Here is a 110,550-nt window from a genome sequence, read left to right as displayed (position 1 = left end):
AGACGGCGGCGACGGCCTTGTCGATGCCCTTCTTCAGGGCGGCCGGGCCGGCACCGGCGGCGACGTTGCGCAGACCCTCGTTGACCAGGGCCTGGGCCAGCACGGTGGCGGTGGTGGTGCCGTCGCCCGCGACGTCGTTGGTCTTGGTGGCGACCTCCTTGACGAGCTGCGCGCCAAGGTTCTCGTACGGGTCGTCCAGCTCGACCTCACGGGCGATGGTGACACCGTCGTTGGTGATGGTCGGGGCGCCGAACTTCTTGTCGATGACGACGTTGCGGCCCTTGGGGCCGATGGTCACCTTGACGGTGTCGGCCAGCTTGTTGACACCGCGCTCCAGCGAGCGGCGGGCGTCCTCGTCGAACTGCAGGATCTTCGCCATGTTCCCTATTCCCTCGGGGCTACGGCCGGCCGACCGGCCGCCGAACTACGTGAACCAACGACCACGCCCCGGGCCCCTGTCACTAGGGACACGGATCCGGGGCGGGGCGGAACGTCTTACTTCTCGATGACCGCGAGAACGTCGCGGGCCGAGAGGACGAGGTACTCCTCGCCCTTGTACTTCACCTCGGTGCCGCCGTACTTCGAGTACAGGACGATGTCGCCGACGGCGAGGTCGAGCGGCAGACGCTGACCGTCCTCGAAGCGGCCCGGGCCGACGGCCAGGACGACGCCCTCCTGGGGCTTCTCCTTGGCGGTGTCCGGGATAACCAGGCCGGAGGCCGTGGTGGTCTCGGCGTCGAGCGGCTGGACCACAATGCGGTCCTCGAGCGGCTTGATGGCAACCTTGCTGCTGGTGGTCACGTCCGAGCTCCCCTTCGGAGATTACGGGGTTTTCTAACGGGTAGGGCGAACCTGCGAGCCTGCCGTCGCGGGGGTCAGGCACACGTTTTCGCATTAGCACTCCCCCAGTGGGGAGTGCCAAGGACGACCATAGGCCGCCGTTAGCACTCAGTCAACCAGAGTGCCAACGACGCGCGCTGCGGACTCAGGTCGTGGGCCGGGTCGCGGATGAGTAGCCGTACTCATGTGCGACACCCGGCCGGGCGGCCAGACTCCTGCCATGACCTCGATCCCGCTGCGCGTCGGCCCGTCCCGGCTGAAGGACACAGCCCTCGCCCTGCTGTCGATGCCCCTGCTGGGGTTCGTGCTCCCGTTCGTCGTCTTCTACGTCGTCCTCGCCATGGGCAGCGGCCCGGGCCACGGGGACGACGGTGACGGCCTGATGTGGGCCTTCCTCGGCTACGGGATGATCGCCGCCCCGCTCGCCGCCCTGGTGGCGAGCGTCCTGGTGGCCGTCCGCAGCTGGCGCTCTGGCTACCGGTTCGTCCCGGTCACCGCCGCCCTCGCACCGTTCGTCCTCCCCTTCGCGCTCTCCACCGGCGTCCTCTGGTGAACGTGCCCCTGGTCCGCGATCCGCTCAACCCGCGCGTCCCCTGGCCGACGGACCTGTTGCTCGGCCTGATCACGGTCGTGGCCCTCGTCCCGGTCCTGGTGCTCTGCGCCTTCGTGAACCTCCTGATCTGCCTCTCCGTCCACGCCGGTTCGACGATCGGCATCCTGATCCTCGCCGCGGTCATGCTCCCGCTGCCCGGCTGGATCATCCGGACCAGCTGGCGGATCGGCTACCGGTTCGTCCCGGTCCTCACCGGGACGGCCATGACCGTCCTCGCCGTGCTGGCGTACCTGTACTGACCCGCGAGAATGACCTCGTGGACACCGAGAACCTCCAGCCCCTGCTGACCCCCGAGGGTCAGGCCCTGCTCGCCGAGCTGCGCGAGTTCGCCCCCGAGGAGGAGCTGGCGCTGGCCACCCGGCTGCGGCGGGAGCACCCGGCGGAGCTGGTGTCGGCGGCGTTCGGGCAGGCGCGGCTGCGGCAGCGGGCGCGGGCGAAGTTCGGGGCGGACGCCGACCTGATGTACTTCACGCCCAACGGGGTCGAGCAGTCCACCCGGCGCAGCGTGGCCGAGTGGCGGGCCCGCCGCTTCGCCGAGTTGGGCGTACGGCGCCTCGCCGACCTGTGCTGCGGCATCGGCGGGGACGTGCTGGCGCTGGCCCGGGCCGGGATCCGGGTGCTGGCGGTCGACAAGGACCCGGCGGCCTGTGCCGCCACCGCGGCCAACGCCGCCGCGCTGGGCCTGTCGGAGCTGGTGGAGGTGCGCTGCGCGGACGTCGCCGAGGTGGACGTCACCGGCTACGACGCGGTGTTCACCGACCCGGCCCGGCGCACCTCGCGCGGCCGGGTGTTCGACCCGGAGGCGTACGCCCCGCCGCTCTCCTGGGCGATCGAGGCCGGGCGGCGGACCCCGATCGGCGCGTTGAAGGTCGCCCCGGGCATCCCGCACGAGGCCGTCCCGGCGGACGCCGAGGCCGAGTGGGTCTCCGACCACGGGGACGTCAAGGAGGCGGTGCTCTGGTTCGGCACCGGGGCGAGCCGCCCGCACCGCGCCACCCTGCTGCCGCACGGCGACAGCCTGGTCGGCGGCGACCTGCCCGACCCGCCGGCCGGCCCGGTCGGGCGGTACCTGTACGAGCCGGACGGTGCGGTGATCCGGGCGCACCTGGTGGCCGAGGTGGCCGGGCAGGTCGACGGGCGGCTGATCGATCCGAAGATCGCCTACCTGACCTCGGACCGGCTGGTCGCCACCCCGTACGCGCACGCCTTCGAGCTGACCGACGTACTGCCCTTCCACATCAAGAAGTTGAAGGCACTGCTGCGCGAGCGCGGGGTCGGCACGGTGGTGATCAAGAAGCGCGGGATGGCGATCACCCCGGAGGAGCTGCGCCGCCAGCTCAAGCCCTCCGGGCCGAACTCCGTCACGGTGATCCTCAGCCGCACCGACAACGGGCCGCTGATGATGCTGGGACAGCCGGTGGGACAGCCCGCCGGACAGCCGGTCTGACCGCCGGCCTGACCGGCTACGAGGGCGGCGCCTGGATGTAGTCCTCCAGCCGGGCCACCGAGAAGCCCTGCTCCTGGATCCGGGCCAGCAGGTCCGCGAACATCTGGGTCATGGTGGCGCCCTTGAGCTCCTTGGGGCCGCGGAAGTGCGCCAGGATGATGTCGCCGGACTTCAGCTTCTTGTCCCCGGCCTGGTACTGCATGTCGTGGATCTGCATCGACTCGCGCCACAGCACGATCGCGCGCGGGCCGCACTGCTGCACCGAGTTGTTGAGCGTCGGGGTGTTGGCGCCGTCGCCGAAGGGCGGGCGGAACAGCAGCGGCGCGGTGCCGTACTGCTGGGTGAGCGTGGACTGGTCCTCGCAGATCTCGGACTTCTGCTTCTCGGCCGGGATCTTGCTCATCACCGGGTGGGTGACGGTGTGGTTCTGGATGTGGTTGCCCAGCGCCTGGAGCGGCTTGAAGTAGCCGTAGTCGTTCTTGACGATGTCCTTGGTCAGGAACATCGAGATCGGCACCTTGAGGTCGGTCAGCATCTCGACGAACTTCGGGTCCTTCTCGGCGCCGTCGTCGATGGTGATGAAGACGACCTTGTCGGTGGTCTTCACGTCGCTGAACACCGGTACGGTGCCGGTGCGTTCGAGCTTGATGGGCTTGTCGGCGGGCGGCGCGGGGGCCGGGGCCAGCGGCTTGAGGTTCCACTTCGCCCAGGCCGCGGCGTCGCCCTGGGCCGGGGCCGCGCCGGGCGTGGTGGCCGCGGCGGTGGGCGTGCCGCCGCCCCCGGACGGCTGGGGCGCCGCCGAGCCGGCCGTACTCGCGGCGGGGGCGGCGCTGCCGCCGCCCCCGTTGTCGCCGCACGCGGTGGTGAAGGCCAGCAGGGCCAGCACCCCCGCCGCGTACGTCCTGGTCCTGCTCAGCCCGTCCCTGTTCACCGCACCGCGCTCCCGGTCCCGTCCAGCGTTCTCTCCGCTATGCACGGTAGCGGCCGCGGCGGCGGTTCCCGTCCACGGTCTACTCGACGTGCTCGCTGGTGAAGGACCAGCGGTGCACCGGGCGGCCCAGCAGTCCGGCCGGCGGGTCGGCGACCGGCACCGGTTCTCCGCTCCACCAGCTGATCAGCAACACCCTCTCGCCGGGGGCGGAGAGCAGCTCCAGGCGTTCCAGCCCGGCCGCGCCGCGCAGCGCCGGCAGCGCGGACTCCCGCGCCCAGGCGGCGAGTTCGGCCCCGCGGCCGTCCGCCGCGCGGGCCTCCCACATCGCGGCGACGGTCACGCGGCGCCGCCGCCGAGGGCCTGGTAGGCCTGGCCGTGGACGTCGCCGTGCCCGGATCCCTCGGCCGGGACGTGGACGTCGGTCACCGGCAGCGAGGAGTCCGCGGACAGGTCGAAGGCGGAGGGGGTGCGGCCCCGCCACACCATCTCGGAGCCCAGCGCCGCCACCATGGCGCCGTTGTCGGTGCACAGGCCGGGCCGGGGCACCCGCAGCCGGATGCCGGCCCGGTCGCAGCGCTGCTGGGCCATCTCGCGCAGCCGGGAGTTGGCCGCGACGCCGCCGCCGATCATCAGGTGGTCGACGCCGTTGTCCTTGCACGCCTTGACGGCCTTGCGGGTGAGCACGTCGGTGACCGCCTCCTGGAAGGAGGCCGCGACGTCGGCGATCGGCACCTCCTCGCCGGCCCGGCGCTTGGCCTCCACCCAGCGGGCGACGGCGGTCTTCAGGCCGGAGAAGGAGAAGTCGTACGCGGGGTCGTTCTTCCCGGACAGGCCGCGCGGGAAGGCGATCGCCTTGGGGTCGCCCTCGCGGGCCGTCCGGTCGACGATCGGACCGCCGGGGAAGCCCAGGCCGAGCACCCGGGCGACCTTGTCGAAGGCCTCGCCGGCCGCGTCGTCGATGGTCGCGCCGAGCGGGCGGACGTCCGTGGTGATGTCCTCGCTGAGCAGCAGCGAGGAGTGCCCGCCGGAGACCAGCAGGGCCATCGTCGGCGAGGGCAGCCGGCCGTGCTCCAGCTGGTCGACGCAGATGTGCGAGGCGAGGTGGTTGACCCCGTACAGCGGCTTGTCCAGCGCCCAGGCGTAGGCCTTCGCCGCGCTGACGCCGACCAGCAGCGCGCCGGCCAGGCCGGGGCCGGCGGTGACGGCGATGCCGTCCAGGTCGCTGGCCTTGATCCCGGCGGTGTCCAGGGCGCGCTGGATGGTCGGGACCATCGCCTCCAGGTGGGCGCGGCTGGCGATCTCCGGGACGACGCCGCCGAAGCGGGCGTGGTCGTTGACGCTGGAGGCGACCGCGTCGGCCAGCAGCGTGGTGCCGCGCACGATGCCGACGCCGGTCTCGTCGCAGGAGGTCTCGATGCCGAGGACGAGCGGTTCGTCAGCCATGGGGGGTGTCCTTCGGTTCCTTCGGGTCAGTGCTCGGGTGGTCGAGGCGCATCACCAGCGCGTCGATGTTGGCGGGCTGGTAGTAGCCGCGCCGGATGCCCACCGGTTCGAAGCCGTGGCGCTCGTACAGCCGCTGGGCGCGCTGGTTGTCCACCCGGACCTCCAGCAGCAGGTCGGCGCAGCCGCGCCGGGCGGCCTCGTGGATCAGGTCGGTGAGCAGGGCGGTGCCGAGGCCGCCGCCCTGGTGCCGCTCGTCGACGGCGATGGTCTGGACGTCGCCCTCGCCGGCGACGGTCATCAGACCGGCGTAGCCGACGATCGTGCCGTCGGCCGCGGTGGCGACCGAGTAGTGGCGGGTGCCGCCGGGGCGGGCCTCGGCGAGCTCGGACCAGAACATCCCGTGGGACCAGGCGTCCTCGGGGAACAGCCTGAGCTCCAGGTCCATCACCGGCTCGATGTCCCACCAGCGCATCGGGCGCAGGGTGGTGCCGTGGTTCACGCCGGGAGCACCGCCTTGTAGCCGGCCGGGACCTGGGCGTCCGGGCGGCGCAGGTACAGCGGCACGTTCGGCAGCAGCTCGCGCCCGGCGGCCAGCTCGGCGGCGGCGAAGCCGGCCAGGGCGCCGGCCGAGACGTGCTCGGGGCCGTGGGCGCCGGGGAAGGCGTCGGGGTAGAGCAGCGCGCCGGCGCCCACCGCGCGGGCGGCGGGCGTCAGCTCGGCCGGGCGGTCCACGGCCGGGCCCTCGGTGCGGTTGCCCTCGGCGTCGTAGGAGGCCCAGTAGACCTCCTTGCGGCGCGCGTCGGTGGCGACCGTGAACGGCTCCCCGGCCAGGCCTTCGGCGCGGGCCTGGAAGGCGATCGCGTCCAGGGTGCAGACACCGTGCACCGGCAGGCCGAGCGCGTGGCCGAGCGCGGCCGCCGTCACCAGGCCGACCCGCAGACCGGTGTACGGGCCCGGGCCGACGCCGACCGCGATGCCGGTGAGCAGGCTCTTGTCCACTCCGGCGGCCCGCAGGACCTGGTCGATCGCGGGCAGCAGCAGTTCACCGTGGCGCCTGGCGTCGACCTGGTGGGTCTCGGCGAGGACCGCCGTGCCGTCGTGGACGGCAGCGGTGACGGCGGGGGTTGCGGTGTCGAACGCGAGCAGCAGCACGGGTCAAGGTTAGACCGAGGTTGACCCGACCGGCCGATCGAGCTGGTGTCCCCATCCGGAACACACGTGCTGGGCGCTGCCGACCCGCCCGGGGGACCTGGCACGATAAGGCGGTACGTACAGCGGACGGCGGCGGGAGCGGGCACGTGTCGAAGATGGGTCCTGGAGTGGTGGTCACGGGGTTGACCCTGGGGGCCCTGGCGGTGGTCAGCCTGCTGGCCTTCCAGGCCAACGGCGCCCAGGACCGGGCGGGCGGGGCCAAGCCGACCGTCGCCTCGACGTCCACCGGCCCGGCCGCCACCGCGACGCCGAGCGCCTCCGCCACCCCGACCGTCCCGCCGCTGCCGGCCTCCTCGGGCAGCGGCACGCGGGTGGTCTACTCGGCGAGCAACCACTTCGTCTGGCTGGTCGACCCGAAGAAGAACCCGCAGGTCGCGGCCGCCTTCCTGGTCACCCCGGGCTCGGTCGAGCCCACCCCGGGCAGCTACTCGGTGTACAGCCGCACCCCGGCCGCCACCGGGACGGACGGCAAGCAGATCGAGCACGTGGTGCGCTTCGCGCAGCAGAACGGCGTGGTGTTCGGATTCAGCGCGGCCCTGGACGGCACGACCCCGACCGCCGACCCGAAGGCCAAGACCGGCGGCATCCGCAGCGGCCGCCCCGAGGGGCAGCTGCTCTGGGACTTCGCGCCGAACGGCACCAAGGTGGTCGTGGTCCCCTGAGACCCGGCGCGATAGGGCCCGTCTTCAAACTCCCGTCGTCCGCCCGGAGGGCGGGCGGGGCGGCGTTGGGGTGCGTGCATCGCAAGGCGGAGGAGGGAGTCCATGCGGAGCATCGGCGACCGACGACAACGCGGCGAGGCGCGCTTGTGCCCTGGGGGTACCTCCCGGCCGAAGGCTGGGGGAGCGTCGCCCCGCAGGCGGGAGTTTGAAGACGGGCCCTAGGCGGCCCGGGGCGTTCCCGCCTCGGGCTCCTCGGCCTGCCGGGCCTTCGGTTCGGGCGGGGTGGACACCGCCTCGGCGGCCGCGCAGGCGGCCAGCAGGGCCCGCATCGGCGCGCCCGGAGCGCGGTGGGCGGACTCTCCGGCCCCGGCGGCGCGGACGGCGCGCTCCGGGGCGGGGGTGGTGCTCGACATGGCGCCTCCCTAGTTAGGCAGACCTAACCGCAGCACCCATCCCACCACGCCCGACGCCCCGCCCGCAACACCTTGCCGACGGCCTGTCGGCAAAACGGTGGAACCCGATCGACCGGGGCCCGGGAAGCCTGCGGGACGCGCCCCGTACGCGCCCTAGGCCAGCCCGGCCAGCGGCACACCCGCCCAGCGCTCCCCGATACCGGTGAGCAGCACCCGGCGCGGGTCGTGGTCCTCCCCCGCGGTGTCGCCGATCGCCCGCTCGATCCGGACCTCCAGCCGGTCCTCGGACAGCCGCTCGACCTTGCCCTCGCCCCACTCGACCACGACCACCGACTCCGGCAGCGAGACGTCCAGGTCGAGGTCCTCCATCTCGTCGAGGTCCCCGCCCAGCCGGTACGCGTCCACGTGCACCAGCGCCGGGCCGCCGACCAGCGAGGGGTGCACCCGGGCGATCACGAAGGTCGGCGAGGTCACCGCCCCGCGGACCTGCAGCCCCTCCCCCAGGCCCCGGGTCAGCGTGGTCTTCCCCGCCCCCAGCTCACCGGAGAGCAGCACCAAGTCCCCCGGCCGCAGCAGCGCGGCCAGCTCCCGGCCGAGCCGGCCCATCCGCTCCGGAGTGGGGACGGTCAGAGTGGCGTGCGAGCCCATGCGCGTGTCTTGCCCTTCGGTCCGTAGCGGCGGACCGACCACCGGCCGCCACCGCTACCGTGCCACATCGCCGCCGGTGCGCGCTGCGGGCTGCGTTTCGCCCGATCGTGATCGGCTTTGCCGCACGTGTGAGGCCCGGCACCCCACGGGGTGCCGGGCCTCCGCGCTACGCGAGGTCGAGGACGGAGCTCGGCGGCGCGGCCGCCCCGCAGAAGTCCGCGGCCCGCTTGAGCAGCACCGCCAGCTCGTGGTCGACCAGCTCCGGGCGCTCCAGCATCACCAGGTGCCCGGCGCCCTCGACCAGGACGAGCTCCGCGCCCGGCAGCCGCTCGGCCATCGCCTCGCTGTGCGACGCCGGGGTCAGCAGGTCCTTCGTCCCGGCCAGCACCAGCGCGGGCAGGCCCCGCAGGGCGGCCAGCGCCGCGTACTTCTCGTGCGCGCCGAACGCCGGGTAGAACTCGGCGACCACGTCGATCGGGGTGGCGTCCAGCAGCTGCTCCGCGAACCGCACCACGCCCGGGTCGACGTCCTTGCCGCCGAAGGAGAACCGCCGGTAGAACACGGCGGCCAGGTCCGAGCCGAGCCGCCGGCTCGCCTCCACCAGGTCCACCTGACGGCCGAGCAGCTTCACCACCCCGGGCGCGACCTTCCTGAACAGCTTGGCCCCGGCCTTCGGCAGACCGAGGCTCACCTCGTCCCAGTCCCCCGCCAGGGTGCCGACCAGCGCGACCCCGGCGACCCTCGACCGGAACAGCTCCGGGTGCTGGTCGGCCAGCGCCATCACCGTCATGCCGCCCATCGAGTGACCCACCAGCACCAGCGGCCCGGTCGGCGCGACGGCGTCGATCACCGCCTTGAGGTCGCCGCCCAGCTGGTCGATGCCGGCCGGTTCGCCCGCCAGGTACGAGCGGGAGCGCTCGGAGCGGCCGTGGCTGCGCTGGTCCCAGAAGACCAGCCGCATGCCCTGGCGCAGCGCCGCCCGCTGGAAGTGCCAGCTGTCCTGGTTGAGGCAGTAGCCGTGGCTGAACACCACGGTCAGCGGCGGCGGGAGGAGGCTGCTATTCGCCCACTCGCCTCCGGGACGCTCGGACCCGGCGCCGACGGTCGTCGCTCCGATGCCCTCGTTCCTCGGGCCTCCTCGCTCCTCCCTCTCGGCACCGGCGCGTCCCTTCGGCTCGGGGCGGAGGTCCGGCTCGTCCCAGCCGGTGCCGTCCAGCTCGACGTACAGCTCCGTGCCGTCCGGCGCGGCCACCGTCAGCGGGCGCCCGCGCAGCGAGCCGTACGGGGCGGCCGCCTCCAGCTCGGCCCGGGCCCGGCGGCGCATCGCCCGTCCGACCGTCAGCCGCTCGATCGCGACGCCCGCGGCCGCGCCGGCCGCCAGCACGCCGACCGAGATCCCGATCACGCCCGCCCGGCTCACCCCGGAGGCCGCGCCGGCCGCCTTGGCCACCGCCGCCACCGGGTTGCCGTCGGCCGGCGTGTCGGTCATGCCGTGCGGCCCCCGCCGTGGCTGCCGTCCAGGTAGCGGCGGGGCACCCGGGCGCCGACCCGGGTGATGATCTCGTACGAGATGGTGCCGCAGGCGCGGGCCCAGTCCTCGGCGGTGGGCTCACCGCGCTCGCCGGTGCCGAACAGCAGCACCTCCTCGCCGACCTCGGGGGTGTCGCCGCCCAGGTCCACCACGAACTGGTCCATCGCCACCCGGCCGGCCACCGTGCGCCACTTGCCGCCGATCTGCACCGGGCCGGTGCCGCTGGCGTGCCGGGGGACGCCGTCGCCGTAGCCGACCGGGACCAGGCCCAGCGTGGTCGGACCGGGCGTCACGTAGTGGTGGCCGTAGCTGACCCCGTGCCCGCCGGGGACGTGCTTGACCAGCGCCAGCCGGGCGGTCAGCGCCATCACCGGGCGCAGCCCGAAGTCGGCCGGCGAGCCCACCTGGGGCACCGGCGACAGCCCGTACGCGGCCAGGCCGGTGCGGACCAGGTCGAAGTGCGCCTCGGGCAGCAGCAGGGTGGCCGGGGAGTTCGCGAGGTGCCGGACCTCGGGGCGCAGCCCGGCGGCCTCGGCCTGCGCCAGCGCGGTGCGGTAGGAGTCCAACTGGGCCTGGATCGACGGGTGGCCGGGCTCGTCGGCGGCGGCGAAGTGCGACCAGACGCCGACGACCCGCAGCAGCCCCTCGACCTCGGCGCGGCGCACCTCGGCCACCAGCTGCGGCCAGTCGTGCGGCTGGCAGCCGTTGCGGCCGAGGCCGGTGTCGGCCTTCAGGTGGACGCGCGCCGGGATGCCGGTCTCCCGAACGGCCGTCAGCAGCTCCTCCAGCGCCCACCGGCCGCTGACCGAGATGTCCAGGTCCGCGCGCAGCGCCTCGCGCCACGGCCCGCCCGGCGTCCACAGCCAGCACAGGATGCGGGCCTGCTCGGGGCGGATGCCCGCGGCCCGCAGCGCCAGCGCCTCGTCCGGGGTGGCGCAGCCGAGCCAGCCGACCCCGTTCGCGACCGCCTCGCGGGCGCACTCGACCGCGCCGTGGCCATAGGCGTCCGCCTTGACCGCGAGCATCACCGCCGCGCTCCCGACGCGCTCCCGCAGGGCCGCGAGGTTGCCGCGCAGGGCGGCGAGATCGATGGTCGCCTCGGCCCGTACGCCGTCGGTGAGGGTGGCTGTGCCGGTCGTGTTCGCAGTTGTCATCAGGGTCAGTCTCCCAGACGTCCCGGAGTCCTCGCCGAACGGGCCGTCGGCACGGCGGTCGGCACCGTGACCCCCCGCACCCCGCCGACCTGCGGCGGACGGCTCGTCCGCGGTGTTCAGGACGCGGTGAACGGACGTTCCGGTTCCGTCCGGGGCCGCGGCGGCGGGCCCGTCGCCCAGCCCCGGCTACGGCTGCCGGACGGCCCGCCAGACCGCCGGCAGCGCCTCGGCCACCGCGCTCGCCGTCACCGGTGCGCCCGGCTCGCCCGCCGCCGCCCGGCCCGCCAGGCCGTGCAGGTAGGCGGCCACCGAGGCGGCGTCCAGCGGCGGCAGGCCCGCGGCCAGCAGCGAACCGGCCAGCCCGGCGAGCACGTCCCCGCTGCCCGCGGTGGCCAGCCAGGAGGTGCCGGTGGGGTTCACCCGGACGGCCCCGCCCGGGTCGGCGACCACCGTGGTGGAGCCCTTGAGCAGCACGGTGGCCCGGTAGGCGGCGGCCAGCCGGCGGGCGGTCGCCAGCCGGGTGCCGGCCAGCTGGTCGGCGGCGGGTGGCGCGGTGCCGTCGGCGCCGGCCAGCAGCCGGGCGGCCTCGCCGGTGTGCGGGGTCAGCAGGGTGGGCGCGGTGCGGCCGGCCAGCGCGTCCGGACCGAGCCGGCCCAGCTCGGTCAGCCCGTCCGCGTCCACCAGCACCGGGACGTCGCCGGCCAGCGCCTCGACCAGCGCCTGCCGCGCCCCCTCGCCGCCGCCCGGGCCGACCACCCAGGCCTGCACTCGCCCGGCCCCGGCCGGGCCGCCCTCGGTGACCAGCGTCTCCGGGAAGCGCCGCACCACCTCCTCGGCCGCCGTGCCGACGTACCGGACGGCGCCCGCGCCGCCGCGCAGCGCCCCGGCGACCGCCAGCAGCGCCGCCCCCGGGTACCGCACCGAACCGGCCGCCACCCCGACCACACCGCGCCGGTACTTGTCGCTCTCGGCGCCCGGCAGCGGCAGCAGCGCGGCCACGTCCGCGTGCTGCAGGGCCGTCACCGCCGGCTCCGGCGGCGCCAGCCCGATGTCCACCAGCTGCACCGCGCCCGCGTACGAGGCCCCCGGGTCGATCAGCAGCCCGGGCTTGTAGGTGCCGAAGCAGACCGTGACGTCCGCGCGCAGCGCCTCCCCGGGCACCTCGCCGCTGTCCGCCGCCACTCCGCTCGGCAGGTCCACGGCCACCACCACCCCGCGCCGCCCGGCCCGGGCGTACGGCACGGCCTCGGGGCGCAGCCCGCCCCGGCCGCCGATGCCGACGATCCCGTCCAGCACCAGGTCCGCGCGCGAGAAGTCGGCCAGGCCGACTTCCTGCTCCGCCGTCACCCGTCCGCCCGCCGCCCGCAGCGCGGCCAGCCCACCCGGGTGCGCCTTCCCCGGCGCCAGCAGCACCGCCGTCACCCGCGCCCCGCGCCGGGCCAGCGCCGCCCCGGCGTACAGCGCGTCGCCCCCGTTGTCCCCACTGCCCGCCAGCACCGTCACCCGGCCGCCGTACACCCGCCCCCGACGCCCGATCAGCAACCGCGCACAGGTCGCCGCCAACCCGGCCGCCGCCCGCTGCATCAGCGCCCCCTCCGGCAGCCGCGCCATCAACTCGGCCTCCGCGGCCCGGACGATGTCCACAGGGTGTGCATGACGCATGGGGAGAACTCCTTCAGCAGTCGGCTACCGCCGGGCCGGGGCACACGTTCGGGTGGCCGTCACGACAACCCTCCGTCAGCACCGGGCCGTACGCCCATGGTGCCGCTCGTGGACGCCCTCCGGGCACCCCTGGAGCCGCGGGCGCACAGCACAGTGCCCCTGCGGTAGGGCACAGCCACCGCAGGGGCACCTCGCCGTTGCTACTCGACTGCTACTCGACGGTGACCGACTTCGCCAGGTTGCGCGGCTGGTCGACCTCGTGGCCCTTGGCCGTGGCCAGCTCGCAGGCGAAGACCTGGAGCGGGACGGTGGAGACCAGCGGCTGGAGCAGGGTCGGGGTCGCCGGGATGCGGATCAGGTGGTCCGCGTACGGCACGACGGCCTCGTCGCCCTCCTCGGCGATCACGATCGTGCGGGCGCCGCGGGCCCGGATCTCCTGGATGTTGGAGACGATCTTGTCGTGCAGGATCGACCGCCCGCGCGGCGAGGGCACGACCACCACGACCGGCAGCCCCTCCTCGATCAGCGCGATCGGGCCGTGCTTGAGCTCGCCCGCCGCGAAGCCCTCGGCGTGCATGTAGGCGAGCTCCTTGAGCTTGAGCGCGCCCTCCAGGGCCACCGGGAAGCCGACGTGGCGGCCGAGGAACAGCACCGAGCGGGCGTCGGCCAGCGAGCGGGCCAGCTCGCGCACCGGCTCCATGGTCTCCAGCACCTGCTCGACCTGCTTCGGCGCGTCGCCGAGCTCGCGGATGATGGTGAAGATCTCGTCGCCCCACTTGGTGCCGCGCACCTGGCCCAGGTAGAGGGCGACCAGGTAGCAGGCGACCAGCTGGGTCAGGAACGCCTTGGTGGACGCGACCGCGACCTCCGGCCCGGCGTGGGTGTACAGCACCGCGTCCGACTCGCGCGGGATGGTCGAGCCGTTGGTGTTGCAGATCGCCAGCACCTTGGCGCCCTGCTCGCGGGCGTGCCGCAGCGCCATCAGGGTGTCCATGGTCTCGCCGGACTGCGAGATGGCGATGACCAGCGTGCCGGGGCCCATGATCGGGTCGCGGTAGCGGAACTCCGAGGCGACCTCGACCTCGCAGGGGATGCGGGTCCAGTGCTCGATCGCGTACTTGGCGATCATGCCGGCGTGGAAGGCCGTGCCGCAGGCGACGATGACGACCTTGTCGACCGAGCGCAGGTCGGCGTCGGAGATCCGCAGCTCGTCGAGGGTCAGCCGGCCGTCGGTGCCGATCCGGCCGAGGAGGGTGTCGGCGACGGCCTTCGGCTGCTCGGCGATCTCCTTGAGCATGAAGTAGTCGTAGCCGCCCTTCTCGGCGGCGGAGGCGTCCCAGTCGACGTGGTACTCGCGCACCTCGGCCGGGGTGCCGTCGAAGTTGGTGACGGTCACGCCCTCCCGGCGCAGCTCGACGACCTGGTCCTGGCCCAGCTCGATCGCCTCGCGGGTGTGCGCGATGAAGGCGGCGACGTCCGAGGCGAGGAAGTTCTCGCCCTCGCCGCGGCCCACCACGAGCGGGGAGTTGCGGCGGGCGCCGACCACCACGTCGGGCGAGTCGGCGTGCACGGCGACGAGGGTGAAGGCGCCGTCCAGCCGGCGGCAGACCGCCCGCATCGCCTCGGCGAGGTCGCCCTGGTAGACCTCGCCGAGCAGGTGGGCGACGACCTCGGTGTCGGTCTCGGACCGGAGGGTGTGGCCGCGCTCCGCGATCTCCGCACGCAGCTGGGCGAAGTTCTCGATGATGCCGTTGTGGACCACGGCCACCCGGCGGTCGTCGTCCAGGTGGGGGTGGGCGTTGGCGTCCGTCGGGCCGCCGTGGGTGGCCCAGCGGGTGTGGCCGATGCCGGTGGTGCCGCCGGGCAGGGGCGACTCGGCGAGCGACTTCTCCAGGTTGGCGAGCTTCCCGGCCTTCTTGTCCGTGACGAGACCCCACTGCCCCTGGGAGTCCTGGACCTGCACCGCGACACCGGCCGAGTCATAGCCCCGGTACTCCAGTCGCTGCAGGCCCGCGATTACTACGTCGAGGGCGGACTGCGCGCCCACGTATCCAACAATTCCGCACATGCGTGCCAGCATAAGGGCGGTTCTGTGGCCGTTTTCCCGGCTTTCCCGGCTCGCGCGAACGCTGCGTGACCGACACCACAACCACGGTGAACACCGCTACGGCCCACAATGGAGCATGTGCTGACCGAACTCTGTACGCGGGGAGCTGCCGCGCCCGGCCCGTCCCCGTCCCCCTACGTGGACCTCAGCCGGGCCGAGTGGAGCGCGCTGCGCGAGCGTACGCCGCTGCCGCTGACCGCCGAGGAGGTGGAGCAGCTGCGCGGCCTCGGCACAGCCCTCGACCTCGACGAGGTGCGCGACGTCTACCTGCCCCTGTCCCGGCTGCTGAACCTCTACATCCACGCCACGCACGAACTGCGCGGCGCGGTGGGCACGTTCCTGGACACCCCGGACACCGAGCGCACCCGCACGCCGTTCGTCATCGGCGTGGCCGGCTCGGTCGCCGTCGGCAAGTCGACCACCGCCCGCCTGCTCCAGGCCCTGCTGGCCCGCTGGCCCGAGCACCCGCGGGTCGAGCTGGTCACCACCGACGGCTTCCTGCTGCCCAACGCCGAGCTGCGCCGCCGCGGCCTGATGGCCCGCAAGGGCTTCCCGGAGTCGTACGACCGCCGGGCGCTGATGCGCTTCGTCGCGGACGTGAAGGCGGGCAAGGACCTGGTCACCGCACCGGTGTACTCGCACCTGGTGTACGACATCGTGCCCGACGAGCGGCTGACGGTGGAGCGCCCGGACATCCTGATCGTCGAGGGCCTGAACGTGCTCCAGCCGGCCCTGCCGGGCAACGACGGCCGGACCAGACTCGCGGTGGCGGACTACTTCGACTTCTCGATCTACGTCGACGCCCGCACCGACGACATCGAGCACTGGTACCTGGACCGCTTCCGCAAGCTGCGGCAGACGGCCTTCCAGGACCCGAACTCCTACTTCCGCCGGTTCACCGAGGTGCCGGAGGAGGAGGCGATGGAGTACGGCCGCCAGGTCTGGCGCACCATCAACAAGCCCAACCTGCTGGAGAACGTGCTGCCCACCCGCGGCCGGGCCACCCTGGTGCTGCAGAAGGGCGCCGACCACAAGGTCCGCCGGGCGCTGCTGCGCAAGCTCTGAACGGGCGTAGGACACGCCCGTAGGACGCCCCGGCAGGACAACGAACGGGCGAAGGGCCCCCGCACCGCGCGGGGGCCCTTCGTGGTTCCGGGGGCCGGGCTCAGCCCAGGTGGGTGCGGACCGCCTCGGCGAGGCGCTGCCCGACCGCCTCGGCCTGCACCGGGTCGGCGGCCTCGACCATGACCCGCACCAGCGGCTCGGTGCCGGAGGGGCGCAGCAGCACCCGGCCGGTGGAGCCCAGCTCGGCCTCGGCGGCGGCGACCGCGGCGCCCAGCTCGGGACTGGTCCCCACCCGGCTCTTGTCGACGCCCTTGACGTTGATCAGCACCTGCGGCAGGCGGGTCATCACGGCGGCCAGGTCGGCCAGCGGCTGCTTGGTGGCGGCCAGGCGGGCGCCCAGCATCAGGCCGGTCAGGGTGCCGTCGCCGGTGGTGGCGTGGTCGAGCAGGATGACGTGGCCGGACTGCTCGCCGCCCAGCGCGAAGCCGTGCTCCTTCATCGCCTCCAGCACGTAGCGGTCGCCGACGGCGGTCTCCACCAGGTCGATGCCCTCGCGCTCCATCGCCAGCTTGAAGCCGAGGTTGGACATCACGGTGGCGACCGCGGTGTTGCCGCGCAGGGTGCCGGCCTCCTTCATGGCAACGGCGAGGATGGCGATGATCTGGTCGCCGTCCACCTCGTCGCCCTCGGCGTCGGCGGCCAGGCAGCGGTCGGCGTCGCCGTCCAGGGCGATGCCGAGGTCGGCCCGGTACTCCTTCATCGCGGCGCGCAGCCGGTCGAGGTGGGTGGAGCCGACGCCGTCGTTGATGTTGAGCCCGGTGGGCTCGGCCCCCAGGGTGTGGACGACCTCGGCGCCGGCCCGGGCGAAGGCCTCGGGGGCGACGTAGGCGGCCGCGCCGTGGGCGCCGTCGATGACGACCCTGATGCCGTCCAGGCGGTTGGGCAGCACGCCGATCAGGTGGGCGACGTACTTGTCGAAGCCCTCGGTGTACTCGCGGACCCGACCGACGGCCGCGCCGGTCGGGCGGTTCCAGTCCTCGCCGCCGACCGTGTGCTTGCGGTAGTGGGCCTCGATCGCGTCCTCGATCCGGTCGTCCAGCTTGTGGCCGCCGCGGGCGAGGAACTTGATGCCGTTGTCCGGCATGGCGTTGTGGCTGGCGGACAGCATCACGCCGAAGTCGGCGCCGAGCGCGCCGGTGAGGTACGCCACGGCGGGGGTGGGGAGGACGCCGACCCGGAGCACGTCGACGCCGGAGCTCGCCAGGCCCGCGATGACCGCGGCCTCCAGGAACTCACCCGAGGCACGGGGGTCACGGCCGACGACCGCGACCGGCCGGTGCCCTTCGAAGGCGCCGGCCTCGCCGAGCACGTGGGAGGCCGCCACCGACAGACCGAGCGCCAGCTCCGCCGTCAGGCCCTCGTTGGCCACGCCGCGTACGCCGTCCGTACCGAAGACTCGTCCCACTGTCCCGTCCTCCATCACCATGCTCGGAACCCACCGATGATCCCGGCCGCCGCACGTTAGCCGGGGAACACGTCGCCCCGGAGTACACGAGGTACTCCGGGGCGACGGTTTGCGCAACCAGGGGGTGCACCGCCAGGGCGGGCCGCACCCCCGGGGACGCGATTAGCGCTTGCTGTACTGCGGCGCCTTGCGGGCCTTCTTGAGACCGGCCTTCTTGCGCTCGACGGCGCGGGCGTCACGCATCAGGAAGCCGGCCTTCTTGAGGGCGGCGCGGTTGTTGTCCACGTCGGCCTCGTTCAGGGCACGGGCGACGCCGAGGCGCAGCGCGTAGGCCTGGCCGGAGGTGCCGCCACCGCTGATGCGGGCGACGACGTCGTAACGGCCGTCCAGCTCGAGGAGCTTGAAGGGCTCGTTCACGGTCTGCTGGTGCACCTTGTTCGGGAAGTAACCCTCGAGGGTGCGACCGTTGATCTTCCACTGGCCGGTGCCGGGGACGATGCGCACGCGGGCGATCGCCTCCTTGCGACGGCCGAGGCCGGCGCCCGGGGTGGCCTCGCCGAAGCGGCCGGCCAGGGACTCGGAGGTGTAGCTCTCCTCGGAGGTGTACTCGCCCTCGACGGCCTCAACGGCCTCGTCGAAGTCGACCTCAAGGGTTTCAGTGGTCTCGGCCACGATGTTCCTCAGCTCTTTTCAGTGTTGGGGGGCTTGGTGGCCGAATTACTGCGCGACCTGGGTGATCTCGAACGGCACCGGCTGCTGGGCAGCGTGGGGGTGCTGGTCGCCCGAGTAGACCTTCAGCTTGGAGAGCATCTGGCGGCCCAGGCTGTTCTTGGGGATCATGCCCTTGATGGCCTTCTCGACGGCCTTCTCCGGGTTGTTCGCCAGCAGGTCGTCGTAGCGCACCGAGCGCAGACCGCCCGGGAAGCCCGAGTGGCGGTAGGCCAGCTTCTGGGTCTTCTTGTTACCGGACAGGTGCACCTTGTCGGCGTTGATGATGATGACGAAGTCACCAGTGTCAACGTGCGGCGCGTAGATCGCCTTGTGCTTGCCCCGGAGGAGGTTGGCGGCCTGGGAGGCCAGGCGGCCCAGCACGACGTCGGTCGCGTCGATGACGTGCCACTGACGCTGGACGTCGCCGGGCTTGGGGCTGTACGTACGCACGGTCGTAGCCTTCGCTTTTCAGTGAGTGAGTCCTGACAGGAGCACCCGGACGGAAGAGCAGCCTGATCACCCTTGGACGCAATTCAAGGGTGACCGCTGGTCGTCGACCTGATGTCTCCGGCGTACCGACCTCTCACGTGAGATAGAGCGAGCCAATACGCACATCAAGCGTCCAGGTTACCGGGCGGGCGGGAAGGGGTCAAAAAACGCCGACCGCCCACCCCGCCGTCACTCAGCGTTCGCGCTCCACCCGGGTGACGTCCCAGACCGGCTCGGACGATTCAAAGACCTTCCCGTCCGCGCCGAACACCAGGAAGCGGTCGAAGGTCTTGGCGAACCAGCGGTCGTGGGTGACGCACAGCACCGTGCCCTCGAAGGCCTCCAGCCCCGCCTGCAGCGCCTCGGCGCTCTCCAGGTCCAGGTTGTCGGTCGGCTCGTCGAGCAACAGGGCCGTCACGCCGGAGAGTTCGAGCTTGAGGATCATCAGCCGGGCCTGCTGTCCGCCGGACAGCGACTCGAACTTCTGCTCCTCCTGGCGGTCCAGCTCGTACCGGCGCAGCGCGCCCATCGCGGCGCCGCGGCTGAGCGCGTGCTCCTCCTCGATGATCGAGCGCACGGTGCGGCCGAACAGCTCCGGGTGGGCGTGGGTCTGCCGGAAGTGGCCGGGGACGACCCGGGCGCCGAGCTTCCAGGCCCCGGTGTGCTCGACCGTGGTGTCCCCCGCGAGCAGCCGCAGCAGGTGCGACTTGCCCGCGCCGTTGGCGCCGAGCACCCCGATCCGCTCGCCGTAGAAGACCTCCAGGTCGAAGGGCTGCATCAGGCCGGTGAGCTCCAGCCGCTCCATGGTGAAGGAACGCATGCCGGTGCGCCCGCCCTTGAGCCGCATGGTGATGCTCTGCTCGCGCGGCGGCTCCTCCGGGCGGCCGGCCTCCTCGAACTTCTTCAGCCGGGTCTGGGCGGCGGCGTAGCGGGTCGCGAGCGCGTGGCTGACGGAGGCGGCCTGGCGCAGGGTGACGACCAGCTTCTTGAGCTTGGCGTGCTCCTCGTCCCACCGCCGGCCCAGCTCCTCGAACCGCGCGAAGCGGTCCTTGCGGGCCTCGTGGAAGCTGTCGAAGCCGCCGCCGTGCACCCAGACGCTGCTGCCGGCGGCGCCGGACTCGACGCTGATGATCTTGTCGGCGGACTTGGAGAGCAGCTCCCGGTCGTGCGAGATGAACAGGACGGTCTTCGAGGTGGCCTTGAGGGCCTCCTCCAGCCAGCGCTTGGCCGGCACGTCCAGGTAGTTGTCCGGCTCGTCGAGCAGCAGCACCTCTTCGGGGCCGCGCAGCAGGGCCTCCAGCACCAGCCGCTTCTGCTCGCCGCCGGAGAGGGTGTTCAGGCCGCGCCACTGGGCCTTGTCGAAGGGCATCCCGAGGGCCGCCATGGTGCAGACGTCCCAGTCGGTCTCGTAGTCGTAGCCGCCGACGTCCGCCCAGTCGGAGAGCGCCTGGGCGTAGGCCATCTGCGTCTTCTCGTCGTCCTGGGCGATCATCGCCAACTCGGCGGCGTCCACCGCGCGGGCGGCCACCGCGATCCGCTCGGGGGCGACCGAGACCAGCAGGTCACGCACCGAGGCGTCGGCCGGCAGGGCCCCCGGGGTGGCGCTCTGGTCCTCGCGGCCGGTGGTGCCGACGAACTGGCGCATCACGCCGAGCCCGCCGCTGATCGTCACCGTGCCGCCGTGCGGCTGGATGTCCCCCGCGATCATGCGCAGCAGGGTGGTCTTGCCGGCCCCGTTGGCGCCGACCAGCGCGACCGCGGCGCCCTCGCCGACCCGGAAGGACGCGTCGTCGAACAGCACCCGCCCGTCCGGCAGGTAGTACTCCAGGTGCGAAATCTCGACGTGTCCCATGGGAGCGATTGTCCCAAGCGGACGCCCCGGGCCAAAACGGATTACGGAGCGGGGGGCTGTCCGGGCAGCGTGCGCATCCGCCGGGCCTGCCGGTTCCGCTCGGCGAGCTGGTCGTCCGCCGGGTAGCCGACCTCCTCGAGGGTCAGCCCGTAGGGCCGGATCACGTTGACCGCCGAGTTGCGGACCCCGCCGGCCAGCACCTCGCCGGGGAACTCCACCGGCCGGTGCCCGTCGCCGACCAGCAGCATCGCGCCGACCAGCGCCCGGACCATGTTGTGGCAGAACGCGTCGGCCCGGACGGTGGCGACCGCGAGGCTGCCCTCCTGGCTCGCGTAGGTGTCCACCGGGACGCGGTCCCAGTGCAGCTCCAGCAGGGTGCGGATGGTGGTGGCGCCCTCGCGCTTCTTGCAGTACGCGGCGAAGTCGTGCTCGCCGAGCAGCAGCTTCGCGGCCTGGTTCATCTTCTCGACGTCCAGCGGCCGGTCGTGCCACAGCACGTGCCCGCGCAGCAGCGGGTCGACCCCGCCGGGGTGGTCGGCGACCCGGTAGGCGTACCGGCGCCAGATCGCCGAGAAGCGGGCGTCGAACCCGGCCGGCGCCTCGCCGACCCGGTAGATCCGGACGTCCCCGGGCAGCCGCCCGGCCAGCCGGCGCAGCAGCTTCTCCCGGTGCGCCTCCCACAGCTCGGCCGGCAGGTCGACGTGGGCGACCTGGCCGCGGGCGTGGACGCCGGCGTCGGTGCGGCCGGCCACGGTCAGCGGGAACAGCTGCGGGCTGCGGGTGACGACCTGCAGCGCGGTCTCGATCTCCTCCTGGACCGTCCGCCGGCCGCCCTTCTGGCGGGCCCAGCCGGAGAACTCGGCGCCCTGGTAGGCGAGGTCGAGCCGGACCCGGACGTAACCGTCCGCCGGTCCGTCCTTCACCGGCGGCTGCTCGGCGCAATCGTTGACCACTTGCTCCTGCTCCTACGAATAAGGAACGGGCCCGCTCCCCCATCGCTGGGAGAGCGGGCCCGCATCACACCTGGAGGTGTCAGGCCTGCTCGGTGGCCTCGGCCTCGTCGGCCTTGGCCTCGACCGCGGCGTCGGCCTCCTTGACGGCACGCTTGGTGGCGGCCTCGGCCTCGCCGACGGCGGTCTGCGCGACGGTCAGCGCCTCGACCAGCTCGATCACGGCCATCGGGGCGTTGTCGCCACGACGGGGACCGATCTTGGTGATACGGGTGTAACCACCCGGGCGGTTCTCGTAGCGCGGCGCGATCTCGGTGAAGAGGGTGTGCAGCACCGAGATGTCGGTGATGGTCTTGCGCACCAGGCGACGGTTGTGGATGTCGCCCTTCTTCGCCTTGGTGATCAGCTTCTCCGCCAGCGGGCGCATCCGACGGGCCTTGGCCTCGGTCGTGGTGATGCGGCCGTACTGGAACAGCTCCCGGCACAGACCGGCGAGCAGCAGCGGCTCGTGGTGCGGGCCGCCGCCGAGGCGGGCACCCTTGGTGGGACGCGGCATGGTGACTCCTTGTATCTCCGACTACGGCCGTATCAGGTACCGCAGCGGGCGTACCGGCACTGTTGCCGGTACGACTTGCCATGACGACGGGGGCGGCTCCGTGGAACCGCCCCCGCGGCCAAATCTCTTAGTACTGCTCGGTCTCCGCGTAACCCGCGTCGTCCAGGTCGTCGGCGCCGAAGGCGTCGGCGGCGGCGGTCGGGTCGAACCCGGGCGGGCTGTCCTTGAGGGCCAGGCCCATGCCGGCCAGCTTCGCCTTGACCTCGTCGATCGACTTCGCGCCAAAGTTGCGGATGTCGAGCAGGTCGGCCTCGGAGCGGGCGACGAGCTCACCCACGGTGTGGATGCCCTCGCGCTTGAGGCAGTTGTACGACCGAACGGTGAGCTCGAGCTCCTCGATCGGCAGCGCCAGGTCGGCGGCCAGGGCGGCGTCCGTCGGGGACGGGCCCATGTCGATGCCCTCGGCGTCGATGTTCAGCTCGCGGGCGAGACCGAACAGCTCCACCAGGGTCTTGCCGGCCGAGGCCATGGCGTCGCGCGGACGCATGGCGGGCTTGGTCTCGACGTCGACGATCAGCTTGTCGAAGTCGGTCCGCTGCTCGACACGGGTGGCCTCGACCTTGTAGGTGACCTTCAGCACGGGGCTGTAGATCGAGTCGACCGGGATGCGGCCGATCTCCTGGCCGGAGGCCTTGTTCTGGACGGCGGAGACGTAGCCGCGACCGCGCTCGACGGTCAGCTCCATCTCCAGCTTGCCCTTGCCGTTCAGCGTGGCGAGGACCAGCTCGGGGTTGTGCACCTCGACACCCGCCGGCGGGGCGATGTCGGCGGCGGTCACGACGCCCGGGCCCTGCTTGCGCAGGTACATCACGACCGGCTCGTCGTGCTCCGAGGAGACGACCAGCTGCTTGATGTTGAGGATGAGGTCGGTCACGTCCTCCTTGACGCCCGGCACGGTGGTGAACTCGTGCAGGACGCCGTCGATGCGGATGCTGGTGACAGCGGCACCCGGGATCGACGACAGGAGCGTGCGGCGCAGGGAGTTGCCGAGGGTGTAGCCGAAGCCCGGCTCCAGCGGCTCGATCACGAACCGCGAGCGGAACTCGTCGACGACCTCTTCGGTCAGCGAGGGGCGCTGAGCGATAAGCATGGGGGATGTTCCTCCAGTTGTCTTCGGCACCCACTATTTGATGCCGACAGGACCAAGCGTACGGGGTCCCGCAAGAAACGAGACCCCGTACGTGGTTTAAAACAGAGACTGCGTGCCCGAAGGCGCTGCGTCAGACGCGGCGGCGCTTCGGCGGACGGCAGCCGTTGTGCGGGGTGGGGGTGACGTCCTGGATCGAGCCGACCTCCAGGCCGGTGGCCTGGAGCGAACGGATCGCGGTCTCGCGGCCGGAGCCCGGACCCTTGACGAAGACGTCAACCTTGCGCATGCCGTGCTCCTGCGCGCGACGGGCAGCGGCCTCGGCGGCCATCTGCGCGGCGAACGGGGTGGACTTGCGCGAGCCCTTGAAGCCGACGTGACCGGCGGAGGCCCAGGAGATCACGTTGCCCGCGGGGTCGGTGATCGAAACGATGGTGTTGTTGAACGTGCTCTTGATGTGCGCGTGGCCGTGAGCGACGTTCTTCTTTTCCTTGCGGCGGATCTTCTTCGCGCCGGCAGCCTGACGACCCTTGGGGGGCATAAGTCTGTTCTCCTACTGAGGTGGTCGGTCCGCTGACCCGCGGGCCGGAGGGATGTCCGGTTACGGGACGGACTACTTCTTGCCCGGCTTCTTCTTGCCGGCGATCGCGCGACGCGGGCCCTTGCGGGTACGCGCGTTGGTGTGGGTGCGCTGGCCACGGACCGGCAGGCCACGGCGGTGACGCAGACCCTCGTAGCAGCCGATCTCGACCTTGCGGCGGATGTCGGCGGCCACCTCACGGCGGAGGTCACCCTCGACCGTGTAGTTGGCGTCGATGTACTGGCTCAGCTTGACCAGGTCGTCCTCGGTGATGTCGCGAACGCGGACATCCGGGTTGACGCCGGTCTCGGCGAGGGTCTGCTGGGCGCGGGTACGGCCGATGCCGTACACGTACGTAAGGGCGATCTCGATCCGCTTCTCACGGGGGAGATCAACGCCGGCGAGGCGTGCCATTCAAGGCTCCTGTGGTTCTTCAGAGGTCTGACGGGCACCTACTCCGACACCTCACGGTGAGGGAGCCCCGGCCTCTGACCGGGGGCGGCAGTCCGTCCCGTACGGGACGGATCGGGTGACCCGCGTATGACGTTTTCGCGTCGCGCGAAGTACTACGAGAAATGCGGGAGGGAGATCAGCCCTGGCGCTGCTTGTGGCGCAGGTTGTCGCAGATCACCATGACCCGGCCGTGACGGCGGATCACCTTGCACTTGTCGCAGATCTTCTTGACGCTCGGCTTGACCTTCATGTTCAGGTTCTCCGGGTCTAGATCTGACGTTCTTACTTGTAGCGGTAGACGATCCGGCCGCGCGTGAGGTCGTAGGGGCTGAGCTCCACGACGACCCGGTCGTCCGGCAGGATGCGGATGTAGTGCATGCGCATCTTGCCACTGATGTGCGCGAGGACCTTGTGACCGTTCTGCAGCTCGACCTTGAACATCGCGTTCGGAAGAGACTCGATCACGGTGCCCTCGATCTCAATGGCGCCTTGCTTCTTAGCCATGAACTGCGAGATCCACCTTCCGGGACCGGCTACCGTATGCGGAACGCTCGTGCGAACCTGGGTTCACCCCGTCCCCGGAGGGAAGAGGGCGTGCTGAAGCACGCTACGAGTGAGCCGACGGTCCATCCTACGCCAGCGCGTCCCACGGGCCAAAACGGGGGTACCGGAAGGAGTCCACCGTCACACCGGGTGCGTCAGACCCCGCTGGACACGGTGACCGGGTCGACGTGGGCGGTGCAGGCCGAGCAGCGGCGGGCGGCCTCCGGGATCTCGGTCAGGCACTCGGGGCAGGGGCGCTTCGGGGTCTTCGGCTTCTTCGGCAGGTACCGCTCGGAGGCCTTGGTGATCGGCAGCACGACGCAGAAGTACAGCACCGCGGCGGTCATGAAGAAGGCGATCAGCACGTTCAGGAACTGGCCGTACGGGAACTTCACCCCGCCGATCTCGGCCTTGTACGAGCTGAAGTCGCCGGCCGCGCCGACCACCACACCCACCAGCGGGGTGAGGAAGGCGGACACGAAGCCGGTCACCACCGCGGTGAACGCGGCCCCGATGACGACACCGACCGCCATGTCGATCACGTTGCCGCGCATCATGAAGTCGCGGAATCCCTTGAGCACTGCGCTCTCCTGCTCGCTCGTAAAGCCACTGACGGCCACTGACTGCCACTGCCAGCCGTTAAAAATAGGACAAAAGCCCTGGAGGTCCAAACCTCCAGGGCTCTGATCCCTTGTCAGGAGCGGCAGTTGACCGCCTCGGCGACTACGCCAGCGGGTCCGGAGCCGCGGTGACGCCCAGCTTGGCGAGCTCGGCCTTGCCGCCGTCGAAGGCCGTCAGGACCAGCGGGCCCTCCTCGGTGACGGCCACCGAGTGCTCCCAGTGCGAGGCCCAGGTGCCGTCGTTGGTGACGACCGTCCACTCGTCGTCCAGCACCGCGGTGTGCGGGGTGCCCAGCGAGACCATCGGCTCGATCGCCAGCACGGTGCCCGGGATCAGCTTCGGGCCCTTGCCGCGGCCGCGCTCGACGTAGTTCAGCACGTGCGGCTCCATGTGCATCGCGGTGCCGATGCCGTGGCCGCCGTAGCCCTCGGTGATGCCCCACTTGCCCTTGGGCGGCAGCGGCTGGCGGCGGATGAAGCCCTCGATCGCCTTGGAGACGTCCACCAGGCGGTTGTTCTTCTTCATCTGGGCGATGCCGGCCCACATCGAGCCCTCGGTCACCCGGCTGAGCATCTCGACCTCGGGGCGGACCTCGCCGACCGCGACGGTGATCGCCGAGTCGCCGTGCCAGCCGTCCAGGATGGCGCCGCAGTCGATCGAGATGATGTCGCCCTCCTGCAGCACCCGCTCGCCCGGGATGCCGTGCACGACCTCGTTGTTCACCGAGGCGCAGATCACCCCCGGGAACCACAGACCGCCGTGGTGGGCGCGGAAGTTCGAGGTGGCGCCGTGGTCGGTGATGACCTTGTCGGCGATGTCGTTGAGCTCCTGGGTGGTCACCCCGGGAGCGACCGCCTCGCGGCAGGCCTTGAGCGCCTCGGCGACGACCAGGCCGGCCGCCCGCATCTTCGCGATCTGCTCGGGGGTCTTGATCTCCACCATCAGGTCACGCCTTCCAAGTCCGGATTACCACTGCCTACCACCGTACGACGTCGAAAACGGCCGGGCCGCCCGCTCCACGGGCGACCCGGCCGTCACGCGTACCTCGCTGAGGGAACTCAGCCGTTCTGCTTCAGCGCCTCGATCGCGCGCTCGGTGACCTCGTCCACCTTGCCGAGGGCCGAGATCGTCGCCACCAGGCCCTGCTGGGCGTAGTAGGCGATGATCGGCTCGGTCTCCGTGTGGTAGACCTCCAGGCGCGTGCGCACCTTCTCCTCGGTGTCGTCCGAGCGCTGGTACAGCTCGCCGCCGCACTCGTCGCAGACGCCCGCGACCTTCGGCGGGTTGTAGTCCACGTGGAAGACGTGGCCCCCGTCGTTGCGGCACAGGCGGCGGCCGGCGATCCGGCGGACCACCTCGTCCTCGGGGACCTCCAGGTCCAGCACGCCGTCCAGCTTGATGTCCTGCTCGGCGAGGAACGCGTCGAGCGCCTCGGCCTGGCCCAGGTTGCGGGGGAAGCCGTCGAGCAGGAAGCCGTTGGCCGTGTCGGCCTGCAGCATGCGGTCCTTGGCCATCCCGATGGTGACCTCATCCGGCACCAGGCGACCCGCGTCCATGTAGCTCTTGGCCTCGAGCCCCAGCGGGGTGCCCTGACCGATGTTGGCGCGGAACAGGTCTCCGGTGGAGATGTGGGGGATGGACAGGGTCTTGGCGAGCAAGTGCGCCTGAGTACCCTTCCCGGCCCCGGGAGGACCAACGAGGACGATACGCATCAGCGGAGGAACCCTTCGTAATTGCGCTGCTGGAGCTGGCTCTCGATCTGCTTCACAGTTTCGAGTCCGACGCCGACGACGATGAGCACGCTGGTGCCGCCGAACGGGAAGTTGGTCTGCTGTCCGAAGGCGACCAGGGCGATCATCGGGATCAACGCGATCAGGCCCAGGTAGAGCGAACCCGGCCACGTGATCCGGGTCAGCACGTAGTTCAGGTACTCGGCCGTCGGCCGGCCGGCCCGGATGCCCGGGATGAAGCCACCATACTTCTTCATATTGTCGGCAACTTCTTCGGGGTTGAAGGAGATGGCGACGTAGAAGAAGGCGAAGAAGACGATCAGCAGGAAGTAGGTGGCCATGTAGATCGGGTGGTCACCCTTGACGAAGTTCTGCTTGATCCACACCGCCCAGCCCGCCTGGCTGTTGGTCAGCTGGACCACCAGGGCGGGGATGTACAGCAGCGACGAGGCGAAGATGACCGGGATGACACCGGCCTGGTTCACCTTGAGCGGGATGTAGGTCGAGGTGCCGCCGAACGCCCGGCGGCCGATCATGCGCTTCGCGTACTGGACCGGGATCCGGCGCTGGGCCTGCTCGACGAAGATGACCAGCATCACAACGATGACGCCGACCGCGACCACGGAGAGGAACTCGACCCAGCCGCCGCCGATGGTGCCCGACTGCTTGATGGCCCACATCGAGGACGGGAACTGCGCGGCGATCGAGGTGAAGATCAGCAGCGACATGCCGTTGCCGATGCCGCGGTCGGTGATCAGCTCACCCAGCCACATGATGACCGTGGTGCCGGCCGTCATCGTGAGGACCATGACCGCGATCCGGAACACCGAGGTGTCCGGCACGATCTGGTTGGCGTACACGCAGCCCGAGAACAGCGCGCCGCTGGAGGCCGTCGCCACGATGCCGGTGCCCTGGAGCACGGCGAGCGCGATGGTCAGGTAGCGGGTGTACTGGGTGATCTTCGCTGTGCCGGCCTGGCCCTCCTTCTTCAGCGCCTCGAGTCGCGGGATCACGACGGTGAGGAGCTGGAGGATGATGCTCGCGGTGATGTACGGCATGATGCCGAGCGCGAAGATCGTCAGCTGGAGGAGCGCGCCACCGCTGAACAGGTTGACGAGTCCGAAGAGGCCGTTGTTCTTGGTCTCCTTCACGCACTCGTTCACGGCCGTGAAGCTCACGCCCGGAATCGGAATGTGCGAGCCCAGCCGGAACAGCACCATGATGCCCAGCGTGAACAGCAGCTTCTTGCGCAGGTCGGGCGTCTGGAACGCCCGCGCGAACGCACTGAGCACGGTGCCTCCTGCGCCTCCCGCGCGTCGTCGGCGGGAGGGTCGGTCCTGAATGGGGAGTTTGCGGTACGGGCCCCCGTACAGACGGCACAGGCGAGCCTACGCGCAGCCTACAAGGGAACTCCACGGACTCTAACAGTGCGCGGCCGCTCGAAAGAAGCGCGCACTGTCCCTCCCCCACTCACGGGGGTACGGGATGCCCGGTTTTGCCACACAAAAGAACGAGGGCCGGAGCCACCTGATTTCGGCCCCGTGGTGAAAGCCCCGGTAAAAGCACGAGCCCCGCACCTCCCGAAGGAGATGCGGGGCTCGAAGCCGTTGGTCGGCGGGTTCAGCGGGCTCAGACGAGCTCGGTGACCGTACCGCCGGCGGCCTTGATCTTCTCGGCGGCCGAGCCGGAGACGGCGTCGACCGTCACCTGCAGCGCAACCGAGACCTCGCCGGTGCCGAGCACCTTGACGAGGGAGTTCTTGCGAACCGCGCCCTTGGCGACCAGGTCCTCGACGGTGACCTCTCCACCCTGCGGGTAGAGCTCGGCCAGCTTGTCGAGGTTGACGACCTGGAACGTGATCTTGAACGGGTTCTTGAAGCCCTTCAGCTTCGGCAGGCGCATGTGGAGCGGCATCTGGCCACCCTCGAAGCGCTGCGGAACCTGGTAGCGGGCCTTGGTGCCCTTGGTACCACGACCGGCGGTCTTACCCTTGGAGCCCTCACCACGACCCACACGGATCTTGTCGGTCTTGGCACCCGGGGCGGGACGCAGGTTGTGGATCTTGATCGGGTTGTCGCCCATGATCAGTCCACCTCCTCAACCGTCACCAGGTGACGGACCGTGTGGGCCATCCCGCGGATCTCGGGACGGTCCTCCTTCACCACGACGTCGTGCATGCGCTTGAGACCAAGCGAACGCAGGGTGTCACGGTGATTCTGCTTGCTGCCGATGTACGACTTGGTCTGCGTGATCTTCAGGCGAGCCATCAGGCGCTCACCCCAGCAGCACGAGCGCGCAGCAGGGCGGCCGGGGCCACGTCCTCCAGCGGCAGGCCACGACGGGCGGCGATCTCCTCGGGGCGCACGAGGCCCTTCAGAGCGGCCACGGTGGCGTGCACGATGTTGATCGCGTTGTCCGAGCCCAGCGACTTCGACAGGATGTCGTGGATACCGGCGCACTCCAGGACGGCGCGCACCGGACCACCGGCGATAACACCGGTACCGGGGGCGGCGGGCTTCAGCAGCACGACGCCGGCGGCCTTCTCACCCTGGATCGGGTGCGGGATGGTGCCCTGGATACGGGGGACCTTGAAGAAGTTCTTCTTGGCCTCCTCGACACCCTTAGCGATGGCGGCCGGAACCTCCTTCGCCTTGCCGTAACCGACACCCACGGTGCCCTCGCCATCGCCAACCACGACGAGCGCGGTGAAGCTGAAGCGACGGCCACCCTTGACAACCTTGGCAACACGGTTGATCGCGACGACGCGCTCGACGTAAGCGGTCTTCTCGACGGCCTGGGCGTTGCCCTGACCATCACGCTTACGGTCGCGCCGCTCGCCACCCGTGCCGCGACCGGCGCCGCCTTCGCGGCGCTGGGGTCCAGCCATTGGAATTACCTCTCTCGTTTACGTCCGTCGACAGAGTCGACGAGCGGCTTAGAAGTCGAGCCCGGCCTCGCGAGCCGCGTCCGCCAGAGCGGCGATGCGGCCGGCGTACCGGTTGCCCGCGCGGTCGAAGACGACCGACTCGATGCCGGCGGCCTTGGCGCGCTCGGCGACCAGGCTCCCGACCTTCTTGGCCAGCTCGGTCTTGTCGCCCTCGGCGCCCTTGATGGACACGTCGAGGGTGGACGCCGACGCCAGGGTGTGACCCTTGGCGTCGTCGATGACCTGGGCGACCATGTGACGGTTCGAGCGCGTCACAACGAGGCGCGGACGCACCTCGGTGCCGACGACGCGCTTGCGAACGCGGATCGCGCGGCGCTTGCGAGCGGCGGCCTTGTAGGCGTTGCCCTTGCCGATCTTGACAGAGACACTCATCGCTTACTTACCACTCTTTCCGACCTTGCGGCGGATGACCTCGCCCGCGTACTTGACACCCTTGGCCTTGTACGGGTCGGGCTTGCGCAGCTTGCGGATGTTGGCGGCGATCTCGCCGACCTTCTGCTTGTCGATGCCGTCCACGTGGAACTTGGTGGGCGACTCGACGACGAAGGAGATGCCCTCCGGCGCGGTGATCAGGATCGGGTGGCTGTAGCCCAGCGCGAACTCCATGTCGGAGCCCTTCGCCGTGACTCGGTAGCCGACACCGCTGATCTCCAGCGACTTGCGGTAGCCCGCGGTCACGCCGGTGATCATGTTCGCCACCAGCGTGCGGGTCAGGCCGTGCAGGGCCTTCGAGCGACGCTCGTCGTTCGGGCGGGTGACGAGCACGGTGCCGTCCTCGCCCTTGCCGATCTCGATCGGCTCGGCGACAACGTGGGTGAGGGAGCCCTTGGGGCCCTTCACCGAGACCGCCTGGCCATCGATGGTGACGTCCACGCCAGCGGGGACCTGGATGGGCAGCCGTCCAATGCGCGACATTGCTGTACCTCCGTTTCCCGAATTACCAGACGTAGGCGAGAACTTCTCCGCCTACGCCCTTCTTGGCGGCCTGCTTGTCGGTCAGGAGGCCGGAGGACGTGGAGATGATCGCCACGCCCAGGCCGCCGAGAACCTTCGGCAGGTTGGTGGACTTTGCGTAAACGCGCAGACCCGGCTTGCTGATGCGCTTGATGCCGGCGATGGAGCGCTCACGGTTGGGGCCGAACTTGAGCTCGATGGTCAGCTTCTTGCCGACCTCGCCCTCGACGGGCTCCTCAACCTTGTAGGAGGAGATGTACCCCTCCTGCTGCAGGATCTGGGCGACGTGCGCCTTGATCTTGCTGGCCGGCATCGCCACGGTGTCGTGGTACGCCGAGTTCGCGTTACGCAGACGCGTGAGCATGTCTGCGATGGGGTCGGTCATGGTCATGATGGCCTCAGGCCTCTCTCGCCGTGGTTTCTCCGCACCAGGTCCCCCCACCGCACTCGGAACGAGTGCGTCGGGGGCACAAGCGCAGGGGACCTACGACGTAGTAAGACTGGGTGCGAGCCCTCCCAGAAGAGGACCACGGACATCCATGGGGAAGCCGTGGCAGGGGGCCCGACCCCACTACCTTACGGGACTCCGTACGGCAGACCCAAAACGGGCCGGTGTGGGATCGGGCACCTCTACTTCGCTGGTGTGCCTAGAACGCTGGGCCCTCTACTGGGAGAGGACTACCAGGAGCTCTTGGTCACGCCCGGCAGCTCGCCGCGGTGCGCCATCTCACGGAGGCAGACACGGCACAGGCCGAACTTGCGGTACACCGAGTGCGGACGACCGCAGCGCTGGCACCGGGTGTAGGCCCGGACGCCGAACTTCGGCTTCCGCTCGGCCTTCGCGATGAGGGACTTCTTCGCCATGTGTTACGCCTCCTTGAACGGGAAGCCCAGAGCGCGCAGGAGCGCCCGGCCCTCGTCGTCGGTCTGGGCGGTGGTCACGACGGTGATGTCCATACCGCGCTGACGGTCGACCTTGTCCTGGTCGATCTCGTGGAACATGACCTGCTCGGTCAGACCGAAGGTGTAGTTGCCACGGCCGTCGAACTGCTTCGGGGAGAGACCGCGGAAGTCACGGATTCGCGGCAGGGCCAGCGAAACCAGACGGTCCAGGAACTCCCACATGCGGTCACCACGGAGGGTGACGTGGGTGCCGATCGGCTGGCCCTCGCGCAGCTTGAACTGCGCGATGGACTTGCGAGCCTTGGTCACGGCCGGCTTCTGACCGGTGATCGCGGTCAGGTCGCGGATCGCGCCCTCGATCAGCTTGCTGTCACGGGCGGCCTCGCCGACACCCATGTTGACGACGACCTTGACCAGGCCGGGCGTCAGCATGACGTTCTCGTACGAGAACTGCTCCTGCAGCTGACCCTTGATCTCGGAGTTGTAACGCTCCTTGAGGCGGGGGGTCACCTTCTCAACAGACGTCTCAGACATCAGATGTCCTCACCGGTTCGCTTGGCAACGCGGATCTTGTTGCCCTCGTCATCGAAGCGGTACCCAACGCGGGTGACGACCTTCTTGCCGTCCTTCTCCACGACCAGCTGGACGTTGGAGACGTGCACCGGGGCCTCGACGGTGACAATGCCACCCTGAGTGCCCGGGCCCGGCTTGGTGTGCTTCTTGACCCGGTTGACACCCTCGACCAGGACCTTGTTCTCAGCCGGCATGGCCTGGATGACCTTGCCCTGCTTGCCCTTGTCCTTGCCGGTGATGACCTGGACCAGGTCACCCTTCTTGATCTTCATGCTGTTCGCCATGAGTTAGAGCACCTCCGGCGCAAGCGAGATGATCTTCATGAACTTCTTGTCACGCAGCTCGCGGCCCACCGGGCCGAAGATGCGGGTGCCACGGGGGTCACCATCGGTGTTCTTCAGAACGACCGCGGCGTTCTCGTCGAACCGGATGTACGAGCCATCCGGACGGCGACGCGACTTCACGGTACGGACGACGACGCACTTGACGACGTCACCCTTCTTGACCGAACCGCCGGGGATCGCGTCCTTGACGGTCGCGACGATGACGTCCCCGATACCGGCGTAGCGGCGACCGGAGCCACCGAGAACGCGGATGCAAAGGATTTCCTTCGCGCCCGTGTTGTCGGCGACACGCAGTCGCGACTCCTGCTGGATCACAGCTTTCTCCTGATCGTCAACGAGAGCTGACGGGCCGGCCGCTGCTCACACCAGCGCCCGCGAGGGACCTGGTGCACATACGGCCGTACCGCATCAACTTCGTTACTTGGCCTTCTCGAGGATCTCGACGACGCGCCAGCGCTTCGTCGCGGACAGCGGGCGGGTCTCCGCGAGGAGCACCCGGTCGCCGATGCCGCAGGCGTTCGCCTCGTCGTGCGCCTTCAGCTTGTTCGTACGGCGGATGACCTTGCCGTACAGAGCGTGCTTGACGCGGTCCTCGACGGCGACGACGACGGTCTTGTCCATCTTGTCGCTGACGACGAGACCCTCACGGGTCTTGCGGAAACCGCGCGTCTCGTTGGTGTTCTCAGTCATCAGGCGCTCTCCACCGTCTCGATGCCCAGCTCGCGCTCGCGCATCAGGGTGTAGATCCGCGCGATGTCCTTACGGACGAGCTTGAGCCGTCCGTGGTTGTCGAGCTGCCCGGTCGCCGCCTGGAAGCGGAGGTTGAACAGCTCCTCCTTGGCCTCACGGAGCTTGGCAACGAGACCCTCGTTGTCCAGCTCGCGGAGGTCAGCAGCCTTGGTGCCGGCCGACATCAGCTCTCACCTGCCTCGCGCCGGATGATCCGGCACTTCATCGGGAGCTTGTGAGCTGCGCGGGTCAGCGCCTCACGAGCCACCTTCTCGTTGGGGTACGACAGCTCGAACATGACCCGACCCGGGTGCACGTTCGCGATCCACCACTCGGGCGAACCCTTACCGGAACCCATGCGGGTCTCGGCCGGCTTCTTGGTGAGCGGACGGTCCGGGTAGATGTTGATCCAGACCTTGCCGCCACGCTTGATGTGACGGGTGACGGCGATACGAGCGGACTCGATCTGCCGGTTCGTCACGTAGGCCGGGGTGACGGCCTGGATGCCGTACTCGCCGAACGCGAGCTCGGTGCCACCCTTGGCAGCGCCGCGACGCTTGGGGTGGTGCTGCTTGCGGTGCTTGACCCGACGGGGGATCAGCATGACGGTCAGGCCTCCGTTCCGGTGTTCTCGGCAGCCGGAGCCTCGGCGGCCGCGGCCGCGGGGGCCTCGGCAGCGGCGGGGCGACGGCCACGGCCACCGCGCTCGCCACCACGGCGCTCGCCACCGCGGGCGGGACGACCACCCTCGGGACGGGCCGGGCGGTTGCCCGAGCGGGCAGCGGCGTTCTCAGCGCGGACCTCGGCGATGTTCTTGACGTCGCCCTTGTAGATCCAGACCTTCACACCGATGCGGCCGAAGGTCGTCTTGGCCTCGAAGAAGCCGTAGTCGACGTTCGCGCGCAGGGTGTGCAGCGGCACACGGCCCTCGCGGTAGAACTCCGAACGGCTCATCTCGGCGCCGCCGAGACGACCGGAGCACTGGACCTTGATGCCCTTGGCGCCGGACTTCATGGTGCCCTGCATCGACTTGCGCATGGCACGACGGAAGGAGACGCGGGAGGACAGCTGCTCCGCGACGCCCTGAGCCACGAGCTGGGCGTCCAGCTCGGGGTTCTTGACCTCGAGGATGTTCAGCTGGACCTGCTTGCCGGTCAGCTTCTCGAGGTCGCCGCGGATGCGGTCGGCCTCGGTGCCACGACGCCCGATGACGATGCCGGGACGGGCGGTGTGGATGTCGACGCGGACGCGGTCGCGGGTGCGCTCGATCTCGACCTTGGAGATGCCGGCGCGCTCCATGCCCTTCGTCATCATGCGACGAATGGCAACGTCTTCCTTGACGTAGTCCTTGTACAGCTTGTCGGCGTACCAGCGGGACTTGAAGTCCGTGCTGATGCCGAGGCGGAACCCGTGCGGGTTAACCTTCTGGCCCATTACCGGGTCCCTTCCTTGCTGCTGACGACCACGGTGATGTGGCTGGTCCGCTTGCGGATCCGGTAGGCACGACCCTGCGCACGCGGACGGAACCGCTTCAGGGTCGGGCCCTCGTCAACGTACGCCTCGCTGATGACGAGGTCGTCCACGTTGGAGTGGTTGTAGTTGTGCGCGGCGTTGGCGATGGCGCTGTCGAGCACCTTGCCGACCGGCACGGTGGCGGCCTGCGGAGCGAAACGCAGGACGGCCTGGGCCTCCGTGGCCGGCAGGCCACGGATGAGGTCCACCACGCGGCGGGCCTTCATGGGCGTGACGCGGATGTACCGCGCCTGGGCCCTGGCTTCCATGGTTGTCCCCTTGCTGGTGTAAGTCATTGAGTCGGTAATCTCGCTGGCGACTAGCGACGCTTCGACTTGCGGTCGTCCTTGACGTGACCGCGGAAGGTACGCGTCGGCGCGAACTCGCCGAGCTTGTGGCCGACCATCGACTCGGTGACGAACACCGGGACGTGCTTACGGCCATCGTGCACCGCGATCGTGTGGCCGAGCATGGCCGGGAAGATCACGGAGCGACGGGACCAGGTCTTGATGACGTTCTGGGTACCCGCCTCGTTCTGCGCGTCCACCTTCTTGAGAAGGTGGCCGTCGATGAAGGGGCCCTTCTTGAGACTGCGCGGCATCTGACCTGCTCCTAGCGCTTCTTGTTGGTCTTGCGGCGGCGCACGATGAGAGCGTCCGACGCCTTCTTCGGGCGACGGGTGCGACCCTCCTTCTGGCCCCACGGCGAGACCGGGTGGCGGCCACCAGAGGTCTTACCCTCACCACCACCGTGCGGGTGGTCGATCGGGTTCATGGCGACACCACGCACGGTCGGGCGAACGCCCTTCCAGCGCATGCGGCCGGCCTTGCCCCAGTTGATGTTCGACTGCTCGGCGTTGCCGACCTCGCCGACGGTCGCGCGGCAGCGCGCGTCCACCAGGCGGATCTCACCGGAGGGCATGCGCAGGTGCGCCATCTTGCCCTCACGCGCCAGCAGCTGGATGCCGGAGCCGGCGGAGCGGGCCAGCTTGGCACCGCCGCCGGGACGCAGCTCCACCGCGTGGATGGTGGTACCGACCGGGATGTTGCGCAGCGGCAGGTTGTTGCCCGGCTTGATGTCGGCGCCAGGGCCGTTCTCAATCCGGTCACCCTGCGCGATGCCGCGCGGCGCGATGATGTAGCGCTTCTCGCCGTCCAGGTAGTGCAGGAGCGCGATGCGCGCGGTGCGGTTCGGGTCGTACTCGATGTGCGCGACCTTCGCCGGCACGCCGTCCTTGTCGTGACGACGGAAGTCGATCACGCGGTAGGCGCGCTTGTGACCGCCACCCTGGTGGCGAACGGTGATCCGACCGGCGTTGTTACGGCCGCCCTTGCTGTGCAGGGGGCGAACCAGCGACTTCTCCGGGGTGGACCGCGTGATCTCTACGAAGTCGGCCACGCTGGAGCCACGACGGCCCGGCGTAGTCGGCTTGTACTTGCGGATGCCCATTTGGCTCTCTCGTCCTCGTCCTTATCGACGATCACGATCCCCGTTAGGAGACCGGACCACCGAAGATGTCGATGCGGTTGCCCTCAGCCAGCGTCACGATGGCGCGCTTGGTGTCCTTGCGCTTGCCAAAGCCCGTCTTGGAGCGCTTGCGCTTGCCCTGACGGTTGAGCGTGTTGACGGACTCGACCTTGACCGAGAAGACCGCCTCGACGGCCTGCTTGATCTGGGTCTTGTTGGCACCGGGCGACACGACGAACGTGTACTTGTTCTCGTCGAGGAGCGAGTAGCTCTTCTCCGAGATGACCGGCTTCACCAGGACGTCACGGGGGTCCGTGAACGTCTTGCTCGTGATCTCTGCAGCCATCAGGCGGCGCTCCCTTCGAGCTCGCCCTCAGCAGCCACGGCCTTGGCGGACGCGGCCGGACCGGCCACGAAACGCTCGAAGGCGGCCTGGGTGAAGACCACATCGTCGGAGACGAGCACGTCGTAGGTGTTCAGCTGACCGGCGTCCAGGATGTGGACGTTCGGCAGGTTGCGGGCGCTCTTCAGACCCAGCTCGTCGGCACGCTCGACGACGAGGAGGATGTTCTTGCGCTCGGTGATCTTGCCGAACAGACCCTTGGCGGCCTTGGTCGACGGCGCCTCGGTCGCGGTCACGTCGGTGATGACGTGGATGCGGCTGTGGCGGGCCCGGTCGGTGAGCGCACCGCGCAGGGCGGCGGCGATCATCTTCTTCGGGGTCCGCTGCGAGTAGTCGCGCGGCACGGGACCGTGCACGACGCCACCGCCGGCGAACTGCGGCGCACGGGTCGAGCCCTGACGGGCGCGGCCGGTGCCCTTCTGGCGGTACGGCTTCTTGCCGCCACCGCGGACCTCGGCGCGGGTCTTGGTCTTGTGGGTGCCCTGACGGGCCGCAGCGAGCTGCGCCACGACGACCTGGTGCATCAGCGGAACGCTGACCTTCGCGTCGAAGATCTCGGCCGGCAGCTCGAGGCTGCCGGTCTTGTCGCCCGAGGGCGACAGGATGTCAATGGTGCTCATATCCTCACAGCCCCTTCGCCGCGGTGCGGACGAGGATGAGGCCGCCGTTCGGGCCCGGGATTGCGCCCTTGATCAGGAGCAGCCCCTTCTCCGCGTCAACGGCATGGATGGTCAGGTTCTGGGTGGTCACACGCTCGTGGCCCATCCGGCCGGCCATCCTCACGCCCTTGAACACGCGACCCGGGGTGGCGCAGCCACCGATCGAGCCGGGCGAACGGTGCTTGCGCTGCACACCGTGACCGGCGCCGAGGCCCCGGAAGTTGTGGCGCTTCATGACACCGGCGAAGCCCTTGCCCTTGGAGGTGCCGGTCACGTCGACCTTGACACCCGCCTCGAACAGCTCGGCGGTGATCTCCTGGCCCAGGGTGTACTCGGACGCGTCCGAGGTACGGAGCTCGACCAGGTGGCGACGGGGGGTGACACCGGCCTTGGCGAAGTGGCCCGCGAGGGGCTTGTTCACCTTGCGGGGGTCGATCTCGCCGAAGCCGATCTGGACGGCGTCGTAGCCGGCCGGGCTGTCGGCGGTGTGGACCTGGGTCACGACATTGGGCCCAGCCTTGACGACGGTCACCGGGACGACCCGGTTGTTCTCGTCCCAGACCTGGGTCATGCCGAGCTTCTCGCCCAGGATGCCCTTAATCTGCTTAGCCATCTTCGGTGCGCCTCTCAGAGCTTGATCTCGATGTCGACGCCAGCCGGCAGGTCGAGACGCATGAGCGAGTCAACCGTCTTCGGCGTGGGGTCGAGGATGTCGATCAGACGCTTGTGAGTGCGCATCTCGAAGTGCTCGCGCGAGTCCTTGTACTTGTGCGGCGAGCGGATGACGCAGTACACGTTCTTCTCAGTGGGCAGCGGCACCGGGCCTGCGACCTGCGCACCAGTACGGATCACCGTCTCGACGATCTTCTTCGCCGAGGAGTCGATGACCTCGTGGTCGTAGGCCTTGAGCCGGATGCGGATCTTCTGTCCCGCCATGGCTACTCAGTAGTCCTTCTGTCAGATTGCCGCGCGACTTCCCCTCCGACCCCCGCGCTCGGGCGTGTCGCACTCGCGCTTGCAAAAAACCGGCGAAGTACTTCGTCGGTTTCAAACTTTCGGAGTGGGGAAAGCCGGGATGAGGCCCCGCACACGCTTCCCGGAAGATTCCCGTACTTTCGCCCCGCAGCTGCCGTGGCGTAGAACTCACGCTTGACGGCCATCACGGGAACGACGAGTACATGGGACTCGCTTCCAGTCCTCCCGGCGGGAGGCGCGCAGCATCGGCACTCAACCGAGCAACTTGGACATACTGCCACATGGAGCAGCCCGGATGCCAATCGGGGCCGGTGAGGCGTACCTCACCGGCCCCGATGGGGTGGAAGCGCTGCTCAGCCCTTGCGCCAGAGCACCCAGCCGCGCTCCGCGTTGTACTTCGCGACGTGCCAGCCCGGGAGCGGCTTCTCCCAGCTGGACTCCGGCTTCGGCTCGGCTTCCTTGCCCTTGGCGTCCTTGGCGGCGTCTTCCTTGGGCTTGGGGTAGGTCAGCAGCATGGCGGTGGCCTGCTCCGGCGGGGTGTTGCCGTGCTTGACGTTGCTGGTCCAGACCCGGCCGCCGTAGACCTCGAAGGCCAGCGACATCCGGGTGCCCCAGGGGAGGTCCCAGTCCAGGATCACGCTGTCGTCCTTGCCGATGCCGGCCTCCTTGGCCAGGCCGACGGACTCGTACTTGCGGGTCTTGGAGTGCGGCTCGGCGACGTTGTCGGTGACGGCGACCGTGGCGAAGGCGGCGAAGATCGTCAGGCAGCCCACGACGGCCGCGACCACCCGGCGCCCGCCGGCCACCCGCAGCAGCAGGCAGGCGGCCAGCACGGCGAGCGCGCCGAGCGTCGTGCGGCCCATGTGCAGGCCGTCCCAGGTCGAGGCGAGGAACTGGGCGTCCGGCACGGCCCACGGGATGATCCAGACGTTGAGCTTGGAACCCGCGTACTCGGTGACCGACAGCCCGGCGACCACCAGGACCACCGCGCCGATCCCGGCCAGCCGCAGCACCGAACGCGTCCCCGCCCGGAACAGCACGGCCAGGCCGGCCACCAGGAACACCGGCACCAGCACGGCGCAGTAGCGGGCGTACACCCAGTTGTCGACGCGGTTGTCGTCCGCGAGGCCGGCGGCGGAGGCCAGCGCGGTGCCGCACAGCATGGCGACCATGCAGAAGGCCACCACCCGCTCGGCCACCGGGAACCGGCGCTGGAACACGGCCACCACGCACAGCACGAAGGCGATCGCCCCGAGGCCGTAGGTGGAGATCATGAAGTACCAGAGCTCGCCGAAGGTCCGGACGATGATCGTGCCGAGGAGCTTGCGGGTCTCCAGGTTGTCGAAGACCTTGTTGCCGACCCCGGCCCCCGGCACGTCCTTGAACTGGCTGGTGACGTAGGAGGCCAGCAGCTTGACGCCGAGGAAGGCCACCCCGAGCGCGCCGATCCCGGCCGCCGAGGAGAGCCGCGGGGCCCAGCCGAAGGCCAGCACCACGAGCAGGACCAGCGCGGTCAGCGCGACGACCACGCCGCCGCGGTCGTGGGTGGCCATCGAGTAGCCGGCCGCCAGGCTCATCGCCACCGCGTGCAGCGAGCGCCGGCGCAGCGATCCGGGCGAGAGCCAGCCGTGCATCCCGATCAGCCAGACCAGCAGGAGCACCGGGAGGACGGCGTCCGTCATGACGAACTGGGAGTAGAAGATCACCGGCGGCACCAGCGCGACGGCGGTCCCCGCCAGGAAGGCGTGCGGCCGGGCCAGGCCCAGGCGGCGCGCGGCCACGAAGGCCAGCGGGAAGACCAGCGCGTTGAGCACCGCGTTGATGCCCATGATCAGGTGGTACGCGGTCGCGGGGTTGTCGGCGATCCGCAGCGCCGGTGAGATCAGCAGCGGGTAGCCACCGGGGATGATCACACCGGTGGGCATCTCGCTGGCGGGCCGGCCGGCCAGCACCCGCGCGATCGCGAGGTAGCCGTCCTCGTCCGCGTGCACCGAGGGGTAGTAGTTGTGGATCGACAGCGACAGCCGGAACGCCGTCTGCGCGAGGTAACCGAGCAGGACGGCCGTCGGCCAGAACCAGCGGTGGGCGGCCAGGGCCCTCAGTCGGAGAAGCGCGGCCGGAGGGGCCTTCTGCTCGGCGGCCCCGGTCTCGTTCCCGTCGCCGCCCTCCTTCAATGTCTGCCCGTCGGTCGCATGGGCAGAATCGATCAGCGGCTGCACCGGGACACTTCCCTCGTTGTTGGAACCAGCACTTGTCATGTCTTTCTCACAGGTGCCCGCGAGTCGCCCACACGCACCCCCAGTCGTTGGATCGCACGGGAAGTCTGCCATGCGGCCCGATGTGGAGCCACCGTGATCATTCGGTGAATCGTGCACGTCCGAACGCCCTGGGCAACCGCCTCTCCACGTCCGCCCGCCCCTCGCCCGTCGTCCTGGACAACGCGGGGCCGGCGGGCGGGCGTTCAGCCCCGGCCCGCCGGCCGCGGTGGGTCAGCTGCTGCGGACGGCGCGACCGACCATGGCACCGGCGTGCGCGAAGTCACCCGCGCCGAGGCGCCCGGCGGCCACCATCAGCGCGTGCAGCCGGGACGACAGGTGCAGGTCGGCCGAGCGGGCCGCGGCGTTCCAGCCCTTGGCGCGCAGTTCCTTGGCGATCAGCGCGTAGTACTTCAACTCCTCGTCGAAGCGCTTGCCGTCCTTGACCCGGTTCGAGGAGTCACTGGCCTGGTGGCGGCGGTAGCGGAACACCTCGCGCTCGTCGACCAGCAGGTTGCCGCCCTCCATCAGCATGTCGACCATGAACGCCAGGTCGTGCACGGCGTCGATGTCCGGGCGGTACGGGATCTTCGACAGCGCGGACTGCCGGTAGAGGAGCGACGGGGTGTACAGCCAGTTCCCGGACAGCAGGCTCTTCACCGCGTCCTCGCCGCTGATCAGACCGGCCTTGCGGGCCGGGGCGGCGATCCGGCGCTTGACCTTGTCGCCGATGCCGAGCGACGGCACCAGGGTCCCGTCGCTGTCCATCACCTTCACGCCCGGCTGGACCGCGATCGCCTTCGGGTCGGCCTTCATCCGCTCCAGGACGACGTCCAGGTAGTCGGGCTCCAGCAGGTCGTCGGCGCCCATCATCGAGACGAACTCGCGCTCGGCCAGGGTCGACGCCTTGTAGGTGTTGCCGTTGGGGCCCAGCCGCTCCTCGTTGCGGACGTAGCGGATCCGGTCGTCGTTCAGGCCCTCGATGTACTCCAGCGCCCGGTTGCCCGGGTACTGGTCGTCCACCACGGTCAGCCGCCAGTCCTGCTGGTGCTGGGCCCGGATGCTGTCGATGGTGGCGAACAGGTACTCCGGGTCGCCGTAGTACGGGATGACGAAATCGACGCTCATGACGGCGCCGCACCTCCTGGTCCTGGATCACACTTCGGTGCCGCCCGGCCGCGGCCGTCGGGCGGGTCCAGTCAACCAGCTTCCGGCCGGTGATCACCCCGCGGTGCCGCTCCGGAGCACCGCACCACCCCCCGGCGGAACGGTCCGGGGACCCCCCGGTTCACCGGCCCCGCCGGAATCGCGGATTTCCCCGCTTCATCCGGAATCGCCGATCGGCGCGGCGAGTGTCCGCTTTGTCGGCGGATTCCCGGCATTCCGTACACATCCGGGGGCGATTTACCGCTCCTGTTAAAGTCCCCTCCGGGGCACCGGGCCCCCACCGGGTTTCGAAGGGCTCCCGAATGACCATCAGCGCACTCGACGAGCTCGAAGAGACGGGCCGGCCGCGCGCCACTCCACCTGATTCCGCCACCTCCCCGCGGCCTTCCGCCGGCCGCCCGGAATCGCGGTGGTGGCTGATCGCCGAGGGCGCGACGGGGGTCGCAGCGGCCCTGTTCGCGACGTGGCTCGCGCGTTACGTGAACGTGAACCCCATGCTGCGGATGGGCCAGGTGAGCGGGCTCGCCTCGCTCCAGCTCTTTCTGCTGCTGATGCTCGGGGCGACGCTCGCCGTGGTCATTCCGACAATGCGCCGCTGGAATCTGCTCCCGGTGCAACTCGGCGCGGCCGCAATCTCCGGACTGGCCACCGGAATTACCGCGGCGGGCATCTCGGTCGCGCTGAAGGGCACCAGCTGGCCGCTGAACGGCCAGAACGGCGACTCGGCGACCCTGCAGAACTGGGCCTACCAACTGCTCCACGGCGGCTCGGTCGACCAGACCTACCCCCCGCTCTTCCCCCACCTGCTGAGCCTGACCACCCGCTTCGTCACCGACGGCGACCCGGGCCACGCGCTCAAGCTGCTCGACCTGGTGTTCACCGCGCTGCTCGGCCCCACCGCCTACCTCGCGTGGCGGCTGCTGCTGCCCCCGCTGTGGGCGCTCGGGATCGGCGTCACCGCCGCGCTGCCGCTGCTGGACCCGTACAAGCCGTACACCTCGATGGTCCTGGTCGGCCTGCTCCCCGTGCTGGCCAAGCTGATCCAGCTGATCCAGCGCGCCCAACTGCTGCGCCGGCGCGAGGCCGTGCTGCTCGGCGCGGCCGTCGGCGGCACCCTCGGGGTGCTGTTCCTGCTCTACTCCGGCTGGTTCGTCTGGTCCGCCGCGGGGCTCGTCGTGCTCGCCCTGGTCCTGCTGGTCCGGCTGCAGCGGGTGCACGGCTTGCGCGCCCTGGGCGTCGCCGGGCTGCTGCTGGGTTCCACCGCTGGAACGTTCCTGCTGGTCTCCGGCAGCTACCTGTACCAGCTGCTCACCGCGGCCGGGGCGGCCGTCGACCGGTACTGCTACTTCGACGTCTACACCGAGCCCACCTACTTCGCGATGTCGGGCAGCGACGTGCCCGGCGCGCTGGCGTACAGCAGCTGGCCGCTGCCGGGCGAGATCGGCGGTGTCGGCCTGTTCGTGCTGCTGCTGCTCGCCGGGGCCGGCGCGGCGCTCGCGCTCGGGCCGCGCAACTCCGTCGTGCTGGCGGTGGCCGCGGCGGCGGCGAGCGCCTTCCTGATGCGCTACTGGTACGCGTCGCACATGTTCCAGAACCAGGCGATCATGCTCTACCCGCGCACCAACGCCCAGCTGCTGTACTGCTTCATCGTGCTCACCGGCCTCGCGCTCTTCCTCGGCGCGGAGCGCTACCGCAGCCGGCGGCTCAAGACCGAGCGCGCCCCCGGCCCGATGGCCGCCGTCCGCACCCCGCGCGGCGCCGTGGTGGGCGCGTTCTGCGCCCTCGGGCTGCTGTTCGGCATGGCCGCCTCCTCCACCGCGAGCACCTACATGCCGCAGGACCCGAAGCTGCGGGCCGGCTACGGCAACTTCGCCTGGGCGGCGCAGACCCTGCGCTCGCCGTCGGGCAACTGCTCGCCGTACACCACGGCCGACGCCTGCCGGAAGTCGGCGACGCCGGACGAGGTCGCGACCTACCTCGAGCAGCGGGCCGTCGAGCAGGCCCAGCAGCTGCAGCAGCAGCCGCTGAAGTCGCCCTGCTCGGACTACAACCCGTACCCGAAGGCCGGCTCCGCCTCCGGTCGGCTCACCGCCGCGATGGCCGCCCTGGTCCGCGGCTGACCACGGCCCGGTCCCCCGGTACGACGAAGCCCCTCCCGCGGGTCGGACGCGGGAGGGGCTTCGTGGTGTACGGGTCGGATCAGCGGCCGTCGAGGGCGTAGATCCGGACCGGGTCGTTCCCGCTGACCAGCCGGAACCGGGTCGGGGCGGTCTCGACCCGGTCGACCAGCTGCTTGTCCCGCCAGCCGGACGGGTCGAGCGCCAGGTACTGGGCACCCGCGCGGTGCAGGGAGGCCTCGAAGGTCTTGAGGTCGTTGTCGCCCTGGACCTGGACGAGCTTGCGCTCCATCTTCATGCCCATCAGCGGCAGCCGGATGTCCGGCCCGGTGTCCGAGAGCGCGATGACCGAGCCCTTGGGCAGCTTGCGCGCGCTGGGGAAGGTGAACCACGGCCAGACCGTGTCCTGCTGGGTGCGGGTGTTGCGCATCAGGTCGACGGCCTCGTTCACCGTGTAGTGGTGCCAGTCCGAGGCCTGCACGAAGGTGGGCTCGCTGGTCCGCCACATCGAGTTGCCGGTGGTCCCCACCAGGGCGAACCCGACGGCCACCGCGACCGCCCAACGGGCGTACCCGGCCGCTCCGGCCGGCCGCTCGCTCGTCCCGGTGACCCAGGTCAGGAACACCGCGAGGAAGACGCCGCCGAGGATCGGCAGGTAGACGGTGTAGCGCGCCCACCACGGGCCGGGGCTGGCGGCGGCCATCACCAGCATCGGCAGCAGCAGGCCCAGCAGCGGCGCCCACTGGCGGCGCACCACGAAGACGACCAGGCCCAGCAGCACGCCGGGCAACAGCACCCAGAGCCACCCGGTGCCCAGGCCGCCCAGCCGCTGGTCGTAGGAGAAGGGGTTGGCGACCGGGGTGGTCCAGGACTCCCAGAGCTGCGCCGGGACGCCGCCGGCGGACTTGATCACGCCGGGGGTGTTGTTGACCATGATCAGGTCCTGGACGGTCCCCTTGCCGGTGAACCCGAACATCGTGAACGGGTAGAAGGGGTTGTCGTACTTGATCCAGGTCCGGATGTACCAGTACGAGGACAGCAGCACCGAGGGCAGCACCATGGCCGTGCCGAGGACGACCAGCCGGCCCACCCCGTGCCGCAGGGTCACGGCGGAGCCGCCGTCGGCGGTGGCGGCGGCCGCGCGGCGGTCCGCGAGGAAGGTCACCACGACCTGGCCGATGCCCACCGCGACGACGCAGGCCATGGTCAGCAGGTTGGAGGCCTTGACGCTGGTGCCGAGGGCCAGCGCGAGGCCGGCCAGCCACAGGTGGTTGAGCCGCCCTTCGACGGCGCCCCGGCCGTTCGGCAGGGCCAGCACGAACTGGAACGCGGCCGCCGCGGTGGTCGCCGCGCCCACGTCGACGTAGGAGGTCGAGGACTGGGCGATGACGGCGGGGATGGTCAGGAAGCCGAGGCCGGCCAGCAGCGCGTGGTCCCGGCGGGCGCCGAACCGCACCGCCAGGCCGACCGCGGCGGTGAAGCCGAGCAGGAAGAAGGGCAGCCCCGCGGCCCAGGACCAGCGCAGGGTGTGGGTGAAGACGCCGGCCCAGGCCCCGAGGACCTCCTGGCCCTGCGGGTAGACGTCCGACCAGAACGCGGCCGGGGTGTGGCCGATCCGGCCCTCCTGGATCCACTGCGCCGGGCCGACCAGGTGGTACCACATGCCGTCCCACTCGCTGGGCAGCACGAACGAGCCGAGCGCGATCCGCCAGCCGTACACCGCCAGCACCAGCAGCGCCAGCACGACCACGGCCGGGTTGCGCCAGATCGACCCGCAGCGGCGGACCGCGCGCAGGACGCCGGAGACCGTCTCGCGGTGGCGGATCAGCAGGGCGGGCCGGGTGCGCACCACGACCACCTCGGCCGCACCGACCAGGACGGCCGCGGCGAGCATCGGAACCGGCTTGAGGCCGTGCACCGGAACGCCGATCAGCAGGGCCAGCCCGATCAACTGGGCCACCGACGCCATGATCCAGCCCGAGACGGCCTCAGCGGCGCGCCACGGACCGATCGCTCCGATCACATGCGCCGTGCCGACGGCCGTCGCCAAGAGAGCTGTCAACAGCCCCAGTACGCCCACGAGAGATCCTCAACCCATCCACAATGCGGCCTCATGCGGCGCTTGACAGTGACCTGGGCGACGGTACCAGAGGCATCCAAACGCTTAATCGATTACCCAACCGGAGGTAAATTGTCCGAATAGTCACCGCTCGTCCCCTGCGTAGGAGAGGCATAAGAGGGGTGCGGGGGGTGCTCGAAGGGCGTTCGAGCCGGTCTGTATCCTTGCCGTGCACGCGTGTCGCCGGGGGGCTCCCAGGGCTGCCAGGGGTCAGTGGTGCCGAGGTTTCTGCGGTACCGAGGTGACGCCCGAGTCCCCCGCACCAGGAGGCGCGCTTTCCCGCTTCTTCGTCAGAGGACAACCAGAATGGCCCAGATTCTCCGGGCGTTGCAACGGGTGGACAACCAGGTCCACCGATCGGTCCGTGAGCGGTTCGGCGACAAGCGTTCGGTTGACGTCAGCAAGGCCCTGTCCTGGACCGGCGAGCACGCCGCAGGCTGGCTCGCGCTCGGTGTCGCCGGTGCGATCGTCGACAGCGAGCGCCGCGGCAGCTGGCTGCGGGCCACCGCCGCGGTGGCCGGCGCCCACGCCGCCAGCATGGCCGTCAAGCGCGTCGTGCGCCGCCCCCGGCCGAACGGCCCGGGCATGGAGCCGCTCGTGAAGACCGCCGGGAAGCACAGCTTCCCGAGCTCGCACGCCACCTCCTCCGCCGCCGCGGTGGTCGCCTTCGCGCCGCTGCTGCCCGCGGCGACCATCGCCCCGGTCGCCGGCGCGGTGTGCTTCTCCCGCCTGGTCGTCGGTGTCCACTACATGTCCGACGTGGTCGGGGGCGCCGCGCTCGGCGCCGCCGTCGCCGCGGCCGGCCGGTCCTGGATCACCAAGGGACACCAGGCCGATGTCTGAGGCGACCCTGGATTCCCCGACCGCGACCGCGCCGGACATAACCGCAGCGCAGGAGGTCCGCGCCGCGGTCGAGGCCGACACCGCGCCCGCCGTCCGCCCGTTCCGGCTCAAGGCGCTCCCCGGCGGCCTGATCCGCAACGCCCGGCCCCGCCAGTGGGTCAAGAACGTGCTCGTCCTCGCCGCCCCCGGCGCGGCGGGCATGCTCACCCACAGCCACGTGCTGCGCCAGGTCGGCATCGTCTTCGTGCTCTTCTGCGCGGCGGCATCGGCGATCTACTTCCTCAACGACGCCATGGACGTCGAGGCGGACCGCGCCCACCCGACCAAGCGCAACCGCCCGATCGCCGCCGGCATCGTGCCGCTGCCGGTCGCCTACCTGTGCGCCGCGCTCCTCGGCGGCGGCGCCATCACCGGCGCCCTGCTGCTCTGCAACACCCCGACCGCCATCGCGCTCGGCTGCTACCTGGTGATGCAGTTCCTGTACTGCACCGGGCTCAAGCACATCCTGGTGGTCGACCTCGCCTTCGTCACCTCCGGCTTCCTGATCCGCGCCATGATCGGCGGCCTCGCCGCCGGGATCCAGCTCTCCCAGTGGTTCCTGATCACCACCGGGTTCGCCGCGCTCTTCATGGTCGCGGCCAAGCGCTACTCCGAGCTCGTCAACATGGGCGACAAGGTCGGCAGCTCGCGCAAGGTCCTCGCCGAGTACAGCGACAGCTACCTGCGCTTCGTCTGGCAGGCCTCGGCCGCCGTCACCGTGCTCAGCTACTGCCTCTGGTCCTCCGACCACACCGGCAACGCCGACACCGCGCTGCGCCAGATCACCGTGCTCCCGTTCGTCTTCGCCATCCTGCGGTACGCGATCTTCGCCGACCGCGGCGCCGCCGAGGCCCCGGAGAACGTGGTGCTGAAGGACCGTCCGCTGCTGCTGCTCGGCGCCATCTGGGCCGGGCTGTACGGCTTCTCCGTCCTGGGTACCGTCTGACATGGCCGGCCGTGAACAGCTCCGTTCCGCACTGCCGGAGCTGCTGAAGTTCGGGGTCATCGGCGGGCTCGGCTACGCCACCGACGTCGTCCTGTTCGTCCTGCTCCGCGACCCGCTCGGCCCGGTCCTCGGCAAGGTGGTCTCGCTGAGCGCCTCGACCGCGGTCGCGTTCGTCGGGAACAAGTACTGGACGTTCCGGGAGCGCCGGGCCGGCGCGCCGACCGGCGGGACCGGCCGGGAGACCGCACTGTTCCTCGTGGTCAACCTGGTGGGCGCGCTGGTCCAGCTCGGCTGCCTCGGCTTCTCGCACTACCTGCTCAAGCTGACCAGCCCCACCGCGGACCTGGTCTCCAGCAGCGTGATCGGCATGGCCCTGGCCACCGCCCTGCGGTTCTGGGGCACCAGGACCCTGGTGTTCCGCGAGGCCCGCGCCTGACCGATCCGTCCGACCGTACGAGGAAGGGCCGCACCCGACGGGTGCGGCCCTTCCTCGTACGCGCTCCCCGCCCTGCGGGGCCGCCCGGTCAGTTCTCGGAGCCGACCGGGGCGTCCAGGCGGTCGTTGTTGTGCCGGATGCCCTCGGTGATGGCCACGGTGCGGGCCAGGTCCGTGAGCTTCTTCTCCAGCGAGCGGAAGCGCAGGTAGGTGTTGAGGGTGAGGAAGCCCATCGCGATCACCATCAGGTAGAGCACCAGGTCGGTGCCGCGGCCGACGCCGAGGGCGGTGGCCAGCTTGGTCACGCCGGCCGGCCACAGGATGGCGACGACGTTGACGATCACGAACAGCGAGAAGGCGATCCGCTTCCACGCCCGGGTGTTCGCGGCGTCCCAGCGCCGGACGAACAGGAGGGCCATGGCCACCGCGGCCACGACCAGGATCAGCTGGATCCAGAGGTGATTCATCGGCGGTTACGCTCCCGCAGCGAGATGTCGAAGAGGATGTTCACGCCGTTGATCAGGGACTGGCCCTTGGCGCGCGAGTAGTCGGTGTAGAGGATGTCCACCGGCAGCTCGGCGACCCGCAGGTCCGAGCCGGCGAGGAAGGAGACGATCTCCGAAGCGTGCGCCATGCCGTTCATGGTGATCTTGATCCGGCTGGCCGCCTCGCGGTTCATCACGCGCAGACCGTTGTGCGCGTCGGTGAGCTTCAGCTTGCGGGCCGTCGGGCTGACCGCGGCGGCGGTGCGGAGCACCACCCGCTTGATCCACGGCACCTGGCCGGTCTGCTCGATGAAGCGGGAGCCGAGCACGATGTCGGCCTCGCCCTCGCGCAGCAGCGCCACCATCTTCTCGACGTCGGCGGTCTGGTGCTGGCCGTCCGCGTCGAAGGTCGCGAAGTACTCGGCGCCGTCCTGGGCCAGGGCGTACTTCAGGCCGGTCTGCAGCGCGGCGCCCTGCCCCAGGTTGACCGGGTGGCGCACCAGGTGCGCGCCGGTCGTCATGACGTGCTTGGCGGTGTCGTCGGTGCAGCCGTCGTCGATCACCACGATGTTCGGGAAGGTCTTGCGAGCCCCCTCCACGACCTCGGCGATCACCTGGCCTTCGTTGTAGGCCGGGATCACCAGCCAGACGTTGTCATACTCGGACACAGGTGCTCCATGCTTGGCGAACGGCACGGCGTCCCGTGCCTCGGGTCTGTCTGTCGGTGATGATCATGGGCGACGGCCGATCACGGTCCGGTCCCCCGCCTCAGGAGGTCCGCAGCGGCTCTGCCGCGGTCCGGTCGGCGGGTGCTGCTGCGGGCCGGGAGGGGAAGGCGCGGTACAGCGACCACAGCATCAGTACGGCACTGACCAGTGAGCCCGCCAGGTACGCGAACTCCGCGCGGAGGCCGACGGCACCCGGAGCGAGCGCGACAGCCACCAATGCTACGGAACCGGCGGTCCAACCGACCAGCTGGCGGCGGTGCTGGGCGCTCGACATCAGCGCCTGACCGAACACCGTCGCGAGGACGTAGCAGAGCGTCCCGAAGACCAACCAGACGAAGTCCAGCGGGCCGAGGACGTCCTTGGCGTTGAAGAGCAGCGGGTTGAGCTTGGAGCCGAGCACGATCACCGGCAGCCCGCCGCCGATGCACATCGCGGCCACGATCGCGGTGGTGCGGGTCAGCACCTTGCGGAACTCGGCGTGGTCGCCGGCCGCGGCGGCGCCGGAGAGCGCGGAGACCATCGAGGCCTGGAGCGCGCTGTAGGCGAACAGCGGGGCACGGGCCATCACCACCGCCTGGCCGATCGCGAAGACCAGCGCGTCGGAGGCCTCGGAGTGCTTCGGCGAGAGCAGGCGGACGCAGACCACCGTCGCGTTGACGACCAGCTGGCTGAGCATCACCGAGGCGATCAGCAGGCCGAGGCCACTGGTCAGCTGCTTCCAGGACACCTCCGGGCCGGGGGTGCGCTCGGCGAGGGTGTCGCGCAGGCCGATCAGCGAGGCGGCCAGCGGGGAGACGAAGAGGATCAGGCCGAAGACCAGCGCCGAGTGCAGGCCGACCGCCGCGGCCAGCGCGGCCAGGCCGATCCGCAGGCCGCCGTCGACCGCCAGCTGGGTGCCGTACGGGCCGAACAGCCCGAGGCCGGCCAGCGCACCGCGGGCGACCGAGCTGACCGCGAGGCCGGCCAGGCCGCCGGCCAGCGCGACCACCAGGGCGCGGTCGCCGCTGAACAGCAGGTCGGCGACCGGGCGGGCGGCGACCGCCAGCACCGCGCAGACCGCGACCAGGAGCCCCATGGCGAGCAGCAGCATCCGCCGCACCGCGGGCAGCGCGCCGTGTCCGGCGACCTTGCGGGCGGCCACCAGGCGGGTCAGTTCGAGCTCGACGGGCTGGAAGAGCCCCCACCCCACGGACATCACGATGGTCCAGAGCATCGTCACGTTGGCCTTGCCGACGGCGCTCAGGCTGTAGCCCACGAGCGCCATGTAGACGTACGCGGAAGCCCCGAGCACCACCGTGCCACCGACCACGAGCCGGGCCCCCGGGGGAAGTACCCCGAGCAGCTTGGCGATCGGGTTCTTCATCACATGACCACCGAATTCACCGGCCGGCCTTGCCACACGTCTCCGCACGAGGCCGGCCGGGCCGTGCGATTGCTGTGAATAGTAGCGGGTGGCCGTGAATGCCCGGTGCGCGTCGGCCCCCGGCGGACTCCTCGTCAGGCCCGGGGGCAGTGCGGCCCCGGGGCTGCGTCCAGAGCATGTCCGGGTCGCCCGGTACGGCGACCGGCACCCCCTGCTCCGCCCCAGCATACCGAGCGTCCCATTACCCCAAGTGGCCGAGGGGTGCAAAACGGCCGACGGCGAACGGCCGGACCCGGTGGCGGTCCGGCCGGTCCGGCCGGCGGTTCAGGAGCCGGAGGGCGGTCCGGACGGTCCGGCGGGCCCGGCGGATCCGCCGCGGAAGACCCAGACCTTCAGCAGGACGAACCGGGCCACCGTGGCCAGCCCGTTGGCGACCACCAGCCCGCCGACCTCCACCGGCCGGGAGGCGTCCGGCACCACCCGGTCGAGCAGGGCGAGCACCCCCGAGCTGAGGCCGAGCCCGATCAGGAAGGCCACCGCGCCCTGCAGCTGGTGGCGGACCATCCCCTGCGAGCCGACCACCCCGAAGGTGAAGCGCCGGTTGGCCGCCGTGTTGGCCACCGCGCTGACGGCCAGGGCGATCAGGTTGGCCGCCTGCGGGTCGGTGAACCACCGCGCGACGACGAACAGCCCCAGGTAGAAGACGGTGCTGAGGACGCCGATGACCAGGAAGGACGGCAGCTGGCGGCGGGCCCCGGGGGCGGGCCCGGCGGGCTCCTCGGTGAGCGTCACAGCCCCCGGCCCCGCTGCTCGTCGTCCTCGGCCGAGTCGTAGCCGACGAAGTAGGTCGGCCGCGCCTGCACCGCCGAGTAGATCCGGCCCACGTACTCGCCCAGCAGCCCGACGCAGATCAGCTGCACGCCGCCGAGGAAGAGCATCCCGATGAACAGCGAGGACCAGCCGGGCACCGTCGACCCGAGCGCGTACGAGACGGTGGCGTGGATCCCCAGGGCGATGCAGACCACGAAGCTGACCAGGCCGAGGCAGGTGGCCAGCCGCAGCGGGGCGGCGGAGAAGTTGGTGATGCTGTCCAGCGCGAGCCGCACCATCTTGGACAGCGGGTAGTGGGTGCCGCCGGCCACCCGCTCCTCGCGGACGTACACCACCTCGCCGCTGGGGAAGCCGAGCCACGGCACCAGCAGCCGGTAGACCGGCTGGTGCTCGGGCAGCTGCTTGAGGGCGTCCACGGCGGCGCGGCTGAGCAGCCGGAAGTCGCCGGCCTGGTTGGGCATCCGCTTGCCGACCAGCCGGCGCATCAGCCAGTAGTACGCGCCCGCCGAGCGCCGCTTGAAGGCCGTGTCGGTGGCGCGGTCCCCGCGCACCCCGTAGACCACGTCGAGGCCCTGCTGACGGGCCAGGTCGAGCATCTCCGGGATCTTCTCCGGCGGGTCCTGGAGGTCGGCGTCGATGCTGACCACGTAGTCGCCGAGCGCCCGGTGGATGCCCGCGGTGAGCGCGGCCTGGTGCCCGGAGTTGCGGGAGAAGCGGACGATGCGGAACTCGGGCCAGTCCTGCCGGATCTTCTGCATCAGCACGGGCGTGGCGTCCCGGCTGCCGTCGTCCACCCCGACGACCTCGTAGTCGACCCCCAGCCCGTCCAGGATCGGACGCAGCCGCTCGACGGTCAGCGGGAGCGCCTCCTGCTCGTTGTAGATCGGCATCACGACCGACAACAGCGGTGCCGTAGACATGCGTTGGATCCCACTTTCCGCGACGGCGGGGCTGGCTGGTGAGGCGACCATAACAGTCGGCCATGAGCTGCCCGTGAGAGGAAGTGCGCCCAGGTGAGCGCGGGGTTAGACACCGAAGACGCCGAAGGGCCCCACGCACCGCGAGGTGCGTGGGGCCCTTCGGACTGGCCTGTACGAGGCAGGCAGGTCAGAGCATCAATTACTTGATGATCTTGGTGACCTGGCCGGCGCCGACGGTGCGGCCACCCTCACGGATGGCGAACTTCAGGCCCTCCTCCATGGCGATCGGCTGGATCAGCGCGACGGTCATGGCGGTGTTGTCGCCCGGCATGACCATCTCGGTGCCCTCGGGGAGGGTCACGACGCCGGTCACGTCCGTGGTACGGAAGTAGAACTGCGGGCGGTAGTTGTTGAAGAACGGGGTGTGGCGGCCACCCTCGTCCTTCGACAGGATGTAGGACTGGGCCTCGAAGTCGGTGTGCGGGGTAACCGAACCCGGCTTGATGATGACCTGGCCGCGCTCGACGTCCTCGCGCTTGATGCCACGGAGCAGCAGACCGACGTTCTCACCGGCCTGGCCCTCGTCGAGCAGCTTGCGGAACATCTCGATGCCGGTGACCGTGGTGGTGGTCTTGGTCTCCTTGATGCCGATGATGTCGACAGTCTCGTTGACCTTGAGGATGCCACGCTCGATACGACCGGTGACGACGGTGCCACGACCGGTGATCGTGAAGACGTCCTCGATCGGCATCAGGAACGGCTGGTCCACGGCGCGGGCCGGGGTCGGGATGCTCTCGTCGACGGCGTGCATGAGGCCGAGGAGCTTCTGGCCCCACTCGGCGTCGCCCTCGAGGGCCTTCAGCGCGGAGACGCGGACGACCGGCAGGTCGTCGCCCGGGAACTCGTACTCGGAGAGCAGCTCACGGACCTCGAGCTCGACGAGCTCCAGGATCTCCTCGTCGTCCACCATGTCGGCCTTGTTCAGGGCGACGACGATGTACGGAACGCCGACCTGGCGGGCCAGGAGGACGTGCTCCTTGGTCTGCGGCATCGGGCCGTCGGTGGCGGCGACCACCAGGATGGCACCGTCCATCTGGGCGGCACCGGTGATCATGTTCTTGATGTAGTCAGCGTGACCCGGGCAGTCGACGTGGGCGTAGTGGCGCGCCTCGGTCTGGTACTCGACGTGCGCGATCGAGATGGTGATACCGCGCTGACGCTCCTCCGGGGCCTTGTCGATCTGGTCGAACGGCGTGAAGGGGTTGATCTCCGGGTACGCGTCGTGCAGCACCTTGGTGATGGCCGCGGTCAGCGTGGTCTTGCCGTGGTCGATGTGACCGATGGTGCCGATGTTGACGTGGGGCTTCGTCCGCTCGAACTTCGCCTTGGCCACTGAGTCCTCCTGAGGACAGTTCCTGTACGCCGTGCTGACGTCAGTTGGTCTTTGATACGGGCCCGGCCCGAGTGCCCGAAGCACCTCGTGCCGCCCCGTGGTTGGGGGGCCGGAGGCCCTGGGAGGATCCGGACGGATCCTCCCAGGTCACCTCCTAAGAGCCTAAGGGGTGTGAATCATCCCGAATATCGGGACGTCACTCGCCCTTGGACTTGGCGATGATCTCCTCAGCCACGGCCTTGGGGACCTCGGCGTACGAGTCGAACTGCATCGAGTAGCTCGCGCGACCAGAGGTCTTGCTGCGCAGGTCACCGACGTAGCCGAACATCTCGGAGAGGGGCACCAGCGCCGTGACGACGCGGGCACCGTGACGCTCGTCCATGGACCGGATCTGGCCACGGCGAGAGTTGATGTCGCCGATCACGTCGCCCATGTAGTCCTCGGGCGTGGTGACCTCGACGGCCATCATCGGCTCGAGGAGGACCGGCTTGGCCTTCTTCGCGCCTTCCTTGAAAGCCATCGAACCGGCGATCTTGAACGCGAGCTCGGAGGAGTCGACGTCGTGCGCCTGACCGTCGAGCAGGCTCACGCGGACACCCTGCAGCGGGTAGCCGGCGAGGATGCCGAACTCCATGGCCTCCTGGCAACCGGCGTCGACCGACGGGATGTACTCCCGCGGAACGCGGCCACCGGTGACCTTGTTGACGAACTCGTAGCCCTCGGCCTGCTCGAGCGGCTCGATCGCGATCTGCACCTTGGCGAACTGACCGGAACCACCGGTCTGCTTCTTGTGGGTGTAGTCGATGCGCTCGACGGCCTGACGGATCGTCTCGCGGTACGCGACCTGCGGCTTGCCGACGTTGGCCTCGACCTTGAACTCACGCTTCATACGGTCGACCAGCACCTCGAGGTGCAGCTCGCCCATACCCGCGATGATGGTCTGGCCGGTCTCCTCGTCCGTGTTGACCTGGAAGGACGGGTCCTCCTCGGCGAGACGCTGGATGGCGACACCCAGCTTCTCCTGGTCACCCTTGGACTTGGGCTCGATCGCGACGCGGATGACCGGGGCCGGGAAGTCCATGGACTCCAGGATGACCGGGTTCTTCTCGTCGGACAGCGTCTCACCGGTGGTGGTCTGCTTCAGGCCCATGACGGCGACGATGTCGCCGGCGCCCACCGACTCGATCTCCTCACGCTTGTTCGCGTGCATGCGGTAGATCTTGCCGATGCGCTCCTTCTTGCCCTTGACGGCGTTCAGCACCGAGGTGCCGGACTCCAGGCGGCCGGAGTAGATCCGGACGAAGGTGAGCTTGCCCAGGTGCGGGTCGGACATGATCTTGAACGCCAGCGCGGCCAGCGGCTCGTCGTCCGAAGCCTTGCGGGAGATCTTGGTCTCCGGGTCGTTCGGCTTCGTGCCCTCGACGGACTCGATGTCCAGCGGGGACGGCAGGTACTTGACGACCGCGTCGAGCAGGGGCTGAACGCCCTTGTTCTTGAAGGCGGTACCGCAGAAGATCGGGGTGAAGTCCGAGTTCAGGGTGCCCTTGCGGATCGCGTCCTGCAGCAGCTCGACCGGGATCTCCTCGCCCTCGAGGGCGAGCTCCATGATCTCGTCGCTGACGTTCGAGACCGTGTCGATCAGCGTCTCGCGGTACTCGTCCGCCTGGTCCTGCAGCTCGGCCGGGATGTCGACGATGTCGTACATCTCGCCCTTGGCGGCCTCGGCCGACCAGATCAGGGCCTTCATGCGGACCAGGTCGACAACGCCCTGGAAGTCCGCCTCGGCACCGATCGGGAGCTGCATCACCAGCGGGGTGGCGCCGAGGCGCTCCACGATGGTGTCGACGCAGAAGAAGAAGTTCGCGCCCGTGCGGTCCAGCTTGTTGATGAAGCAGATGCGCGGGACGCCGTAGCGGTCAGCCTGCCGCCACACGGTCTCGGACTGGGGCTCGACACCGGCGACACCGTCGAACACCGTCACGGCGCCGTCGAGGACGCGCAGCGAACGCTCCACCTCGACGGTGAAGTCGACGTGACCCGGGGTGTCGATGATGTTGATGGTGTGATCGGCATCGTCGACGGTCCAGTGACAGGTCGTCGCGGCCGACGTGATCGTGATGCCGCGCTCCTGCTCCTGCTCCATCCAGTCCATGGTGGCAGCGCCATCGTGGACCTCACCGATCTTGTACGACACACCGGTGTAGAACAGGATCCGCTCGGTGGTGGTGGTCTTGCCCGCGTCGATGTGCGCCATGATCCCGATGTTGCGGACCTTGGCGAGGTCAAGGGAGGTTGCAGCCATGGTGGCTCGTTCTCTCTCTGTCTAGTGACGGGGTAGGGACTACCAGCGGTAGTGCGCGAAGGCCTTGTTGGACTCGGCCATCTTGTGGGTGTCCTCGCGACGCTTCACGGAAGCGCCCAGGCCGTTGCTGGCGTCGAGGATCTCGTTCATCAGGCGCTCGGTCATGGTCTTCTCGCGACGGGCGCGGGAGTACCCGACCATCCAGCGCAGCGCCAGGGTGCTGGCGCGGCCCGGACGGACCTCGACCGGAACCTGGTAGGTCGCGCCACCGACACGGCGGGACTTGACCTCGAGGGCCGGCTTGACGTTCTCCAGCGCACGCTTCAGCGTCACGACCGGGTCCGAGCCGGTCTTCTCACGGACGCCCTCGAGGGCGCCGTAGACGATCCGCTCGGCGGTGGAGCGCTTGCCGTGCAGCAGGATCTTGTTGACCAGCTGGGTGACGACAGGGGAGCCGTAGACCGGGTCGATGATGACCGGGCGCTTCGGGGCGGGGCCCTTACGAGGCATTCTTACTTCTCCTTCTTGGCGCCGTAGCGGCTGCGAGCCTGCTTGCGGTTCTTGACACCCTGGGTGTCGAGCGAACCGCGGATGATCTTGTAGCGGACACCAGGAAGGTCCTTCACACGACCACCGCGCACCAGCACGATGGAGTGCTCCTGCAGGTTGTGGCCCTCGCCCGGGATGTAAGCGGTGACCTCGATCCCGCTGGTGAGGCGCACACGGGCGACCTTGCGAAGCGCCGAGTTCGGCTTCTTCGGGGTGGTCGTGTACACACGCGTGCAGACCCCACGACGCTGCGGGGAGCCCTTCAGCGCGGGAGTCTTGTTCTTCTCGACCTTGTCCTGCCGGCCCTTTCGGACCAGCTGCTGGATCGTAGGCACCGTTTCTCCGTTTTCTGTGTGCCAAGGCTTGGTGGAACTAACCTGCGGTGTCTCCCTTGCACACAACCCCGTGGTCGACCCACGCGGTCGGGTGTGTTGGGCTTCTTCCGACACGGAATCCCATGGCTGATGTACAGCGACGGCGCTCTCCGCGCGGCGCGCTTTGGGGCGCTCCGACTCGGCGCGGCGGCCGGTGTGCATGCACGCACAAGGACCCGGGGACACCCCAGGCACAAGGTCAGAGCGTACCTAGCGCATGGGGCTCGGTCAAAACAAATGCAACGCCGCAGGTCGCGGCCTTCGGCCGGGTGTCGCCCCGGTGTCCCGTGCGCGACCGGCCGGTGTCGGGCCGCCTTCCACCCGCTCTACCACAGTCGACGGGCACCCGCCAGCGGGGCGGTCGGGGCGGTCTAGGCGACGGCCAGCAGGAAGAGCAGCAGCCAGAAGGCGCCGCCCAGGTAGCCGAGCACCAGCCCCAGCACGGCCGCCCAGTCCCCGTCCAGGTTGCGCTCACGGATCTGCTGGCGGGCGAGGTGGCCGGTGATCACCGCGGGCACCACCGGCAGCATCAGGAAGCCGGTCAGGCTGCACACCAGGGAGACCACCGCCAGCGCGCTGGTGGGCCGGGCCTGCGGCATCGGCGGCGGCACCAGGAAGGTCGCCGGGACGGGCTGCGCGGCCTGCAACGGCGCCGGCATCGGCCCGGACGGCAGGTCGGCCACCAGGGTGGCCAGCTGGCCGTAGGTCTGGGCGGCGGCGGCCGCCTCGTGCCGCTGCTCGTACTCCTGCGCGGACAGCCGGCCCTCGGCGAAGGCGGCCTTCAGCACGTCGATCGTGCGGTCCCGGTCCGCGTGCCCGGCGCGCATCCCGACCTGGCCGACCGCCTGCGGGGCGGGCGCCCACGCCGGTTGCCGCTGCGGGTCCTGGTCGCCCCACCGCTGAACGGACATCCGCCACCTCCCGGGCGCCGCGGCACCCCCGCGCGCTCACTGGTCCTCATAGTGCAGGACGAACCGGGGAACTGAGTAGTTGCCGGATCGGACCGGCAGCTCTCGGAAGCCCGTCACCCGGCGGCGCGCCTCACCCGTTCGGCGGACAGCCTCAGGGGATGCTCAAAGCGGGCGACAGCCCGTTCGGCCGGTGCCAGTCTGGGATCCGGAGCAACCCCGCCACCCCACATCTACCCACGAGCACAGCCACCCACGAGCACAGACAGAAGGCCGCCATGCAGGCGTCAGTACCGTCGCCCTCCGAACCGACCCCCGTCGGCCGGCCCGGACCGGACACCCCGTCCGCCGTCAGCATCCAGGGGCTGTGGAAGCACTTCGGCACCCAGGCCGCGGTCGCCGGGCTCAGCCTGGAGCTGCCCGCGGGTGCGTTCATCGGCCTGGTCGGGCCGAACGGCGCGGGCAAGACCACCACGCTGTCCATGGTCACCGGCCTGCTCCGGCCCGACCAGGGCAGCGTGCTGGTGCACGGCACCGACGTGTGGGCCGACCCGGTCACGGTCAAGGCCCGGATCGGCATCCTGCCCGAGGGCCTGCGGATGTTCGAGCGGCTCAGCGGGCGCGAACTGCTCCAGTACACCGGCCGGCTGCGTGGCCTGCCCGCCGCCGAGGTGGACCGCCGCGCCGAGGAGCTGCTGGCCGTCCTGGACCTCGGCCGGGACGCCGACAAGCTGGTCGCCGACTACTCCACCGGCATGCGCAAGAAGATCGGCCTGGCCGCCGCGCTGCTGCACAACCCCGACGTGCTGTTCCTGGACGAACCCTTCGAGGGCGTCGACCCGGTCTCCGCCCAGACCATCCGCGGCGTGCTCAAGCGGTACGCGGCGGCCGGCTCCACCGTGGTCTTCTCCAGCCACGTGATGGAGCTGGTCGAGCAGCTCTGCGACTGGGTCGCCGTGGTCAACGCGGGCCGGGTGATCGCCCACGGCCCGCTGGACTCCGTCCGCGGCGGGCGCAGCCTGCACGAGGCCTTCCTGGAGCTGATCGGCGTCCGCGAGGACGACGGCCAGGCCCTCGGCTGGCTCGGCGGCGGGAGCGCCCAGTGACCAGCGCCGTACCCGACGAACGGACGGTGGTCCGCGGCCTGGTCGCACTCAAGCTGCGGCTGCTGCGCAACGGGCTGCGCCGCAGCCGGGGCCGGGCGGCCGTGTACGTCATCGGCGGCGTCCTCGGACTGGCCTTCGCGGGCCTCACGGCCTTCGGCATGGCGATGCTCAACGGGCGCTACGAGGGCTCCGGGAACACCGGGGTGATGCTGCTCGGCGTGCTCACCCTGGGCTGGGCCGCGCTGCCGCTGTTCCTGTTCTCCAGCGACGAGAGCGCCGACCCGACCCGGCTCACCATGCTGCCGCTGCGGCCCGGCCCGCTGCTGCGCGGCTCCCTGCTGGCCTCGCTGATCGGCCCCGGTCCGCTGATCAGCCTGGTGCTGGTGACCGGCGCGGTGCTGTCCGGCGCCACCGGCGGCGCCTCGGCCGCCACCGCCGTGGTCGCCGTGCCGCTCGCCCTGCTCTGCCTGGTCACGCTGTCCCGGGCGGTCGCGGCCGGGAACGCCCGGATGCTCTCCAGCCGGCGCGGCAAGGACTTCGCGATCTTCGGCGGACTGGCCTTCGCCCTGCTCGTCCAGGTCGCCAACGTCGGCTCGCAGAGCATCTTCGGCCGGCAGCACGACAAGGACATCGACCTCAGCCCGCTCAAGCCGATCGCCGCGGTACTGCGCTGGATCCCGCCGATCAGCGCCGCGGACGCCCCCCGCAGCGTCGGCGCGGGCGAGTACGGGGCGGCGCTGCTCCAGCTCGCCGCGGCCGGCGCGCTGCTCGTCCTGCTGCTGCGCTGGTGGCGCGGCAGCCTCCAGGAGCTGATGGTCACCGCCGACTCCTCCACCCTGGAGGTGGCCCGCGGGGTGCAGAGCACCCGCGGCTGGCGGTTCCTGCCCGAGGGCCGCACCGGCGCGGTGATGCAGCGCCACCTGCGGTACGCCTGGCGCGAGCCGCGGGCCAAGGCCGCGTTGTTCACCAGCGTCGGGATGACGCTGGTGATCTGCGTGCTGTCGATCGTCCAGGGCTGGTCGAGCGTCTACCTGCTGGCGATGACCGGGACCTTCCTCGGACTGCAGATGCTCAACCTGTTCGGCATGGACGGCTCGGCGTTCTGGATGGTCGCCGCCACCCTGCGCACCCCCGCCGACGCCCGGGACGAGCTGCGCGGCCGGGCGTACGCGGTGCTGTCGTACGCCGTCCCGGTCACCGCGGTGCTCGGGCTGGTGCTGGCCGCCGTCACCGGCGACTGGGCCGGGCTGCCGTCCGCGCTCGGCCTCGCGCTGGCGGTGCTCGGCAGCGGCATCGCACTCGGCTCGGTGTTCAGCGTGCTCGCGCCGTACACCATGCCGGCCGACAGCAACCCGATGCGCAACGCCGCCCCCGGGCAGGGCGGGCTGATCCTGCTCAACCAGTTCGGCTCGATGCTCGGCGTCGCGGTGCTCGCGCTGCCGGTCGGCGGCTACCTGCTCTGGGCGCTGAGCTCGGACGGGCCGACCTGGCCGCTGCTGCTGCTCGGCCCGCTCTACGGCGCCCTGATCGCCACCCTCGGCATCCGGGTGGCGGCGCCCCGGCTGCTGGAGCGTGTGCCGGAGATCATGGCCAAGGCCATCGAGCGGTAGCTCGGTCGGCCCGGCCCCTCCGGCATCATGGGCCGGAGGGGCCGGGTCGTCGAGGAGAGCAGGGACACACCGTGGGCAAGCGCGCGCAGCAGGGCGACGGGAACGCCGGGCCGCTGCTGGAGCAGGCGGTGCGCCCGGTGCTCACCGCCCCGGAGGAGGGGCTGGACCTCGCCCTGGACACCGGGGCCTCGCTGCTGGCCGCCTCGGCCGGGCAGTGGCCGGCGGTCAGCCGGGCGGTGCTCGGGTACGCGGACACCGCGGTGGGCCGCTGCTGGTCCGCCGGGTGGCGCCCGGCCGACCTGGTGCGGGTGGTGCGGCGCGGGCTCAAGCCCGTCCACCTGGCGCTCGCGGTGGACCTGATCGCCGCCGAGGGCCGCCGCCACCCCGCCGCGAGCCTGGACCGGCGCTGGCACGAGCAGCTGCGCGAGCTGGAGGCCGAGGTCTGGTGGCCCGCCGACGAGCAGTACCTGGGCGCCTTCGCCCACCGCCACCGGCTGGACCGCTTCGCGCTCGCCACCGCCCTCCTGGAGCTGCTGCGCAGCTGGGGCCGGCTGCCCCCGATCGCCCCGGTCGGCCCCGCCCCGGGACAGTCCGGCCAGGCCGGGCCGGTTCGGCGCCCTACCGGACCAGTGACCGGCGAGCCGCGGATGCTGGCCCGGATCCGGGCGCTGCTGGCCAAGGCCGAGTCCACCGAGTTCCCGGAGGAGGCCGAGGCGCTGACCGCCAAGGCCCAGCAGCTGATGGCCCAGCACAGCATCGACGACGCGCTGCTGGCCGCCGCCGGGGCGGACCGGAACACCCCGGCGGCGCTGCGGATCGGCGTGGACAACCCGTACGAGGGACCCAAGACGATGCTGCTGGACGCCGTCGCGGCGGCCAACCGGTGCCGGGTGGTGTGGGCGAAGGAGTTCGGCTTCTGCACCGTGATCGGCTTCGACGGGGACCTGGACGGCGTCGAGCTGCTCTACACCTCGCTGCTGGTGCAGGCCACCCACGCGCTGAACAAGGCCGGCTCCGGCAAGGACTCGCGCAGCAAGGCCTTCCGGCAGTCCTTCCTGGTCGCCTACGCGGCGCGGATCCGCGAGCGGCTGACCGCCGCCACCGAGCGGGCCACCAGCGACGCCGCGGCCGGCCGCCACCTGCGCGAGGACGGCACCGAGGAGCAGCTGCTGCCGGACGAGCGGCTGCTGCCCGCGCTGGCCGCCCGCTCGGCGGCGGTGGACGACGAGGTCGGCCGGCTGTTCCCGAAGCTGGTCTCCCAGCGGGTCCGGGTCAGCGACGGCGAGGGCTGGGCGGCCGGGCGGGCCGCGGCCGACCGCGCCGCGCTGCACGGGCGGGGCGAGATCCACAACTGACGGCCCGCCTGATAGAAACGACCCGCCACGAACGAAGGGGGATTCGACGTGACGGAGTCGGCGGCGGAGTCGGGATACCGGGACCGGGTGCGCGGTGCGCTGCTCGGCGGCGCGATCGGCGACGCATTGGGCTGGCCGGTGGAGTTCCAGCAACTCCACCAGATCCGGGACCGGTTCGGTCCGCAGGGCGTGACCGCGCTGCCGTCCCGGAGCGCCGGGCCGGTGGAGGTCACCGACGACACCCAGATGACGCTGTTCACCGCCGAGGGCCTGATCCGCGGCTTCGTCCGCGGCTGGTCGGGCGGCGGCGGCTCGGTGCCGGAGGCCGTGCACGGCGCCTACCGGCGCTGGCTGCGGACCCAGTACCAGCCCGAGCCGGACACCGAGCCGCAGCCGCGCCCGTACGACGGCTGGCTGCTCGGCCGGCCGTTCCTGTACGCGCGGCGGGCGCCGGGCAACGCCTGCCTGAGCGGGGTGTCCGAGCACCCGGTGTTCGAGGCGCCGGCCCCGCTCGGCAGTCCCGGGCCGATCAACCCCGGTTCCAAGGGCTGCGGTTCGGTGATGCGCGCGGCGCCGTTCGGGCTCGCCCGGCTCGGCGTCGAGCAGTCCTTCGGGCTGGCCGTGCAGTGCGCCCAGCTCACCCACGGGCACCCGACCGGCTACCTGGCGGCGGGCGCCTTCGCGGCGCTGATCGAGCGGCTGGCGGCCGGGACGGAGCCGTGGGCGGCGGTCGGCGAGACGGTGGAGCAGATCCGCGAGCTGCCGAAGTCCAAGGAGACCGTCCAGGCGCTGGCCCGGGCGGTGCGGCTGGCCCAGGAGGCCGAGCCCTCGGCGGACACCGTGGAGCGGGTCGGGCTCGGCTGGATCGCCGAGGAGTGCCTGGCCATCGCGGTGTACTCGCTGCTGGCGGCCACCCTCGACCCCGACCCGGTGCGCACCGCGCTACTGCTGTCGGTCAACCACTCCGGGGACAGCGACTCCACCGGCGCGGTCTGCGGCAACCTGGTCGGGGCCGCGTACGGCGCCTCGGCGCTGCCCGCCGACTGGGCGGCGGCGGTCGAGGGGCGGGCCGAGCTGCTGACGGTCGCGGACGACCTGCTGGTGCTGTTCGGCAGCCGCGACCCGGGCCACCCGGCGCTCGGCGGGCGCTACCCGGCCTGGTAGCCGGACCCGCCTCGGTTCGCCCCTCGGTTCGCCCCTCGGTTCACCCCTCAGTTCGCCTGCGGGTCGGCGACCTGGCCGAGGAACAGCGGCCGCCCGGTGGCGGTGTCCCGGATCAGGAACAGGAACGGCCGGTCGATGTGCAGCCGGACGGGCTTGTCCGGGGCGGGCGCCGCCGCGACGCCCACCCCGACGCCGCTGCCGGCCGCCGCGACCGTGCCCTCCTCGTCGACCTGGACGGTGGCCTTCTGCACCACCGTGCTGACGGCGAGCGGGTCCTTGGCGACGCCGCCGAGGTCGGCGTGGTCGAAGGCCGAGTGGACGCCGAGCGAGCGCAGCGCGGGGCTCAGCTCGTTCGAGGTGTCGAACCGGAAGCGCGGCAGCTGGAGGTCGACGGGCCGTTCGGCGAGGGCGCCGAGGATCCGGTCGAGCTGGGGCTGGTCCAGGCCCTTGGTGAAGGCGGCGAAGCCGCCTTGCGCGGGGACGATCAGGTCCATCGCCAGGTTTCCGCCCTGGTACGGGAGTTCGACGGCCTGCCAGGGCTCCCCGACGATCCCGCCGGAGCCGTCCGCGTACTTGAACTCGCCGGTCTGGCCCATCGACGGGACGGCCGGGGCGGACCCGTCGAGCTTGTGGAACGGGCGGTCCGCGGTCTGCCCGGGCTTGAACGCGGAGGCCCACTTCGCCTTGAGGTAGAGCGCGTCGGTGAGGACCAGCCGGGTGTCCCCGTTGATCGCGCCCGCTGCGAAGAGGTCCTTGATCCGCCCCTCGGTGGCCTTCTCCACGGCCGCGTTGACGGCCTGGCGGGAGCCGTCGGGGTCCTTCTTGAAGTCGGTGGTGTGCACTCCGGCGTCGAAGGCGGTGGCGAGGGCGGCCAGGTAGTCGGGCTCGACCGGGAAGCCCTGCTGCGTCCAGACCTGGTCGCTCTGGCGCAGGGTGAGCCCGTCGGTGGCCGGGACGGGCCGGTTCAGCGCGCCGGTGGCGAGGGCGTACTGCTTCGGGTCGAGGTCGGTGTGCAGGGCCTTGGCGAGTTCCTCGGCGGTCGCCCCGCGCGCGCCGGGCAGCAGCATGGCGAGCACGGTGGACAGCCCGGACGGGGAGACCACCAGGTTGTGTCCGGCGGCGTCCGGCGGCGCGGTGAGGGCGTGCAGGAGGTCCAGGCCGAAGGCGTCGGTGGCCTTGGCGGTGGCGGCCACCGCGGCCGGGTCGACGGCGGGCCGGCTCGCCGGTGCGGAGGCCCGCAGCTCCCCGGTGGCGGCGGCGCCGCCGGTGCTGGCGCAGCCGCTGACCAGCGGGGTGGCGAGCGCGGCGGCGAGGAGCAGCGCCGCGGGGCGGCGGGGTGGGCGACGACGGGTTCCGCTGCTGCTGTTCGTCATGGCCCTTCGACGCGGCACCCCGCCGGCCGGTTCCGGCTCGGTGCCGGCTCAGTCCCAGAGCGCGCCGAACTCCAGCAGCTCGTCCCGGTACTCGATCCGCTCCACCCACTCCGCCGGCCAGACCGCCTCGCCGTGGTGGGCGCCGGCGAAGGCGCCGGTCAGGCAGGCGAGCGAGTCGGAGTCGCCGCTGGAGTAGGCGGCCCGGCGGACGGCCGCCACCGGGTCGTCGGGCATCAGCAGGAAGCAGAGCAGGCCGGTGCCGAAGGCCTCCTCGGCGACCCAGCCCTCGCCGGTGGCCAGGCAGGGGTCGGCCTCCACGTCGGGTGCGGCGAGGGCGGCGTCCAGCTGGTCGAGGACCTTGAGGCAGTCGTCCCAGCCGCGGGCGAGGACGGTCTGCGGGGAGGCGCCGTACCAGCGGGCGGCGAGGTCGCCGAGCCAGAACTCGTCGTACCGCTCGCGGCTCGCCAGCGCGTACGCCCGCAGCACGGCGGGCAGTCCGGCGGGCGGGACGCCCTCGGCGAGCTTGCGGACGGCGTACGCGGTGAGGTCGCTCGCGGCGAGCGCGGTCGGGTGGCCGTGGGTGAGCGCGGACTGCAGTTGGGCGGCGCCGGAGAGCTGCCGGGCGTCCAGTTCGCGGATCAGCCCGATCGGGGCGACCCGCATGTTGGCGCCGCAGCCCTTGGAGCCCACGTCGCTGGCCTGCTGCCAGCGGTACTTGTCGTGGCTGAGCCGCTCGCAGGCGCGCAGGCAGGTCATCCCGGGGGCGCGGTTGTTCGACGGGGAGCGCCACCAGTCGACGAACTCCTCGCGGACCGGGCGCTCCAGCCGCAGCGGCGTCAGTGGGCCGCGGGCCAGGGCGGTGCGCAGGCCGCGGGCGAGGGCGAGCGTCATCTGGGTGTCGTCGGTGACCAGCGCCTTCTGCGGCAGCGGGAGCCGCCGCCAGTCCGGGTGGTCGGCGGCGATCCGCTCGACGTCCTGGAACTCGGTCAGCCGGCCCATCGCGTCGCCGATCGCCAACCCCAGCAGTGCCCCCGTCGCCTTGCCCACGGCCTTCTCCCCCGCTTCCCGTCACACTTCGACCAACAGCTCCTTGAGCCCGCGGATCACGTAGCCCGGGTTCCACTCGGGCTCGCGGACCAGCCGCAGGCCCGGGGCCCGGCGCAGCAGCGTGCCGTAGGACTCGGTGAGCTCCAGTCTGGCAAGGGGCGCGCCCAGACAGAAGTGGATTCCGGCGCCGAAGGTGACGTGCGGGTTCTCGGTGCGGCCGAGGTCGAGGCGGTCGGGGTCGGCGAAGCGCTCCGGGTCGCGGTTGGCGGAGCCGAAGAGCAGGGCGATCTCGGCGCCGCGCGGGACGGTGACGCCGCGGACCTCGATGTCCTCCAGCACCCAGCGCTCAAACATCTGCAGCGGGGTGTCCCAGCGCATCAGTTCCTCGACGGCGGTGGGCAGCAGTTCGTCCACCGAGCCGCGCAGCCGGGCGAGTTCCGCGGGGTGGCGGAACAGCGCCCACCAGCCGTTGCCGGTGGTGTTGACGGTCGCCTCGTGGCCGGCGTTGAGCAGCAGCACGCAGGTGGAGACCATCTCCTGCTCGCTGAGCGCGTCGGAGCCCTCCTGGGCCTGGATGAGCGCGCTGATCAGGTCCGTCCCCGGGTTCCCCCGGCGCTCGCGGATCAGGCCGCGCAGGTAGTCCGAGAACTCGATGCTCGCGGTGACGGCCCGGCGGGCGGTCTCCTCGCTCGGGTTGAGCTCGAACATCCCGGTGATGTCGGCGGACCAGGGGCGCAGCAGGTGCCGGTCGCTCTCCGGGACGCCGAGCATCTCGGCGATCACGGCGACCGGCAGCGGCTCGGCGACGGCGGCGATCAGGTCGCCGCCGCCGGCCGCGAGCAGCCCGTCGACGAGTTCCCCGGCCAGCCGCCGGACGGTCGGCCGCAGGCCCTCGACCATGCGCGGGGTGAAGGCCTTGGAGACCAGCCGGCGGATCCGGGTGTGGTCGGGGGCCTCCAGGTCGAGCAGCCCGTGGTCGTTGAGGGTGTGGAAGGGCTCGTGCGCCGGGTCGGGCTCGGGGCGGCCGAACTCCTGGTGGCTGAACCGGTGGGTGTAGGTGCGGCCGAGCCGCCGGTCGCGCAGCAGGGCGCTGACGTCCTCGTGGCGCGAGACGAGCCACTGGTTCGTCGGCTCGAAGTACGTGACCGGCGCGTGCTCGCGCAGCTCGGCGTACGCGTCGTAAGGGTGGGCCACGAACTCCGTCGACCAGGGGTCGAACTTCGCCGTCGTCGTCATCGGTCGATCACTCCAGGCCGTGAGGGGAAGCCGGGACGATCATCGTACGCAGGCGGTACGTCCGTAAAGGGTCCTTACGCCCCTTCCCGCACCAGCCTGCGCACCAGCTCCGGCAGCGCCACCGAGATCGGCTCCCGGACCACCTCGGCCGCGGCCTCGTCGAACGGCGTCGGTTCGCCGTTCACCACCACCAGCCGGGCACCGGACTCCAGCGCGATCTGCGGCAACGAGGCCACCGGGTAGACCTGGAGGCTGGTGCCCACCGCGATGAACAGGTCGCAGGCCTTGGCGATGGCGTCGGCCTGCTGGAGCACCACCGGGTCCAGCGCCTCCCCGAACATCACCGTCCGCGGCCGCAGGATCCCGCCGCACTCCCGGCAGGCCGGGTCCGGCTCCCCGGCCCCGACCCGGGCCAGCGCGTCCGCCATCGGGCCGACCGCCCGGCAGCCGACGCACTGCACCTCCGTCGCGGTGCCGTGCAGTTCGAGCACCTTGCGGGCGGGCAGCCCGGACCGCTGGTGCAGCCCGTCCACGTTCTGGGTGAGCACCCGGACCGGGAGCCCGGAACGCTCCAGCTCGACCAGCGCCCGGTGCCCGGCGTTCGGCTCGGCCGCCAGTGCGCCGGCCTCCCCGCGCATCACCCAGGCCGCTCGGCGGACCTCCGGATCCGCGAGGTAGGGCCCGAGGGTGACCATCCGCTGCGCCGACGGGTCATTGCGCCAAAGCCCTTGCGGGCCGCGGTAGTCGGGGATGCCGGAGTCGGTCGAGATGCCCGCGCCGGTGAGCACGGCGATCAGGGGGCGCTTCTGGTTCATGCCCCGGACGGTACGGGCGCCGGGCCGCCCGGGCCACCGAAAATCCGGGTGCGCCCGGCCAACTCCCGCCGCACACTGGGCCGGTCACACACCGTCCTTGAAGGAGCCCCGTGCAGGGAGCAGTCAGCGTCTCGCCCGCCCAGATCCCCGAGCTGCTGCTCGGCCTGGCCACCGTCCGCCCGGTGTTCCTCTGGGGCGCACCCGGCATCGGGAAGTCCTCCCTGGTCAGGGCGTTCGCCGAGTCGCTCGGCCTGGAGTGCGTGAGCCTGGTCGGCACCCAGCTCGCCCCGGAGGACCTGATCGGCGTCCCCCAGCTCACCCCCGAGGGCCGCTCCCGGTTCTGCCCGCCCGAGCAGATCGCCCGCGACGAGCCGTACTGCCTGTTCCTGGACGAGCTCAACGCGGCCTCGCCGGACGTCCAGAAGGCCTTCTACTCGCTGATCCTGGACCGCCGGATCGGCTCCTACGAACTGCCGCCCGGCTCGATCGTGATCGGCGCCGGGAACCGCGCCACCGACGGCGCGCTCGCCCGCCCGATGGCCTCCGCGCTGGTCAACCGCATGGTCCACGTCCACCTGCGGGCCAGCGCCGAGGACTGGCTGCGCTGGGCCGCCGGCGCCGACATCCACCCCTGGATCCTGGACCACCTCACCGACCGGCCCGACCACCTGTGGTCCGCCCCGCCCAAGACCGAGGAGCCGTTCTCCACCCCGCGCGCCTGGCACATGCTCTCCGACGCGCTGCACTCCTTCGGCCCGACCCTGGACGAGGAGACCCTCAAGGTGGTCGCGTACGGGCTGCTCACCCCGCAGCACGCGATCGCCTTCTGCGGCTACGCGAAGATCGTCCGCAACTCCTACGGCCTGGACGCGATCCTCAAGGGCGACGCCCGCTGGCCGCACCGGCTGGAGGACCGCGACCTGCTCTACTACCTGGCCGACGCCTTCCGCGGCCGGCTGGTCAAGGAGCTGCCCGCCAGCAAGGAGCACGCCTCCGGGGCGCAGCGGCAGACCGCCTTCCGGGCCAAGTCGCTGCTGGTGCAGCTGGCCGAGATCTCGGTGGAGGTCGCCCAGACGGTGATCGCCGACGGCTCGGACGGCAACCCCGTGCTGCCCCCCTGGTTCCTGATCGAGGCCGCCCGCGACATGCCCCGGCTGGTCGAGGCCCGCCGGTGAAGCGCGGCCCGGCCGACCGCAAGAAGCCCGACCCGGGCGCCGAGGCCTTCGCCGAGGGCCTCCGACTGCTGCGCGCCAACCCGGCCTTCGCCGCCCTGCGCGCCGACGTCTGCCGCAGCGAGGACTGCACCACCGCCCCGCCGGACGGCTGGGCGGTGGTGGACTCCAACGGCACCCTGCACGTCAACCCGCGGCGCCGGGCCGAACCCGCGGAGTGGGCCTGGGTGCTGGCGCACGGCCTGCTGCACCTCGGCTTCGGCCACCTCCCGGGCGCCCGCAGCGCCCGGCCCCAGCCCGACCCGTACCAGGCGGCCGCCCGGTGCGCCGTGGTCAACCGCTTCCTCGCCACCTTCCCGGTCGGCCGCGCCCCGGTCACCCTCCCCCAGGAGTACCCGGGCGGCGACGAGGAGGAGCTGGCCGAGCGCTGGCGCCGCGACGGCCTGCCCCCGGCCGAGACCGTCGGCACGGCCGGCACCGCCGAGCGCGACCAGCTGCTGGTCGAGTGGCACGGCCACGGCCAGGCCCGCGAGGACTGGCCGGCCGCCTTCGCGGCCGCCCTCACCCGCACCATGTCCGCCGCGATGGACCGGGCCGGCGGCCGGATCGACGCCGCCACCGGCGAGCGGCTGCCCGAGCGGCCCTGGAACCGGGCGCTCAACTGGTTCGTCTCCTCGTACCCCCTGCTCGGCGGCATCGCGGCCGGCCTCACCGTGGTGGCCGACGCCGAACTCACCCGGGCCCACGACATCGCCGTCGCCGCCGTCAACGCCGAGGCCGCCGAGATCTACATCAACCCGCTGCGCCGCTACTCCGACGAGGAGTGGCGGTTCATCCTCGGCCACGAGATCCTGCACGCCGCCCTGCGGCACGGCGAGCGCCGCGGCGGCCGCGACCCGTTCCTGTTCAACGTCGCCGCCGACTACGTCATCAACGGCTGGCTGCTGGAGATGGACGTCGGCGAGATGCCCGACGGGCTGCTGCACGACCCGCAGTTGAAGGGGCTGTCGGCCGAGGAGGTGTACGACCGGATCGCCCGCGACCAGCGCCGGATCCGCCGCCTCGCCACCCTGGCCGGGAAGAACCGCCCGGACCTCCTCGGCGAACCGCTCGGGCCGCCCCGGGACTACGTCGACCTGGACGACTTCTACCGGCGCGGCCTCCAGCAGGGCTTCGAGCTGCACGGCCGCGAACGCGGGCTGCTCCCGGCCGGGTTGGTCGAGGAGATCCGCGCCCTGGCCCACCCGCCGCTCCCCTGGGACGCCCAACTGGCCCGCTGGTTCGACGAGTTCGTGCCGAGCCCGGAGCCGGTGCGGAGCTACTCCCGCCCGGCCCGTCGGCAGTCCGCCACCCCGGACATCCCCCGGGCCGGCCGCTACCGCCCCGAGGAGGAGGTGCCGCGCTGCACCTTCGGCGTCCTCCTGGACACCTCGGGCTCGATGGACCGGACCCTGCTCGGCAAGGCGCTCGGCGCGATCGCCTCCTACGCCGCCGCCCGGGACGTCCCGGCCGCCCGGGTGGTGCACTGCGACGCCGCCCCGCACGACGCCGGGTACCTGCCGGTCGAGGAAATCGCCGGCCGGCTCCGGGTGCACGGGCGCGGCGGCACCGTCCTCCAGCCGGGCATCGACCTGCTGGAGCGGGCCGAGGACTTCCCGCCCGGGGCGCCCGTCCTGGTGATCACCGACGGCGAGTGCGACGTCCTGCGGGTGCGTCGCGAGCACGCCTTCCTCGTCCCGCGCGGCGCCGGGCTGCCGTTCACCCCGCGCGGGCCGGTCTTCCGGATGAGCTAGGCCAGCACCGTACGGGGTGCCGGAGCCTCGATCCGCACCAGCGGGGACAGCGCCACCAGGTAGCAGGCGGCGGCCAGCGGGATGAAGGCCAGGTCGGCCGCCGAGGCGACGGTGCCGACCAGCATCAGCACCGGGCTCCACCAGCGCAGCGTCCGGGCCGCGCCCACCGCGGCGGCGACCAGCAGGGCCAGCAGGCCGACGTAGAACAGCAGCGGGCCGACCTTGTACACCGCGGCGAGCACGCCCGGGACGGACTGGATGCGCTCGAAGAGCCGCGACTGCTCGTCCTTGGTCGCAGAGGCCAGGCCGACGTACAGGTCGATCCCGATCTGCGCCAGCGAGGCCGCCAGACCCGCGAAGGCCGTCCCCAGCGCGGCGCCCGCCGCCAGCCGTCCGGGCAGTGTGCCGCGCGGGGCGATCAGTCGGCGCAGGGCGAGGAAGACCGGGGCGAAGAGCAGCAGCCCGGCGAACATCGCGGTGTGGCCGAGGGTCCAGCCGAGGCCCGGCTCGCGGGAGCCGGGCACCAGGCGGATGCCGCCGTACAGGGCCATCAGGGCGGGGGCGCCGACGACGGCGTAGGCGGTGAGACGGGTGTTCCGGGTGTCCTGGCCGTTCTGAGTGGCGTTCATCTGACGATCTCCTGCGGTGTCCGTGGTCCGTTCCGACACCGCAAAGCCTCCCGGCCGACCCCCTCGTCGCGGATCGCCCGCACCGGCGAACCCGGCCCCTCCCCCGCAAGGGGGATTCCCTCAGGAATCCCCCACCACGACCGCCCCGGCCTCGTACGCGAACACCACCGCGTGCACCCGGTCACGCAGCCCGAGCTTGCTCAGCACATTGCTGACGTGGGTCTTCACGGTGTGCTCGCTGACCACCAGCTCGGCCGCGATCTCCGCGTTGGACAGCCCGCGCGCGATCAGCCGCAGCGTCTCCTGCTCGCGCAGGGTCAGCTGCTCCAGCAGCTTGGACGGCGGCCGCACCGCCCGCTCCCGGCCGCCCGGGCGGCGGGCGGCGAACTCGCCGATCAGCCGCTTGGTCACCGAGGGCGCGAGCAGCGCCTCCCCCGAGGCGACCATCCGCACCCCGTGCGCCAGGTCGTCCCGGCGGACGTCCTTCAGCAGGAAGCCGCTGGCGCCCGCGTACAGCGCGTCGAAGACGTAGTCGTCGATGTCGAAGGTGGTCAGCATGATCACCTTGGTGGCCGGGAACTCCTCGCACACCCGGCGGGCCGCCTCCAGGCCGTCCATCACCGGCATCCGGACGTCCAGCAGCAGCACGTCCGGATTGTGCGCCCGCACCGCCTCCACGGCCTCGGCGCCGTCGCAGGCCTCGGCGACCACCTCGATGTCCGGCTGCGCGTCCAGGATCATCCCGAACCCGGCCCGCACCAGCTCCTGGTCGTCCGCGACCACCACCCGTATCGGCGTCATCCGCCCACCCTCTCCACCACGCCCGCCGGCCCCAGCGGCAGCCGGACACTCACCAGGAAACCCCTGCCCTCCGGCCCCGGGCCGGCCTCGGCCCGTCCGCCGCAGGCCGCGGCCCGCTCGCGGATGCCGACCAGCCCGCGCCCACCGGACCAGCCGGCCACCGTACGGTCGGCGGTCAGCGGCACCCCGCGACCGTTGTCGGAGACCACCACCTCCAGCACCCCGCCGGCCCGCCCCACCCGGATCGCGACCCGGTCGGCCCCGGAGTGCTTGACGGTGTTGGTCAGCGCCTCCTGCACGATCCGGAACGCGGCCGCCTCCACGTCGGCGGGCAACCCGTCCAGGGCGTCGGCGAGTTCGAGGTCCACCCGCAGGCCGGCCCCGCGCACCCGCTCGGCCACGTCGGCGAGTTCGGCCAGCCGGGGCTGCGGCGCCAGCTCCCGCTCCGCCTCCGGGTCCTTCAACACCCCGAGCACCCGCCGCAGTTGGACCATCGCGTCGCGGCCCGCGTCGGCGATGGTGTCGAAGGCGCGGATCGCCCGGTCCGGGTTGTCGCGCACCACCAGCGGCCCGGCCTCGGCCTGGATGACCATCAACGACACGGCGTGCGCCAGGATGTCGTGCATCTCCCGGGCGATCCGGGCCCGCTCCTCGGCGACCGCCCGGGCCGCCTCGCTGGCCGCCCGCACCCCCGCCTCCCGGGCCCGCTCCGCCTGCATCCGGGCCAGCTCCCGCTGGGTGCGCACCAGGGCGCCGAAGACGAAGGAACCGCCCGAGGTCAGCACGCTGAACAGCGCGCCGTTCGGCGAATGGGTGCCGACCACATTGGCCGCCACCACCGCCGCCAGCACCGGCCAGCGCTGCCGGTCGGGGAAGCGCTCCGCCACCGTGTACATCCCGATCACCGCGTACAGCGGCACCTGCGGGTTCGCCGAGTGCGCCACCACCGACAGCACCAGCGAGGGCGCGGCGCCCACGATCAGGACGAGCAGCGAGGCCTTCCGCCGCCAGGGCAGGAACAGCGCGGTGGACACCGCCACCAGGTACACCCACCAGGGCCAGGCCGTGTCGTCGTTGTAGACCGACCAGAGCGACACCGCCGCCGAACAGGCCGCCAGGAAGGTGTCCAGCACGTACGGGCTCAGCCCGGCCGTCCGGCTCCGCCACCGCGCCGCGCGCTCCACCGTCGTACCTCCCCCGTACCCGGGGACCCCGCCCCCGCGGAGAAGATCATGCCCTACCGGCAGAACCTCCGGCACCGCCCGGTCGGACACCGCCAGGTCGGCCCCCGCCCGGTCGAACCGCGGCCGCTCGGACACCGCGCGCCCGGACACCGCCCGCTCAGACACCGCTGACCGTCACACCGCCGGTCTCCGCCCGCGCCGTGATGCTGTGCGCCGCACCCGGCTGCGAGGGGACGCTCACGTCCGACCCGCCGTTCCCGGCCTGCGCGTCCACCGCGTACGCCGCCCCGGACGGCACCCGCAGCCGCACCCCGCCGTTGCCGACCTTGGCCTCCAGCGCCGCCGGCGCCGCCGCGAAGTCCGCCCGCACCCCGCCGTTGGTCGCGCTCAGGTGCGCCGTCGGGGAGGTCAGCCCGGTGGCCTCGACCCCGCCGTTCTCCACCGCGGCGTCCACCTCGGCGGCCAGCCCGGCCAGCCGCACCCCGCCGTTCTCCTCCTTGATCCGCACCTTGGTGCCGGCCGGCACCTGCACCTCGTACCCCACCCCGCAGGAGTCGCACGAGTACCCCAGCCGCAGCACGCCGTCCTTCACCTCGTGGGTGGTCTTCGGCGCGGAGCCCCGGTAGCTCTGCTTCTCGACGACGTGCACCGCGTCCCCGGTGCCGGTCACCACGACCCCGCCGTTCTCCCCCTCGACCACCAGCTCCTTGACCGACTCGGCCACCCCGTACGTCACCGTCCGGCGCTCGTCCGACTCCAGGAACGGCAGGCACCCCTGCATCCCCAGCACCACCGCCGCCGTGATCGCCACCGCGCCCAGCACCCGCTTCGTGTTCATGTCCGGCCCCTTCGCAAGCCCCGTCATCCCGACACCGAGAACCCTCCCGCGACCACCCCCCGCTCCACCTCCCTCCCCGGAGTGGTTCCGGCCCCTCCCCCGCACGGGGGAGACCGGGCAACCTCGGGTAATTCGCCGATTCACCGGCGCGGGAGCCCCAGCGCGAGTAGCTTGTTTGCCCGCGCTCGGCGTTCCCGGGCCAGACCGCGCCAAGGCGAAACCGACGAGGGCTGATCAGGCATGGCCAACACGCCGCCCGGCGGACCGGGTCCCGCGACCGGTCACGGCCTCGACGACCGGGTGCCCTTCCTGGCCCGGCTCGACCAGGCCGACCGCACCGCGCTGCTCGCCCTCGGCCGCCGGCTCGACTACCCCGCCCGCTCCACCGCGCTGCGCGAGGGCGAACCCTCCGACCACGTCCTGCTCGTCCTGCACGGCTGGCTGAAGGTCACCGCCCTCGCCGAGAACGGGTACGAGGCCCTGCTCGCCCTGCGCGGGCCCGGCGACATCGTCGGCGAATCCGCCGCCCTCAGCGGCCGGCCCCGGGCCGCCACCGTCACCGCCCTGGAGCAGGTCTCGGCCACCGCCGTCGACCGCGCCGCCTTCACCGCCTACCTCCGGAACACCCCCGCCGCCTCGATGCAGCTCCTGGCGCTCTCCACCGACCGGCTGCGCGCCGCCGACCACCACCGGCTGAAGTCCGCCTCGCTCAGCGTCAGCGAACGCCTGGCCGACCTCCTGCTGGAACTCGCCCGCACCCACGGCCGCCGCACCGCCGAGGGCATCGTCGTCTCCGTGCCGCTCAGCCAGCAGGAACTCGCCGGCTCGGTCGGCGCCTCCCGGGAGGCCGTCGCCCGCCTGCTCAAGTCCCTGCGGGACCGCGGCATCGTCGTCACCAGCCGCCGCTCCCTGGTCATCGCGCGCCCCGACCTGCTCCGGAGGCCCGGCCAACTCCGCTGACCCGCACAGAAGTTCTGTGCACACCGTCACAGAGCGAGTACCTCAACGGCGCTCACACCGACCTGCCCGCAACGGGCAGGCTGGGGCCCGACGACGAACCGAAAGGCGACCATGACCGACCCGGTGAACCACACCATCCTGCTGCTGGACATCGAACAGTTCGGCCGGCGGGACGACGTCGAGCAGGCCTTCATGCGCCGCATGCTCTACTCCGTCCTGCACGAGACGCTGCGCAGCGCCGGGGTCGAACCCGCCGAACAGCGCCTGGAGGACCGTGGCGACTCGGTGATGGCCCTGATCAGCGCCACCGTCCCCAAGACCGGACTGCTGCACGCGCTGATCAACGAGACCCCCACCCTGCTGCACGCCAACAACCGCCTCGCGGCCGACAGCGCCCGGGTACGGCTGCGGATCGTGCTCGCCTCCGGCGAGGTCGCCGTCCAGGAACTCGGCGGAGCACTCGGCGGCGCCGTCGGCTGGGACCTCAACCAGGCCTTCCGGCTGCTCGACTCGACCGCCCTGCGCGAAGCCCTCCGGCACCGGGACGGGCCCTGCGTGCTCGGCGTGTCCGACTCGCTCTACCAGGGCATCGTCCGGCACGGCCACGGCGGCCTGGCCCCCGAGACCTTCCACCGGGTCACCGTCCAGGGCAAGGAGGGCGCCTTCCCGGCCTGGCTCCACGGCGAGCCCGCCCCCGGCACCCCGGTCGACACCCCGCCCGCCACCCCGACCCCGGCGGCCGCCCAGGCGCCAGCCGCCACCCAAGGCGCCGCCACCTTCCAGTTCCTCGGCGGCACCCCGACCTTCGGCGGCAACCTGATCGGCGGCGACCAGCACACCGTCTCCGGCGGCCAGGTCCACGGCGACGTCAACACCGGCAACACCATCGGCGGCACCCGATGACCGCCACCGAGGCGGAGGCCGCGGCCCCGACGCCGCCTGCACCTCAGCAACCCGGCGCCGACCAGAAGCCGAACGAGGCCGCGGAGGAAGCCGCCGAGCCACAGGAAGCCCCGCCCGAACAACCCCAGAACGCCTGGGAGGCCGCTCAGGAACTGCTGGAGCACGTTCCTGAGTCATTCGCCAGCCAGGGCTATCTCTTCGCCGGCGGCAGCCCTCGCTTCGGCCGAGACCTGGTCGGCGGCGACCAGCACACTGTCTCCGGCGGCGAAGTCCACGGCGACGTCGTCACCGGCCACAAAACCACGATCTTCCAGATCGACTACCAACTCGGGTCGGCCTTCGGCACTCCCCTACACAGTTCCGGCGAGATCCCTGGCATCGAACTCACCGCTCTGGCGAAGGTCTTCCAGGAGGGGCCGGTCTTCGACCAGGCCCTCGACGTCCTGCGTGAGCACCGGGTGCTGATTCTCACCGGGCATGCCGACAGCGGCCGCCGATCGGCCGGGCTGATGCTGCTGCACCGACTGGGCGCCCGCCGAATCCGCAACCTCGATCCCGACATCTCGCCAGCCGCGATGCTCACCGGGGTCGAACGGGCCGGAGGCTACCTGCTCGCGGACTACATGACCTCACGTGCCCGCCCTCTCCGCCGACCCGACCTCGACCGCCTCCGTGAAACCCTCAGCAAACAGGACGGCTACCTGGTCATCACTGCCGTCCGCTCCAGCACCTTTCGCGACCTGCCGGTCGTCGACTGGCAACCACCACCGCCACGCGACGTACTGACGGCTCACCTGAATGTGCTGCTCTCCGACCAGTCGGCCGTGCACGTGGACGAACTGCTCGCTCTGGAGCCGGTCGAGAGCTTCCTCGCCAGAACCCGAGCGATTCGGGAACTGGCTGAATTCGCCGTTCCGCTGTCCGAGTGCTCGCCCCAAGAAGCCGAGCACCCAGCTCTCACGGATTTCGGCCGAGGGGTCATCCAGGAGCAGGTGGGACGCTGGTTCGGGGACGCCGAGATTCCCCTTCGGGAGAAGGCCTTCCTGCTCTCACTCGCCGTCTTCGACCATGCTCCGTACGCCCTCACCGCGGAACTGTCCGACCAGCTCTTCCGACGGTTGGAAACGATCGCCACCCCCTACCAGAAGGAGGGAATCCCTCCCTTCGGCAACTCGATCGAGGGCCGCCTGGCACTCGCCCGGGCCGAGCTGACCGAGGAGAACGAGCAGACCCCTTGGGGCCCGGTTCCACAGCGCATGGCCTCCTTCAGCGATCCCCGCACGTCGCACACCCTGCTGCGCGAGACCTGGACCAGCCATCCCTCCGCCCGGCCGGCAATCCTGGCCTGGCTCAACGCCCTGGCCACCGACGCCCGCGCCCTGGTCCGCACCCGGGTGGCCTCCACAGTGGCGCTACTCGCATCCGTCGACCTGACGTCAGCGATGAGCCGACTGCTCGGCCCCTGGTCCGAGTCGAAGGACTTCCGGCTCTGCCTCCAAGCAGCCAACAGCCTCGTTCTCGCCTACTACGCCGGCACCGCTGCCGTCCCCCGCATCCTGCGGGACTGGTGCGAAGACGACCACGACCGCCGCCGCTGGACCGCCATCCGCGGTTACGCCCTGCTCGGCCACCTGCTTCCGGGACAGGCTCTGGAAGCCATCACCATGGCCGCCGGGCGACTCGCCGAGGACGAATTCGACGATCTCCTCGGCGCAGTCAGCCCCGATGAACACACCGATGACGACGAGCATCCCGACCGTTACCAGGCACTAGGTCTGGTGGAGGCCGCCGAGCTGCTGCTTCTGTCCGCCGAAGGTCCGCAGGCCCTGGCTGCCATGGTCAGCTGGCTCTCCGAATCCGTCCAGCTGCGGCATCTCGCCCTGACCACCTTCCTCACCGCCGCGCAACGCACTGAGGACACCGCCGTCGCCACCGGCCGGCCGCTGATGCTCGGCTGGTACACCCAGAGCCCGCGTCCCGATCCCAGCGGCCCGATCACGATCACCGTCCTACCGACACCGGAACAACCGCCGTGTGTCCGAGCCCTGCTGGTCACGATGTGGCGCAGCGCACTCGCCGACCGTGATTACCGGAGTTCGGCCTTGAACGTCATGCGCGACTGGCTGCTCAGCTCCGTCGAGCAACCGGAGACCGAGGCCGAGCTCACCGAACTCTTCGACGACCTGGCCGTCACCGCCCGAGATCGAGAACGGCTCGATCACCTCATCCGCACCGTTCACGACAGCCGGCAACCGTCGCCTCCCTCCAGCGGCTGAAGAACCGTCCGCCGCAAACCGACCCGTCCCGATCCTGGAGCACCCGCGCATGTCGGCACGACACCGCCCCGACCTCCCCGCCGGGGACCTCATCGACCCGGTCCTGACGGTCCACCCCTTGGGCCGCGCGCTCGGCCTGCCCAAGCGGCCGGCCGCCCGGGCCGACTCCGCCCTGGTCCTGACCACCCCGGCCGGTGACCACCAGGTCTACCTCCCCCCGCACCGCCCGGGGTTCAGCGACCTGGTGGGCCGCGGCTACCAGGCCGCGTACGAGGTCGACCTCGGCCTGCACCACCTGCGGGCCGAGGAGCGGCTGCCCGGCCGGGACGACGTCGGCGCCTTCGAGGCCGTGGTGGAGATCGACTGGCAGGTGTCGGCCGCGGAGCTGGTGGTGGCGAGCCGGATCCGCGACGTCCCGGCGCTCCTGGTCCCGCGGATCCGGCAGCGGATGCGGGCGGTCACCCGCCACCTCAGCACCGACCAGAGCGGCGAGGCCGAGTCCGCCGTCCAGGCGGCGCTGGACGAGTACCCGGTCGCCGAGGCCGAGGGCCTGCGGGTGCGCTGCGCCGTCCAGTTGGACATCGACCAGGCCGCCCGGGAGCAGAAGGAGCGGCTGCGCGGCTACCACTTCGACACCCAGGCCCACCCGCACGCCCTCCGGCAGGTCCAGGAGTCCAACGAGGTCCTCGCCGCGAAGGCGAAGTTCTACCAGTACTACCTGGAGCAGGGCGGGGTGACCGCCTGGGCCCTCCAGGTGGCCGCTCACCCCGAGGACCTGAAAGCGGCCCTCACGTACTTGAAGGACGAGCAGCAGGAGCTGGTCCAGGGCCAGCTCCACGTGATCCAGCGGCTGCTCGACCAGAACGCCCTGGAGGACTTCGAGTTGGAGGGCCCGCGCCAGGACGCGAAGGCCGCACTCGAAGCGATCCTGCGCCACCGGCCCGCCGGCCCGGGCACGCCCCGGCTCGACAAGGGCCCGAACCCTCCGCTGCCGCAGTGAACCCGAGGAGCCCCACCGTGTCCGCCCCCGCCACCACCGCCCCGTTACCGCCTCCGCCCGGCACCGCCCTGCTCGCCGAGCTGCGCACCGAGATCGCCCGCGCGGACAGCAAGGCCGCCGTCCTGGTCGCCGCCCTCGGCGTCATCGTCGGGGTGCTCGGCGGCCTGCTCACCAGCACCGGCTGGGCACCGCAGCAACTCTCCGGCGCGGCCGAGGTGTTGCTGGCCCTCGGCGGCCTGGGCATCGCCGTCGCCCTGGTCTCGCTGCTGTTCGCGGTGCTGCCCCGGTTCGGGCGCAGCACCTGGCGCCCGGGCCGCCCGCTCGGCTACTTCGGGGACATCCGGCTGGCCGCCGAGCAGGGGCTGCTCGCCGACGCCCTGGCCGACACCGAGCGGTTGGCCGCCGAGGCGGTCCGCGCGGCACTGGCGGAGAACAGCCTGATCGTCTCGCGGAAGCACTCCTGGGTCCGGGTCGGCATCCTCGCCTTCGGCGCCGGGCTGTTCCCGCTGGTCACCGCCCTGTTCCTGGGCTGACCGGCGCAGCCCCACCCCTCACCGTCCAGTCCCTTCAGCGCCCGCCTCCGTCCAGCACTGTCATGCACCGCCCATCACCGTACGGACGCCGCGTCGCGCGCGTCCCGTCCCCGAGGACCTCGCCATGACCGAACCGACCTACCCGGACGCCCCGCCACCGCAGTACCCCGGCGCCCCGCCCCAGCACCCGACCATCCCGCCGCAGTACCCGCAGGCCGCTCCGCAGTACCCGACCACCCCGCCGCCGCCCCCTCAGTACCCCACCGCGCCGGCCCCCCAGTACCCCACCGCCGTCCCGCCCCAGTACGCGCCCCCGACCCCGACCCCGCCGGCGGCCCCGCCCCAGCACCCGACCCACCCCCAGCACCCCCCGCGCATCCCCACCCAGGGCTTCGCCCCGCCGCCCGCCCCGCCCCGGCCGCCGGTCCTCGATCCCACCGTCGACATCGACCCGCACACCGGCCGGGTCCACCTGGCCGCCCGCCAGCGCGGCGCGGACGCCACCGCGGTCGGCCAACTGGTGCTGCAGCTCCCGCACTTCCTGTGCAGCCTGCTGGTCGTCACGCTGGTCTCGCTGCTCCTCCCCGAGCCCCTCAACCTGGTGCTGATCGGCCTCTGGATCGCCTCCGGCGCGCTGGTCTTCCACCGCCCGACCGAGAAGGTCCTCGCCCGCTACCTGTTCCGGATGCGGCCGGCCCTGCACTCCGAGCTGACCCGTCTGGAACCGATCTGGCACCAGGTGACCGCCAAGGCGGGGGTGAACCCGGAGACGTACGACCTGTGGATCGAGGACCACAAGGCCGTCAACGCCACCGCGGCCGCCGGGCACATCGTCGGCGTCACCCGGTACGCGCTGGAGACCCTCCCCGACGCCCAGCTGGCCGCCGTGCTCGCCCATGAGCTCGGTCACCACCGCGGCGGCCACGCCTGGGCGACCCTGCTCGGCTACTGGTACTCGATGCCGGCCCGGATCGCCTGGGTGGTCTTCCGCTTCGCCGCCGTGATCGCGTTCCAGATCGCCTCGATCTTCTCGCTGCTCGGCGCCCTCGTGGTCGGGGTGGTCGCGGTGGTCCTGGTGGTGGCCGTGGCCCTCTCCTTCCCGCCGCTCCTGCTGGTCCTGGTCACGCCGTACCTGCTCGCCGCGGTCGGCCGCCGCTCCGAGCTGCGGGCGGACGTCCAGGCCGCCGAGCTCGGTTTCGCGGACGCCATGATCGAGGTCTTCCACGGCTTCCTGCGGGACGAGGAGCAGGCCCTGGCGATCGCCGCCCGGGAGAACGGGGGCCGCGCCGTCCGCCCGGGCCTCGGCCAGCGGCTGCTGTCCAGCCACCCGGACACCCACACCCGGATCCGCCGGCTGGAGGACTGGCGCGCGGCCGCGGCCACCCCAGCCCGCTAGCACCAGCCGGAAACGCCGCAGGGCGGCCACCCCGTGAGGGGTGACCGCCCTGCGATCAGTGACGCGCGACTCAGCCGGTGTACGGGCCGTAGTCGTAGTCGTCCAGCGGGACCGCCTGGCCGGAGCCGGCGCCGAAGGGCGACAGGTCGTAGTCGTCGTAGCCGACGGCCGAGTACATGGCGGCCTTGGCCTCCTCGGTCGGCTCGACCCGGATGTTGCGGTAGCGGGGCAGACCCGTACCGGCCGGGATGAGCTTACCGAGGATGACGTTCTCCTTGAGGCCCAGCAGCGGGTCCGACTTGGCGTGGATCGCCGCGTCGGTGAGGACCCGGGTCGTCTCCTGGAAGGAGGCGGCCGACAGCCAGGACTCGGTGGCCAGCGAGGCCTTGGTGATACCCATCAGCTGCGGACGGCCGGAGGCGGGGTGACCGCCCTCGGAGACCACACGACGGTTCTCGGTCTCGAAGCGGCCGCGCTCGACGAGCTCGCCCGGGAGCAGCTCGGCGTCGCCCGACTCGATGATCGTCACGCGGCGGAGCATCTGCCGGATGATGATCTCGATGTGCTTGTCGTGGATCGACACGCCCTGCGAGTTGTAGACCTTCTGGACTTCGGCGACCAGGTGGATCTGGACGGCGCGCTGGCCCATGATGCGCAGGACGTCGTGCGGGTTGGTGGCACCCATGGTCAGCTTCTGGCCGACCTCGACCGCCTCGCCCTCGCTGACCAGCAGCTTGACACGCTTCGAGACCGGGTAGGCGATCTCGTCGGTGCCGTCGTCCGGCGTGATGACGATCTTGCGGGTCTTCTCGGTGTCCTCGATCCGCGCGCGGCCGGTGGCCTCGGAGATCGGGGCCACACCCTTGGGGGTGCGGGCCTCGAAGAGCTCGACGACACGCGGCAGACCCTGGGTGATGTCGTCACCGGCCACACCACCGGTGTGGAAGGTACGCATGGTCAGCTGGGTGCCGGGCTCACCGATGGACTGGGCGGCGATGATGCCGACCGCCTCACCGATGTCGACCAGCTTGCCGGTGGCCAGCGAACGGCCGTAGCAGAAGGCACAGGTGCCGACGGCCGACTCACAGGTCAGGATCGAGCGGACCTTGACCTCGGACACGCCGTGGCGGATCAGCTCGTCCATCAGCACGTCACCGAGGTCGGTGTTGGCGGTGGCGAGCAGCTTGCCGTCGACGGTGATGTCCTCGGCGAGCATGCGGGCGTAGACGCTGGTCTCGACGTCGTCGGCCTTGCGCAGCACGCCGTCGGCGCCCACGGAGCCGATCGACAGCTTCAGGCCGCGCTCGGTGCCGCAGTCCTCCTCGCGAATGATGACGTCCTGGGAGACGTCGACCAGACGACGGGTGAGGTAGCCGGAGTCGGCGGTACGGAGGGCGGTGTCGGCCAGACCCTTACGGGCACCGTGGGTGGAGATGAAGTACTCCAGCACGGTGAGACCCTCACGGAACGACGCCTTGATGGGTCGCGGGATGGTCTCGTTCTTGGCGTTCGACACCAGACCACGCATACCGGCGATCTGACGCATCTGCATCATGTTTCCACGAGCACCCGAGTCGACCATCATGAAGATGGGGTTCGTCTTCGGGAAGTTCTCGTTCATGGCCTCGGCGACCTCGTTGGTCGCCTGGGTCCAGATGCCGATGAGCTCCTGCTTGCGCTCGTCGTTGGTGATCAGGCCGCGCTCGTACTGACGCTGGACCTTCTCCGCCTTCGCCTCGTAGCCCTCGAGGATCTGGGGCTTGTTCGGCGGGACGACGACGTCGGAGATCGAGACGGTGACACCCGAACGGGTCGACCAGTGGAAGCCGGCCGCCTTCAGGTTGTCCAGGGTCGCCGCGACGACGACCTTGGGGTAGCGCTCCGCCAGGTCGTTGACGATCGCGGAGAGCTGCTTCTTGCCCACCTCGTAGTCGACGAACGGGTAGTCCTCGGGCAGCAGCTCGTTGAAGAGCGCGCGGCCCAGGGTGGTGCTGAGGCGGAAGGGCTCGCCGTCGAACCAGGTCGACTGGCCCTCCTCGTCCACCGGCGGGGTCCAGCCGCGGGGCGGGACGGTGCCGGCGCCGAGGCGCAGCTCGATCGGGGCCTGGACGTCCAGCTCGCGGGCGTCGAAGGCCATGATCGCCTCGGCGGTCGACGAGAAGGTGCGGCCGGCGCCCTTCACGTTCTCGCGGTCCGAGGTCAGGAAGAACAGACCGAGCACCATGTCCTGGGTCGGCATGGTGACGGGGCGACCGTCGGCCGGCTTCAGGATGTTGTTCGAGGACAGCATCAGGATGCGGGCCTCGGCCTGCGCCTCCGCGGAGAGCGGCAGGTGGACGGCCATCTGGTCACCGTCGAAGTCCGCGTTGAACGCGGTGCAGACGAGCGGGTGGATCTGGATGGCCTTGCCCTCGACCAGCTGCGGCTCGAAGGCCTGGATGCCGAGGCGGTGCAGGGTGGGCGCACGGTTCAGCAGGACGGGGTGCTCGGCGATGACCTCTTCGAGCACGTCCCACACGACCGGGCGGGCACGCTCGACCATGCGCTTGGCCGACTTGATGTTCTGCGCGTGGTTCAGGTCGACCAGGCGCTTCATCACGAACGGCTTGAAGAGCTCCAGCGCCATGGCCTTCGGCAGACCGCACTGGTGCAGCTTGAGCTGCGGGCCGACGACGATGACCGAACGGGCCGAGTAGTCGACTCGCTTGCCGAGCAGGTTCTGACGGAAACGACCCTGCTTGCCCTTGAGCATGTCGGACAGCGACTTCAGCGGACGGTTGCCGGGGCCCGTGACCGGGCGACCACGACGGCCGTTGTCGAAGAGCGCGTCGACGGCCTCCTGGAGCATGCGCTTCTCGTTGTTCACGATGATCTCGGGGGCACCGAGGTCGAGAAGCCGCTTCAGGCGGTTGTTGCGGTTGATCACGCGGCGGTACAGGTCGTTCAGGTCGGAGGTCGCGAAGCGGCCACCGTCCAGCTGCACCATCGGACGCAGGTCCGGCGGGATGACCGGGACGCAGTCGAGCACCATGCCGTTGGGCTTGTTGCTGGTCTGCAGGAACGCGGAGACGACCTTGAGGCGCTTGAGCGCACGGGTCTTCTTCTGGCCCTTGCCGGTGCGGATGATCTCGCGGAGGCGCTCGGCCTCCTCCGCCAGGTCGAAGGTCTCCAGGCGGTCCTTGAGGGCCGCGGCGCCCATCGAGCCGGAGAAGTAGGTGCCGAAGCGGTCGCGCAGCTCGCGGTAGAGCAGCTCGTCGCCCTCGAGGTCCTGGACCTTGAGGTTCTTGAAGCGGGCCCACACCTCGTCGAGGCGGTCGAGCTCGCGCTGCGCGCGGTCGCGCAGCTGCTTCATCTCGCGCTCGGCACCCTCGCGCACCTTGCGGCGCACGTCGGCCTTGGCGCCCTCGGCCTCCAGCTCGGCCAGGTCGGACTCGGCCTTCTTGGCGCGGCCTTCGAGGTCGGAGTCGCGGCGGTTCTCGATCTGCTGGCGCTCGACCGAGACGTGCGCCTCCAGGGACGGCAGGTCGCGCTGGCGGCGCTCGTCGTCGACCCAGGTGATCATGTAGGCGGCGAAGTAGATGACCTTCTCGAGGTCCTTCGGCGCCAGGTCGAGCAGGTAGCCGAGGCGGGACGGCACGCCCTTGAAGTACCAGATGTGGGTGACCGGGGCGGCCAGCTCGATGTGGCCCATCCGCTCACGGCGCACCTTGGCGCGGGTCACCTCGACGCCGCAGCGCTCACAGATGATGCCCTTGAAGCGGACGCGCTTGTACTTGCCGCAGTAGCACTCCCAGTCCCGGGTCGGACCGAAGATCTTCTCGCAGAAGAGTCCGTCCTTTTCGGGCTTTAGGGTGCGGTAGTTGATGGTCTCCGGCTTCTTGACCTCGCCGTGCGACCACTGGCGGATGTCGTCGGCGGTGGCCAGGCCGATGCGGAGCTCGTCGAAGAAGTTGACGTCAAGCACTGGTCGTCAAGCCCTCTTTCGTGATTCGAGAGTTTGTCTGTGGTCTGAGGGGGGCCTGGGGGCGGGCCGGCTGCTCACTCTGCTTGATTCAGAAGCGAGAGCCGGCCCGACCTCCGTCAGACCTCTTCGACGCTGCTCGGCTCGCGCCGGGACAGGTCGATGCCGAGCTCTTCGGCGGCGCGGAAGACGTCCTCGTCGGAGTCCCGCATCTCGATGGACTGGCCGTCCGAGGACAGCACCTCCACGTTGAGGCAGAGCGACTGCATTTCCTTGATGAGAACCTTGAAGGACTCGGGAATGCCGGGCTCGGGGATGTTCTCGCCCTTGACGATGGCCTCGTAGACCTTCACGCGGCCGAGCACGTCGTCGGACTTGATGGTGAGGAGTTCCTGCAGGGCGTACGCGGCGCCGTACGCCTCGAGGGCCCACACCTCCATCTCACCGAAGCGCTGACCACCGAACTGCGCCTTACCACCGAGCGGCTGCTGGGTGATCATCGAGTACGGACCGGTCGAACGGGCGTGCAGCTTGTCGTCGACCAGGTGGTGCAGCTTGAGGATGTACATGTAGCCGACCGAGACCGGCATCGGGAACGGCTCGCCGGAGCGGCCGTCGAACAGGCGGGCCTTGCCCGTGGAGTTCACCAGGCGCTCACCGTCACGGGTGAGGGTGGTGTTGTCCAGCAGACCGGTGATCTCGTCCTCGCGGGCGCCGTCGAAGACCGGGGTGGCGAGGTTGGTGCCACCGGCGACCTGGTCGGCGCCGATCGCCTGCAGGCGCTGGGCCCACTCGTCGGCGAGACCGGAGACGTCCCAACCCTGCTTGGCGAGCCACCCGAGGTGGATCTCCAGGACCTGTCCCGGGTTCATTCGGGACGGGACACCCAGCGGGTTGAGGATGATGTCGACCGGGGTGCCGTCCTCGAGGAAGGGCATGTCCTCGACCGGGAGGATCTTGGAGATGACACCCTTGTTGCCGTGACGGCCGGCGAGCTTGTCACCGTTGGTGATCTTGCGCTTCTGGGCCACGTAGACGCGGACCAGCTGGTTGACGCCCGGGGGCAGCTCGTCGCCCTCTTCGCGGTCGAAGACGCGGACGCCGATGACCTTGCCGGACTCACCGTGCGGGACCTTCAGCGAGGTGTCGCGGACCTCACGGGCCTTCTCGCCGAAGATCGCGCGGAGCAGGCGCTCCTCGGGGGTCAGCTCGGTCTCACCCTTCGGGGTGACCTTGCCGACGAGGATGTCACCGGTGACGACGTCGGCGCCGATCCGGATGATGCCGCGCTCGTCCAGGTCCGCGAGGACCTCCTCGGAGACGTTCGGGATGTCCCGGGTGATCTCCTCGGGGCCGAGCTTGGTGTCACGGGCGTCGACCTCGTGCTCCTCGATGTGGATCGAGGAGAGGACGTCGTCCTGCACGAGGCGCTGCGACAGGATGATCGCGTCCTCGTAGTTGTGACCCTCCCACGACATGAACGCCACGAGCAGGTTCTTGCCGAGGGCCATCTCGCCCTCGTCGGTGCACGGGCCGTCGGCCAGCACCTGGTTGACCTCGACCCGGGCGCCCTCGTCCACGAGCACCTTCTGGTTGAAGGCGGTGCCCTGGTTGGAGCGGGTGAACTTGGCGGCGCGGTACGTGGTGTACGTGCCGTCGTCGTTCGCCACGGTGACGTAGTCGGCCGAGACCTCCTGCACCACGCCCGACTTCTCGGCGGTGATGACGTCGGCCGCGTCGACGGCGCAGCGGTACTCCATGCCGGTGCCGACCAGCGGGGCCTCGCTCTTCAGCAGCGGCACCGCCTGACGCATCATGTTCGAGCCCATGAGCGCGCGGTTGGCGTCGTCGTGCTCGAGGAACGGGATCATGGCGGTCGCGACCGACACCATCTGGCGCGGCGAGACGTCCATGTAGTCGATCTCGGAGCCCGGGATGTAGTCGATCTCGCCACCACGGCGGCGGACCAGGACACGCGGCTCGGCGAAGTGCAGGTCCGCGGTCAGCGGGGCGTTCGCCTGGGCGATGACGTAGCGGTCCTCCTCGTCGGCGGTGAGGTAGTCCACCTTCTCGGTGACGACACCGTCGACGACCTTGCGGTACGGGGTCTCGATGAAGCCGAAGGCGTTGACCCGGCCGTACGACGCCAGCGACCCGATCAGACCGATGTTCGGGCCTTCGGGGGTCTCGATCGGACACATGCGGCCGTAGTGCGAGGGGTGCACGTCACGGACCTCGAAGCCGGCGCGCTCACGGGAGAGACCACCGGGACCGAGGGCGGACAGACGACGCTTGTGGGTCAGGCCCGACAGCGGGTTCGTCTGGTCCATGAACTGCGACAGCTGGCTGGTGCCGAAGAACTCCTTGATGGAGGCGACGACCGGCCGGATGTTGATCAGGGTCTGCGGCGTGATCGCCTCGACGTCCTGGGTGGTCATGCGCTCGCGCACGACGCGCTCCATACGGGCGAGACCCGTACGGACCTGGTTCTGGATGAGCTCGCCGACGTTGCGCAGGCGGCGGTTGCCGAAGTGGTCGATGTCGTCGACCTCGACCACGATGTCGCGGCCGGTCTCGTCACGCCACTCGGTCTCACCGGCGTGCAGCTTCACCAGGTACTTGATCGCACCGATGATGTCGGGCTCGGTGAGCACGCCGGAGTCCAGCGACTCGGCGTTGCCCAGCTTCCGGTTGAGCTTGTACCGGCCGACCTTGGCCAGGTCGTAGCGCTTCGGGTTGAAGTACAGGTTCTCCAGAAGCGTCTGCGCGGCCTCGCGCGTCGGCGGCTCGCCCGGACGCAGCTTGCGGTAGATGTCCAGCAGCGCGTCGTCCTGGCCCTGGGTGTGGTCCTTCTCCAGGGTGTTGCGCATCGACTCGTACTCGCCGAACTCCTCGAGAATCATCTCGTTGGTCCAGCCGAGAGCCTTCAGCAGCACGGTGACGGACTGCTTGCGCTTGCGGTCGATGCGGACGCCGACCATGTCGCGCTTGTCGATCTCCATCTCGAGCCAGGCACCACGCGAGGGGATGACCTTGCAGGAGTAGATGTCCTTGTCGGACACCTTGTCCAGGGTGGAGTCGAAGTACACGCCCGGGGAGCGGACGAGCTGCGACACGACGACACGCTCGGTGCCGTTGATCACGAACGTGCCCTTGTGGGTCATGAGCGGGAAGTCGCCCATGAAGACCGTCTGAGACTTGATCTCACCGGTCTCGTTGTTGGTGAACTCGGCCGTGACGAAGAGCGGGGCCGCGTACGTGAAGTCGCGGTCCTTGCACTCGTCAATGGAGTTCTTCGGCGGCTCGAAACGGTGGTCGCGGAAGGTCAGGGACATCGACCCGCTGAAGTCCTCGATCGGCGAGATCTCCTCGAAGATCTCCTCCAGACCGGACTTGGTGGGGACATCCTGACCAGACTCCAGCGCCTGCTCGACCCGGGACTTCCAGGCCGCGTTGCCGAGCAGCCAGTCAAAGCTCTCGGTCTGCAGGGCCAGGAGGTTCGGGACCTCGAGGGGCTCCTTGATCTTCGCGAACGAGACGCGGAGCGGGGCGGTGGATGCGGCGGAATTGTTCGAGGCGTTGCGCGGCGCGGCCAAGAGGGGGGTCCTTCCGAGGGCTCGGAGCTCACTACGCGCGTACCAGCCGGGCCTGGTCGGGCTAGGTCCCGCCTCCCTCGCCACTGGCCTCCGCCGGGGTCGAAACCCCAGGTCAGAGCCGCTTTGCGGAGGCGATGCCAGACCCCATCAGGGCAACGCAAACTCCGGGCGACGAGTCACGGAGCAGCTAACAGGCAGCGCAAAGGGACAGTGTAGCCAAAGGCCACACTGCTGTCCAGCTCTGATTCGGAAACCGAATCGGAGACTCCTCCCGGTAGCCGGAGGGCGCGGTGGCCCACCGGGTACTGCTCTAACTCACGTGGAGTCATTTCCCGCCCGAGCCGCTGGTTATGCATCCAGCAGCGAACCAACCGGGCGGACTCGCGCCTTGAGAATCGCGCGCCTCGCCAGGTTCGTCAAGGGCCCGCCGGCGGGGCGGACCTCGACCTGTTCATCGGCCCGAACCCCTCCGGCGTTACAGAAGCCGTGGTCGGGGCCACCGTCGATGACGGTGATCACCATACTCCTCGGCACCGACAGTACCGAGTGCGCGATCGGCCACACCGGTGGCCGCCCCGCCCCGGACGGCTGGCGGGGCGGGGCGGCCCCGGGAACGCAAAAGACCGGGCCGACCACCCGCAAGGGTGATCGGCCCGGTCTCAGGCCCCCTCAGAGGGGGCGAGAAGTCACTTGACGGTGACCTTGGCGCCAGCGGCCTCGAGGGCAGCCTTGGCCTTCTCGGCAACGTCCTTGGCAACCTTCTCCAGGACCTTGGCACCAGCGGTGTCAACGAGGTCCTTGGCCTCCTTCAGGCCGAGGGAGGTCAGGGTGCGCACCTCCTTGATGACCTGGATCTTCTTGTCGCCGGCGCCATCGAGGATGACGTCGAACTCGTCCTGCTCCTCGACGGCCTCGGCCACGGCGCCCGGACCGGCGATGCCGGCAACGGCGACCGGGGCGGCGGCGGTGACGTCGAACTTCTCCTCGAAGGCCTTCACGAAGGCAGCGAGCTCGATGAGGGTGAGCTCCTCGAACTGCGCGAGCAGCTCGTCCTGGGACAGCTTCGCCATGATTGGCGTCCTTCCACTAAATCGGCAGGTGGTGCCGGATGTACGGGATGGCGGGCGTACGGGCCCGCAGCGAGGCGTGAGCCTGCCGAATTACTCGGCGGCCGCGTCCTCGGCGGCGGGAGCCGGCGTACCGGCACCGCCCTGCTCGACCTTGTCGCGCAGCGCGTCCACAGTGCGGACGAGCTTCGACGGCAGGGCCTGGAAGAGCGCGGCAGCCTGGGACTGCTTGGCCTTCAGGGCACCCGCCAGCTTGGCGAGCAGCACCTCGCGGGACTCGAGGTCCGCGAGCTTCTTGATCTCATCGGCGGACAGCGCCTTACCATCAAGGACACCGCCCTTGATGATGAGAGCGGGGTTCTCCTTGGCGAAGTCACGCAGAGCCTTCGCCGACTCCACCGGGTCACCGGTGACGAAGGCAACAGCCGTCGGACCGTTGAACAGGTCGTCGAGCTCGGAGATCCCGGCCTCGTTGGCCGCGATCTTGGTCAGCGTGTTCTTCACCACGGCGTACTCGGCGTTGTCGCCGAGCGAGCGACGCAGGGTCTTGACCTGCTTCACCGAGAGACCGCGGTACTCGGTCAGCAGCGCCGCGGAGGAGCCACGGAACTTGTCCGTGATCTCGGCGACGGCGGCAGCCTTGTCGGGCCTGGCCATAGGCTTACGCCTCCTTCCGTGATGTCGAAGTCCGGCCGACCGCGAAAGTCGACCATTCACACCTCGAACCGACCGGACGGAAGGAAAGCCCTTGCAGAAATGCAATGAGCCCCGGTGCGCAGGCGCACGGGGCTCGTGACGACCTCAACGGGCTTCGCGCGAACGCGGACCCGGAAATCGAAGCTCCAGACACACCTGCGCGGGCTGCCTGCGACGAATCGCAGATCCTTCGGCCACCGGCTCCCTGACGGGGGCGCGGCGACAACCAGCGGTCTTTGGCTTCGGTAACAGTAACCGGACTCGTCCGGACGACGCAAATCGCCCTCGGACGGGTGAACCGGGACGGGCCCGGAGGGGCCCGGAAGAGCTCGGCGCGCTCAGCGGGCGAGCGGGGAGACCGTCCGGACGCCGGTGTCCACGGTGTCCGTCTCGGCCGGGGCCTGGGCCGAGAGCAGCGGGCCGGCCAGGTCGGAGTAGAGCACCGAGTCGTCCGCCCCGCCGCTGTCCCCGTTGCCGGTGCGCTGCAGCCGGACCAGCTGGTCCTTGTCGTTCAGCCAGAGGTCCAGGGTGAGCGAGAGCGAGCCGCCGGGGGCCAGCGCGGCCCGCAGGCCGTCCCGGCGGGCCTGGGTCAGCTGGGTCTGGGCGGCCGCGTACTTCTCGGCGGTGGTGGTCACCCGGTAGTGCTCGACGGTGGAGTCCTCGAACTTCTCCTCGCCGACGAAGGCCGGCTCCGCCCCGTCGGCGGTGGCCGCGGCCAGTGCCTCGACCGGGTTCAGCAGGTCGATCAGCCCCGCGTACGGGACCTCCTTGTGCCCGTCCGGGTCGGGCGGGACGGAGAAGCGCTCCCAGTGCTTGCCGCCGTGCTTGGCCGCGGTGGCGGCGTCACCGCCCTGGTAGCCGACGGTGTCCACGACGATCAGCTGCTCGGCGTCGCCCGGGGTGGAGCGCTTGAGCTGCACCGCCGTCTTGGGCGCCCAGAACACCGGACCGGAGCCGGCGTCCGCGCCCAGCCGGTAGCTGACCTTGGCCCGGCGGGCGGTCTGCATGGCCAGCTGGGCGGAGAGCAGCACCCCGTGCGGGGACCGGTCGGTCGGCTTGGCCGGCCCGGTCGGGGTGGCGGCGGAGGCGGAGGCAGTGCTCGCGCTGGAGCCGGCCGACGGCGCGGCGGGCGCGTCCCCGCCCCCGCCGCAGCCGGTCAGCCCGCTCGCGAGCACGGCGACCACGGCCACTGCCGCCAGCCGCTGCCGTCCCGCCATCGTCCGTTCCTCTCTCACCCGGCCACCTTGCCACCCGGACCCGGTCCGGCGGGAAGCCGGGTCAGCCGTCCGCACCGCCCTGGGCGAGCTTCGCCAGGTCGGCGGGGGTGATGAAGTCCACCGGGGTGGCGGCGATGACCGGCGTGCCGTAGTCCGAGTAGCTCACGGAGACGTTCATCGGTCCGGCCTTGGTGTCGGCCTGCTCCGTCCGCTTGACCACCAGCTGGTCGGCGTCGACCCAGACGTCGACCTGCTCGCTGGTGACCCCGGCCTTGTCCAGGTTCTGCTTGATCCGGTCGGCCTGCTCCTGGGTCACGCTCTGGCCGCTCGCCTTGATCAGGTCGGCTGCGGCGATCTCGCCGGAGTAGTGGGTGGTGGCCTTGCCGTTCACCGTCTCCGGGCCGACCTCGGTGACCTTGCCGCCGGCGATCAGCGTCCGGACGCCCTCGACCGGATCCGCGCTCTGGAGCTGGTCGGTCGAGCCCCCGGAGGTCTTGGACATCTCCTCCTTGGTGTAGCGCAGCCAGCGCGGGCCGCCGCCGCCCTGGACCAGCTCACCGCCCAGGCCCATGTACATCGCGTCCGGGGTGTACAGGTAGTGCACCTTCGGCCCACCGGTCAGCGGCTCCAGGACCTTGGCCATCGGGGAGCCCGTCAGGTCCATGGTCAGGTCGGCCTCCAGGCCGTCGGACCAGCCCATCGCGCCCTGGCCCTTCATGGTGAGCTGGCCGACCGTGATCTCCTCGGCGATCTTGGCCGACTTGGCCGCGCCGGTCTTCTTGGTGACCTGCTCCAGGAAGACGGCCGGGCTCACCTTGGCCGGCGGCGCGGCCTGGGTGGCGGCGGTCGTCGCGGCGGCAGCGGTGGTCGGCGCGGCCGGGGCGGCGTTCTTGCCGCCGGAGTCGTTGTTGTCGCAGGCGGTCGCGGTCAGCGCCAGAGCGGCGAGGACGACGGCGACGGCGGCCTTCTGAGTTCCAGCCATGGTTCCCCCCTCGAGAACCCCCGGGCGCGCGGGGCGCCCGGGGCGGTAGCCGGTGGTCGGTGCGGGTGGTGCGGGTTGTGCAGGTGGTGCGGGTGGATCAGCCGAACAGCTTGAGCAGGTCGGCCTGGGTACCGAGGTCGCCGGCGGCGGGCGCCTCGACCTTGGTGGCGCTGCCGAGGTCGGAGTACTTGATGGTGACGGCCTTGGACTCGCCGTTGGTGTCGCCGAACTCCTGGTACTTGACCAGCTCCTGCTTGCCGTTCAGCCAGAAGTCGATGGTGAGGGTCTTGCCGTCCTGCTCCAGGGTCTTCTGGACGGACTGGCGCTGCTCCGCCGTGAGCGAGGTCATCCCGGCCACCAGGGTGGCGGTCTCCTCGACGGCCCGCAGGTGGGTGGTCTGGACGCCGTCCACGCTCTCCTCGCCGACCTTGCTGAGCTTGCCGCTCGCGGCCGCGATGGTGAGCTGGGCGACCGGGTTCACCATCTGACCCATCACCACGAAGGCGCCGCCCATCTCCTCCGAGGCGGGCACCTTGACCCAGTGCTTCCCCTGCAGGGTCGCGGCCGTGGCGTCGTCGCCGCCGACGTAGGCGTCGGCCCCGATCACCCGGATCTTGAGCTTCTTGCCGCCCATGTCGCTGGACACGTCCACGGCGACCTTGCCCGGGTCCTTCCAGTCGGCGGTGCCGCTGCCGCCCGGGCTGGACGGGTCCGGGGAGGTCATGGCGACCTTGCCGTTGCCGGCCTTCTGCATCACCAGGGCGGAGGCGGCCAGGGCGGCCTTCGGGTCCGCGGACAGCCCGGCCGCGACCGAGTCGGCGGCGCCCTTGCTGTCACCGGCCGCCTTGCTGTCACTGCCGCCCTTGCTGCCGCAGGCGGTGGCGCCGGCCAGCAGGAGGGCGGTGGTCGCCACGGTGGCGGCGAGACGGACAGCGCGCATGGAGGTACCCCCGTAAGTTCTTCGGAAGAGCCGATCCTCAGCTTCTTCTCAGCCGGGACTCTAACGGATCGCCAGGGCCGGGCCGCACCGGATATCCCCTCCCGTCACCCGGCCGCGGCGGGCGTCGTGTCCCCCGCTCCGGAGGCTGAGACATCCGTCGTGGTCACCGTGGTTCCGGCACTCCCCCGTGCCGTCTCACGCAGCTTCACCAGCCGTCGGCCGGGCCCGACCCAGACGTCGAACCCGATGTCGGCGACGCCGCGCTGCCGGTACCAGCCGACCACCGCGGCGAGCTGCTGCGGGTCCAACTCCCGGTCCGCGCCGAAGTAGTCGGCCACCGGGGCGGAGCCCTGGTAGTGCGCGACGGTCGTCCCGTCGAGCTGCTCGGCGCCGAGCGAGCCGAGCCGGTCGGTCTGGGCGATCGCGTACGCCCGGCTGCCCGGGTTGGTGACCAGGGCCGTCATCCAGCCGCCCGCGTAGCCGCCGGGGCCGGCCCCGGCCGCCGGGTCGAGCGACTCCGCGGTGGCCCGCTCGGCGTGCTTGGCCGCGCCGCCCTGGTAGGCGAGGTCGAGCGCACCGTCCCGGAGGGTCAGCTGCCCGGCGCCCAGTTCGTCGGTGACGGTCAGCGCGGCCTCGTCCCGGTCGCCCCAGACCAGGGTGCCGCTCGCGGTGCGGCGGCCGTCCGGGCCCTCCCGCACCAGGTCGATCCGGGCGCCGCCGGTGTCGTCCACGGCCTGGGCGGCCGCGAGCACCACCTGCTTGGGCGGGATCGGCGGCGGCTCACCGGGGACGCGGGTGCCGGGGGCGGCCAGCACGCTGCAGGCGGTGGTGGCGCCGAGCAGCAGCAGGGCCGCCGCGAGCGTGGCGGGGCGAAGGGCGGGCGGCACGGCACACTCCGGCGGTCACGGGTTCTCCACATGATCTGACCGGCAGAGCGTACGACGGCTCGGTCAACCGTTCCCATTCGCCCGTGTCCCGATCCCGCAACCGTTTCCGCCGCCCGCACCACCGGCGCCACCGCCGCACCACCGGGCCGCACGGCGGAACGACGACGGGCCCGCACCCCCGGTGAAGGGGGTGCGGGCCCGTCGTACGGACTGCTCTAGAGCACTGGGGCTCAGACCGCGGCCGGGTCCTCCTCGACGAGGAGGTTGCGGGTGCGGTTCGGGTCCACCATGATGCCGGGGCCCATGGTGGTCGAGAACGCGGTCTTCTTGATGTAGCGGCCCTTGGCGGCGGACGGCTTGGCGCGGAGCACCTCGTCCAGCGCGGCGGCGTAGTTCTCGACCAGCTGCTCGTCGGTGAAGGAGGCCTTACCGATGATGAAGTGCAGGTTCGAGTGCTTGTCGACGCGGAACTCGATCTTGCCGCCCTTGATCTCGTTCACGGCCTTGGCCGTGTCCGGGGTCACGGTGCCGGTCTTCGGGTTCGGCATCAGGCCACGGGGACCGAGCACGCGGCCCAGGCGGCCGACCTTGCCCATGAGGTCCGGGGTGGCGACGACGGCGTCGAAGTCGAGGCGGCCCTTGGCGACCTCGTCGATGAGCTCGTCGGAGCCGACGATGTCGGCACCCGCAGCACGCGCGGCCTCGGCACGCTCGCCGGTCGCGAAGACCAGGACCCGAGCGGTCTTACCGGTGCCGTGCGGGAGGATCACGGTGCTGCGGACCATCTGGTCGGCCTTGCGCGGGTCGACGCCCAGACGCATGGCGACCTCGACGGTGCCGTCGAACTTGGTGGTGCTGGTCGCCTTGGCGAGGCGGACGGCCTCGAGGGGGGCGTAAAGGCGCTCGCGGTCGACCTTGGCGTCCGCGGCCTTCAGAGCCTTGCTGCGCTTCACTGCTGCTCCTGAATGGTGATTGGAGTTGTGGTATTCGACGGGCCTGCGCAGGCCCTACCACAGGGACGGCTGAGCCGGTTTGCCCCTGACGGGACGGTGGGCTGGATCAGCCCTCGACGGTGATGCCCATCGACCGGGCGGTGCCGGCGATGATCTTCTCCGCCGCGTCCAGGTCGTTGGCGTTCAGGTCGGGCATCTTGGTGGTGGCGATGTCGCGGACCTGGGCGCTGGTGAGCTTGGCGACCTTGGTCTTGTGCGGCTCGCTGGAGCCCTTGTCGATACCGGCGGCCTTCAGGATGAGGCGCGCGGCCGGCGGCGTCTTCGTGATGAAGGTGAAGGAACGGTCGTCGTAGACCGTGATCTCCACCGGCACGATCATGCCGCGCTGCGACTCGGTCGCAGCGTTGTAGGCCTTGCAGAACTCCATGATGTTGACGCCGTGCTGGCCCAGCGCGGGGCCGACGGGCGGCGCCGGGTTGGCCGCGCCGGCGTTGATCTGGAGCTTGATAAGCCCCGTGATCTTCTTCTTCTTGGGAGGCATGTCTCTCCGGGTCCTTCCGAGAGGTGATTGCTGGTGCGTGCGGAACCGGGGCGACACCCGATCGCCAGCACACACATCAGGCCAGGCTAACGCGTCCGCGCCGCTGGACCAAAACGGATTCGGGGCGGAGGCCGTGGCCCTGGCCCTTGGATCTTGTCGGATCAGACCGCGGCGTCTGGGTGCGTGCATCGCAAGGCGGAGGAGGGACGCGATGCGGAGCATCGGCGACCGACGACAACGCGGCGAGGTGCGTGCCCATGCGTCGCGGGCCCGGCAAGGATCCAAGGGGCAGGGCCTCAGCCCCCGCCCCGGATCCGAAGACCGTGTGACTAGTTCTTCTGGATCTGGTCGAAGGAGAGCTCGACCGGGGTCTCCCGGCCGAAGATCTCGACCAGGCCCTTGACCTTCTTCGAGTCGGGGTTGATCTCGTTGATGGTCGCCTGGAGGGTCGCGAACGGGCCGTCGGTGACGGTGACCGAGTCGCCGACCTCGAAGTCCAGCACCTGGATCTCGCTCGGCTTGACCGGCGAGGGCTTGCCGGCCTCCTTGGCGGCCTGGCGCTCGACGTCCGGGGCGAGCATCTTGACGACCTCGTCCAGGGTCAGCGGGTACGGGTCGTAGGCGTTGCCGACGAAGCCGGTGACACCCGGGGTGTTGCGCACGACGCCCCAGGACTCCGGGGTGAGGTCCATGCGGACCAGGACGTAGCCGGGGAGCTTGTTCTGCCGGATGGTCTTGCGGTCGCCGTTCTTGATCTGGACGACCTCCTCCTGCGGCACCTCGGCCTGGAAGATGTACTCCTCGACGTTCAGCGAGACGGCGCGCTGCTCCAGGTTCTGCTTCACCCGGTTCTCGTAGCCGGCGTAGGTGTGGATCACGTACCACTCGCCCGGCATGAAGCGCAGGTCCTCGCGGAACTTGGCGACCGGGTCGACCTCGGCCTCGTCCTCAGCCTCGACGGCCTCGTCCTCGGCGGGCTCCTCGTCGGCCGACTCCTCGGCGGCGAGCTCCTCGGTGTCGAGCTCCTCGTCGCCCTCCACGTGCAGAGCGGCCTCCTCGGCGGGCTCGCCGGCCTCGGCCTCGTCGTACGCCTCGACCTCGTCCTCGTCGCTGTCCGCGGCGTCGACGATCTGCTCGGCGGACTCCGCGTCGTCAGCCAGCTCGGCCGCGTCCAGCTCGGCGGCGACATCCGCCTCGCGGACGGTCTCGTCGGCGTCGTACAGGGGGGACTCAGACACTGTGGCTGCTTCTTTCCTGGAGATGGTGAAGGTGGCGCGCTCCGGAACCGGCCCGGCGCGCGGCCGCTCGCGCGGGCGCCAGGAGAGGTCTCGGAGACTTCAACAGTACCGAGTCCACGGTACGCGCGCGTACGTCCGCCGCCGACAGCTCGACCCGGACCGATGATTCGGCCCGGGTCGGGAGGTGGTTCGGAGGTGGGGGCTCGATCAGCCGAAGACCAGCAGGCTCAGCTTGGCGAAGCCGTAGTCGAGGCCGTAGACGAAGCCCATCACGACCACGACGAAGGTCACCACGACCGCGGTGTAGTTGGTGAGCTCGCTCCGAGTGGGCCAGACGACCTTGCGCAGCTCGGCGATGATCTGGCGGTAGAACAGACCCATTCGCGCGAACAGGCCCTTCTTGGCCCGCTTGCCGGACTTCTTCTGCTTGCCGGAGGTCTTGTCACCCTCGACAGCAGCGGTCTCGGCAGCGCCGTCGGTCCCCTCGGGGTTGCCGCTCTCAGGCGTTGCGGTGGAGCCCGTGGTCTCCGTCACTCGTCCTCACCTGAATCCGGGTCCGGCCGAACATCGCCTGCGTACCCGTTTCAGGCACGAGCGGTCGGCTTAAGCGGTGCTGATCGGTGCCCTCTCCGCATCAAGCCCGCTCGCTCTGTGGAGCGAACGGGCTGAATACGGGTCAAGCAGCAGGGCAAGAGGGACTCGAACCCCCAACCGCCGGTTTTGGAGACCGGTGCTCTACCAATTGAGCTATTGCCCTACAGAACCTCGCGGCTCCTGGTGGCGACCAACCTACCGCATCTCCCCCCGCTGTCTGTACAGGCGGTGAAAGCTCCGGTCATTTTCGGTGGGCCGTCGAGGAGCGAGTGTACGTGGTCGAGGGGTGTTTGGTCGAACCTCTTCTTCCAGGACCGCCGGACGCCCGGCGGATGTCCGGCCCGGTGGGGCGGACACCGGCGGATCGCCGGGGGCCGTCGGGGCCGCCGGGGGGCCGTCATGCGGACGGAGCCGTACGGATGCTGAAACCGCCATGCCCGGTCCGTCCCGGTTCTGCGACGATGCAGGCATGAGCGCTTCCACCCCGCAGCCCGACCAGTCCATCCGCCCCGCCGACCGCCGGGTCTCCGCCCGGATCGGCGCGATCGCCGAGTCCGCGACCCTCGCCGTGGACGCCAAGGCCAAGGCCCTCAAGGCCGCCGGCCGCCCGGTGATCGGCTTCGGTGCCGGCGAGCCCGACTTCCCCACGCCGGACTACATCGTCGAGGCGGCCGTCGAGGCCTGCCGCGACCCGAAGAACCACCGTTACACCCCGGCGGGTGGCCTGCCCGAGCTGAAGACCGCGATCGCCGCCAAGACGCTGCGCGACTCCGGCTACCAGGTGGACGCCTCCCAGGTGCTGGTCACCAACGGCGGCAAGCAGGCGATCTACGAGGCCTTCGCGGCGATCCTGGACCCGGGCGACGAGGTCATCGTCCCGGCCCCGTACTGGACCACCTACCCGGAGTCGATCCAGCTGGCCGGCGGCGTCCCGGTGGAGGTCGTCGCGGACGAGACCACCGGCTACAAGGTCTCGGTCGAGCAGCTGGAGGCCGCCCGCACCGAGAACACCAAGGTGGTGCTGTTCGTCTCGCCGTCCAACCCGACCGGCGCGGTGTACACCCGGGACGAGGCCGAGGCGATCGGCCGCTGGGCGCTGGAGCACGGCCTGTGGGTGCTCACCGACGAGATCTACGAGCACCTGGTCTACGGCGACGCGACCTTCACCTCGCTGCCGGCCCTGCTGCCCGAGCTGGCCGACAAGTGCATCGTGGTCAACGGCGTGGCCAAGACCTACGCGATGACCGGCTGGCGGGTGGGCTGGGTGATCGGCCCCAAGGACGTGATCAAGGCCGCGACCAACCTGCAGTCGCACGCCACCTCCAACGTCTCCAACGTCGCCCAGCGCGCCGCGATCGCCGCCGTGGCCGGCGACCTCTCCGCCGTGCACGAGATGCGCACCGCCTTCGACCGCCGCCGCAAGACCATCGTGCGGATGCTCAACGAGATCGAGGGCGTCATCTGCCCCGAGCCCGAGGGCGCCTTCTACGCCTACCCGTCGGTCAAGGGCCTGCTGGGCAAGGAGATCCGCGGTCAGCGCCCGCAGACCTCCGCCGAGCTGGCGAGCCTGATCCTGGACGAGGTCGAGGTCGCCGCCGTCCCGGGCGAGGCCTTCGGCACCCCCGGCTACCTGCGGTTCTCCTACGCGCTCGGCGACGAGGACCTGGTCGAGGGCATCAGCCGGCTCCAGAAGCTGCTCGGCGAGGCCCGCGACTGACGTCCGCCGTCAACGCGACGCACTGGGTTCACCCGGTACACCGCCCTCTTTCACCCCTTCGGGGGACGGAAAGAGGGCGGTTCCCGTTTGGGGGCCTCATACGGCAGTATCGGAAAATGGAACGCCTGTTGAACCCGCGAGACGTCAGGGGCCTCCCGAAGGCCCACCTGCACCTGCACTTCACCGGCTCGATGCGGCCCGCCACCCTGCTGGAGCTGGCCGACAAGCACGGCGTTCGCCTGCCGGAGGCGCTCAGCTCCGGCGAGCCGCCCAAACTGCGCGCCACCGACGAGCGCGGCTGGTTCCGCTTCCAGCGCCTGTACGACACCGCCCGCTCGGTGCTCCGGGACGAGTCGGACATCCGCCGGCTGGTCCTGGAGACCGCCGAGGACGAGCGGCGGGACGGCTCCCGCTGGCTGGAGATCCAGGTCGACCCGACCTCCTACGCGCCCCGGCTGGGCGGGCTGATCCCCGCGCTGGAGCTGATCCTGGACGCGGTCGAGCACGCCGCCGCGGCCACCGGGGTGGGCATCCGGGTACTGGTCGCGGCGAACCGGATGAAGTCCCCGATGGACGCCCGGACGCTGGCCCGGCTCGCCGTCCGCTACGCCGACCACGGCGTGGTCGGCTTCGGCCTCTCCAACGACGAGCGCCGCGGCCTGGCCCGGGACTTCGACCGGGCCTTCGAGATCGCCCGCAAGGGCGGACTGCTGGCCGCCCCGCACGGCGGCGAGCTGGCCGGGCCGGAGTCCGTCCGGGACTGCCTGGACGACCTGGGCGCCGGCCGGATCGGCCACGGCGTGCGGGCCGCCGAGGACCCGCGGCTGATGGCCCGGCTGGCGGACCGCCAGATCACCTGCGAGGTCTGCCCGTCCTCCAACGTCTCGCTCGGCGTCTACGAGAGCCCGGACGAGGTGCCGCTGCGCCGGCTGTTCGACGCCGGGGTGCCGCTGGCGCTCGGCGCGGACGACCCGCTGCTGTTCGGCAGCCGGCTGGCCGACCAGTACGAACTGGCGCGCGCCGCCCTGGGCTTCAGCGACGCCGAACTCGCCGAGCTGGCACGGCAGTCGGTGCGCGGCTCGTGCGCCCCGGAGGCCGTCCGCAAGGAGCTGCTGGCGGACATCGACGCCTGGCTGGTCGACGGGCACCCGGCCGGCTAGAGCCCGCTAGAGCTTGACGCCCACCATCACGGGCTCGTTCACCAGCTCCACCCCGAAGGCCTCGCGGACCCCGTCCCGGATCTCCCGGGCCAGGGCCAGCAGGTCCTCGGCGGTGGCCGCGCCGCGGTTGGTGAGCGCCAGGGTGTGCTTGGTGGAGAGCGTGGCCGGGCCGTCGCCGTAGCCCTTGCCGAAGCCCGCCCGGTCGATCAGCCAGGCCGCCGAGGTCTTGGTGCAGCCCTCCGGGGCCGGGTAGGCGGGGGCGTTCTCGGTGCCCGGGCGGGTGCGGAAGGACTCGTACTGCGCCGCGGTGAGCACCGGGTTGGTGAAGAAGGAGCCGGCCGACCAGGTGTCGTGGTCCGCCGGGTCCAGCACCATGCCCTTGCCGGAGCGCAGCCCCAGCACCGCGTCGTACGCCTCGGCCAGCGGCACCCGCTCGCCCTGCTCGACGCCGAAGTGCCTGGCCACCTCGGCGTACTTCACCGGGGTGGAGAGCCCGGCGTGGTCCGCCAGGGCGAACCGCACCCGCAGCACCACGTAGCGGTCCGGCCGGGCCTTGAAGCGGCTGTGCCGGTAGGAGAACTCGCACTCGGCGTTGCCCAGGGTGACCACCTCGCCCGCCGTGCGGTCGTACGCGACCACCTCGGTGACCGTCTGGGCCACCTCCTGGCCGTACGCGCCGACGTTCTGCACCGGGGTCGCGCCGGCCGAGCCGGGGATGCCGGCCAGGAACTCGATGCCGGCCAGGCCGTGCTCGCGCACCGCGCGGGCGACCGCCTCCGACCACACCTCGCCGGCCGCCAGCTCCAGCACGGTGCCGTCCAGGGCGAACCCGGTGGTGGCGATCCGCAGCACCGTGCCGGGGAAGCCGGCGTCGCCGATCACCAGGTTGGAGCCGCCGCCGAGGACCAGCAGCGGCTCGCCGGCCGCGTCGGCCTCGCGGACGGCGGCGATCACCTCGTCGTCGGTGTGGGCGGTCACCAGCCGACGGGCCGGGCCGCCGAGCCGGAGCGTGGTGAGCGGGGCGAGGGGGGCGTCGTTTTCTACCAGCACGCCCACCAGCGTACGGGGACGGGGGCGGCCGCTCGGCCGCCCCCGTGACCCGCGCCCCACCCGTCAGGCCGTCGAGGCCTCGGCCGGGACGGGCTGCCCGTCCTCGGGCGCCGCGGCCTGCTCGGGCGCCGCGGCCTCCTCGATCACCGCGGCCTGCTCGATCACTGCGGCCTGCTCAGCCGCGGCCGGGTCGACCACCGGCGCCTCGGCCGCCTTCGCCCGGCGCGGCAGCAGCAGCGCGCAAGCCCCGGCCGCCAGCACCACCCCGGCGCCGACGTACAGCGCGGGCCCCATCGCGTCGACGAAGGTCCCCGCCGAGCCGTCGCCGCCCTGCTCCGAGAACACCGCCGCCAGCACGGCCACCCCGAGCGCGCCGCCGACCTCGCGCAGCGCGTTGTTGGCGCCGGAGGCGATGCCCTGCTCCTCCGGCCGGACGCTGTCCATCACCAGGGCGGCGGTCGGCGCGAAGTACATCGACATGCCGATCCCGCACATCACCACGGCGGGCACCACCGGACCGTACGCGTAGTGCCCGAGCCCGGCGTTGATCGCCGCGTACAGCGCCAGGCCGACGCCCTGCAGCACCAGTCCAGCCACCACGATCAGGCGGCCGCCGAAGCGGTCGGCCAGGATGCCGGCGACCGGCGCGACGATCAGCCCCACCCCGGTCCACGGGAGCATCCGGATCCCGGCCTCCTCCGGGGTGTAGCCGCCCACGGTCTGCAGGTGCTGGCTGATCAGGAAGATCGAGCCGAACATCCCCAGCGACATCAGCAGACCGGAGGCGTTGACGGCGGTGAAGGTCCGGTTGCGGAACAGCCGCATCGGGAGCATCGGGTGCGCGGCGCCGCGCTGCTCGTACCGGACGAAGGCGACCAGCAGCACCAGGCCGCCGGCCAGCGAGCCCAGCACCAGCGGGCTGGTCCAGCCGTCCGGGTTGCCGCGGATCAGGCCGAGCACGACGCCGAACAGGCCGAGGCTGACCAGCACCGTGCCGACCGCGTCCAGGGCCGGGCCGGCGCCCCGGCTCTCGCGCAGCTTCCACGCCGCCAGCGGCACCAGGACGACGCCGACCGGGACGTTCACCCAGAAGATCCACTGCCAGGAGAAGTTCGCCGTCAGGGTGCCGCCGACCAGCGGCCCGGTGGCGATGGCGAGGCCGTTGACGCCGGCCCAGATGCCGAAGGCCATCCCGCGCTTGGCCGCCGGGATGGCGGCGGTCAGCAGGGTGAGGGTGAGCGGCATCGACACCGCGGCTCCGACGCCCTGGACGGCGCGGGCGGCGATCAGCTCGCCGATGCCGGGCGAGAGCGCGGCCGCGGCCGAGCCGACGGTGAAGAGCGTGAGCCCGATCACGAACATCCGGCGGCGGCCGAAGCGGTCGCCGAGCGCCGCGCCGAACATCAGCAGCACGGCGAAGGACAGGGTGTAGGCGCTGACCGTCCACTCCAGGTCGGACAGCCCGCCGCCGAGCTCCTCGCGGATGGAGGGCAGCGCGGTGGTGACAACCAGGTTGTCCAGGGCGGCCATGAAGCCCGCGAGGCTGGTGATCACCAGCGTCCAGACGCCGGTGCGGCCGAGGCCCGGCTGCTCCGTCGCGACCTCGGCCCCGACCTCGACCTCGACCTCGGCCCCGGCCCCGGCCGCCTTCGCGACCGCTCTCCCGGTCGTGCTCCCCGCTGTGTTCTCCGTCATGTGTTCCCCCCAGGGTTTCCCGGATAGTTATTGATCACTAACTTTCGAGGCCCGGAAAAAGGGCCGCACGGACTGCGCCGCGCGACCCGCTACCCGGCTTCCTCCCGCTCGCCGAAGCCGTCCCAGATCCGGTGGTCCCGGGGGAAGCCCAGCGCCACCAGGGTGTTGATCAGCATCCCGTACGCGAAGAACTCGGTGGTCCCCTGCATGTCGCCGCCGACCCGCTCCCGCACCCGCTCGAACAGCTCCCCCCACAGCCGCCGGGCGGTCTCGCCGATCTCGTCCTCGCCGGCCATCCGGGAGGCGAACACCGAGACGTAGAGCTGCATCTGCATCATCAGCTGCTCGCCGTCCTCGACCAGGCCCATGTAGGCCTCGGACATCTTCGCGGCGGCCTCCTCGCCGGTCAGTCCGGCCGACGCCTCGTCGAAGACCTTCCAGGTCTCCTCGATGCAGCGCTCGGCGGCGGCCGTGAAGATCGCCTGCTTTCCCGGGAACAGCCGGAACAGGTACGGCTGGGAGACGCCCACCCGACGGGCGATCGTCTCGGTGGACGTGCCCCGGTAGCCGTTCCTGGCGAACTCGATCATCGCGGCCCGGATGACGCTCTCGCGCCGCTCCTCCGCACTCATCCGCATGCTCGTCTTCGCCACGAGCCCTAAGTTAGTGACCAATCACTATCTCCGCAAGGGGCCCGCCACCCCGGAGAACGGGCCCGAGAACGAGCCGGGAACCCGGCCGCCCCGGAGCACGTCGAACGGGCCCCGGGGCGGCCGGGAGTGACGAACGCCTCAGGCGAGCCGGACGACCGCCCGGGACATCCCCAGCACCTTCTGGCCGCCGAAGGTGGCCAGCAGGTCGACCTGCACCTTGCGGTCGTCCAGCTTCTTGGCGACCTTGGCGGAGACCTCGATCACCGAGCCGACCCCGTCGTTCGGCACCGGCACCGGCCGGGTGAAGCGGACGCCGTACTCGACCACCGCGGCCGGGTCGCCGACCCAGTCGGTGACCACCCGGATCGCCGCGGCCATGGTGAACATGCCGTGCGCGATGACGTCGGGCAGGCCGACCTCCAGCGCGAACTTCTCGTTCCAGTGGATCGGGTTGAAGTCACCGGAGGCGCCCGCGTACTGCACCAGCGTGGCGCGGGTCACCGGGAAGGACTGCGCCGGCAGCTGGGTGCCGACCTCGACCTCGTCGTAGCTGATCGCCATCGCGCTCACTCCCCCGCCTCGTCGGCGGCCCGGGCCACCAGCGTCATGATCGCCGTCACCACGTGCTCGCCGGTCTCGTCCGCCACCTCGCCGCGCACGGTGAGCACGTCGTTGCCCGCCAGCGACTTGATGTTGTCGATGGTCACCGCGACCGTCAGCCGATCGCCGGCCAGCACCGGGCGGCTGTACAGGAACTTCTGGTCACCGTGCACCACCCGGCTGTAGTCCAGGCCCAGCTCCGGGTCCTCGACGACCTGGCCGGCCGCCTGGAAGGCGATCGCGAACGGGAAGGTCGGCGGGGCGATCACGTCCCGGTGGCCCAGCGCCTTCGCGGCCTCCGCGTCGGTGTACGCCGGGTTGGCGTCCCCGATCGCGACCGCGAACTCGCGGATCTTCTCCCGGCCGACCTCGTACGGCGCGGTGGGCGGGTAACTACGCCCGATGAAAGAGGGGTCGAGTGCCACGGCAGCTCCTCGGAAGGCGGGTGGAAACGCGGGTGGAAACGCGGGTGGAGACCGTACGGGTACGCGTACGGGTACGAAAAAAGACTCCGGGCCGCATCCCCTGTTGAGGGATACGGCCCGGAGTCGAAGACCTGGTTCACACAGGCCCGGTGCCCTGCGACAGGGTCAGCGGGTCTCGCGGTGCGCGGTGTGCGAGTTGCAGCGGGGGCAGTGCTTCTTCATCTCAAGACGGTCCGGGTCGTTACGCCGGTTCTTCTTGGTGATGTAGTTCCGCTCCTTGCACTCCACGCAGGCCAGCGTGATCTTCGGGCGGACATCGGTGGCAGCCACGGGAGTGCCTTCCTTGGACAACGAATAAGAACACAACAAGAGTAGCCGACCGGGAGTGCGATCTCCCGACCGACTACGCGGGGTAGCGGTGACCGGACTTGAACCGGTGACACAGCGATTATGAGCCGCTTGCTCTACCAACTGAGCTACACCGCCACAGTGATCAGCAGCACAGCCGAAGCCGAACCACCTTTCACCAGAGCCCCCATGCGGAATCGAACCGCAGACCTTCTCCTTACCATGGAGACGCTCTACCGACTGAGCTATAGGGGCGAACGAGGAAGAGATTACACGTTCCGCGCCCAGAGGTGAAATCCGTATCCCGGACCGAAGACCGCAGGTCGGCGAGGTGCACGGACGGACGATCCAAGGCCGGGCGTTCGATCGGCCCGCGCGCCGTGCGCCCCGAGCCGATACGACTATTGCCCGCCTCCCGGCGCCCCGCCCCCGTGCGCCATAGGCTCGACGCTCATTGGCCGGGGCACCGGCCGATCCCCCCACGGGCCCACTGGCCAGCGCGAGAAGGAGCCGGCGATGGACAGCGCAGCCGCCGACGGGTCGCACTCGGGGCCCGGCCCGGCGGCCAACCCGCTCGGGCACGGCCCGGTCCTCCTGCTCACCGGGGCCCGGCTGGCCGACGGGCGCGTGGTGGACGTACGGGTCAGCGGCGACCGGATCCAGGCGGTCGGCACCGTCGGCAGCCTCGGGCCGCTGCCCGCCCTGCCCGGCGCCCCCACCGTCACCACCGGCGCCCGGATCGACCTCAAGGGCTACCTGCTGCTCCCGGCCCCCGCCGAGGCGCACGCCCACTACGACTGCGCCTTCTCCGCCGCCCTGCCCGCCCCGCCGCCGGACACCCCCGCCGACCTCACCCGCCGGGTCACCGAGGCCGCGCTCACCTCGCTCGGCTACGGCGCCACCGCCCAGCGCACCCACGTCCGGATCGGCGACGTGCACGGGCTGCGCCAGCTGGAGGCGGTGCTCACCGCCCGCCAGGCGCTGCGGGGCCTGGCCGAGCTCCAGGCGGTGGCGATGCCCCGGCTGCTCACCGGCCGGGCCGGCGCGGACGGGCGCGCCCAGCTGCGCGAGGCCCTCAAGCTGGGCGCCACGGCGGCCGGCGGCTGCCCGGAGCTGGACCCGGACCCGGCCGGGTACGTACAGCTGCTGCTGGAGGCCGCCCGGGAGGCGGACTGCCCGGTGGACCTGCACACCACCGCCGCCGACGCGCCCCAACTCGCCCGGCTGGTCGGCGCCCTGGCGCCGCTGCGGCCGCGGGTGACGCTCGGGCCGTGCGGGGCGCTGGCCCGCGGCGGGGCCACCGTGCTGGCGACCGGCGGGGTGCGGGTGGTCTGGCTGCCGCAGAACGGCGGCTGCACCGGGCTGGAGGGCCGTCTGTCCGGCCTCCGTCCGGGCCTGGTACGGGAGTTGACCGCGGCCCGGGTGCCGCTGGCGGCGGGCAGCGGCGCCCTGCGGGACCCGTCCAACCCGGTCGGCCGGGCCGATCCGCTGGAGGCCGCCTACCTGCTCGCGGCGAGCGGGGAGCTGGACCCGGACGCGGCGTACGACGCGGTGGCGAACCAGGCCCGGGCGGCACTCGGGCTGCCACCGGTCCGGGTGGACGCCGGGTTCCCGGCGGAGCTGCTGGCGGTGCGCGGGGACTCCCTGGCCGGGGCGCTCGCGGGCGGGCACAGCCGGCTGGTGGTGCACAGCGGCCGGGTGGTCAGCCGGACCAGCGCGGTCCGGGAGTTCGCGGACACCGTGGCGCTGGCGCTGCCCCGGCAGTCCGGCGGCGCGGACTGCTGAGCGCGCGGAGCGCCGGGGAGGACCAGCCGGGGAGGACCAGCTGGGGAGAACCAGCCGGGGAAAGCCAAGGGGCGCGCGACCTGAGTCGCGCGCCCCTCCCCCACTACTGGCCGCCCATGGCCGGCGGCTGGAGCGGCTCCGGACTTCCCCCACGGAGCGGGAACCGCTCGTTCCGGCACTGACACTACGGCCCCGGAACACCGCCCCCGACCGGCCTTGACGCTCCCCTGTCGCCCACCGACCGGCTCTTGACGGCTCGTTGACGCCCCCCGACAGGTACCCGGCCCTACGGCGCGTACCGGCACCTACGGCACGTACCGGTAGCCGATCCCCGGCTCGGTGATCAGGTGCCGCGGCCGGGCCGGGTCGCGCTCCAACTTGCGACGCAGCCCGGCGAGGTAGACCCGCAGGTAGTTGCCGCGCGCCTCCTGGGCCGGTCCCCACACCTCGCGCAGGATCTGCCGCCCGGGCACCAGCCGGCCGGGGTTGGCGAGCAGCAGGCTGAGGATCCGCCACTCGGTCGGGGTGAGCCGCACCGGGCCGCCCGGCCCGACCACCGTGGTGGCCGCGAGGTCGACGGTGTGGTCGCCGATCACCGGACGGCCCGGCGGCACCGCGCCCAGCGGCCGGCGCAGCACCGCCCTTAACCGGGCCAGCAGTTCGTCCATCAGGAACGGCTTGGTGAGGTAGTCGTCGGCGCCCGCGTCCAGGGCGCCGATCTTGTCGGCGGCGTCGGAGCGGCCGGAGAGCACGATGATCGGCGCCGCGCTGTGGGTGCGCAGTCCGCGCAGCACGTCCATGCCGTCGAGGTCGGGCAGGCCGAGGTCGAGCAGGACGGCGTCCGGGGCGGAGTGCGCGGCCCGGTCGAGCGCCTCGCTGCCGCTGGCGGCGGTGCGGACGGCGTACTGCCGGGCGCTGAGGTTGATCCGCAGGGTGCGCAGCAGGGCCGGCTCGTCGTCGACGACGAGGATCTCGCAGTTCTCGATGGTGTGCTCACTCATGGTGCGGTGGCTCCTCCCCGGGGGCGCGGTGCTCGGTGGCGGCGGGCTCGTTGGCGGGCTCGGTGGCGGCGGGCTCGGTGGCAGCCGGCTCGGTGACGGCGGGCTCGGGCTCGGGCTCGGGCGCGGGCTCAGGCTCGGGCTCGGCAGCGGGCAGGGTCAGCAGCATCGTGGTGCCGCCCCCGGGGGTGTCCTCCACCTCCAGGCTGCCGCCCATGGCCTCGGCGAGGCCGCGGGAGAGGGCCAGGCCGAGGCCGACCCCGGTGGTGTTGTCGGTGTCGCCGAGGCGCTGGAAGGGCAGGAAGACCCGGTCGCGGTCCGCGGGGGCGATGCCGGGGCCGCGGTCGATCACCCGGATCTCGACCTGGTCGGCGTGGTGGCTGGCGGTGACCAGGACGGGCGCGCCGGGGGCGTTGTAGCGCAGCGCGTTGGTGATCACGTTGGCGAGCACCCGCTCCAGCAGCGGCGGGTCGGCGAGCACCGGCGGGGCGGTGTCCAGGTCGAGCGGCTGGACCGGCGCGTACGGGTCCGGGAGGCTGTCGAGCGCCCGGGGCAGGATCTCGTCCAGGTGGGTCTCGGTGAGGTGCAGGGTGAGCGCGCCGGCCTGGAGGCGGCTCATGTCGAGCAGGTTGTCCACCAGCCGGGTGAGCTTGACCAGCGATTCGTCGGCGGTTTCGAGGAGTTCGGTCTGGTCCTCGGGCGAGAACTCGACGTCGGGGCTGAGCAGCGAGCCGACCGAGGCGCGGGCGGCGGCCAGCGGGGTGCGCAGGTCGTGGCTGACGGCGGCGAGCAGCGCGGTGCGCATCCGGTCGGCGGCCTTGATCGGTTCGACCTCGGCGGCGACCACGGCCAGCCGGTCGCGCTCCAGCGCGGCGCCGACGTGGGCGGCGAAGGCGGTGAGCACCCGCTGGTCGGCGGCGGGCAGCCGGCGGCCGGTGAGGACCAGGACGGCGTCGACGCCGACCGGGACCTCGGTGGTCTCGTGCTGCACCCCCTCGTCGTCCGGGTGCTCGGCCTCGCTGTGGGCGAGCACCTCGCGGTCGGAGCGGGAGAGCAGCGTGACGGTCTGCATGCCGAAGGCCGTCCGGGACTTCTCCAGCAGGGCGGGCAGCGCGTCGGCGCCGCGCAGCACGCTGCCGGCCAGGGTGGAGAGGGTCTCGGCCTCGGCGGTGGCCCGGGCGGCCCGGGTGGTGAGCCGGCCGGCGTGGTCGACCACGGTGGAGACGGCGAGCGCGATGGCGGCGAACACCACCAGGGCGACGATGTTGTTGGTCTCGCCGATGGTCAGGCTGTGGACCGGCGGGATGAAGTAGTAGTTCAGCAGCACCGAGGCGATGAACGCGGCCAGCAGGGCGGACATCGCGCCGCCGAGCAGGGCGACGATGACCACGCCGAGCTGGAAGATCAGCGCGTCGGTGGTGAGGTTGATGGTGGCGTGCGCCTGGGAGAGCACCGCGGTGAGCAGCCAGGGGATGACGAGGCCGGCCAGGTAGCCGGCGATGGTGCGGCGCCGGGAGTGGCGCCGGCCCAGCGAGGGCAGCCGGCCGCGGCCGGTGAACTCGTGGGTGACCATGTGGACGTCGATGTCCTCGGAGGCGTCCACGGTGGTCTCGCCGATGCCGGGGCCGGTGAGGAAGCGGTTGATCCGGCCGCGGCGGCTGGTGCCGAGCACCAGCTGGGTCGCGTCGTGGGCGCGGGCGAAGGCCAGCAGCGCGGTGGGGATGTCGTCGCCGACCACCACGTGGTAGCTGCCGCCGAGGGTCTCGACCAGCTGCCGCTGCTGGGCGAGCGCGCCGGAGGAGGCGCCGGCCAGGCCGTCGCTGCGGGTGACGTGCACGGCCAGCAGGTCGCCGCCGGCGGTGCGGTCGGCGATCCGGGCGGCCCTTCTGATCAGGGTCTCGCCCTCCGGGCCGCCGGTGAGGGCGACCACCACCCGCTCGCGGGTCTCCCAGACCCGGTCGATGTTGTGGCTGGCCCGGTAGTCGCGCAGCCCCTCGTCCACCCGCCCGGCCACCCAGAGCAGGGCGAGCTCGCGCAGGGCGGTGAGGTTGCCGACCCGGAAGTAGTTGGAGAGCGCGGCGTCCACCTTCTCCGCCTTGTAGACGTTGCCATGGGCCATGCGCCGGCGCAGCGCCTGCGGCGCCATGTCGACGAGTTCGAGCTGGTCGGCCCGGCGGACCACCTCGTCCGG

Annotated in this window: 114 protein-coding genes and 3 tRNA genes (2 of these 117 cut by a window edge); 24 read left to right on the top strand and 93 right to left on the bottom strand. The window is 71.2% G+C overall.

Features of this window, described 5'->3' with window-relative positions; genetic code table 11:
• A protein-coding gene (gene groL, locus ACFVXG_RS13435) for a chaperonin GroEL (protein WP_350503540.1) crosses the window boundary here: on the bottom strand, positions 1 to 379 show its 5' end (the start). Its footprint begins 1,250 nt before the window's first position; only the first 379 of its 1,629 coding nucleotides appear in the window; it begins with the start codon at positions 377 to 379; its stop codon lies off the left edge, out of view.
• Between the two features lie 116 nt (positions 380 to 495).
• Positions 496 to 801: a co-chaperone GroES gene (gene groES / locus ACFVXG_RS13430; protein ID WP_049654366.1), complete on the bottom strand. Its 306-nt coding sequence runs from the start codon at positions 799 to 801 to the stop codon at positions 496 to 498.
• Between the two features lie 259 nt (positions 802 to 1,060).
• On the opposite strand from groES, the gene ACFVXG_RS13425 reads away from it, so the two are divergent.
• From ACFVXG_RS13425 to ACFVXG_RS13415, 3 genes are read left to right on the top strand one after another with little or no spacing between them, the layout of a single operon-like run.
• Positions 1,061 to 1,393, top strand: a complete 333-nt coding sequence (locus ACFVXG_RS13425; RefSeq protein WP_387927048.1) for a hypothetical protein — start codon at positions 1,061 to 1,063, stop codon at positions 1,391 to 1,393.
• On the top strand, positions 1,390 to 1,692 hold the full coding sequence (locus ACFVXG_RS13420; protein ID WP_387927047.1) for a hypothetical protein: 303 nt from the start codon (positions 1,390 to 1,392) through the stop codon (positions 1,690 to 1,692). The genes ACFVXG_RS13425 and ACFVXG_RS13420 overlap by 4 nt, the downstream gene beginning before the upstream one ends.
• Positions 1,689 to 2,900, top strand: a complete 1,212-nt coding sequence (locus ACFVXG_RS13415; protein ID WP_387927160.1) for a methyltransferase domain-containing protein — start codon at positions 1,689 to 1,691, stop codon at positions 2,898 to 2,900. Before ACFVXG_RS13420 ends, ACFVXG_RS13415 begins: the two co-directional genes overlap by 4 nt.
• A gap of 16 nt (positions 2,901 to 2,916) precedes the next feature.
• Here ACFVXG_RS13415 and ACFVXG_RS13410 read toward each other — a convergent pair whose 3' ends face one another.
• From ACFVXG_RS13410 to tsaB, 5 genes are all read right to left on the bottom strand, one after another.
• On the bottom strand, positions 2,917 to 3,831 hold the full coding sequence (locus tag ACFVXG_RS13410) for a polysaccharide deacetylase family protein (RefSeq protein WP_387927045.1): 915 nt from the start codon (positions 3,829 to 3,831) through the stop codon (positions 2,917 to 2,919).
• A gap of 79 nt (positions 3,832 to 3,910) precedes the next feature.
• On the bottom strand, positions 3,911 to 4,171 hold the full coding sequence (locus ACFVXG_RS13405; RefSeq protein ID WP_387927043.1) for a hypothetical protein: 261 nt from the start codon (positions 4,169 to 4,171) through the stop codon (positions 3,911 to 3,913).
• Positions 4,168 to 5,274, bottom strand: coding sequence for a tRNA (adenosine(37)-N6)-threonylcarbamoyltransferase complex transferase subunit TsaD (gene tsaD / locus ACFVXG_RS13400; RefSeq protein WP_387927041.1), 1,107 nt, complete (start codon positions 5,272 to 5,274; stop codon positions 4,168 to 4,170). Before tsaD ends, ACFVXG_RS13405 begins: the two co-directional genes overlap by 4 nt.
• Positions 5,267 to 5,746: a ribosomal protein S18-alanine N-acetyltransferase gene (gene rimI, locus ACFVXG_RS13395; protein WP_350503713.1), complete on the bottom strand. Its 480-nt coding sequence runs from the start codon at positions 5,744 to 5,746 to the stop codon at positions 5,267 to 5,269. Before rimI ends, tsaD begins: the two co-directional genes overlap by 8 nt.
• Positions 5,747 to 5,769: 23 nt before the next feature.
• A complete protein-coding gene (tsaB, locus tag ACFVXG_RS13390) occupies positions 5,770 to 6,426 on the bottom strand; it encodes a tRNA (adenosine(37)-N6)-threonylcarbamoyltransferase complex dimerization subunit type 1 TsaB (protein ID WP_387927039.1) in 657 nt (218 codons plus the stop codon).
• A gap of 155 nt (positions 6,427 to 6,581) precedes the next feature.
• Here tsaB and ACFVXG_RS13385 point away from each other — a divergent pair, with 155 nt between their 5' ends.
• Positions 6,582 to 7,148, top strand: coding sequence for a hypothetical protein (locus ACFVXG_RS13385; protein ID WP_387927157.1), 567 nt, complete (start codon positions 6,582 to 6,584; stop codon positions 7,146 to 7,148).
• A gap of 218 nt (positions 7,149 to 7,366) precedes the next feature.
• Here ACFVXG_RS13385 and ACFVXG_RS13380 read toward each other — a convergent pair whose 3' ends face one another.
• The 6 genes from ACFVXG_RS13380 to glmS form a co-directional block, all read right to left on the bottom strand.
• Entirely contained in the window at positions 7,367 to 7,561 is a 195-nt protein-coding gene (locus ACFVXG_RS13380) for a hypothetical protein (protein WP_350503547.1), read from the bottom strand.
• A gap of 153 nt (positions 7,562 to 7,714) precedes the next feature.
• Entirely contained in the window at positions 7,715 to 8,209 is a 495-nt protein-coding gene (gene tsaE, locus ACFVXG_RS13375; protein ID WP_350503548.1) for a tRNA (adenosine(37)-N6)-threonylcarbamoyltransferase complex ATPase subunit type 1 TsaE, read from the bottom strand.
• Positions 8,210 to 8,375: 166 nt separating this feature from the next.
• Entirely contained in the window at positions 8,376 to 9,698 is a 1,323-nt protein-coding gene (locus tag ACFVXG_RS13370) for an alpha/beta fold hydrolase (RefSeq protein ID WP_387927037.1), read from the bottom strand.
• Complete coding sequence (gene alr / locus ACFVXG_RS13365; protein ID WP_387927035.1) at positions 9,695 to 10,894, bottom strand: alanine racemase; 1,200 nt, start codon at positions 10,892 to 10,894, stop codon at positions 9,695 to 9,697. Before alr ends, ACFVXG_RS13370 begins: the two co-directional genes overlap by 4 nt.
• A 186-nt stretch (positions 10,895 to 11,080) precedes the next feature.
• On the bottom strand, positions 11,081 to 12,556 hold the full coding sequence (locus ACFVXG_RS13360) for an NAD(P)H-hydrate dehydratase (protein WP_387927033.1): 1,476 nt from the start codon (positions 12,554 to 12,556) through the stop codon (positions 11,081 to 11,083).
• 211 nt (positions 12,557 to 12,767) lie between these two features.
• Positions 12,768 to 14,624, bottom strand: coding sequence for a glutamine--fructose-6-phosphate transaminase (isomerizing) (glmS, locus tag ACFVXG_RS13355; protein ID WP_387927031.1), 1,857 nt, complete (start codon positions 14,622 to 14,624; stop codon positions 12,768 to 12,770).
• A gap of 108 nt (positions 14,625 to 14,732) precedes the next feature.
• Between glmS and coaA the strand changes: the two genes are divergently transcribed.
• A complete protein-coding gene (gene coaA, locus ACFVXG_RS13350) occupies positions 14,733 to 15,728 on the top strand; it encodes a type I pantothenate kinase (RefSeq protein WP_387927029.1) in 996 nt (331 codons plus the stop codon).
• Between the two features lie 100 nt (positions 15,729 to 15,828).
• On the opposite strand, the gene glmM is transcribed toward coaA, so the two are convergent.
• From glmM to ACFVXG_RS13160, 38 genes are all read right to left on the bottom strand, one after another.
• Positions 15,829 to 17,193 carry a phosphoglucosamine mutase gene (gene glmM / locus ACFVXG_RS13345; RefSeq protein ID WP_387927027.1) on the bottom strand — a complete coding sequence of 455 codons (1,365 nt, stop codon included), beginning with the start codon at positions 17,191 to 17,193 and terminating at the stop codon, positions 15,829 to 15,831.
• A gap of 162 nt (positions 17,194 to 17,355) precedes the next feature.
• Positions 17,356 to 17,865 carry a 30S ribosomal protein S9 gene (rpsI, locus tag ACFVXG_RS13340; RefSeq protein WP_380649267.1) on the bottom strand — a complete coding sequence of 170 codons (510 nt, stop codon included), beginning with the start codon at positions 17,863 to 17,865 and terminating at the stop codon, positions 17,356 to 17,358.
• A gap of 45 nt (positions 17,866 to 17,910) precedes the next feature.
• Positions 17,911 to 18,354: a 50S ribosomal protein L13 gene (gene rplM / locus ACFVXG_RS13335; protein WP_030055846.1), complete on the bottom strand. Its 444-nt coding sequence runs from the start codon at positions 18,352 to 18,354 to the stop codon at positions 17,911 to 17,913.
• A gap of 232 nt (positions 18,355 to 18,586) precedes the next feature.
• Positions 18,587 to 20,245 (bottom strand): ABC-F family ATP-binding cassette domain-containing protein, encoded by a 1,659-nt coding sequence (locus ACFVXG_RS13330; protein ID WP_387927025.1) that lies wholly within the window; start codon positions 20,243 to 20,245, stop codon positions 18,587 to 18,589.
• 41 nt (positions 20,246 to 20,286) lie between these two features.
• Positions 20,287 to 21,198, bottom strand: coding sequence for a tRNA pseudouridine(38-40) synthase TruA (gene truA / locus ACFVXG_RS13325; protein ID WP_387927023.1), 912 nt, complete (start codon positions 21,196 to 21,198; stop codon positions 20,287 to 20,289).
• Positions 21,199 to 21,277: 79 nt separating this feature from the next.
• A complete protein-coding gene (gene rplQ / locus ACFVXG_RS13320; RefSeq protein WP_387927021.1) occupies positions 21,278 to 21,751 on the bottom strand; it encodes a 50S ribosomal protein L17 in 474 nt (157 codons plus the stop codon).
• A 127-nt stretch (positions 21,752 to 21,878) separates the two neighbouring features.
• Complete coding sequence (locus tag ACFVXG_RS13315) at positions 21,879 to 22,901, bottom strand: DNA-directed RNA polymerase subunit alpha (RefSeq protein WP_030055844.1); 1,023 nt, start codon at positions 22,899 to 22,901, stop codon at positions 21,879 to 21,881.
• 130 nt (positions 22,902 to 23,031) lie between these two features.
• On the bottom strand, positions 23,032 to 23,439 hold the full coding sequence (gene rpsK / locus ACFVXG_RS13310; RefSeq protein WP_030232513.1) for a 30S ribosomal protein S11: 408 nt from the start codon (positions 23,437 to 23,439) through the stop codon (positions 23,032 to 23,034).
• Between the two features lie 72 nt (positions 23,440 to 23,511).
• A complete protein-coding gene (gene rpsM, locus ACFVXG_RS13305) occupies positions 23,512 to 23,892 on the bottom strand; it encodes a 30S ribosomal protein S13 (RefSeq protein ID WP_316523629.1) in 381 nt (126 codons plus the stop codon).
• Positions 23,893 to 24,067: 175 nt separating this feature from the next.
• Positions 24,068 to 24,181, bottom strand: a complete 114-nt coding sequence (rpmJ, locus tag ACFVXG_RS13300; protein ID WP_003956441.1) for a 50S ribosomal protein L36 — start codon at positions 24,179 to 24,181, stop codon at positions 24,068 to 24,070.
• A gap of 32 nt (positions 24,182 to 24,213) precedes the next feature.
• Positions 24,214 to 24,435 (bottom strand): translation initiation factor IF-1, encoded by a 222-nt coding sequence (gene infA, locus ACFVXG_RS13295; RefSeq protein WP_003956442.1) that lies wholly within the window; start codon positions 24,433 to 24,435, stop codon positions 24,214 to 24,216.
• A 194-nt stretch (positions 24,436 to 24,629) separates the two neighbouring features.
• Positions 24,630 to 25,055: a large conductance mechanosensitive channel protein MscL gene (mscL, locus tag ACFVXG_RS13290; protein WP_387927019.1), complete on the bottom strand. Its 426-nt coding sequence runs from the start codon at positions 25,053 to 25,055 to the stop codon at positions 24,630 to 24,632.
• A gap of 142 nt (positions 25,056 to 25,197) precedes the next feature.
• Positions 25,198 to 26,037 (bottom strand): type I methionyl aminopeptidase, encoded by an 840-nt coding sequence (map, locus tag ACFVXG_RS13285; protein WP_350503561.1) that lies wholly within the window; start codon positions 26,035 to 26,037, stop codon positions 25,198 to 25,200.
• 116 nt (positions 26,038 to 26,153) lie between these two features.
• The gene (locus tag ACFVXG_RS13280) at positions 26,154 to 26,807 is read right to left on the bottom strand and encodes an adenylate kinase (RefSeq protein WP_387927017.1); all 654 of its coding nucleotides are present in this window, start codon (positions 26,805 to 26,807) and stop codon (positions 26,154 to 26,156) included.
• Positions 26,807 to 28,117 (bottom strand): preprotein translocase subunit SecY, encoded by a 1,311-nt coding sequence (secY, locus tag ACFVXG_RS13275; RefSeq protein ID WP_387927015.1) that lies wholly within the window; start codon positions 28,115 to 28,117, stop codon positions 26,807 to 26,809. Before secY ends, ACFVXG_RS13280 begins: the two co-directional genes overlap by 1 nt.
• Positions 28,118 to 28,454: 337 nt before the next feature.
• Positions 28,455 to 28,907, bottom strand: coding sequence for a 50S ribosomal protein L15 (gene rplO, locus ACFVXG_RS13270; protein WP_030280790.1), 453 nt, complete (start codon positions 28,905 to 28,907; stop codon positions 28,455 to 28,457).
• Positions 28,908 to 28,909: 2 nt separating this feature from the next.
• Positions 28,910 to 29,092, bottom strand: coding sequence for a 50S ribosomal protein L30 (gene rpmD / locus ACFVXG_RS13265; RefSeq protein ID WP_030055835.1), 183 nt, complete (start codon positions 29,090 to 29,092; stop codon positions 28,910 to 28,912).
• The gene (rpsE, locus tag ACFVXG_RS13260) at positions 29,092 to 29,712 is read right to left on the bottom strand and encodes a 30S ribosomal protein S5 (RefSeq protein WP_350503564.1); all 621 of its coding nucleotides are present in this window, start codon (positions 29,710 to 29,712) and stop codon (positions 29,092 to 29,094) included. Before rpsE ends, rpmD begins: the two co-directional genes overlap by 1 nt.
• Positions 29,713 to 29,760: 48 nt before the next feature.
• On the bottom strand, positions 29,761 to 30,144 hold the full coding sequence (rplR, locus tag ACFVXG_RS13255) for a 50S ribosomal protein L18 (protein ID WP_218198393.1): 384 nt from the start codon (positions 30,142 to 30,144) through the stop codon (positions 29,761 to 29,763).
• A 3-nt stretch (positions 30,145 to 30,147) separates the two neighbouring features.
• Positions 30,148 to 30,687 carry a 50S ribosomal protein L6 gene (gene rplF / locus ACFVXG_RS13250; RefSeq protein WP_350503565.1) on the bottom strand — a complete coding sequence of 180 codons (540 nt, stop codon included), beginning with the start codon at positions 30,685 to 30,687 and terminating at the stop codon, positions 30,148 to 30,150.
• A 22-nt stretch (positions 30,688 to 30,709) separates the two neighbouring features.
• A complete protein-coding gene (gene rpsH / locus ACFVXG_RS13245) occupies positions 30,710 to 31,117 on the bottom strand; it encodes a 30S ribosomal protein S8 (RefSeq protein ID WP_030232489.1) in 408 nt (135 codons plus the stop codon).
• A 287-nt stretch (positions 31,118 to 31,404) separates the two neighbouring features.
• Positions 31,405 to 31,590 carry a type Z 30S ribosomal protein S14 gene (locus ACFVXG_RS13240; RefSeq protein ID WP_030393303.1) on the bottom strand — a complete coding sequence of 62 codons (186 nt, stop codon included), beginning with the start codon at positions 31,588 to 31,590 and terminating at the stop codon, positions 31,405 to 31,407.
• Between the two features lie 3 nt (positions 31,591 to 31,593).
• Positions 31,594 to 32,163 carry a 50S ribosomal protein L5 gene (rplE, locus tag ACFVXG_RS13235; RefSeq protein ID WP_030300393.1) on the bottom strand — a complete coding sequence of 190 codons (570 nt, stop codon included), beginning with the start codon at positions 32,161 to 32,163 and terminating at the stop codon, positions 31,594 to 31,596.
• Complete coding sequence (rplX, locus tag ACFVXG_RS13230) at positions 32,163 to 32,474, bottom strand: 50S ribosomal protein L24 (protein ID WP_030232484.1); 312 nt, start codon at positions 32,472 to 32,474, stop codon at positions 32,163 to 32,165. The genes rplE and rplX overlap by 1 nt, the downstream gene beginning before the upstream one ends.
• A 15-nt stretch (positions 32,475 to 32,489) precedes the next feature.
• Positions 32,490 to 32,861 carry a 50S ribosomal protein L14 gene (rplN, locus tag ACFVXG_RS13225; protein ID WP_030393301.1) on the bottom strand — a complete coding sequence of 124 codons (372 nt, stop codon included), beginning with the start codon at positions 32,859 to 32,861 and terminating at the stop codon, positions 32,490 to 32,492.
• A 102-nt stretch (positions 32,862 to 32,963) separates the two neighbouring features.
• Positions 32,964 to 33,236, bottom strand: coding sequence for a 30S ribosomal protein S17 (rpsQ, locus tag ACFVXG_RS13220; protein ID WP_030055826.1), 273 nt, complete (start codon positions 33,234 to 33,236; stop codon positions 32,964 to 32,966).
• A complete protein-coding gene (rpmC, locus tag ACFVXG_RS13215) occupies positions 33,236 to 33,460 on the bottom strand; it encodes a 50S ribosomal protein L29 (RefSeq protein ID WP_049649042.1) in 225 nt (74 codons plus the stop codon). The genes rpsQ and rpmC overlap by 1 nt, the downstream gene beginning before the upstream one ends.
• Positions 33,460 to 33,879 carry a 50S ribosomal protein L16 gene (gene rplP, locus ACFVXG_RS13210; protein WP_030055824.1) on the bottom strand — a complete coding sequence of 140 codons (420 nt, stop codon included), beginning with the start codon at positions 33,877 to 33,879 and terminating at the stop codon, positions 33,460 to 33,462. Before rplP ends, rpmC begins: the two co-directional genes overlap by 1 nt.
• 5 nt (positions 33,880 to 33,884) lie before the next feature.
• A complete protein-coding gene (rpsC, locus tag ACFVXG_RS13205; protein ID WP_188301636.1) occupies positions 33,885 to 34,709 on the bottom strand; it encodes a 30S ribosomal protein S3 in 825 nt (274 codons plus the stop codon).
• A complete protein-coding gene (gene rplV, locus ACFVXG_RS13200; RefSeq protein ID WP_030055822.1) occupies positions 34,709 to 35,056 on the bottom strand; it encodes a 50S ribosomal protein L22 in 348 nt (115 codons plus the stop codon). The genes rpsC and rplV overlap by 1 nt, the downstream gene beginning before the upstream one ends.
• Positions 35,057 to 35,106: 50 nt before the next feature.
• A complete protein-coding gene (gene rpsS / locus ACFVXG_RS13195) occupies positions 35,107 to 35,388 on the bottom strand; it encodes a 30S ribosomal protein S19 (protein ID WP_030055821.1) in 282 nt (93 codons plus the stop codon).
• Positions 35,389 to 35,399: 11 nt separating this feature from the next.
• Entirely contained in the window at positions 35,400 to 36,236 is an 837-nt protein-coding gene (gene rplB / locus ACFVXG_RS13190; protein WP_375882079.1) for a 50S ribosomal protein L2, read from the bottom strand.
• Positions 36,237 to 36,279: 43 nt separating this feature from the next.
• Entirely contained in the window at positions 36,280 to 36,600 is a 321-nt protein-coding gene (gene rplW / locus ACFVXG_RS13185; protein WP_063348967.1) for a 50S ribosomal protein L23, read from the bottom strand.
• On the bottom strand, positions 36,600 to 37,277 hold the full coding sequence (gene rplD / locus ACFVXG_RS13180) for a 50S ribosomal protein L4 (RefSeq protein WP_387927012.1): 678 nt from the start codon (positions 37,275 to 37,277) through the stop codon (positions 36,600 to 36,602). Before rplD ends, rplW begins: the two co-directional genes overlap by 1 nt.
• A gap of 4 nt (positions 37,278 to 37,281) precedes the next feature.
• Positions 37,282 to 37,929, bottom strand: a complete 648-nt coding sequence (gene rplC, locus ACFVXG_RS13175; RefSeq protein ID WP_350503569.1) for a 50S ribosomal protein L3 — start codon at positions 37,927 to 37,929, stop codon at positions 37,282 to 37,284.
• A 14-nt stretch (positions 37,930 to 37,943) separates the two neighbouring features.
• A complete protein-coding gene (gene rpsJ, locus ACFVXG_RS13170) occupies positions 37,944 to 38,252 on the bottom strand; it encodes a 30S ribosomal protein S10 (protein ID WP_012785157.1) in 309 nt (102 codons plus the stop codon).
• A 392-nt stretch (positions 38,253 to 38,644) separates the two neighbouring features.
• A complete protein-coding gene (locus tag ACFVXG_RS13165; RefSeq protein ID WP_387927010.1) occupies positions 38,645 to 40,549 on the bottom strand; it encodes a hypothetical protein in 1,905 nt (634 codons plus the stop codon).
• Between the two features lie 231 nt (positions 40,550 to 40,780).
• A complete protein-coding gene (locus ACFVXG_RS13160; protein ID WP_387927008.1) occupies positions 40,781 to 41,674 on the bottom strand; it encodes a glycosyltransferase family 2 protein in 894 nt (297 codons plus the stop codon).
• A gap of 341 nt (positions 41,675 to 42,015) precedes the next feature.
• Here ACFVXG_RS13160 and ACFVXG_RS13155 point away from each other — a divergent pair, with 341 nt between their 5' ends.
• Positions 42,016 to 43,833, top strand: a complete 1,818-nt coding sequence (locus ACFVXG_RS13155) for a hypothetical protein (RefSeq protein WP_387927006.1) — start codon at positions 42,016 to 42,018, stop codon at positions 43,831 to 43,833.
• Between the two features lie 79 nt (positions 43,834 to 43,912).
• Here ACFVXG_RS13155 and ACFVXG_RS13150 read toward each other — a convergent pair whose 3' ends face one another.
• Positions 43,913 to 45,892 (bottom strand): hypothetical protein, encoded by a 1,980-nt coding sequence (locus ACFVXG_RS13150; protein ID WP_387927004.1) that lies wholly within the window; start codon positions 45,890 to 45,892, stop codon positions 43,913 to 43,915.
• Between the two features lie 363 nt (positions 45,893 to 46,255).
• On the opposite strand from ACFVXG_RS13150, the gene ACFVXG_RS13145 reads away from it, so the two are divergent.
• Genes ACFVXG_RS13145 through ACFVXG_RS13135 form a run of 3 tightly spaced genes read left to right on the top strand, consistent with a single transcriptional unit; the run spans position 46,256 to position 48,213 of the window.
• The gene (locus ACFVXG_RS13145; protein WP_387927002.1) at positions 46,256 to 46,792 is read left to right on the top strand and encodes a phosphatase PAP2 family protein; all 537 of its coding nucleotides are present in this window, start codon (positions 46,256 to 46,258) and stop codon (positions 46,790 to 46,792) included.
• Complete coding sequence (locus tag ACFVXG_RS13140; protein WP_387927000.1) at positions 46,785 to 47,777, top strand: decaprenyl-phosphate phosphoribosyltransferase; 993 nt, start codon at positions 46,785 to 46,787, stop codon at positions 47,775 to 47,777. Before ACFVXG_RS13145 ends, ACFVXG_RS13140 begins: the two co-directional genes overlap by 8 nt.
• Before the next feature lies 1 nt (position 47,778).
• The gene (locus tag ACFVXG_RS13135; protein ID WP_387926998.1) at positions 47,779 to 48,213 is read left to right on the top strand and encodes a GtrA family protein; all 435 of its coding nucleotides are present in this window, start codon (positions 47,779 to 47,781) and stop codon (positions 48,211 to 48,213) included.
• A gap of 88 nt (positions 48,214 to 48,301) precedes the next feature.
• Here the strand turns inward: ACFVXG_RS13135 and ACFVXG_RS13130 are convergent, their stop codons facing one another.
• The 10 genes from ACFVXG_RS13130 to ACFVXG_RS13085 form a co-directional block, all read right to left on the bottom strand.
• The gene (locus tag ACFVXG_RS13130; RefSeq protein WP_387926996.1) at positions 48,302 to 48,679 is read right to left on the bottom strand and encodes a DUF2304 domain-containing protein; all 378 of its coding nucleotides are present in this window, start codon (positions 48,677 to 48,679) and stop codon (positions 48,302 to 48,304) included.
• On the bottom strand, positions 48,676 to 49,365 hold the full coding sequence (locus ACFVXG_RS13125) for a glycosyltransferase family 2 protein (protein ID WP_350503578.1): 690 nt from the start codon (positions 49,363 to 49,365) through the stop codon (positions 48,676 to 48,678). The genes ACFVXG_RS13130 and ACFVXG_RS13125 overlap by 4 nt, the downstream gene beginning before the upstream one ends.
• A gap of 100 nt (positions 49,366 to 49,465) precedes the next feature.
• On the bottom strand, positions 49,466 to 50,788 hold the full coding sequence (locus ACFVXG_RS13120; protein WP_387926994.1) for a hypothetical protein: 1,323 nt from the start codon (positions 50,786 to 50,788) through the stop codon (positions 49,466 to 49,468).
• Between the two features lie 324 nt (positions 50,789 to 51,112).
• Entirely contained in the window at positions 51,113 to 51,580 is a 468-nt protein-coding gene (locus tag ACFVXG_RS13115) for a GtrA family protein (protein ID WP_387926993.1), read from the bottom strand.
• Positions 51,577 to 52,539, bottom strand: coding sequence for a glycosyltransferase family 2 protein (locus ACFVXG_RS13110; protein ID WP_387926992.1), 963 nt, complete (start codon positions 52,537 to 52,539; stop codon positions 51,577 to 51,579). The genes ACFVXG_RS13115 and ACFVXG_RS13110 overlap by 4 nt, the downstream gene beginning before the upstream one ends.
• 199 nt (positions 52,540 to 52,738) lie before the next feature.
• The gene (tuf, locus tag ACFVXG_RS13105) at positions 52,739 to 53,932 is read right to left on the bottom strand and encodes an elongation factor Tu (protein WP_375882058.1); all 1,194 of its coding nucleotides are present in this window, start codon (positions 53,930 to 53,932) and stop codon (positions 52,739 to 52,741) included.
• 196 nt (positions 53,933 to 54,128) lie between these two features.
• Entirely contained in the window at positions 54,129 to 56,234 is a 2,106-nt protein-coding gene (fusA, locus tag ACFVXG_RS13100; protein ID WP_387926990.1) for an elongation factor G, read from the bottom strand.
• Between the two features lie 39 nt (positions 56,235 to 56,273).
• The gene (gene rpsG / locus ACFVXG_RS13095; protein ID WP_030055803.1) at positions 56,274 to 56,744 is read right to left on the bottom strand and encodes a 30S ribosomal protein S7; all 471 of its coding nucleotides are present in this window, start codon (positions 56,742 to 56,744) and stop codon (positions 56,274 to 56,276) included.
• Positions 56,745 to 56,746: 2 nt separating this feature from the next.
• Complete coding sequence (rpsL, locus tag ACFVXG_RS13090; RefSeq protein WP_014144289.1) at positions 56,747 to 57,118, bottom strand: 30S ribosomal protein S12; 372 nt, start codon at positions 57,116 to 57,118, stop codon at positions 56,747 to 56,749.
• 410 nt (positions 57,119 to 57,528) lie between these two features.
• The gene (locus ACFVXG_RS13085; RefSeq protein WP_387926988.1) at positions 57,529 to 58,068 is read right to left on the bottom strand and encodes a DUF1707 and DUF4190 domain-containing protein; all 540 of its coding nucleotides are present in this window, start codon (positions 58,066 to 58,068) and stop codon (positions 57,529 to 57,531) included.
• Positions 58,069 to 58,343: 275 nt separating this feature from the next.
• Between ACFVXG_RS13085 and ACFVXG_RS13080 the strand changes: the two genes are divergently transcribed.
• The 4 genes from ACFVXG_RS13080 to ACFVXG_RS13065 all read left to right on the top strand — a co-directional run bounded on the left by ACFVXG_RS13080 (position 58,344) and on the right by ACFVXG_RS13065 (position 63,300).
• Entirely contained in the window at positions 58,344 to 59,171 is an 828-nt protein-coding gene (locus ACFVXG_RS13080) for an ABC transporter ATP-binding protein (protein WP_387926987.1), read from the top strand.
• The gene (locus tag ACFVXG_RS13075; protein ID WP_387926985.1) at positions 59,168 to 60,781 is read left to right on the top strand and encodes a transporter; all 1,614 of its coding nucleotides are present in this window, start codon (positions 59,168 to 59,170) and stop codon (positions 60,779 to 60,781) included. The genes ACFVXG_RS13080 and ACFVXG_RS13075 overlap by 4 nt, the downstream gene beginning before the upstream one ends.
• Positions 60,782 to 60,852: 71 nt before the next feature.
• The gene (locus ACFVXG_RS13070) at positions 60,853 to 62,136 is read left to right on the top strand and encodes a DUF2786 domain-containing protein (RefSeq protein ID WP_387926984.1); all 1,284 of its coding nucleotides are present in this window, start codon (positions 60,853 to 60,855) and stop codon (positions 62,134 to 62,136) included.
• A 48-nt stretch (positions 62,137 to 62,184) separates the two neighbouring features.
• The gene (locus ACFVXG_RS13065) at positions 62,185 to 63,300 is read left to right on the top strand and encodes an ADP-ribosylglycohydrolase family protein (RefSeq protein WP_387926982.1); all 1,116 of its coding nucleotides are present in this window, start codon (positions 62,185 to 62,187) and stop codon (positions 63,298 to 63,300) included.
• A gap of 47 nt (positions 63,301 to 63,347) precedes the next feature.
• Here ACFVXG_RS13065 and ACFVXG_RS13060 read toward each other — a convergent pair whose 3' ends face one another.
• The 4 genes from ACFVXG_RS13060 to ACFVXG_RS13045 form a co-directional block, all read right to left on the bottom strand.
• Positions 63,348 to 64,673, bottom strand: coding sequence for a serpin family protein (locus tag ACFVXG_RS13060; protein ID WP_387926980.1), 1,326 nt, complete (start codon positions 64,671 to 64,673; stop codon positions 63,348 to 63,350).
• 48 nt (positions 64,674 to 64,721) lie between these two features.
• Complete coding sequence (locus ACFVXG_RS13055; protein WP_387926978.1) at positions 64,722 to 65,720, bottom strand: ADP-ribosylglycohydrolase family protein; 999 nt, start codon at positions 65,718 to 65,720, stop codon at positions 64,722 to 64,724.
• Between the two features lie 21 nt (positions 65,721 to 65,741).
• Positions 65,742 to 66,956, bottom strand: a complete 1,215-nt coding sequence (locus tag ACFVXG_RS13050) for a cytochrome P450 (protein WP_387926977.1) — start codon at positions 66,954 to 66,956, stop codon at positions 65,742 to 65,744.
• A 74-nt stretch (positions 66,957 to 67,030) separates the two neighbouring features.
• Positions 67,031 to 67,771 carry an NAD-dependent deacetylase gene (locus ACFVXG_RS13045; protein ID WP_387926975.1) on the bottom strand — a complete coding sequence of 247 codons (741 nt, stop codon included), beginning with the start codon at positions 67,769 to 67,771 and terminating at the stop codon, positions 67,031 to 67,033.
• 110 nt (positions 67,772 to 67,881) lie between these two features.
• On the opposite strand from ACFVXG_RS13045, the gene ACFVXG_RS13040 reads away from it, so the two are divergent.
• Positions 67,882 to 68,946, top strand: coding sequence for an ATP-binding protein (locus tag ACFVXG_RS13040; protein WP_387926973.1), 1,065 nt, complete (start codon positions 67,882 to 67,884; stop codon positions 68,944 to 68,946).
• On the top strand, positions 68,943 to 70,736 hold the full coding sequence (locus tag ACFVXG_RS13035) for a hypothetical protein (protein WP_387926971.1): 1,794 nt from the start codon (positions 68,943 to 68,945) through the stop codon (positions 70,734 to 70,736). Before ACFVXG_RS13040 ends, ACFVXG_RS13035 begins: the two co-directional genes overlap by 4 nt.
• Here ACFVXG_RS13035 and ACFVXG_RS13030 read toward each other — a convergent pair.
• The 4 genes from ACFVXG_RS13030 to ACFVXG_RS13015 all read right to left on the bottom strand — a co-directional run bounded on the left by ACFVXG_RS13030 (position 70,733) and on the right by ACFVXG_RS13015 (position 74,188).
• A complete protein-coding gene (locus ACFVXG_RS13030; protein ID WP_387926969.1) occupies positions 70,733 to 71,365 on the bottom strand; it encodes a hypothetical protein in 633 nt (210 codons plus the stop codon). The two genes, ACFVXG_RS13035 and ACFVXG_RS13030, sit on opposite strands and share 4 nt — an antisense overlap.
• Positions 71,366 to 71,485: 120 nt before the next feature.
• A complete protein-coding gene (locus ACFVXG_RS13025) occupies positions 71,486 to 72,166 on the bottom strand; it encodes a response regulator (protein WP_387926968.1) in 681 nt (226 codons plus the stop codon).
• On the bottom strand, positions 72,163 to 73,350 hold the full coding sequence (locus ACFVXG_RS13020) for a sensor histidine kinase (RefSeq protein WP_387926966.1): 1,188 nt from the start codon (positions 73,348 to 73,350) through the stop codon (positions 72,163 to 72,165). The genes ACFVXG_RS13025 and ACFVXG_RS13020 overlap by 4 nt, the downstream gene beginning before the upstream one ends.
• Positions 73,351 to 73,507: 157 nt before the next feature.
• A complete protein-coding gene (locus tag ACFVXG_RS13015) occupies positions 73,508 to 74,188 on the bottom strand; it encodes a DUF4097 family beta strand repeat-containing protein (protein ID WP_387926964.1) in 681 nt (226 codons plus the stop codon).
• A 240-nt stretch (positions 74,189 to 74,428) separates the two neighbouring features.
• On the opposite strand from ACFVXG_RS13015, the gene ACFVXG_RS13010 reads away from it, so the two are divergent.
• From ACFVXG_RS13010 to ACFVXG_RS12985, 6 genes are all read left to right on the top strand, one after another.
• Positions 74,429 to 75,148, top strand: a complete 720-nt coding sequence (locus ACFVXG_RS13010) for a Crp/Fnr family transcriptional regulator (protein ID WP_387926962.1) — start codon at positions 74,429 to 74,431, stop codon at positions 75,146 to 75,148.
• Positions 75,149 to 75,259: 111 nt separating this feature from the next.
• Complete coding sequence (locus ACFVXG_RS13005; protein WP_387926960.1) at positions 75,260 to 76,051, top strand: hypothetical protein; 792 nt, start codon at positions 75,260 to 75,262, stop codon at positions 76,049 to 76,051.
• Positions 76,048 to 78,327, top strand: a complete 2,280-nt coding sequence (locus ACFVXG_RS13000; protein ID WP_387926958.1) for a hypothetical protein — start codon at positions 76,048 to 76,050, stop codon at positions 78,325 to 78,327. The genes ACFVXG_RS13005 and ACFVXG_RS13000 overlap by 4 nt, the downstream gene beginning before the upstream one ends.
• A 49-nt stretch (positions 78,328 to 78,376) precedes the next feature.
• Positions 78,377 to 79,327 (top strand): hypothetical protein, encoded by a 951-nt coding sequence (locus tag ACFVXG_RS12995; RefSeq protein ID WP_387926957.1) that lies wholly within the window; start codon positions 78,377 to 78,379, stop codon positions 79,325 to 79,327.
• 17 nt (positions 79,328 to 79,344) lie between these two features.
• Positions 79,345 to 79,860 (top strand): Pycsar system effector family protein, encoded by a 516-nt coding sequence (locus ACFVXG_RS12990; RefSeq protein WP_387926955.1) that lies wholly within the window; start codon positions 79,345 to 79,347, stop codon positions 79,858 to 79,860.
• A gap of 124 nt (positions 79,861 to 79,984) precedes the next feature.
• Positions 79,985 to 81,256, top strand: coding sequence for a M48 family metalloprotease (locus ACFVXG_RS12985; RefSeq protein ID WP_387926953.1), 1,272 nt, complete (start codon positions 79,985 to 79,987; stop codon positions 81,254 to 81,256).
• 70 nt (positions 81,257 to 81,326) lie between these two features.
• On the opposite strand, the gene ACFVXG_RS12980 is transcribed toward ACFVXG_RS12985, so the two are convergent.
• The 13 genes from ACFVXG_RS12980 to ACFVXG_RS12920 all read right to left on the bottom strand — a co-directional run bounded on the left by ACFVXG_RS12980 (position 81,327) and on the right by ACFVXG_RS12920 (position 98,091).
• The gene (locus ACFVXG_RS12980) at positions 81,327 to 85,220 is read right to left on the bottom strand and encodes a DNA-directed RNA polymerase subunit beta' (protein WP_387926951.1); all 3,894 of its coding nucleotides are present in this window, start codon (positions 85,218 to 85,220) and stop codon (positions 81,327 to 81,329) included.
• Between the two features lie 116 nt (positions 85,221 to 85,336).
• Complete coding sequence (gene rpoB / locus ACFVXG_RS12975) at positions 85,337 to 88,813, bottom strand: DNA-directed RNA polymerase subunit beta (protein WP_350503604.1); 3,477 nt, start codon at positions 88,811 to 88,813, stop codon at positions 85,337 to 85,339.
• A 686-nt stretch (positions 88,814 to 89,499) separates the two neighbouring features.
• A complete protein-coding gene (rplL, locus tag ACFVXG_RS12970; RefSeq protein ID WP_380227152.1) occupies positions 89,500 to 89,883 on the bottom strand; it encodes a 50S ribosomal protein L7/L12 in 384 nt (127 codons plus the stop codon).
• Between the two features lie 90 nt (positions 89,884 to 89,973).
• Positions 89,974 to 90,537, bottom strand: a complete 564-nt coding sequence (gene rplJ / locus ACFVXG_RS12965) for a 50S ribosomal protein L10 (protein ID WP_350503606.1) — start codon at positions 90,535 to 90,537, stop codon at positions 89,974 to 89,976.
• Between the two features lie 377 nt (positions 90,538 to 90,914).
• Positions 90,915 to 91,793 carry a hypothetical protein gene (locus tag ACFVXG_RS12960; RefSeq protein WP_387926948.1) on the bottom strand — a complete coding sequence of 293 codons (879 nt, stop codon included), beginning with the start codon at positions 91,791 to 91,793 and terminating at the stop codon, positions 90,915 to 90,917.
• Positions 91,794 to 91,854: 61 nt separating this feature from the next.
• Positions 91,855 to 92,775, bottom strand: a complete 921-nt coding sequence (locus ACFVXG_RS12955) for a hypothetical protein (RefSeq protein ID WP_387926947.1) — start codon at positions 92,773 to 92,775, stop codon at positions 91,855 to 91,857.
• A gap of 97 nt (positions 92,776 to 92,872) precedes the next feature.
• The gene (locus tag ACFVXG_RS12950) at positions 92,873 to 93,715 is read right to left on the bottom strand and encodes a hypothetical protein (RefSeq protein ID WP_387926945.1); all 843 of its coding nucleotides are present in this window, start codon (positions 93,713 to 93,715) and stop codon (positions 92,873 to 92,875) included.
• Between the two features lie 104 nt (positions 93,716 to 93,819).
• A complete protein-coding gene (locus ACFVXG_RS12945) occupies positions 93,820 to 94,602 on the bottom strand; it encodes a hypothetical protein (RefSeq protein ID WP_387926944.1) in 783 nt (260 codons plus the stop codon).
• Positions 94,603 to 94,832: 230 nt separating this feature from the next.
• On the bottom strand, positions 94,833 to 95,555 hold the full coding sequence (gene rplA, locus ACFVXG_RS12940) for a 50S ribosomal protein L1 (RefSeq protein ID WP_387926942.1): 723 nt from the start codon (positions 95,553 to 95,555) through the stop codon (positions 94,833 to 94,835).
• A 106-nt stretch (positions 95,556 to 95,661) separates the two neighbouring features.
• On the bottom strand, positions 95,662 to 96,096 hold the full coding sequence (gene rplK, locus ACFVXG_RS12935) for a 50S ribosomal protein L11 (protein ID WP_375881984.1): 435 nt from the start codon (positions 96,094 to 96,096) through the stop codon (positions 95,662 to 95,664).
• 329 nt (positions 96,097 to 96,425) lie between these two features.
• On the bottom strand, positions 96,426 to 97,334 hold the full coding sequence (gene nusG, locus ACFVXG_RS12930; protein ID WP_387926940.1) for a transcription termination/antitermination protein NusG: 909 nt from the start codon (positions 97,332 to 97,334) through the stop codon (positions 96,426 to 96,428).
• A 207-nt stretch (positions 97,335 to 97,541) separates the two neighbouring features.
• Positions 97,542 to 97,868, bottom strand: a complete 327-nt coding sequence (secE, locus tag ACFVXG_RS12925) for a preprotein translocase subunit SecE (RefSeq protein ID WP_360226154.1) — start codon at positions 97,866 to 97,868, stop codon at positions 97,542 to 97,544.
• Between the two features lie 150 nt (positions 97,869 to 98,018).
• Positions 98,019 to 98,091, bottom strand: a tRNA-Trp gene (locus tag ACFVXG_RS12920).
• Between the two features lie 306 nt (positions 98,092 to 98,397).
• On the opposite strand from ACFVXG_RS12920, the gene ACFVXG_RS12915 reads away from it, so the two are divergent.
• Positions 98,398 to 99,645, top strand: a complete 1,248-nt coding sequence (locus ACFVXG_RS12915) for a pyridoxal phosphate-dependent aminotransferase (protein WP_387926939.1) — start codon at positions 98,398 to 98,400, stop codon at positions 99,643 to 99,645.
• Positions 99,646 to 99,761: 116 nt separating this feature from the next.
• Entirely contained in the window at positions 99,762 to 100,805 is a 1,044-nt protein-coding gene (locus ACFVXG_RS12910; protein WP_387926937.1) for an adenosine deaminase, read from the top strand.
• A gap of 6 nt (positions 100,806 to 100,811) precedes the next feature.
• Here the strand turns inward: ACFVXG_RS12910 and ACFVXG_RS12905 are convergent, their stop codons facing one another.
• The 8 genes from ACFVXG_RS12905 to ACFVXG_RS12870 all read right to left on the bottom strand — a co-directional run bounded on the left by ACFVXG_RS12905 (position 100,812) and on the right by ACFVXG_RS12870 (position 105,831).
• Positions 100,812 to 101,861, bottom strand: a complete 1,050-nt coding sequence (locus tag ACFVXG_RS12905) for a UDP-N-acetylmuramate dehydrogenase (protein ID WP_387926936.1) — start codon at positions 101,859 to 101,861, stop codon at positions 100,812 to 100,814.
• A 57-nt stretch (positions 101,862 to 101,918) separates the two neighbouring features.
• Positions 101,919 to 103,550: an MFS transporter gene (locus ACFVXG_RS12900; protein WP_387926935.1), complete on the bottom strand. Its 1,632-nt coding sequence runs from the start codon at positions 103,548 to 103,550 to the stop codon at positions 101,919 to 101,921.
• Between the two features lie 89 nt (positions 103,551 to 103,639).
• Positions 103,640 to 104,182, bottom strand: a complete 543-nt coding sequence (locus ACFVXG_RS12895; RefSeq protein WP_387927155.1) for a TetR/AcrR family transcriptional regulator — start codon at positions 104,180 to 104,182, stop codon at positions 103,640 to 103,642.
• Positions 104,183 to 104,341: 159 nt separating this feature from the next.
• Complete coding sequence (locus ACFVXG_RS12890) at positions 104,342 to 104,764, bottom strand: MaoC family dehydratase (RefSeq protein ID WP_387926934.1); 423 nt, start codon at positions 104,762 to 104,764, stop codon at positions 104,342 to 104,344.
• A gap of 5 nt (positions 104,765 to 104,769) precedes the next feature.
• Positions 104,770 to 105,228 carry a MaoC family dehydratase N-terminal domain-containing protein gene (locus ACFVXG_RS12885; RefSeq protein WP_387926932.1) on the bottom strand — a complete coding sequence of 153 codons (459 nt, stop codon included), beginning with the start codon at positions 105,226 to 105,228 and terminating at the stop codon, positions 104,770 to 104,772.
• 165 nt (positions 105,229 to 105,393) lie between these two features.
• Positions 105,394 to 105,558 (bottom strand): 50S ribosomal protein L33, encoded by a 165-nt coding sequence (gene rpmG / locus ACFVXG_RS12880; protein ID WP_006604855.1) that lies wholly within the window; start codon positions 105,556 to 105,558, stop codon positions 105,394 to 105,396.
• Between the two features lie 83 nt (positions 105,559 to 105,641).
• Positions 105,642 to 105,714, bottom strand: a tRNA-Met gene (locus ACFVXG_RS12875).
• Positions 105,715 to 105,758: 44 nt separating this feature from the next.
• Positions 105,759 to 105,831, bottom strand: a tRNA-Thr gene (locus ACFVXG_RS12870).
• Positions 105,832 to 106,092: 261 nt separating this feature from the next.
• Between ACFVXG_RS12870 and ACFVXG_RS12865 the strand changes: the two genes are divergently transcribed.
• A complete protein-coding gene (locus tag ACFVXG_RS12865) occupies positions 106,093 to 107,361 on the top strand; it encodes a hydrolase (RefSeq protein ID WP_387926931.1) in 1,269 nt (422 codons plus the stop codon).
• Positions 107,362 to 107,666: 305 nt separating this feature from the next.
• On the opposite strand, the gene ACFVXG_RS12860 is transcribed toward ACFVXG_RS12865, so the two are convergent.
• Both ACFVXG_RS12860 and ACFVXG_RS12855 read right to left on the bottom strand, forming a co-directional pair.
• Positions 107,667 to 108,362 (bottom strand): response regulator, encoded by a 696-nt coding sequence (locus ACFVXG_RS12860; protein ID WP_350503621.1) that lies wholly within the window; start codon positions 108,360 to 108,362, stop codon positions 107,667 to 107,669.
• On the bottom strand, positions 108,355 to 110,550 hold the 3' portion of the coding sequence (locus tag ACFVXG_RS12855) for an ATP-binding protein (protein WP_387926929.1). The gene runs 471 nt beyond the window's last position; 2,196 of the gene's 2,667 nt are visible here — the last part of the coding sequence; its start codon lies beyond the right edge, outside the window; the stop codon is at positions 108,355 to 108,357. Before ACFVXG_RS12855 ends, ACFVXG_RS12860 begins: the two co-directional genes overlap by 8 nt.

Source organism: Kitasatospora sp. NPDC058162, assembly GCF_042884005.1.
Classification (GTDB): Bacteria; Actinomycetota; Actinomycetes; order Streptomycetales; family Streptomycetaceae; genus Kitasatospora.
Note: the sequence above shows the minus strand (reverse complement) of the source record. Positions and strands in the feature narration are given on the sequence as shown.

What these genes read in the sequence shown, in the direction of transcription:
- ACFVXG_RS13130 (WP_387926996.1), bottom strand. Translation starts at nt 48,679, where the DNA reads ATGAATCACCTCTGGATCCAGCTGATCCTGGTCGTGGCCGCGGTGGCC.
- rpsK (WP_030232513.1), bottom strand. Translation starts at nt 23,439, where the DNA reads ATGCCCCCCAAGGGTCGTCAGGCTGCCGGCGCGAAGAAGATCCGCCGC.
- ACFVXG_RS13160 (WP_387927008.1), bottom strand. Translation starts at nt 41,674, where the DNA reads ATGAGCGTCGATTTCGTCATCCCGTACTACGGCGACCCGGAGTACCTG.
- ACFVXG_RS12985 (WP_387926953.1), top strand. Translation starts at nt 79,985, where the DNA reads ATGACCGAACCGACCTACCCGGACGCCCCGCCACCGCAGTACCCCGGC.
- rplV (WP_030055822.1), bottom strand. Translation starts at nt 35,056, where the DNA reads ATGGAAGCCAGGGCCCAGGCGCGGTACATCCGCGTCACGCCCATGAAG.
- ACFVXG_RS13120 (WP_387926994.1), bottom strand. Translation starts at nt 50,788, where the DNA reads ATGAAGAACCCGATCGCCAAGCTGCTCGGGGTACTTCCCCCGGGGGCC.
- ACFVXG_RS12860 (WP_350503621.1), bottom strand. Translation starts at nt 108,362, where the DNA reads ATGAGTGAGCACACCATCGAGAACTGCGAGATCCTCGTCGTCGACGAC.
- ACFVXG_RS13385 (WP_387927157.1), top strand. Translation starts at nt 6,582, where the DNA reads ATGGGTCCTGGAGTGGTGGTCACGGGGTTGACCCTGGGGGCCCTGGCG.
- rplD (WP_387927012.1), bottom strand. Translation starts at nt 37,277, where the DNA reads ATGAGCACCATTGACATCCTGTCGCCCTCGGGCGACAAGACCGGCAGC.
- rpsS (WP_030055821.1), bottom strand. Translation starts at nt 35,388, where the DNA reads ATGCCGCGCAGTCTCAAGAAGGGCCCCTTCATCGACGGCCACCTTCTC.
- rplW (WP_063348967.1), bottom strand. Translation starts at nt 36,600, where the DNA reads ATGGCTGCAGAGATCACGAGCAAGACGTTCACGGACCCCCGTGACGTC.
- ACFVXG_RS13370 (WP_387927037.1), bottom strand. Translation starts at nt 9,698, where the DNA reads ATGACCGACACGCCGGCCGACGGCAACCCGGTGGCGGCGGTGGCCAAG.
- ACFVXG_RS13015 (WP_387926964.1), bottom strand. Translation starts at nt 74,188, where the DNA reads ATGAACACGAAGCGGGTGCTGGGCGCGGTGGCGATCACGGCGGCGGTG.
- ACFVXG_RS12890 (WP_387926934.1), bottom strand. Translation starts at nt 104,764, where the DNA reads ATGGCGATCAGCTACGACGAGGTCGAGGTCGGCACCCAGCTGCCGGCG.
- glmS (WP_387927031.1), bottom strand. Translation starts at nt 14,624, where the DNA reads ATGTGCGGAATTGTTGGATACGTGGGCGCGCAGTCCGCCCTCGACGTA.
- rplQ (WP_387927021.1), bottom strand. Translation starts at nt 21,751, where the DNA reads ATGCCGCGTCCCACCAAGGGTGCCCGCCTCGGCGGCGGCCCGCACCAC.
- ACFVXG_RS13155 (WP_387927006.1), top strand. Translation starts at nt 42,016, where the DNA reads ATGACCATCAGCGCACTCGACGAGCTCGAAGAGACGGGCCGGCCGCGC.
- ACFVXG_RS13085 (WP_387926988.1), bottom strand. Translation starts at nt 58,068, where the DNA reads ATGTCCGTTCAGCGGTGGGGCGACCAGGACCCGCAGCGGCAACCGGCG.
- rpsH (WP_030232489.1), bottom strand. Translation starts at nt 31,117, where the DNA reads ATGACCATGACCGACCCCATCGCAGACATGCTCACGCGTCTGCGTAAC.
- rplB (WP_375882079.1), bottom strand. Translation starts at nt 36,236, where the DNA reads ATGGGCATCCGCAAGTACAAGCCGACTACGCCGGGCCGTCGTGGCTCC.
- rpmD (WP_030055835.1), bottom strand. Translation starts at nt 29,092, where the DNA reads ATGGCTCGCCTGAAGATCACGCAGACCAAGTCGTACATCGGCAGCAAG.
- rplK (WP_375881984.1), bottom strand. Translation starts at nt 96,096, where the DNA reads ATGCCTCCCAAGAAGAAGAAGATCACGGGGCTTATCAAGCTCCAGATC.
- ACFVXG_RS13030 (WP_387926969.1), bottom strand. Translation starts at nt 71,365, where the DNA reads ATGAACGCCACTCAGAACGGCCAGGACACCCGGAACACCCGTCTCACC.
- fusA (WP_387926990.1), bottom strand. Translation starts at nt 56,234, where the DNA reads ATGGCTGCAACCTCCCTTGACCTCGCCAAGGTCCGCAACATCGGGATC.
- ACFVXG_RS13425 (WP_387927048.1), top strand. Translation starts at nt 1,061, where the DNA reads ATGACCTCGATCCCGCTGCGCGTCGGCCCGTCCCGGCTGAAGGACACA.
- rpsC (WP_188301636.1), bottom strand. Translation starts at nt 34,709, where the DNA reads ATGGGCCAGAAGGTTAACCCGCACGGGTTCCGCCTCGGCATCAGCACG.
- ACFVXG_RS13080 (WP_387926987.1), top strand. Translation starts at nt 58,344, where the DNA reads ATGCAGGCGTCAGTACCGTCGCCCTCCGAACCGACCCCCGTCGGCCGG.
- ACFVXG_RS13165 (WP_387927010.1), bottom strand. Translation starts at nt 40,549, where the DNA reads ATGACAAGTGCTGGTTCCAACAACGAGGGAAGTGTCCCGGTGCAGCCG.
- ACFVXG_RS12955 (WP_387926947.1), bottom strand. Translation starts at nt 92,775, where the DNA reads ATGGCTGGAACTCAGAAGGCCGCCGTCGCCGTCGTCCTCGCCGCTCTG.
- ACFVXG_RS13380 (WP_350503547.1), bottom strand. Translation starts at nt 7,561, where the DNA reads ATGTCGAGCACCACCCCCGCCCCGGAGCGCGCCGTCCGCGCCGCCGGG.
- ACFVXG_RS12895 (WP_387927155.1), bottom strand. Translation starts at nt 104,182, where the DNA reads ATGAGTGCGGAGGAGCGGCGCGAGAGCGTCATCCGGGCCGCGATGATC.
- ACFVXG_RS13010 (WP_387926962.1), top strand. Translation starts at nt 74,429, where the DNA reads ATGGCCAACACGCCGCCCGGCGGACCGGGTCCCGCGACCGGTCACGGC.
- rpsG (WP_030055803.1), bottom strand. Translation starts at nt 56,744, where the DNA reads ATGCCTCGTAAGGGCCCCGCCCCGAAGCGCCCGGTCATCATCGACCCG.
- rplJ (WP_350503606.1), bottom strand. Translation starts at nt 90,537, where the DNA reads ATGGCCAGGCCCGACAAGGCTGCCGCCGTCGCCGAGATCACGGACAAG.
- ACFVXG_RS13315 (WP_030055844.1), bottom strand. Translation starts at nt 22,901, where the DNA reads ATGCTTATCGCTCAGCGCCCCTCGCTGACCGAAGAGGTCGTCGACGAG.
- ACFVXG_RS13045 (WP_387926975.1), bottom strand. Translation starts at nt 67,771, where the DNA reads ATGAACCAGAAGCGCCCCCTGATCGCCGTGCTCACCGGCGCGGGCATC.
- ACFVXG_RS12950 (WP_387926945.1), bottom strand. Translation starts at nt 93,715, where the DNA reads ATGCGCGCTGTCCGTCTCGCCGCCACCGTGGCGACCACCGCCCTCCTG.
- tsaD (WP_387927041.1), bottom strand. Translation starts at nt 5,274, where the DNA reads ATGGCTGACGAACCGCTCGTCCTCGGCATCGAGACCTCCTGCGACGAG.
- rimI (WP_350503713.1), bottom strand. Translation starts at nt 5,746, where the DNA reads ATGCGCTGGTGGGACATCGAGCCGGTGATGGACCTGGAGCTCAGGCTG.
- ACFVXG_RS13025 (WP_387926968.1), bottom strand. Translation starts at nt 72,166, where the DNA reads ATGACGCCGATACGGGTGGTGGTCGCGGACGACCAGGAGCTGGTGCGG.
- ACFVXG_RS12865 (WP_387926931.1), top strand. Translation starts at nt 106,093, where the DNA reads ATGGACAGCGCAGCCGCCGACGGGTCGCACTCGGGGCCCGGCCCGGCG.
- rpmC (WP_049649042.1), bottom strand. Translation starts at nt 33,460, where the DNA reads ATGTCGGCCGGCACCAAGGCTGCTGACCTCCGCGAGCTGGACAACGAG.
- ACFVXG_RS13110 (WP_387926992.1), bottom strand. Translation starts at nt 52,539, where the DNA reads ATGTCTACGGCACCGCTGTTGTCGGTCGTGATGCCGATCTACAACGAG.
- rpsQ (WP_030055826.1), bottom strand. Translation starts at nt 33,236, where the DNA reads ATGACTGAGAACACCAACGAGACGCGCGGTTTCCGCAAGACCCGTGAG.
- coaA (WP_387927029.1), top strand. Translation starts at nt 14,733, where the DNA reads ATGGAGCATGTGCTGACCGAACTCTGTACGCGGGGAGCTGCCGCGCCC.
- ACFVXG_RS12960 (WP_387926948.1), bottom strand. Translation starts at nt 91,793, where the DNA reads ATGGCGGGACGGCAGCGGCTGGCGGCAGTGGCCGTGGTCGCCGTGCTC.
- rpsE (WP_350503564.1), bottom strand. Translation starts at nt 29,712, where the DNA reads ATGGCTGGACCCCAGCGCCGCGAAGGCGGCGCCGGTCGCGGCACGGGT.
- ACFVXG_RS13060 (WP_387926980.1), bottom strand. Translation starts at nt 64,673, where the DNA reads ATGACGAACAGCAGCAGCGGAACCCGTCGTCGCCCACCCCGCCGCCCC.
- ACFVXG_RS13240 (WP_030393303.1), bottom strand. Translation starts at nt 31,590, where the DNA reads ATGGCGAAGAAGTCCCTCATCGCGAAGGCCGAGCGGAAGCCGAAGTTC.
- ACFVXG_RS13050 (WP_387926977.1), bottom strand. Translation starts at nt 66,956, where the DNA reads ATGACGACGACGGCGAAGTTCGACCCCTGGTCGACGGAGTTCGTGGCC.
- ACFVXG_RS12915 (WP_387926939.1), top strand. Translation starts at nt 98,398, where the DNA reads ATGAGCGCTTCCACCCCGCAGCCCGACCAGTCCATCCGCCCCGCCGAC.
- ACFVXG_RS12910 (WP_387926937.1), top strand. Translation starts at nt 99,762, where the DNA reads ATGGAACGCCTGTTGAACCCGCGAGACGTCAGGGGCCTCCCGAAGGCC.
- ACFVXG_RS13000 (WP_387926958.1), top strand. Translation starts at nt 76,048, where the DNA reads ATGACCGCCACCGAGGCGGAGGCCGCGGCCCCGACGCCGCCTGCACCT.
- infA (WP_003956442.1), bottom strand. Translation starts at nt 24,435, where the DNA reads ATGGCTAAGAAGCAAGGCGCCATTGAGATCGAGGGCACCGTGATCGAG.
- rplO (WP_030280790.1), bottom strand. Translation starts at nt 28,907, where the DNA reads ATGGGCGACAACCCGATCAAGATCCACAACCTGCGTCCCGCCCCGGGT.
- rpmJ (WP_003956441.1), bottom strand. Translation starts at nt 24,181, where the DNA reads ATGAAGGTCAAGCCGAGCGTCAAGAAGATCTGCGACAAGTGCAAGGTG.
- ACFVXG_RS12995 (WP_387926957.1), top strand. Translation starts at nt 78,377, where the DNA reads ATGTCGGCACGACACCGCCCCGACCTCCCCGCCGGGGACCTCATCGAC.
- rplL (WP_380227152.1), bottom strand. Translation starts at nt 89,883, where the DNA reads ATGGCGAAGCTGTCCCAGGACGAGCTGCTCGCGCAGTTCGAGGAGCTC.
- ACFVXG_RS13360 (WP_387927033.1), bottom strand. Translation starts at nt 12,556, where the DNA reads ATGCGTCATGCACACCCTGTGGACATCGTCCGGGCCGCGGAGGCCGAG.
- rplC (WP_350503569.1), bottom strand. Translation starts at nt 37,929, where the DNA reads ATGGCTAAGCAGATTAAGGGCATCCTGGGCGAGAAGCTCGGCATGACC.
- ACFVXG_RS13280 (WP_387927017.1), bottom strand. Translation starts at nt 26,807, where the DNA reads ATGCGTATCGTCCTCGTTGGTCCTCCCGGGGCCGGGAAGGGTACTCAG.
- rplE (WP_030300393.1), bottom strand. Translation starts at nt 32,163, where the DNA reads ATGTCTGAGACGTCTGTTGAGAAGGTGACCCCCCGCCTCAAGGAGCGT.
- rplF (WP_350503565.1), bottom strand. Translation starts at nt 30,687, where the DNA reads ATGTCGCGCATTGGACGGCTGCCCATCCAGGTCCCCGCTGGCGTGGAC.
- ACFVXG_RS13330 (WP_387927025.1), bottom strand. Translation starts at nt 20,245, where the DNA reads ATGGGACACGTCGAGATTTCGCACCTGGAGTACTACCTGCCGGACGGG.
- rplX (WP_030232484.1), bottom strand. Translation starts at nt 32,474, where the DNA reads ATGAAGATCAAGAAGGGTGACCTGGTCCAGGTCATCACCGGCAAGGAC.
- rplR (WP_218198393.1), bottom strand. Translation starts at nt 30,144, where the DNA reads ATGAGTGTCTCTGTCAAGATCGGCAAGGGCAACGCCTACAAGGCCGCC.
- ACFVXG_RS13135 (WP_387926998.1), top strand. Translation starts at nt 47,779, where the DNA reads ATGGCCGGCCGTGAACAGCTCCGTTCCGCACTGCCGGAGCTGCTGAAG.
- rpsJ (WP_012785157.1), bottom strand. Translation starts at nt 38,252, where the DNA reads ATGGCGGGACAGAAGATCCGCATCCGGCTCAAGGCCTACGACCACGAG.
- ACFVXG_RS13005 (WP_387926960.1), top strand. Translation starts at nt 75,260, where the DNA reads ATGACCGACCCGGTGAACCACACCATCCTGCTGCTGGACATCGAACAG.
- tsaE (WP_350503548.1), bottom strand. Translation starts at nt 8,209, where the DNA reads ATGGGCTCGCACGCCACTCTGACCGTCCCCACTCCGGAGCGGATGGGC.
- map (WP_350503561.1), bottom strand. Translation starts at nt 26,037, where the DNA reads ATGGTGGAGATCAAGACCCCCGAGCAGATCGCGAAGATGCGGGCGGCC.
- ACFVXG_RS13145 (WP_387927002.1), top strand. Translation starts at nt 46,256, where the DNA reads ATGGCCCAGATTCTCCGGGCGTTGCAACGGGTGGACAACCAGGTCCAC.
- rpsM (WP_316523629.1), bottom strand. Translation starts at nt 23,892, where the DNA reads ATGGCACGCCTCGCCGGCGTTGATCTCCCCCGTGAGAAGCGGATCGAG.
- ACFVXG_RS12900 (WP_387926935.1), bottom strand. Translation starts at nt 103,550, where the DNA reads ATGACGGAGAACACAGCGGGGAGCACGACCGGGAGAGCGGTCGCGAAG.
- ACFVXG_RS13140 (WP_387927000.1), top strand. Translation starts at nt 46,785, where the DNA reads ATGTCTGAGGCGACCCTGGATTCCCCGACCGCGACCGCGCCGGACATA.
- rplP (WP_030055824.1), bottom strand. Translation starts at nt 33,879, where the DNA reads ATGCTGATCCCCCGTCGGGTCAAGCACCGCAAGCAGCACCACCCCAAG.
- alr (WP_387927035.1), bottom strand. Translation starts at nt 10,894, where the DNA reads ATGACAACTGCGAACACGACCGGCACAGCCACCCTCACCGACGGCGTA.